Here is a 115343-nt window from a genome sequence, read left to right on the forward strand (position 1 = left end):
TTTATTTGATCGATTAGAAGTATGGAAGAGGTAGAAATCGTAATAGAAAAGATAGATGGTTTTAATGTTTCAGTTAGGAGTGATATTATTGTCAAAGGGATTGCTGCATCATATTGAATTAAATGTATCTGATTTAAAGGAAAGTGTTCAATTCTGGGGATGGTTGTTAGAAGAGTTAGGATACAGTGTTTATCAGAAATGGGATTGGGGTCAAAGCTGGATATTAGCGCATACATACATTGTTTTTGTTCAAACAGATAATAGATTTTTAGAAGATGGATATCATCGGCGTAGGATCGGTCTTAATCATTTAGCATTTCATGGAGAATCGAAAGAGCATATTGATGAAATTACAGAGGAATTAGTAGCGAGAGGAGTTGCTATTCTCTATTTAGATAAGCATCCCTATGCTGGAGGTGTCGATCATTATGCGGTTTTCTTTGAGGATCCTGACCGTATTAAAGTAGAAATAGTGGCTAGTAATGGAAATTAAGGAGGAGCATTAGGTGAAGCTAGAGCATTCAAGAGACTATAAATTGCTTGCTAGACTAAATAGAGGTGTTCATGAATTGCATGTTCAGTTATATCCTGAATACTTTAAGCCGTATAATTACGAGAAGATGATTGAGCTATTTCAAACATATATGGAGGATGAAAATAATTATTTTCTAGTATTATTTGATGCAGAAACAGCTAAAGGGTTTATTTTCTATGAAATTGTGACAAAATCAAATACCCCATTTAACAAAGAATATAAATCACTTTATGTGCATCAAATTAGCATTGAAGAAACAGCTAGGAGTAGTGGTTATGGCAAAGCGCTCATGATAGAATTAGAAAATATAGCTTATACATTGAAGGTAGACTGTATAGAACTTGATTATTGGGTAGACAATCATGTGGCCAGAAATTTTTATGAAAAATTAGGTTTTCATAAAAAAAGAGAATTTGTTCGTAAAGATTTAGATACATAGATTGGTGGTTTATTAATGAAAGCTATTGAATTGAAAGGTTATTAGTTGATTAACAAGAGTTGAATCAACATTCCATTGCTTGTGAGTTGGAGAGAATTACAAATGCAATGCTACGATATATCGGTCATACAGATCCCGGTTAATAATTTTCTTTTCCTTTCATAATCTCCGTGCGATAATGAGAAAAAAGGTTAGTTAGGATGAAACGATGACAAATGTAATTGAATTGTATGTAAAGGAAAAATATAGTAAGCAATATATAAATGGATATCCACTTATCGTAAAAGATGCTGTTCGTAATTTAGATGTACTTCATCAGGAAGGGGTGATTATCCATTTATTGGATAAAAATCACCAATTTCTAGCAAAAGGTTACTATGGTATACAAAATAAAGGAATTGGGTGGATATTGACCAATAAATTAAATGAAGACATTAACTTTTCGTTCTTCAAAAAGAAACTACTTTCGGCAATAAATAAAAGAAAAGGTTTCTATCAATCAGATGATACAAATGCGTTTCGCGTTTTTAACGGTGAGGGTGATGGGATTGGTGGAGTTACCATTGATTATTACGCTGGATATTATCTGATTAACTGGTATAGTGAAGGGATTTATGCATTTAAAGAGCATATTGTACGTGTGATAGACGAACTTGGTGACTATCATGGGATATATGAAAAGAAACGGTTCGATAGAAAAGGTAACTATATTGATGATGACGATTTTGTCAAAGGCAACCGTGGAGAATTTCCAATCATCGTAAAGGAAAATGGAATGCATTACGCTGTTTATCTAAACGATGGAGCAATGGTAGGTGTATTCTTAGATCAACGTGATGTGAGAGTCGCTATTCGAGATAAATATGCAAAAAATAAACAGGTGCTAAACACTTTTTCTTATACTGGAGCATTTTCGATAGCCGCAGCATTAGGAGGAGCGGCCAAAACCACGAGTGTAGATCTTGCTAAGAGGAGTAAAGGAAAAACAATCGAGCAATTTAGTGTAAATGGTATTGATTTCGAACAGCAGGATATTATAGTAATGGATGTATTTGACTATTTTAAATATGCTCGAAGAAAGCAACTTAGCTTTGATATGGTTATATTAGACCCACCTAGCTTCGCAAGGTCCAAAAAGCGAACCTTTAGTACTGCTAAAGACTATCCAGCTTTGATAAAGGATACCATCTCTATAACGAACCAACATGGTATTATCGTTGCATCTACAAATAATGCAAGTTTGGGTATGAAAAAATTCAAAGGGTTTATAGACAAAGCATGTAGTGAGATGAACACATCATATAGGATTCTTGAAGAATTTCAGCTACCAGCTGATTTCCAAACAGATAAAAGATTCCCTCAAGGAAATTATTTAAAGGTCTTAATCATACAACTAGGATAAATTTGACTGAATCGCTTCGAAATTTTGTTCGAAGCGATTTTTTATTAACTCCAGTCGCTACATTTTTAATCGGGTGCTTGCGCTTTTGTTCTAAGTTAAGAAAGTATAAAATCAGTGCAATGACTGCGTTAAGCCAAGTAGTTATTTTGAAATGTTAGATGTATATTGGCAATGCTCCGACTAATTACTTCGCTTTCCGTGGGCACGGCCTCAACTAACTTTGCAAAGAAGAACACGTTGCAAAGTGGATTTTCGGCTCGCGCTAATCCCGCAGGAGTCTACGTAATTCGTCTCCGCTATGCGAAGGTGCAACAATTCTTGTCATAAGTAATAGTTGACTTTTTTTACAATGGGTAAAGTGAAAATCGCTATCCGTGAGTATAAAAGTAGCTGTGTTACTTCATGCTAGCGTTGTAGAGCCTGATAATAGCGAAGGCCGGCCACTTCAACTCCTGTGGGAAATGTTTGACCTGAAGATCCACTTTTTTGAGCGGGTTTTGCTAAAAAAGTTAGCTGAAGGACAAACCCCACGGAAAGGGAAGTGGGCAGCCGGAGTGGTGGTCAAGCAAGCAGTAGCTATTATTCCATAATAGCTACTAGAGGAAGCGTAAATCTGAGCATTTAGTGATAAGGAATGAGCGAATTTTGCTCCGTTTTTCTTACCTGCATATAACTGGCAGTAAGACTCCGACTTCAAGCAATAAAGTGAATCCAATATGGGTAAGTGTGGGATCAACTGCCAGTAAATGTCCGAGGCCTTTAGGTCACACCCTTCTCGTACTAACCATCCGTGGGGATAAACAAAAACCCCAACTGATTGAAGTTTCACTTTATATGGCGTTTGTTTTTTATTTTTGGTCCGAAATAGAAAAACGTATTGTATATTTATTCTTTTTATTGCATAATAATTCATATACGATTTGGAAGGTGGAGATGTAATTGGGAGTGGGAATAAAACGAGCGACAGCAAAGTTTCATGAATTACATGGTCGGAATTTTTTAACATTAGCTGATTATACGGAGGAACAGATTAATAGTTTATTAGATTTAGCAGAGAATCTAAAGTATGAACGTAGGAAAGGAATTCCCCATCATTATCTAGAAGGAAAAATACTTGGCATGATATTTGATAAAGCATCTACGAGAACGAGAGTTTCTTTTGAAGCAGGAATCTATCAATTAGGGGGGAGTGGTATATTTTTAAGTTCCAATGATATCCAGATAGGGAGAGGTGAATCAATTACAGATACAGCTCAAGTGTTGTCATCTTATGTGGACGGTATAATGATTCGAACATATTCACAATCAACAATTGAATTGCTAGCAGAGAAAGCTAGCATCCCTGTTATTAATGGATTAACGGATTTATATCATCCTTGTCAGGTTTTAGCTGATTTCCAAACAATAAAAGAGTTAAAGGGTCAGTTAAATGGTGTTAAAATAGCGTATATTGGTGATGGGAATAATATGGCGCATTCGCTTTTGATTGGTGCGGCAACAATGGGAATGCGCCTCTCAATTGCTTCACCGAAAAATTATCAACCTGATGCTGATGTGGTTATAAATGCAAAGCGAATTGGTTCTGAATCTGGAGCGGTTTTAGAAATTTCCGATTGCCCTGAAGACGCGGTTCAGCAAGCTGATGTAATTTATACAGATGTATGGGCGAGTATGGGCCAGGAAGAAGAACAACAAAAACGAGAAATAGCATTTACAGGCTATCAAGTTAATCGAAGTCTACTTTCGCTTGCCAAATCGGATGTAATATTTATGCATTGTTTGCCAGCTCATCGCGGTGAGGAAGTATCTGCTGATGTAATTGATGGAGTACATTCTGTTGTCTTCCAACAAGCTGAGAATCGTCTGCATGCACAAAAGGCTTTGATGGTTGCACTATTAGGCAAATAGGGTAGTATTTAATAAGCAAAAAAGCATTGAAAATAACAGCAAATCACGAGCAAAAGAAGTTGCAGAATCAATTTTCCGCAACTTCTTCTTTTCCTGATGTTACCTTCATGCCTTGGGTGTCGATATTCACTTGGCAAATGTTATAGGAAGAAAATTGACCCTGTAATTCACCTGCGATGGACTGCCCCTTACCCTTTGGAGCAAATACTAGCATTGTTGGTCCAGCTCCGCTAATCACAGTTCCATAGTTTCCAAGACTTCTCGCTGCCTTTTTGATCTCTGTATATTTTGGAATTAGGGTAGCACGAAATGGCTCATGAAAAAGGTCATTTTCCATCATTTCTCCTGCTAAATGATAATCATGGGAAGTGAGCGCAACAATAAATAGATTACAAATACTACTAGCACTTGCTGCATATTTCCTAGTGAAATGCTCAGGTAGTACGCTTCTTGAGGCTTCCGTTTTTAATTCTGTATCTGGAATAACTGTAATAATATCTATGTTTAGACTGTTCCATTTATAATAGTTAATTTTATCATTTGCAGTTGAGGCTGTTACTACAAGACCTCCTACTAATGAGGCTGCAACATTATCAGGATGCCCTTCTTTTTCTGTAGCTAGCATTAATTTGTCGAGTAGCGATAATTGTAGGCGGCACAGTTGATTAGCAAGCTCGATGCCAGCAATTACTGCAGATGCACTACTTCCAAGACCGCGAGCTAATGGTATAGAGCTATCGATGGTAACTTTGCAAGGTGGCAGTTGCTTTCCATAGTGATGTGCTGTTTCTTTTGCAATCTGATAGATAAAATGCTTATCATAGCTTTCAAAATCAGGTAATAGAAGTGATTGGTGCTGGATTTCCCAATGACTATGCTTCTCTACAGATAATGTTAAATATAGACCTAGGGATAAACCTAGCGAGTCAAAGCCTGGCCCTATATTTGCAGAACTTGCCGGTACAGAAATGGTAAAGCCATTCATATTTGCACCTTGTTTTCTAAATACTCCATAACTGTTTTTTCATCATTAGGTAGTGAAACAGGGTTAATCGTTAATTGGTCAATTGCAGTTTGTGGATCTTTTAATCCGTTTCCTGTAAGAACTGCAACCACTTTACTCCCCTCTTTAATAACTCCCTTTTTGCATTGTTTAATTAGTCCGGCAATAGATGCACATGACCCTGGCTCAACAAAAACACCTTCACTTGCTGCTAGTTTTTTGAAAGCTGCTACGATTTCATCATCCGTTACGGAGTTTATGATACCTTTTGATTCATCCCTTGCTTCCTCTGCTAGCTTCCAACTAGCCGGGTTCCCAATCCGTATGGCCGTGGCTACAGTTTCAGGATGTGGAATCACTTTGTTTTGAACAATAGCAGCCGCTCCCTCTGCTTCAAAGCCAAACATTTTTGGGAGACCTGACTGTTCTATATCGTTATATTCTTTAAACCCTTTCCAATATGCACTAATATTTCCTGCATTGCCTACTGGTATGGAAAGAATATCAGGAGCAGTTCCAAGTTGGTCGCATACCTCAAAGGCCGCTGTTTTTTGACCTTCTAAGCGATATGGATTAACAGAGTTGACTAATGTAACAGGAGATGACTCGCTTAATTTTCGTACCATTGCTAGTGCTTCATCAAAGTTTCCATCAATTTCCACAATCTCCGCACCGTACATAATCGCTTGTGCTAATTTTCCTAATGCAACTTTTCCTTTAGGAATCACAATAATTGCTTTAATTCCTGCTTTTGCTGCATAAGCAGCTGCAGAAGCTGAGGTATTTCCAGTCGATGCACAGATGATTGACGTACTGCCTTCTTCAACCGCTTTTGCTACGGCCATAACCATTCCCCTATCCTTAAAAGAACCGGTCGGATTAACGCCTTCAATTTTGCCATAAAGTTCTATTCCAAGCTCTTTAGACAATGTAGAGAAATGAATTAATGGTGTATTGCCTTCATGTAATGTTAAAGCTGGTGTGTTTTCTGTTATAGGTAGTAACTCCTTATAATTTTTTAGTAGTCCCGGCCAATTCATGTGCTGCATCTCCTTCCACTTTATAATAGCTTTTTATCTGCAGTACCACATCTAAATTGTGCAGTTGATTTAGCGCATCTTGAAAATTATGAAGCGTAGTGTGATGTGTAACAACAATGATCTCAGCCAACTCCCGTTTTTTAATTGGTGTCTGAAGAATCCGCTTAAAGCTAATATTTAGGTCGTTAAATAATGTAGATATCTCAGAAAAAGCACCTACCCGATCCTTGACATGTATTCGTAAATAATACTGTCCAGAACGTTGGTCAGAACTTCGTAAATGTTTTTCAAATCTTGCTTCAAGTGAGTGTTTACCACATACACCGAGGCGCATATTCTTAATTACCGTTACAAGATCAGAAACGACAGCTGTTGCGGTTGGCAGACTTCCCGCTCCTGGCCCATAGAACATTGTTTCACCAACTGCTTCACCATACACATAAACAGCGTTATATTCATTTTTTACATCTGCTAACGGATGTTCTTTTGAAAGTAGTGTCGGCTGAACACTTACTTCTATTTGTTGATCCGAGCATTGAGCATAGCCAATTAATTTCATAGTATAGCCAAATTTTTCACCATATTGAAGGTCAGCCAATTCTAGGTTTTTAATACCAGATACTTCTACATCTTCGAGAGCAATATCTGTAGAAAATGCTAGTCTTCCTAAAATCGCCATTTTTCTAGCCGCATCTAAACCTTCTACATCGGCTGTTGGATCTGCCTCAGCAAATCCAAGTTCTTGTGCCTCCATTAATGCATTTTCGTAGGAAACACCTTCGTTGCTCATTTTTGTTAGAATGTAGTTGGTAGTTCCGTTGACTATTCCCATTACCTTTTGAATTCGATCAGATGATAGTCCGTCGGAAATTCCTCTCAAAATGGGAATACCACCAGCAACACTTGCCTCATAATAGAAATCACATTTGTTTTGTCTTGCTGCTTTTTCTAGTGCTGTGCCATGTAAAGCAACAAGGTCTTTATTTGCCGTAACAACATGTTTTTTTGCAGCAAAAGCTTGTAAAATATGATGATATGTTTCGTCAATTCCACCCATTACTTCTACTATTACATCGATATCCGGGTCATTAATTATGTCATCAGGATTCGTAGTGAGAAACGTTCGATCTATTTCTACATTACGAGCTTTTTCAAGGTTACGAATTAATACGCTTTTTACATTAACCTCACAACCTAGTTGGTGAATAAGCTCTTCCTGATGACTTTCAATAAGTTTTATGACTCCTGAACCGACTACTCCTAATCCTAATAGACCGATAGAAACCGTGTTTCCCACTTCATCACCTCATCGTTTTTGTTTAATAGCTATTTAAACACGAATACTGAACTATAGCAATAGTCAATTTTTTGTACGCATAGAAAAGTTACGTTTTTTCAAGATGTGGTTTTTTCGTCATCATATTCTTTTCTTCAGAGTAGTTTTTTCTAAGTACCCAGCTTTCTTTTAAATAAGTTGGAATTCTGTAACTTCATTAACTTTTGTTACGTCGTGCGAATAAACTGAGTCTAAGGTAGGTCAGTGATGGAGGTGTATGGTATGAGCGATGCAACAGCCGGATTAACGTTTGTTACTTGTTTATTGCTAGGTGCAGGCATTGGAATGTTGTTTGGTCATTTAGAAGCTGGGGGAGCAATTGGTCTTGGTCTTGGTATTGTTTCTATTGCTTTATTTCGAAAAAATAACAAATGATGCTATTTGTCCCACATATAACTGGCAGTAAAACTCCACTTCAAGAAATAAAGGTGGAGGGACTGCCAGTAAATGTCCGATTGGTTCAAGGGCCTTTAGGTCATACCCTTGTGTACTAATCATCCGTGAGGGGTAACAAAACCCCCACGGAATGAAGTTTCATTTTATATTCATTGACGCCTCTCTATTGTCTTTTTATACTTAGGAAGGCAGAGAAAGAGATAGGTGATTAAATGGAGTTTTCAATAAATTATTTATCCTTTTATCTTATTCATGTGGATGGCGAGGATAAGCGATCAAAGCACTTTCAGACATTGGATAAGGATAGATATGATAATAATCCTCTTAAGGATTTTTTAGATGGAGAGTTAACCAGAATTACCAAACGGAAAGTGGAGCGGCATGCGAAATCAGAAAACGCTCCAACAAAGATTGGTAGGTTTATTGTTGAGCCCGGCCATGAATTAACCTCTAATCCAAATTATAACTTATTTCAAAAAGTGAGAAGTTCTGCGTCAACCGAAGATTTTCGAGAGGCGGCTGATCAAATTGCCCAAATGTATATGGATACAAGCGCTGTAAGAGGGGGAGCGTTGTTAATAGCTTCTGCAAAATTGACCAAGTTCTTCGATGACCCGTTTGTTTTCATTATGAAATGTGATTTTGAACCGAAAGTAGCAACTATTACTGATGAGGAAACCCTAGTAGAGAATGTTGAAATGGCAATTACGACGAAAAATATGAAGTCGATTCAATATCCATTTATGCCAGAGGAAGGGATGATGGACGCGGCAGAGATTAAGGTTCATCAAGCATCTCATGCGCGTTATTTTGAGGACTTTCTCCCATTTGTGTCTTATGAAAAATCCATGCCAGAAATCATGAAGACACAAGTAATAGGAATGGTTCAGGAACATATTAAGGAGACATTCCCTGAAGAAAGTGAAGAAAAAGAACAATTTGAAGAAGCTATTGAAGAATGGGCTGTTACTCCAGAACGGGAGATACAGGAACGATTAACAACAGAGCAGGTGGTGGAGGCGTCTGCGCAAATAGTAGAGCAAACACCTGATGCTGAACTGAAGATGAAGCTTGACCATGTTGCAATTAAAGCACACCTTTCTGATTTTGGAGAAACATTGCACTTGGCTAAAGTGAACGGAAAATATATGTTAATGATTGAAGCAGATCAAATTAGTTTTGATAAAGGCTTTTCACCAATTGAATTTCATAAACCAGATGAATTTGAAGTAGTGGTAAATCGAGTCTTAGCTCGAAAGTAGTAAAAAGGGTCCTACATAGGTAAGTATGTTGGGACCCTTTAGGTTAGTCTGGTGAATAATATAAAAGGCTTAGGCATAGCTTCTTTTCTGAGATTTCGTCATTGAGACTAGAATCGTACCAAGTGATAGGATGACGAAGATGCCACCTATTGCTGCATTTTGCTGTACAGATGCTTGTTCGATAACTATTCCGCCAACTAAGGAGCCAAATGCAATACCAAAATGCAATGCAGAGTTATTGAGACTTTGCTGAATATCAGAAGTTTCCGGTGCTGATTCAATAAGGTAGCTTTGTAATGCCGGTGTGATTGCCCAACTCATCATGCCCCAGACTATCATGACAACTAAAAATACAGCGAAGATGGAGGTTGTAAAGGGAATAGTTAACAGGGATAAAGCAAATATAACAAGTGTTGATATAATGGTTTTTTTCGAACCAAATTGATCTGAGAATGCACCACCAATACCTCCACCGCTTACAGCGGCGATTCCAAAAATAAGATAAATGATGCTTAGCCAGTTGCCACCCAAATGCATGGTGTCTTTTACAAATGGTGTTAGGTAAGCGTATAAGATCGTATGCCCTGCCATATATAAAAAGGTAGTGGCGTGACCAAGTAAGATTTTACTCTCTTTGAGCGAATGAATTTGTTTTTTCAGTGACACTTGTGGTTTGGGCTCCACTTTTTCCATGAAATAATAAACGCCGATCATAGACAGTAGTGATAGTAAAACAATGAAGACAAAAGGAGCTCTCCAACCGAACATATTTCCAAGGACAAGCCCGATCGGCACACCTAATACTAATGAACCACTAACACCCATAGAGACAATCCCGATGGCTCGACCACGGTACTTATCATCGCCAATGTTTGCAGCAATGGTTAAGCACAATATAATAAGTAGCGACCCACTTGCTGCTGAAATAATCCTACCAATAAAGAGCATACTATAAATAGGGCTAAAAACGGCTATTAAATTTCCTATTAAAAATATAAGTAATGCAATTAATGTTAATTGTTTTCGTTCTATTTTAGCTGTGGCAATAAGCAGTATTGGAGCGGAAATGGCAAAAACTAGAGAAAATATTGTAATTAAAAGTCCAGCCTTTCCTAGACTTACGTTTAAATCGTTAGCTACGAGGTCTAATATACCACCAATAATTAATTCAACCATTCCCACAACGAAAGAAATAATAGTTAATAAATATACGCGTTTGTCCATTCTATGACGCCTTTCTAATTTGAAGATACGAAGTCATGCTTAAACGTTTTCCTATACAATAGTAATCCCAATTTCTTCAATTGACAAGGAATACATGGTTACAAGATTGGGGTGTATTTTGCGAATTTTTGTTACCTAAGTACGACAAAAGAAATAATCCTATTTTTTTGATATACTTTAGTTATCCCAACTATAACTGGCAGTAAGCCCCCACTTTAAGCTAAAGTGAAACTAATATTGGTAAGTGGGAGATCGATTGCCAGTAAATGTCCGATTAATTCAAGGGCCTTTAGGTCATACCCTTGTGGTATTAACCATCAGTGGGATAATTAAAACCCTTACTGATTGAAGTTTCACTTTATTACCTCATAGACTTGAAGGAGGAACCATTGTTGCGTAAAGAAGGAAATTTACAAAAGGATGCCATGCGTGCTCTTAAGGAAACGAGCAGGACCTTTTATATACCAATTACGTTATTAAAACCTGTGTTAAAAAAGACGGTCGGATCTGCATACTTATGCATGAGAGCAGTAGATGAAATAGAAGACCATGAACAATTAGATTCGGAAACAAAACAGTATCTGTTACGAGCTACTGGAAAGTTATTGGCTGCAGATCGATTCGACGAGGAAGCTTATCTTAAGTTACTCGGTCCATATCAATCGGTGCTCCCAGAGGTTACATTACGGCTTGGTGACTGGTTGAAAGTATGCCCAGAAGATATTGTTGCAAAAATAAAAACGTCAACAAGTATTATGTCACTTGGTATGGCAGACTGGACTGAGAAGAATTGGATTATCAAAACAAAAGATGACCTAGATGATTATACGTACTATGTGGCGGGTTTAGTTGGTGTGATGTTATCAGACATATGGTATTGGTACGATCAAACAGAAACGGATCAAGATTTGGCAATTGGCTATGGGAGAGGATTACAGGCGGTAAATATGCTTAGAAATCAAGAGGAAGATGCACAGCGTGGTGTGCAATTTATTCCCGATGGCTGGAGTCGTGCTGATATGTTTACTTATGCAAAGAAAAATCTAGGGCATGCAGAGACGTACATAAAGGATATCAAGACACGTCATATTCTCCTGTTCTGTAAGATTCCTTTAGCATTGGCTAATAAGACATTAAAGGCGCTAGAAAAAGGGCAGGAAAAAATGACTCGCGATGAGGTTGAATCTACGGTTGACGAGATTATGAAGCAATAAACACATTCATATAATTTAATGCATGTACCAAAGAGTCTTGCTATGCAAATTACCTACCAAGTTCATGAATAATTGACAAACTTCATGTGGAAACCTATAATCAACAACTGTGTTTAAAATTGAGCAAGCTGGTGGGTTTTTGTCATGATTATTGCTTCCATATATCGTGCAATAATTATTATCCATCCAACGGTCTTTAATGACAAATGATAAGCAAAATATTACAGGCACTTGCTCCTATAATATTAGGAGGAAAAACGTGGATTCAAAAAAGAACACGAAATTGGATTGGCCGGTATTTATCATTAGTGGAGGATTATTAATTTTATTTATTCTGCTGTCTCTTTGGAATAAAGATGCTGTAGGAAATACAGTAAATACTTTATTTACGTATTCTTCAGATCTATTTGGTGCCTATTGGCAGCTTTTATTATTGGGTAATTTCTTTATTGGTTTAGCACTTGCCTTTTCAAAGTATGGGAAGGTTAAACTAGGTAAACAGGATGAGCCCAAATATAGCTATTTTAAATGGGTAGCTATGATTCTGGTTACATTATTGGCAAGTGGTGGTGTTTTTTGGGCAGCATCAGAACCAATGTATCATTATATGACAACCCCACCTTTATTCGGTGGTGGCGAATTTAATAATATGTATGCGGCCTTTGCACAATCCTTTATGCACTGGGGATTTTTAGCTTGGGCGATTCTAGGTACACTAGCTGTAATCGTTATGATGTATGTACATTACAGCAAAGGTTTTCCGCTAAAGCCACGTGGATTATTATATCCGATTTTTGGAGAACGGATATATCAAAAAAGCCTAATTGGTTCTGCCGCTGATGTTTTTTCTATTTTTGCAACAGTTGCAGGGACATTAGGGCCTTTGGGGTTTTTGGGCTTACAAATTGCCTACGGTCTTAATCACTTATTTGGTATACCGAATACGTTGTCGGTAAGCATCATAGTAATCATTGTTTTAGTGTTTGTTGCAGCTATCTCCGCAGCAACTGGAGTAGATAGAGGAATTCTAACATTAAGCCGCTATAATGTTGGTTTTACCATATTCTTAGCATTAATCGTACTCGTTATTGGACCAACTATGTTTATTATAGATGCTTTTGTTGGAGGAACAGGCTTACATTTACAGAATTTCTTTTCAATGACCATGTTTCGTGGGGATGAGGGCTGGTTGTCCTTTTGGACCATATTCTTCTGGGGCTGGTTTATTGGGTATGCACCAATGCTGATTGTGTTTATTAGTAGAATTTCTCGTGGAAGAACCATTCGTGAATTAATTATCGCTGTTTCTATCGTTGCGCCCATCGTTAATAATTTTTGGTTTTCGATTGTTGGAGGAACAGGTGTTTATTTCGAAAATAAAGTTCCAGGCTCCATTTCAGATGCTTTGAATGAAGGCGGTATGCCTGCAGCGGTTATGGCTATTACAGATCAGTTGCCGTTTGGAATGTATATGGGGGTTGGTTTCCTTATCGTATCCATTATATTTGTAGCAACAACAGCTGATACGATGTCTTATACCGTTGCGGCTACAATAACAGGGAATGATCATCCTAAGCGCTGGCTACGCGTGTTTTGGGCTCTTATATTTGGTGCAACTACAATAGCAATCTTAACGATTGGAGAGGATAGTGTTACTTCTATCCAAAACTCTATTGTTATTACTGCTGTTCCAGTATCACTGCTTTTACTTCCACCTTTATGGAGTGCACCACGAATTGCACGAACGATGGCGCTTGAACAAGGGTTGATTTGGCAGCGGGAGATGCGTAAAAAAGTTGATAAATAATAAAGAAGTCCTTGCTCATCATGGCAAGGGCTTTTTGGTGATGTTTCATCATAATAATGAACGTATATAATATAATGGAGTTTAGATGTAAACCATGCCTAAAAATTATTTCAATGCACAACCATCAAACCTATATATACCTATAATAGGTTAGAAAACGCAAAAACTCTTTTTCTAAAGTATGCTGATATTTTACGATGGCATACGTATTCGCCTTTAGAGATGTGCTTAAATCTGATTGCACTTCAAGTAATCTTCCTTCTAATAATTCTCTTCTTACCGTTGATCTGGGAATAAAAGAGACTCCTAAACCTTCTTCAATAAATCTTTTTGTAATATGAACTTGGGAAACTTTCATCGTTTTTGCTGATGGATGCATATACGTTATTCTTTTTAACAGCTTCTCCCAATACTCTGGGTGATTGTGCGTAAGCAAATGATATTGGTTAAATAGCTCTTCTTCCGTGATTGGAGGAGCAAATTCAGGGTCCATTCCATCATGTGGTGCCACTAAAATAACTTCATCTTCATAGATGATTTCATTTGTTAATTGGGGGTTAAAGCTTTGCATGCATGAAAGCCCAATATCGACCTCCTCGTTTATGACTACTTCCTCAATATCCCTAGACTCTAATATGATAACGGAAATCTCGATATTGCTATGCTTTAATAAATACTGCTTTAGAACATACGGCAAAATCGTATCAGCAATGAGTGGTGAGATCGCCATTCGAAAGGTCGATTTATATCCTTGTGCCATCGAATGTAACTTTTTACCTCCTTCTTGATAAACCTTAAGGAGCTTCCGAGCAGTTTCTAAATAACATCTACCTTCTTCTGTAAGACTTACCCTTTTATTTGTTCGGTTAAATAATAGAATACCAAGCTCTTTTTCCAATTGTTTAATATGAACCGTAACAGACGGCTGCGAAATATACAGGACTTCGGCAGCTTTCCGAAAGTTCTGCTGTTCTGCAACGGTGACAAACGTTTTTATCCAAGAAAATTCCATAATTGCCCCCTTTGATTAATAAAATTAATCATTATATTTAAATATAATTAATTTTCTGGATTGATTTTATTTTATACAATAAAAGTAAGAAAAGAAAGGGAGTTGAGAAAATGATTTATCACGGTTTAAAAGAGATTACTTGTATAGAAACAGCTATTAGTCACATTGATGGGCAAAATGGGAAGCTTATTTATAGAGGATATGATGTTAAAGAACTTGTTCAAAAGCAAACATTTGAAGAAACCGCTTATTTGTTATGGTATGGAAGCTTGCCTAACTCACAACAATTACATCAACTTTCCGAGCAATTTAAGTCCAATAGAAAACTACCAACCTATGTAAAAAAAATGATTCACTCCCTTCCAGTCAATATGGACATGATGAGCGTTATCCGAACAACGATTTCCAGCATGGGTAACAATAACATGACTTGGAAGCCTACCATCGATCAAGCGATTACCTTAACAGCACTGATGCCATCAATCATTGGATACAGAAAGAGTGTACTAGAAAACAAGAGCTTTGATGAGAATGCAGCTAAAGAGCTTAACCATGTTGAATATTACCTCTTTATGTTAACTGGAGCTGTTCCTCCAAAAGTGCATGTCGAGGCACTTGAAACTTACATGTTACTTACACTTGAGCATGGTTTAAATGCCTCTACTTTCTCAGCTAGAGTAACCGCATCGACTGAATCTGATATGGTATCTAGCTTAACATCTGCTATTGGAACAATGAAAGGTCCATTACACGGAGGGGCTCCTATGGGAGTGATTTCTTTATTAGATGAAATCGCAGCTAGCCAGAGCGCAATAAAAGTAATTTCTGAAAAAGTGATGAATGGCGAACGACTAATGGGGTTTGGACATCGTGTATATAAGACGAAGGATCCTAGAGCTATTTCCCTGAAAAAAGTTCTATTACAAATGTTAGGAGAAGATCAATGGTTAGACTTAGCTATTGATATCGAAGAAACAGCGATTAGTGTATTAAATAAGTTAAAGCCTGGTCGATCTTTATATACGAACGTCGAATTTTATGCAGCAGCTATTATGAAAGCTATTGATATGCCACCTGCTTTATTTACTCCAACATTTACCGCAAGTCGAGTCGTTGGTTGGACGGCACATATTCTAGAGCAATCAGAAAATAACGTCTTATTCAGACCTCAATCTCACTATACTGGGGAAACAATCAAACAGTAATACTCTTGGTTACAATAAAAATAATATGAAAGAAGCGGTGGTAGAAGATCATAGGCCTAATTTTTCCCGTTAAATGGGAAAGACTAGGCTTTAAAAGTGCAAAATCGTGTTATCGTGACAAAAAAACATTGAATCCCTATCAAATATTAAGTAAACTAGTAATAAGGTCATCAGATGACCTTATTACTAGTTGTGTAATGTAATCGCTTTATTGGGAGAGAGGGGTTTGATGTATTTACTAGTTGCATTAAGTGCAATCATTGCACCGTTTATTTTTCTTGTTATTTTACGATTTCCAGCTACTAAAGGGATGACATGGAGTGCACTCATCGTTATATTGTTTGCGATTTCTGTATGGGGAATGGAAGGGAAGATTATTATTTCTTCTATCCTTCAGGGGACACATAAAACGCTTACGATCTTATGGATCTTATTTGGTGCATTAGTGTTATTAAATACACTACGAAATACTGGGGCAGTTGATCGGATTAATCAAGGTTTTCAAAACATCTCTGGGGATATGCGCGTGCAGGTTATTATCGTGGCTTTTTTGTTTGGATCTCTTATTGAAGGGGCAGCAGGATTTGGGACTCCAGCGATGGTAACAGGGCCATTGATGATAGCATTAGGATTTCAGCCGTTGGCAGCAGCAACCTTAGCTTTAATTGCAGATAGTTCTGCCGTAGCATTTGGTGCTGTGGGAACTCCTGTAGCTGTGGGGTTAAGTAATATCCCGAACGCGAATTCTACCTTCTTTCAAGAGATAGGAATAAAGATAACAACACTTGATATATTTGCGGGAACCTTTATCCCGTTTATGTTAATCGTGATTATGACTGTATTTTTTGGAAAAGGTAAAGGTTTCAAGGATGCATTTCCTATGTTGCCATGGACATTGCTCATAGGTATAACCTATACAGGATCTGCCTTATTATATGCTGTAACATTTGGGCAGGAATTTGTAGCAATTTTAGCGTCATTGACCGCATTAATAGTAGCTACTTTAACAGCTAAAAAAGGGTGGTTATTGCCGAAAAATAAATGGCAGGATGCGTTACAAGAAGGATTTGAACCTTCTACTAAGAAGTCAGAAATGGGTATAGTTGCTGCATGGTTTCCGTACATCATCGTTGTAGCTTTATTATTACTAACTCGTATCGTACCTTGGCTAACAGAATTTACACAAACGGCGATTGATCTCTCGTGGACGACTATTTTTGGAATAGCGGGAATTGAGTCAAGTTGGGAGTTCTTGTATTCGCCAGGGACAATCCTAGCTATTGCGGCAATGCTATCTGTTATTATTCATCGTAATAAACTTCGAACCTTTATGGATGCTTCCAAGCAATCCTTATCAACGATGAAAACGACAGCAATATCATTAATAACGACGCTTGCGATGGTTCATGTGTTTACAAACTCTGGCTTAAATGTAAATGATTTAGTGAGCATGCCACAATATATAGCAGAATCATTTGCGAGTTCACTTGGGTCTATTTGGTTTTTAGTAGCACCATTTTTAGGTGAACTCGGAGCGTTTATTACTGGTAGTGCAACTGTTTCAACGCTTACATTTTCTCCGATCCAATTCAATGTAGCAAATCAGGTTGGATTAGATGTAAACGCTGTCCTTGCAGCGCAAGTAATTGGAGCTGGAGCTGGTAATATGATCTGTGTTCATAATGTCGTTGCAGCCAGTGCTGTTGTTGGATTATCAGGGAAAGAAGGAGAAATAATACGAAAAACATTGGCACCAGCAATCATCTATGGGTTACTAGTGGGTGCCGCTAGTTTTATCATGCTTCAATTGTTCTAACATTACCTTATATCTAGCTTGGTCAGCTTTTCAAAAGCATAGCTATCCAGTAAAATGGGTTCAAATGATGAGGAGCTGAAAGCATGGAATATAAACGTATAAAAACTAAGAAAATCTACGAGCAAGTAGCTGATTCTTTAATAGATATGATTAAAAGTGGTCAATTAAAGCCAGGTGATAAGCTAGACTCGGTTGAACAACTAGCGAAAAATTTTGATGTGGGGCGGTCAGCGATACGTGAAGCACTAAGCGGTTTGCGGTCAATGGGTCTAGTTGAGATGCATCAAGGTGAGGGGACATATGTAAAAACGTTTGATCCTAAGCGATTTACCTTACCAGTAAGTACTGCATTTTTAATGAAACAAAACGATGTAAAAGAATTGTACCAGGTCCGAAAGATTCTTGAAGTAGGTACAGCAGGTTTTGCTGCTAGCAGTTATCAGGAAGCTGATCTAATCCAAATGCAAAAAGCATTAGATGTGATGAGAAATGCAAAGGGAAATGATGTCTTAGCAGAAAGTGCTGATACTGATTTTCATATAGCTATTGCACAAGCTACACACATGGATCTGTTAATAAACTTAATGGGAAGTGTTTCTGAATTGATGTCCGAGACAATTCGTGAGGCACGTCGTCTTCTGCTTTATTCGGAAGATCGAGCAGATGCATTATTAGCAGAGCATGAACGAATTTATCAAGCAATAAAGAACAGACAGCCTGATAGAGCCAGAGATTATATGTATGATCATTTAGAGAAGGTCGAAAAACTGTTATTTAAAAATCTTGATTTGGATTAAGAATAGCCTCGGTCATAGAGAAAATAGTTAGAGGTGAAAGATAATGAGAGTATCATTATTCATTACTTGTGTAAGTGATATTATCTTTGCTGATGTTGGTAAAAACACGGTAGAAATTCTAGAAAGAGTGGGATGTGAAGTAGATTTCCCTGCCGCCCAGACATGCTGTGGTCAGCCTGCTTATAATAGCGGCTATTTGCAAGAAGCAAAAAAATCAATGAAACAAATGATGCGAGCATTCAAAGATTCGCAGTATGTTGTAGGCCCGTCAGGTTCTTGTGTCGGTATGCTTAAAGAATATCCTGCTATTTTTAAGGGAGATCCAGAATGGGAACAAACAGCCATTGAACTAGCTCACAAGAGCTATGAAATCACTCAATTTTTGGTAGAAGTTTTAGGTGTAACAGACTTGGGTTCAACATTTAAAGGAAAAGTTACCTACCATCCATCTTGCCACATGACGAGGTTATTAGGAGCGAAGGATGCCCCGCAAACACTCTTAAAAAACGTTAAGGGTGTGGAGTTTATTGAACTACCGGTTAAAGAGGACTGTTGTGGCTTTGGTGGGACATTCGCAGTTAAAAACCCTGAAATCTCTGGAGAAATGGTAAAAGAGAAATCGCGGCATGTTTCAGAAACAAAAGCTGAATATCTAGTCGGCGGAGATATGGGTTGTCTAATGAATATTGGTGGAAGAATGCGGCGAGAGGGGAAGGACGTGAAAGTAGTTCATATTACAGAAATTTTAAATACGCATGAGCAAGGGGGAGGAATAGCATGAGTATAAAAATTGGAGATGCTTCGTATAAAGATCGTATTAATAAGGGAATCGAAAATGATTTTATGCGTCAAGCTGTTTCTTCTGCCCAAGGACGTTTTCGATCAGGCCGGTTGTCACAAGCAGAAGAGCTTGGTAATTGGGAAGAATGGAGGCAGCTTGGTTCGGAAATTCGTACACATACGTTAGAAAACATTGATTATTATTTGCAGCAGTTAAGTGACCAAGTGGCTAAACGCGGTGGAAATGTATTTTTTGCAGAAACAGCAGATGAAGCAAATGACTACATTGAAAATGTGGTGAAAAAGAAGAAAGCAAAAAAAGTTGTCAAGTCGAAATCAATGGTTACTGAAGAGATTGGTCTGAATCATAGCTTAGACAAGATAGGGGTAGAGGTAGTTGAGTCAGATTTAGGAGAGTGGATCCTGCAATTAGACGAAGATCCACCATCACATATAGTTACACCTGCATTGCATAAAAATAAAGAACAAATTCGCGAAACCTTTATAAAGAAACGTGGTTATGATAAATCAGATTCACCTGAAGAATTAGCAGCCTTCGCACGTGAACAGCTGCGAAGGGATTTTCTTTCCGCAGATGTAGGAATTACAGGCTGTAATTTTGCGATCGCAGAATCAGGTGCTATCACACTAGTAACTAATGAAGGTAATGCTCGAATGGTAACGGCCCTTCCCGATACACAAATTACGGTAATGGGAATGGAACGAATCGTCCCAACATGGGAAGATATGGAGGTACTAGTTAGTTTACTTACAAGGGCTGCTGTCGGTCAGAAGTTAACTAGTTATGTCACTTCATATACCGGCGCTAGGCTTGAGGGTGAAATTGATGGATCAGATGACTATCATTTGGTTATTGTTGATAATGGACGATCGAAAATATTAGGAACCGAGTTTCAATCGGCGTTACACTGTATTCGTTGTGCTGCATGTATTAACGTTTGTCCGGTTTATCGTCATGTTGGTGGACACGCATACAATTCGATTTATCCTGGTCCAATTGGTGCTGTACTAACACCATTACTGGATGGTTATGAAAATCACAAGGAATTGCCATACGCGTCGTCGCTTTGCGCAGCTTGTACAGAGGCCTGTCCAGTCAAGATACCGCTACATGAGCAGTTAATTCGTCATCGTCAAATTATAGTGGAAAAGGAAAAGAAATCCCCATTAGCGGAAAAAGTCATGATGAAGGGATTTGCCCAATGGGCATCTAATCCAGCAGCATATAAATTAAGTACGAAAATGGCTCGAACAGCATTGCGGCCTTGGACTAAAGATGAAAATATCGAAAATGGCCCTGGACCATTAAAAGGATGGACAAATGTTAGAGATTTTCCAGCGCCCCCCAAACAATCGTTTCGCGCTTGGTGGAGTAATCGTCAGAAAGAAGGTGAGGCATAATGGCAATCCATAATCGAGATAAGTTTTTAAATAATCTAGCTAATAACCTTGGACGTCCTCGCCGAACAGATGAAGTGATAAGACCAACCTATAGCGTTCAACCACAATATGAGGTGTTAAACGGATATTCGACGGAAGACCTTATTCTTGTTTTACAGGAACAATGTAACGTCATTCATACGGATTTTATTCAAACAGAGCGGAATAAATTAGCTAATGTGTTAAAGGAGACAATTAATCGTTATGAAGGGAAATCGATTATAGCTTCAAATGATAAGCGCAACAAAATTTACGGTTTGGACGAGATATATGAACAGTTTAATCAAGAACTAGATGTTCATATATGGGATCATACGATAGGTGAAGAAAATCAAAGAATTGCGGAGCGGGCGGATGTAGGTATCTCTTTTAGTGATATAACATTGGCAGAGTCTGCAACTATAACCTTATTAAATAATAAGAATAATGGGAGATCTATTAGTCTGCTGCCGAAAACATATATTGCTATAATACCGAAAAATACAATTGTGCCAAGGATGACTCAGGCTGCTAAACGGCTTCACGAAGCTACTATACAAGGAGAAGACGTGCCTTCTTGTGTAAGTTTTGTTTCTGGACCTAGTAATAGTGCTGATATTGAGATGAACTTAATTGTGGGTGTTCATGGTCCAATTAAGGCAACCTATATCGTTGTTGATTGATAGTATCCAAATAAACTTCTCTTTAGATGGTCAACTAGATGACTTGCTATTGGGAAGTTTTTTATTTTTAAATTATACACAGGCTAAATAAAGAAGAGCTAATTTATCCACATATAACTGTAGTAAGACCCAATTCCAGTAATAAATAAAAAGTGATATTTGGTAAATGAGGGATCGAATTCCAGTAAATGTCTAGTTTGTTCAAAGGCCTTTAAGTCAGAACCTTGTGTTACTAATAATCAGTGGGGGATAAACTAACCCCCCACACAATTTAAAGTGTCAATTTAGTTATACTGTGTTAAAAGCACTGGAATGATTCAATTCGGTCTAGATCAATACCAAAGTATACCCATCCAAACCCAGTCCATCGGAAGCCAGCTATAGAGTTTCTACCTACAAAAGTTGGATAAAACCAAAAGGAATCTCGTCTTAACCAGATATACGTGTACCGGTATAAGCAGAAGCGAATTCCGCCTGGATCAATTGCAAAGGTCTTTGCCTGTGTTTTTTGTGGCACAAATGATGGGGGCGGTGATGTTGGTGCTTGACCAGGCCCTCCAGGGAACCCGGGCGGTCCAGGAGGTCCTCCGCCAGGCCCCCCAGGGAATCCAGGCAGTCCAGGAGGTCCTCCGCCAGGCCCCCCAGGAAATCCGGGTGGTCCAGGAGGTCCGCCACCAGGAAAAACAGGACCGATTATTTCACTTATATTAGGTAGGTTAAATACTCTTTGGTCATCGTTATATGCGTGTTCATCGTTATAAGGATACATAAAAAATCTCCTCCTCTAAAAAATCTTTCCCTTCACTATATGGGGCAATCGTCTAATTTGCTATTCGTATTTCCCATAATGGGCGGATAGCGATGTAGGTTTATTACACAAATATAAATAAAAATTAATTATTGAATCCTTGCTTATGTCAAAGCTGCATGTTAGTATTATTTTACTTATAGTGAATGTTCTTTGAACACTCATCTAATGAACGGGGGTTTTACTGAAATGATGAATGATCAATTCCGAATTACTTGTTTAACTAAATAACATGCTATTTGTGTGGCATCTATCGGGATTGGTCTACCTGTTTCAATAAAACGATAAAGAAAATGGGGAGGGAATTCTTCTCTCTCTTTTTTGTTGGTAATTTTTGTAATTTTCAGGTTAGTCAAGCCTCTCCTGCTATAGTTGCTAGATAAAGTGCGAGATATTTATTAGAAAGGAGCTTCAAATTGAATAAAAATAACGGTACAAATTATGAATATTTAGCTGATGATCCTAATTTTAAGGTTATGCCGATCATGTTATCGTTAATTATTGGTGCTTTTTTTGCCATCCTAAACGAAACGTTATTAAATATCGCTTTAACCACATTAATGGGGGAATTTCATGTATCTTTACCAACCGTTCAGTGGATGGCTACAGGATTTATGCTTGTTATGGGAATCGTTATTCCTGCCTCAGCTATATTATTACAATGGTTTTCAACACGGCAATTATTTCTAGGAACAATGCTTGTGTTTACGTTGGGAACAACAATATGTGCATTAGCACCAACCTTTCCGATCTTATTAACGGGAAGGCTTATTCAAGCAGCTGGTACAGGTTTATTAATGCCAGTCATTTTCAACGTATTTTTACTTGTGTTTCCTCCACATAGACGTGGAAAGGTGATGGGGCTTGTCGGTCTGGTTATTATGTTTGCGCCAGCAATAGGGCCAACATTGTCAGGGATCATCGTAGAATATCTCGGATGGCGTTTCTTATTTATTTGTGTCATTCCATTTGCTTTATTTTCTGTTGCATTTGCTTATAGATATTTAGTAAATGTATCAGAAGTTACTAAACCAAAAGTTGACGTACGATCACTTGTGTATTCAACAATTGGTTTTGGTTCACTAGTTTATGGATTTAGCTCAGCAGGAAAAGGAGAGGCTGGCTTTTTAAGTCCTAATGTCTACACATTTATTATCCTTGGTGTAATAGGAATCACGTTCTTCTCATTAAGACAATTTAAATTAAAAGATCCAGTCATGGATTTACGTGTTTTTAAATATCCGATGTTTACACATGGAATATTGATGTTTCTAATCATTATGATGACTATGTTTTCGTCAGAAATCATATTACCTGTGTTCATGCAAGGCCCGTTAGCATTATCAGCGGCTACAGCTGGCTTATTACTTTTACCTGGAAGCATTCTGAATGGACTTATGTCACCTGTTATGGGGCATCTATTTGATAAATTCGGTCCAAGATTATTAATGATACCTGCTTCGATTGTATTAAGTGGAACAATGTTTATGATGAGTAGACTTCATGCTGATACAGAACCATGGATGATTATTATTGGGTATATTCTATTGATGCTTACGGTATCAGCTATTATGATGCCTGCTGAAACAAACGGTTTAAATCAACTTCCAAAACGATTATATCCGCATGGTACCTCAGTAATGACGACCTTACAGCCAGTAGCAGGTGCCATCGGTGTTTCTGTCTTCATTAGCATTTTAAATGCAAGACAAAATCATTTTTTAGGTCAATCTAAAAACCCAGATGACCCAGGTACAATTAGTGATGCAATGGTAGCTGGAGTAGAGCTAGTCTATTTCATTGCTTTTGCTATTTCAATTATTGCCGTTATCTTGGCTTTTCTAGTATACCGTGCCGTTCCAAGAGATCAGGATAAACAAGAATTAGAACAGCCTGAAGAGAATTAAATCATTAGCGAGGCTGGGACAAAACACAACTTCTTTACTCAAAATACGAATAATCTGGTTATCAATAGGAGTATCATCGCCGCACCGTGAAAACATACGCGCTTTCCGCAGGCATGGCCTCAGCTAACTTGGTAAAGAAAAACACATTACCACGTGGATCTTCAGACTCGTGCTGTTCCCGCCGGACTCTCGCTTATTTTAGGTACTAAATGAATGATCCTAATCAAAAAAACGAACAATAATTAATTTCAACTAATTATTGTTCGTTTTTTATTGTTTCTTTATTTTTTTATCAGTCTTTTTTTAATGTAGGAGGTTGAAAAATTACTTTGACAGATAGAGTAATTTATCGTATGATTACTCTATCAGATAGAATAGTTGTAAAATAAGGAAGTGTGATAATGATAAGAAGTGATATTATTCGTGGTCACTTGGAATCGATAATTTTACGTTTAGTCTGTGAAGAGGATCGCTATGGCTATGAAATATCGAAAGAGATCAGTTCCAGAACAGATAACAGATTTCAAATAAAGGAAGCTACTTTATATGCAGTTTTTCAGCGACTGGAAAAAAAGGATCTAATTGAGTCCTATTTTGGGAGTGTTTCCCGAGGTGGAAAACGAAAGTATTACCGCATAACGACTCTTGGAAAAGCTTATTTAAAAGAAACTGTTCAAGAATGGAAGGAAACAAAGGAAATTATTGATTTATTTATGGAGGGATTAAATTGAAAGAAATTATTGGATATGTTGAGGAATTATTTAAAAACATTCCTGAAAGTGAACAAAAAAACGCAGTTATGCAAGAAATAACCCAAAACCTTGAAGAAAAGGTCTGGGATTTGATGGAACAAGGAAAGGCAGAGGAGGATGCGATAAATAAAGCTATTGTTGATTTTGGGGATATTGAAGATTTAAAGCAAGAATTAAGCGCAAAACAACCTGTGAAGAGGAATTTGCCTAAGCTTAATTTATGGTATTCCATATGGAGTAGTCTTCTGATTATTTCCTTGTTCGTATTTATTAACTTTTACTACACACCAGATATCATTTGGTTTGTATATCCAACATTTGTAGTACTTTGGTGGCCGCTAACAATGTACTTTTCTTGGAAGCGTAAAAAGTGAGGAGGAACACAATGTGAAAAAAATTGATTTGGCTTTTTTAGTTACAGGCTCAGTAATGACAATTATTTTTCTATTTATTGTAAATATGTTAACAAGTGTAGAACATATTTGGTTTATGTACCCAGCCGTTGTAATGTTAGTTTTCCCGTTAGGGTTGTATTGCTATAAGCAGAAGAAACAGACGTTATTTGCTATTATTACTAGTACATTACTATTAATTCTTCTCATCATTGAGAACATAAGAAGTACTCCTACGTATCCATGGGTTTCGTATACAGTTATTCCGTTGGTTTACTGGCCGATTCTTGTGTTCTTAGGGGCTAAAGCCAAGACATTACGAGTTGCAGTTGTTGGTAGTGGCGTTGCTATTCTTTATTATTTTTTACTAAACGTAATAGTCTCTCCGCATACTCCTTGGGTTATATTTCCCGCCTTTGCTGTATTATGGTGGCCGCTATCTGTGTATCATGTGAGAAGAAGTACGTATTTTACTTTTTCACTCCATGCGTCATTACTTCTTTGTTTATTTTTTATAATGGTAAATATTATTTACTCACCAGGTACCATTTGGGCCATTTATCCGATTTTCGCCATTCTTTGGTGGCCATTAAGCCTGTATTTTTTTGTATATAAACGGAATACGGAATCATGAATCAAGCGTGTAAACAGCCGCTGAATGGTGCTTCAATACAGCAACAAATAGTTTAGAACTAGAAAAGCAGGATGGATTCGAATGTTACCAAAACATTTCGAATGATAGTTCTGCTTTTTTTTACTGAAATTCTTTGTTCCAGTTCTTTTTGTTTGGATATAGCGATTGGTAACCTGTATTTAGAATTTAAATATGCTGTTAATTAATTTTTCTATTGACTCTAACGTTACGTTATACTTTATAGTAAGTTTACAGGGAGGTTAACAGCTATGAAAGTAAAGGAAGTAGCTGATTTGGTTGGGATTAGTGTGCGCACACTACATCATTATGATGAAATTGGGCTATTGACTCCCGAACAAACAACCGAATCAGGATATCGCATTTATTCAGAGAATGATCTAGAACGTTTGCAGCAGATTTTATTTTTTAAGGAACTTGATTTTTCTTTGAAGAAAATTAAAGAAATTATTGACAGCCCTTCTTTTAATCAAGCTGAGGCCTTAGAGATGCATCGCAAAATGCTGCTTGATAAAAGGAGGCGAATCAATACAATGATTGGAACGATTGATAAAACATTAAAGTATAAAAAAGGAGAGATTGTAATGAGTAATCAAGAAAAATTTGCCGGATTTGACTTTAGTCATAATCCTTATGAACAGGAAGCGCGAGAGCGTTGGGGGGATAAAGCAGTTAATAAATCGAATGCAAAACTTAATAGCTTCACAAAAGCTGAAAAAAAAGAGTTTGAGGAAACGTTCCATGCGATTTATCGTAAATTAGCCGAAGTTCGTCATGAAGATCCTGCCTCTGAAATTGCTCAAGAACGAATTGCTGAATGGTATCAATTCTTAAATCGTATAGGAACGTATTCACTAGAAGCTTTTAAAGGACTAGGCCAACTATATGTAGATGATGAACGTTTCACAAAAAATATCGATCAATATGGTAATGGTTTAGCTGTATTCATGCGAGATGCGATGACTGCCTATGCTGATAATCTTCAATAAATAGAAGGAGGCAGGAATGCTTCAGTCTCTTTTCGGTTAATCATGCTGAAGTTTTTACGAACAGTTTATTATCTATAGAGCTATGTGCTTATTCCCTTGCAGTCGTTATGGTAGTTCTAAAGGCTACTTTATGTAATAGGATTGCTACTATATTACCAAAATTCTGATTTTTATATACAATTAGAGAGTGACAGTGTATAGTAAAATGTAGATAGATTATTATAAAAGGAGTAGTGATAAAACAATGAAAAAGTTATTGCTGGGTAGTTCCATTCTTACCATGCTTCTTTTCTCGTCTATTTCAGCATCGGCAGCAGTGTCACCAGATTCCGGTGTGAATGGGTGTAAAGCGGGGAGTAAACACCATTGTAAGCGATATGAACTATAGATTTATGTTGATGAGCCTGTAGCTTGGAGCTACGGGTTCTTTTTATTCAAGTGGATAAATATGGGCGTGTTGAGCCGCGGCCAGCTTCAGCGACCAGAAACGATGCGACTTCACGAATCGCTCTAATCTAAGTCATTATTGGCTCGGAAGCTCACCATGATTCTTTCTCTCGCTCCAGTCGCTACGTTTCTAATCGGGCGCTTTGCTTTTATTCGTATAAAGAGTCGCAGGATTGACGAAAAAGCAAGCGTAAAAAAAGCTGTGCCGATTGTTTTTTATTGGGCACAGCTTTAATTGTTTTGTGTGCTATTTCTGCACTCTTTGAATATAGATTGTTACTACTATAATTGTAGAACAGCTTTATTAATATCTTCTGCAAGGGTTATAGCGGATATGATCGCAACCCCATCCGCTCCCGCTTGGATAACAGAAGCTGCATTGTCTGTAGTGATACCACCTATACCCACAATTGGCAGGGAGGGATAAGCTTGTTTGATATCTTTTATCCAATTCGGTCCAATCGCTGATTTAGCATCCTCTTTTGTTGTAGTAGAAAATATTGGCCCCACTCCTAAATAGTCAACAGAGGAAATGGGACTATTTACTAATTCTGTTTTATTTGATACAGAAAGGCCGACCCATTTATTTGGAAAACGCCTACGTAATTCCAGAGCAGATACATCATCCTGACCAACATGGATACCATCTGCATCTAATATTTCAGCAAGTTCTATGTCATCGTTAACGAAGAAAGGTATACGATAGTTTTGACAGATATTCCGAAGTTGTTTTCCTAAAATAAATTTTTTATAACCAGTTAATGACCCGTTTCCTTTTTCTCTAAATTGAAATGCTGTTATACCAGCTTTTACTGCTTGTTCCAAAATATGCTTTGGATCGTTATGGCAGTTCTGACTACCCATAATAAAGTATTTTCTTAGAGCATCCTTTAGCTGCAAAGATTAATTAACTCCTTTCAATTGATCTAAGTCTTTGGAAAGGGCGTCTATAAATGCTGGTAAGAAGCTTCCAGGACCAAGCACATATTCTTGAGAAGCCGCGTGTTCAGCAGCAAGTCCATAAAACTGTACTGCTGCCAATGCCTTAGCTTCTAGAGCATGATTAGTTGTTAAGCATGCAGTTAGAATAGCTCCTAATAAGCAGCCTGCACCAGTAATTTTTTCTAGCCATACATGACCAGTCGTGTTGTGAATTATTTTCCCTTCACTGTAAATTACATCCGTCTCACCAGTAACTACAGCAGTTGTATGATAGGCTTTGGCAACTTTAACGACAATTTCTTCTAGATTACCGTCCCCAATTGACTCAACACCTTTTGTTTTCCAAGGGATCTCCACAAGCTGTGCCATTTCGCCAGCATTACCTTTGATTGCGGTAAACTGTACTTCGTGTAGCAAATGCTTTACAGCTTCTTGGCGAAAGGTTGTAGCCGCTACGCCAACTGGGTCAAGTACGACAGGGATACCTTTTTTATTTGCGGCTATTCCTGCTAGTTTCATAGCTGATAGCTCGTTTAAAGTTGTTGTACCAATATTAATAAGTACACCATTCGCAGCGGTAGCCATTTCTTTAGCCTCTTGTTCTGCTTTTGCCATTATCGGTGCTCCACCAAAGGCTAACAGACCATTAGCTGTAAAATTCATGACTACTTCATTGGTTAAGTTATGGATCAATGGTTTTTGTTCTCTAACTGCTTGAATAATGGATTGTGTCATTGTTCCACCCTTTCTTTGCGTACCGCCCAATGATTTGTAGGTCCGTTACCGGCACCAAGTGAAAAGGAGTATTGAATAGCAGCTGTTACATACTGTTTCGCCTGCTTTACAGCTTCGTAAAGTGGTAGACCTTTACTTAGATGAGCAGTAATTGCCGCTGAATACGTACAACCTGTACCATGTGTATTCTTTGTTTGAAACCGCTCTGCTTCGAACGTGTAAAGCTTATTCCCATCATATAAATAGTCGACGGCTTTACCTTGCAGGTGGCCACCTTTAACAAGTGCTGCGCGTGCTCCAAAGCTTTTGACGATCTCGAAAGCCGCTTCTTGCAAATCACTTGTATTATCAATAGATTGTCCTGTAATATACTGTGCTTCAGGAATATTAGGAGTAACTACAGTCGCTAATGGTAATAGCTGCTGTTTGAGAAACGATCGAGCATCTTCCGATATTAATGGATCGCCACTAGTTGCAACCATGACAGGGTCCATGACATAGTTCACAACTGATTTGGACAAGTGCTCTGCAATAACCTGCATCATATCTTTGTTCGCAATCATACCTGTTTTTATGCTATGCACAGGCATATCTGATATAACTGAGTTTAGTTGCTCATTTATCATCGTAACAGGTAGATGGTGTACGTTTTGCACACCGGTTGTATTTTGTGCCACAACAGAGGTGATTACAGACATTCCATATACGGTTAGTTCTTGAAATGTTTTTAGGTCTGCCTGTATGCCAGCACCGCCACTCGGATCTGTTCCAGCAATAGTCAGCGCGCAAGGTATGCTAGCCATTAGCTGTTCACCTTTTCTGCGTTTGGCCATGATTCACATGTGTAGGCCATTTCCCAGAATTTAAGCTCCAGCTGGCAGCTTTTTCGAAAAGCTTCTCTAATGAGATCTTTTTCATCCTTGGCAGCATTTTCTGCAAGTATATCCAACCGTTTTCTCAATTCAAAGGTGGTATTATCTACATCACCACTTGCATAGAAACTAATCCAATCGTAAAAAGGGTGATCTTTATTAGGATTATACTGCTCCATTAATTCCCTACCAATTTCTAAGTATGTCCAAGGGCATGGAAGTAGAGCTCCTAGTATCTCACTAGACGTTCCCATTTGTGCATGATACATCATATGTTTAATGTAATGATCTGCAGTAGGTGGCAAAGGGTGTCCTTGTAAGGACGCATAGTCCACACCGATATGATTGCAGAAGTTATGATGTGGGTGGATTTCATCGTTTAATATAAAATTTATTTGATCAAAGAAATAAGCAATATCATCACGTTTCTTTGATTTGGATAGCGCTATTCCATAAATTTGCATAAAGGCATTTAAGTATTCAAAGTCCGCTTTAATATAATGTGCGAGCGCATCTTTAGAAATCTCGCCAGTCCCTATCCCCTGAACAAAGGGATGATTAAAAATAAGCTGGAAAATATCATTGTTTTCTTCTCTTAATTGATCAGTGAAATTCATATTTAGCCTCCTTCTATTATGGGAAGCCACTAGAGGTGTAAAAGTAGATAAATAGAGGATAATAATATGTTCCCCACTACTTTCCTGCGCTGGTATTATCCAGATCAGGTTCAAAGGGACAAAGGAAAAGTCCTTATCTCAGCAACAAAGCGCCCCTAGTAGTTTCCTTGTACGCGTATCGTATCTTCTTGCTTTACTCGTAATAAAATGAACCAGCCAATAAATGCGCCAGTTATGCTACTTACCAAAAACGATGGCATGAAAATGAAAGCGCCAGCAGCACTGTCCATAAACAATTTAGCAAATGGAACCGCTATGAATGATCCGATAATACCAGTACCAATGCTTTCTCCGATCACAGCCCACAGCTTTCTACCAAACCACTGATAAAAAAGCCCAGCAAGGAAAGCACCAACCATTGCTCCCGGAAAAGCAAGTAATGTACCAATCCCCAGCATATTTCGTAAAATTCCAATCATAAAAGCTATGACTACGGCTGGACCAGGTCCCAGTATTACTGCCGCCATTACATTTACTGCGTGCTGCACTGGATACGCTTTAGCAATTCCAGCAGGAAACCATAAGAATTGTGCTCCTAATGTTCCAATTGCTACGAAAATTGCCATCAATGTTAATACGTGCGTTCTTCTCACTTATTCCCTCCTTTCTATAAAAAGTGAGCATAGGACAACAATAGGAATTACCGACAATATGCGGTATAGCTTACGTCCTACACGCCTCTCCCCAGTAGCTATGGATGCTAAAGGTAGACAGCAAAGCATAATATACATCCACTCTGTTCTTATGAAAAAAACCAGATCCTCCATGGACCTGGCTTTGTGTAAGAAAATAGAAAGACGTTGCGTCTACTACTTCCCTCCGCTGGTATTAACCAGATCAGGTCCATAAGAGTTAGAAACGTCACGTGTTTCCTCTCAGCCCACATATTGGGCACCCCTAGTAGTTAAGTAACTTGTGAATTTAATTATGCTTTCAGCAACTAACAGAATCAAGCATAACAAATATATTGTTATTTGTCATGGGAAAAAAGGAATATAGCGTCTACCATTTAAAGCGCCTTTTTTTAATAGGCTTATTTGATAGGTTATCATCTATTATTTTATTTATGTTTATATGATAATGGTGGAATTAGTGATCCATAGAAATAAATGCCCTTACAGCTTAGTAAATGTAGCATATGGTAAATAGAAATTTATTATAGAAAGGATGAATCTAATTGGCACTTACTCCTTCTAAAATTAAACAAGTACTTCTAAATTTAATAAATGAACAAGTTCAAATTACTACTGCTTTTGGAATGGTAACGGGAACAGTTGATCAGGTTAAGAATGATTATACTGTCATTATCGAGGGATCTGGCGACCAAGTTTTGGTGAGACTGTATAAAATTGAGCTTATTAGTGAGCTATAAAGGAGGAATATAGATGTTCCAAATAAATCTTTTTGCCGAACTTTTAACGCGTATAGGCTCTGATGCTGAAATAGCTACTGATAATAATTTAATAGAAGGTACGCTTCTAAAGGTAACTTCACAATTGGTAATCGTTAACGATAATAGTGGTTATGGGCCTCAAGAAATATATATAGCATTTAATGCTATTAATTTTGTACGATTTTCTTAAGAATAATAAAGTTAGGTTTTGTTGGTTTAACAGTATTACTTTTGATTAAAAAGTATAACTTCTCGATTTGAAGGAGTTATACTTTTTTTAGTTATGCACCGTGCATGGATGAAAACTTGGCGTTGAAAGTCTGCTACAAGCTTGGCAGTAGGAACTGTTAGCGCATGGAAATGGCTATCGTGTGGTAGTGACTGAAAGAAGCTGGGCGTAAACTTCTGAACTGACGAACAGAAACTAGACAGAAGGTTTGATTAGTTCAGATAAGTCTGTAACATAAGACAAAGTCCAATACTGCCCATACAGCAAATTTAGCAGTTATATCGGAGGAAAGTTTTCATTCTAACAGGGAGAGATCTTATGAGGGGGCTGTGAGAGTTATAGGATAACGAGCCGATACAACCAAGATGGTGTATCTGATCTGTTAGAGAGGATTCTTTCAAGAAATAATCTCAATTAAGCTTATCTTCAAGTAGTCAGAAATAAAGGTACAACAGGGGGGGCGGGTATGTTGTGTGATCAGATGTATAGGTAAAAGTTATGGTATTGAGCATTAGGGAAATGGCAGAACGAGAGTCTGTCAGGTGAATATTATGGAAACGAAACCATTGAACCACTGAGGAAGTATCGAAAGTGTATAGAAGTCATCAAACTGAGGGGAAGTCATTTACTCAGGATCAGTTCGGAAGAAACCTGTTTACTGTCCGTTCGGTAGAGGGACAGATCCTTATAATACCATGGTGAAGAAAGAGTAGTTTAAGTATCTACAGGATGGTAATAATACAGATTGTCCATGATGTTCCTGTAACAAATCAGTTATAAGGAAATCTCTATCTTCATTACAATAAGGTCTAAGAAGAATTCATAGTAAAGTAGACCAACTGAATTCGGCTCAAATAGGTTAATGACGTTTTTGGTGTTTTTTTATTAGAGGGGACTTGGTACTGAAAAATCAGCATATAATTTCTGAAACAGGCGGAGTAGATTGCCTGTTTCAGAGAATATTTAGATAAACAAAAATTCTTAGAGTTTAGGGGAAAAAAGAACGTATTACATGATTTTAAATTGAATGACTAATAAAGAAGAAACAATTGTTTTAAATTGACCAATAATAACCACACTTAAATAATCCCATTGCGATTTTGGTTTTAACTCTTGTAATGGCGTGGTTTTAATTTTAATAATCATCGGTACCCAAGTTTGAAAATAAATATTTATATGAATGATATGATTAACCAGCGAATATAAATAAAATTAGACACTAATTATTCATACTTTCTAAGACTGGTTTGGTATTTGAATTTTCCCTATAAAAATTTGTTCTCGTTGTTTATTTTACTAATTTCCTTACTAATTTGATTGGTAATTAATAATGCTTTTATTCCTTCATTTCCTGATACAGAAGGTTCTCTTTTGACCTTAATACAGTTTATGAAATCAGTTAGCTGTACTTGTAGTGGATGTATAGAATCATCCACCTTAATAGTTTTGGTGAGAATAGAGCTTCGTATGTTGATTTCTTTTTTTAATAAATTGACGTCTATAAAAGCATCTTCGGTGAGAATTTGTATGGTTCTAATTTTATTTTTAGATTTAAAACTAGATGACAGCTTTACGATTGTCTCTTGTGAAGACTTGGCAATGACCACAGCATGCTTAATTGTACCGTCAATTATTTTTCCTAACGCCTTAACTTCCATGAGTTTATCCTTAAGAATCTCTTGCAAAATATAAAGGTCATGGATCATTAAATCCTCTACAACATCGATATTTTTAATTCTTTTATGGTAGGGGCTCATACGCTGAAATTCAATGCCAATTATTTTTTTATTTTCTAATACCTTTAGAAGTTCCTGAATTACGGGATTAAAAAGCTCAATGTGGCCAACTTGAAGTATGACCCCTGATTTTAAAGATTTATAAAGCAAATCTTTTGCTTGTTCTACTGTACTGGTCATAGGTTTTTCTAATAACATGTGTACTTTATTATCAATACACTTTAAACCAATATCATAATGAAACTTAGTTGGGACAGCTATACTAACAGCGTCAACTTCTTTTAAGAGATTATCCAATGATGGGAAAGGCTTCATATTGTATTTTTTAGCAATTTCATTTCTTTTCGTTTCATCTATATCATATATACCTATTAGTTGGCAGTGATGATACATAGACGAATACGTTCGTATATGATTTTCTCCCATATTACCAGTTCCAATTACACCAACTCTCATATAATTCTCCTCACTTTGAATACGAATTATTTACATGTTATGCATTAGCTAGAAAGTGAGGTAGACTGTCATAACGACAAATTTTAAAATTGGCAATTGGCCTGTGCGCGAATGATAGGAAGGAGTGTCAACATGATCAAATTGCTCTTAATTGCAGAAGACACTTCTAAATTGATCAATAGGAATTTTTATTATTTAGAGCAGGAACTTAAAAATATGGTACATTTAACATTATGGAGACAGTCTGGACACATTGACTATATATTAAGGAAACTAGAAACTAGACCCGATTTTATAGTACTTTTAAATGATATTGATCGACATATGTCACCAAAGATAAACGGCCTTGCTCATATTGATATACCAACTGGTTTATTTGTAAATGATGTCCATCGCTTTATAAGCCTTAGACGAAATTTTATTAATAAAAATAATATAGATTACTTGTTTTCTATCATTAGAGATAAATTTTTAACATTATATCCTGAATTTCAAGATAAAATGGAATGGTTTCCGCATTTCGTCAATATAGATGTATGTAAAGACTATAAGTTAAAAAAAGATATCAACTTACTACTGATGGGAGCTGTAAGTGATACGTATCCCTTAAGGCAAAAAATCATAAAGACGTATGAGGGGAATGCTGATTTTATTTATCACAGGCATCCAGGTTATCAAAGTTTCAGAGAAAAAGAACAAGAAAAGATGATGGAGCACAATTATGCAAAAGAGTTGAACAGATCCAAGCTATTTTTTACTTGCCCATCTAGACATAATTATCCAGTTCTGAAATATTTTGAAGCACTTGCTTGTAAAACATTGCTATTAGCCCCTACCTTTAAAGAATTAGAAGATATAGGTTTTACTCCAGGAGTACATTTTGTAGCAATCGATGAAATTAATTTTGAAGAAAAGGCAGCATATTTTTTAGCTCATGAAACGGAACGGAAACAAATAATTGAACAAGGATACCGGTTTATTCATCAACACCATACTGTTCAACACCGAGCACAGCAATTAGTTAAGAAAATAGAAAAGATACTTCAATCACAATAATGGGAGGTTTTTGTTTGTCTTCTATACCTGAAAGCACGCAGATTGGTCATCATGTTACAATTGAGGATGACGTCACAGTTGGAGAGAATGTTGTAATTGGCCATAACTCTGTGATCTTAGAGGGAACAAAAATTGATAACAATGTAACGATTGGCTGTAATTGTGTTCTTGGTATCAAGCCAGCTATTAACCAAAGAATGCGGAAAACGTCGAATATTACCGAGTTAGTAATTAAAGCTGGTACACGGATTGGTCATCTAGTATCTATCTACGCTGGTACTCAAGTTGGCGAAGAGGTATTCATTGGTGATCATGCGAGTATCAGAGAAAATACGATAGTCGGTGATAAAACGGTTATCGGTAGAGCAGCGATAGTTGAACTAAATACACAAATTGGAGACTCTTGTACCATTCAAACAATGGCATATATTACAGGGGATACCATAATAGAAGATAATGTATTTGTTGGTCCCTGTGTATCAATGTCTAATGATAAGTATATGGGAGCGCAAAGTTATAGCTTAAAGGGACCTTTTATTAAAAATGGTGCCAAAATTGGAAATAATGCATCATTACTACCGGGGGTCAATATTGGAAACAACACGATAGTCGGTGCAGGTTCTGTTGTTACAAAGCATTTAGAAAATGGTGTAATAGCCGTAGGCATACCCGCAAAAATAATAGGTTTATCAGAAGAGAGTTGATTTAGATGGATACAAAGCAGATAGAAGATATTATGGTTTTGATGCACAATCAATTCGAAGCAGTTGGGAAGAGAATTGGTAATGAATTTCTAATTCCAATAACTTTACTAGAAAAAGGCTACGGTGTTGAAAAAGAGTGGCTAGAAACAGATAATTTGTTGAAAATTTTCATTACGAAGGCTCGTTATTTAGAAATAGATCAATATGATTATCAAGGTAATTACTTACATTATGACAGAAATCGTGTAGAGAATTGGAATGTCGAATTTATTAATGGTATTCCCAAAACAATTTACACGTATGGAAAATATTTTAATCCGTCTACAATTGCTCAATATGGCCTGCAACATTATAGCATTTATTTAAAAGAGAAGAAATTAGCAAGTAAGCAAAAATTTTTAAAAGTAGCTGATTGGTTTATGCATCATCAAGACGAACAAGGAGGGTGGCCGTATCAATTTGATCTTCACTATTACCCTGGTAGGTTAAATAAAATCAAGTCTCCATGGTATTCTGCGATTGGATTAGGTATGGCTATGTCTGTTTTATCTAGGGCTACTGCGCTTACCAAAGATAAAAAGTATGAGCAATGTGCATTAAAAGCCACTAAAATGTTTGAAATTCCTTCAAATAACAATGGGGTGCTAGCTAAGTTTGAAGACAAGTACATGTTTTATGAAGAATGTCCAACAGATCCACCTAGTTTTATTTTGAATGGCTTCATGTTTGCATTAATTGGGTTATATGATCTTTCTAAACAAAGTGGCGATGTGGAAACAAAAAAATTATATCAAGAAGGAATTGTTTCGCTAAAAAGAATGTTACCTTTATATGATTTGGGTTCACGCACTGCTTATGATTTAACGCATTATACAACGGATGGAGGTTATCCAAATGTAGCAAAGTGGGGGTATCATATTACCCATATCCATTTATTAGCTGCATTAAACTCGATAGAGAAGGACGCAAAAATGAACGAAGCATTACAAAGATGGAAAGGCTATTTAGACGGAAAAGTGTCTACTGTATAATTCAAATAAAAGTATACAAATGAATTATTCTCTAAATAGGAAAGAATGTTATAGAAGCTCGATTCTAGGTAGGCTTGTACATCGCAGTGCTCCCCCTATTATGAGATGCGTAAGACAATAGGGGCAGTGCGTCTGTGTTTTCCCCTAAGTTGGGGATATCAAGGGGCTCTGGAATGAAAGATCATCGTTAATCCCGCATATAACTGGCAGTAAAATCCCCACTTCAAGCAATAGTGAAATCGATATGGATAAGTGTGGGATCAACTGCCAGTAAATGTCCGATTGGTTCCAGTGCCTTTAGGTCATACCCTTGTGGTACTAACAATCAGTGGGGGAAAACAAAAACCCCCAACTGATTGAAGTTTTACTTTTATTGTATCTGTATATTTAGTCTCATTTTCTCAGGTTTCTATTTTAAATTAAAAGTCATTCATTAAAATATGGTGAATAGCGTAGGCTGCTTTTCCGTCACCAAACCGTGGAGGAGAATGATTAGGAGTCTTTAGATTCCTGACATTATTTACTATTTGTTTCGTATTATATCCTGCTAGCTGATTCCAGCCGGTCTGTACAGTTTCAATCCACTCTGTTTCCTGCCTTAATGTAATACACGGAATTTGTAGCATATAGGCTTCTTTTTGTAAACCACCAGAATCAGTTAGAACTGCTGTTGCTTGAGCAGTTAATGCTAACATATCAAAATAATGTAATGGTTCTACTGTTTTGATATGAGGTAAATCAATTAATTCATTTAACTTATACTGTTTAATTTTACTTTTAGTTCTAGGGTGTAATGGAAGGACTACTGTTTTAGCTAATTGTTGAAATGCAGTTAGTATTTGTTTTAAATGTTCGGGTTGATCGGTATTCTCTGCTCGATGAACAGTGGCAAGATAATAATTATTATTTGTAAGTGATAAATCTTCTAAAATGGTAGATTGTTGGATAGCATGATCTTTAAAGTAAAGAATAGAATCATACATAATATCTCCCGTTAAATAAACACCTCTGTTGATGCCTTCGTGTTCTAAATTATCAATAGCAGTTTGCGTTGGACAAAATAGCAATGTTGATAAATGGTCTGTAATCACTCTATTAATCTCTTCAGGCATTTTTTTATTAAAACTACGTAAACCAGCCTCAACATGAGCTAAGGGAATATGGAGTTTTGCTGCAGCGATGCTTCCTGCAAGGGTTGAATTCGTATCTCCATATACAAGTACAATATCAGGCTTAACAGACATCATAATCTTTTCTAATTCTAATAGCATTTTAGAAGTTTGTTCACCGTGAGAGCCAGAACCTATACCTAAATAATAATCTGGTTTAGCAAGCTTTAATTGGTCAAAAAAGATGGTAGACATATTATCATCATAATGTTGACCTGTGTGTACCATGATCTCTTTTATTTTGGATTGGGAATTGATCGCTTTAGATAACATAGATGCTTTGATAAACTGTGGCCTTGCGCCTACTATAGTTAAAATGTGCATTTCTTTCTCCTTTCTATATAAGGCTTTCAGTATAAAATTATGATTTTTATATCCTTATCGCTAGTCTGCACATGATTTGAAAAGTAAAAAAATAGAATAAAAGAGTTAGATATCTAAAACAACTTTAATACAGGAAAGGGGCATGAAAAATTGTCTAAAAAGGTATGCATGCTAGTTGCAGAACACCCATTTTTAGATTCTAGAATATTTAAACGGGAAGCCAAAAGTTTAAGAAATTTAGGTTATGATGTGACATTAATTGTTCCTAGAAAGGATGGATATTTGTTTGACATAGATGGTACTCCTATAAAAGATAAATTTACTTCTTCATCATTTATTTATGAAGGAATTAAGATAGTCACTTATTCATTTGAAGAAAGTAGAGCACCATTAAGCAAAGTCGTAGCTCCCGTATCTAAGTGGGAACAAGGGTTCAGTAACCCATTAACAGAACTTGGTATACAACAAAATGCAGACGTTTATCATGCTCATGAGTATTTATCGCTTTTTGCTGGGATTGGTGTAAAAAGGTTATTAAAGCAAAGGAATAAAGAAGTAAAGTTAATTTATGATAGTCATGAATTAACACCAGACCCTTTCGATCCTAAAAACCATGAGAGTCATCGCAATAACTTGAAAGAGAAGCTTTTAATTATGCTGAAAGAAGTTGATCAAATCATTACCATTTCACATTCGATAAAGTCTTGGTTTCTTTCCCAAGATCCCACATTTTCTGTAGAGGTCATATATAACTCGCATCCATTGGTTAAAGAATTTCAGCCAAAGGACTTTACCGGAAATGGTCTGATTACCTGTTACGAAGGTAACATTGATTATAAAAGGGGAAGTAAGGATAAAATAATACAAATTACAGAAAAATGTGCTGATTCCATCGAATTTCAATTTAAAATTATAGGTGGAACGAGGTTTGGTGATACATTTAAACTTCCCAATCATTTAAAGGATAAAATTAAATTAACTGGGTGGGTAGATTATTATTCTATTACACAACATATGAAAGATGTAGAAGTAGGTTGGATTGATTATGAAGATTTACATGAATCACTTAATCGTTCCTATGCGATGCCGAATAAATTCTTTAGTTATTTAAATAATGGTGTTCCTATTGTAGTAAACCGCTCCCATGAGATGGAATCTTTTTTACGAACCCATCGATGTGGTTTAGTAATTAATAAAAGAGATGCTACTGCTACAGATTATGCTGAAGCTATGCTATATTTAGCCAATAATAAGAAGGTATTGAAACAAATGAGTCTAAACGCTAGAAAAGTAATGGAAGAAACGTATTGCTGGGAGAAAATGGAGAACCGATTAGATAATGTATATCATGAGTTACTCAATAACTAGCGTAAAGCTCTTTTTTAGTTCGTTTCAGTGACCTGCTGTTTTACCCAATTTATCGTTAATGCAATTCCATCCTTAAAGTCAGTTTTATTATAGGAGCCAATCAAGCTCTGCAATTTTTTCATTGATCCCCTATGGCTGGTAACATCGGCTTTTCGATTTGGTTTTCTAAGGATCTCTCCTTGATAATTCATTTCATCAATGATCGTCTCCATTATATATTCAATCGATAACTGTTGGTCTGTTGTAATATTTACAGAATCTCCTGGAGGAATTACGGAATATAGTGTTGTCACGATATCGACAGTATCTTTCACATATATATAATCTCTTGTTTGTTGACCACTGCCATGAATTTCAGGAATTTCATTAGAAAGTATTTTTCTAATCGTTGTAGGAATAACCCCAGCTAGAGGTCCTGTGAAATTTTGTCTAGGCCCGTAATTATTAAATGGCCGAACAATAAATGCGTCTAGATCAAACATGGTTACGTAAGACTGTAACATCAAATCAGCAGCAGCTTTTCCGGCGGCATAAGTTGTTGTAGGAGCTAAAGGATGATTTTCATCCATCGGTTGATACTGAGATGATCCAAATGCCTCTGATGATGAAAAATGACACAGTGTTTGAAATTTCTTTTTTCGTTGTAATTCTAATAAATTTTTCAAGACTATAACATTTGTTAAAAAGGCATTGGCTGGATTCATAAACGAATAGTTCAATGCTTTGGTTGCACAGTTAAAAACAATGTCAATGTCGTGTTCTTCCATAATATAGTTTAGAATTTCTTGGTTTTCGGCATTATCGATATAAAGCGTTGTATTATTCTTTTCCAGAGCAGAGGTTAAATTTTCTTTGTTTCCGGTAAAAAGATTATCTAAAATAATAATTTCTTTAGCTTTTTCTTCGATTAATTTATCTATTAAGTGACTTCCAATAAAGCCCGCTCCACCAATGACTAAAATAGTACTGTTTTTAAGTGACTGCCTTTTCATGTTGCCCTTCCCTTCCATGTTTCATTTAATAATTCAATCGTGACTGACCACCGTCTACACTAATTGTAGATCCAACGATCCACGAAGCTTTATTTGATGCAAGAAAAACAGCAGTATTTCCTATCTCCTCTGGTTTACCAAGTCTTCCTGCTGGTATGTTAGCTTGTGCATAATTGTCTAAGAAGTGTGGGTCGTTTTTAATTCGTCGTTTCCATTCCTTGTTGGGGTGGAAAATAGCACCTGGAGCAATACCATTAACACGAATATTATGTTTTATTACTTCAGAGCTAAACGATTTTGTGAAACTATTTAAAGCGGATTTTGAAGCGTTATAAGCTGGAACTCCCCCTGATTCCTTTCCGTAAATAGAAGAGATGTTTATAATTACTCCGGACCCCTCAGTAATCATGTGCTGACTTGCTAATTGACTTAAATGAACGGCAGCGATAAAGTTGAGATTCATCGCTTCATTAAATAGATTGGGGGGTGTTTCTAAAATACTTTTTCCATAGCTAGCCCCTGCATTATTAACAAGAACATCTATTGTATTAAAATCGTTTATAAAATCAGATATTAATTGTTCTCTTTGCTGATTATTTGCGATATCTTTTGTATAAATCTTGACACCAAGTTCCTTTTTCACTGCTTCTAGTTCTAACTTATTTCTAGCTACAATACCCACCTTGGCCCCTTCCTTTAGGAAGGCTTCTGCTATTGCTTTACCAATTCCTTTAGTTCCACCAGTAACAAGTACTTTCTTACCTTGTAATTGTAAATCCATAAGGTATCCTCCAATATTTCATGTAGCGGTGAAAAATACATCACATATTTCAATTATATGTATGAATATTTTATTTAGAGTGTTAATACTTTATTAAGTAGAAAGAAGGACTATATTCAATTCAGACAGTAAAGATAGGGGGATTTTTTTTGAATCAAAAGGTATGTATGTTGCTATGTTACCTTCCTTTTCTAGATTCACGTATATTTGAATGTGAGGCCAAAAGCCTTTTAAATCATGGTTTTGATGTTACGATTATTGCACCACGAAAAGACGGTCTGCTATTTCATGTCGATGGAAAACCATTTTCCAAGCAATTTCGTGATGAGGTTTTTTATTATCAAGGCATTAAAGTTGTTACCTATGATAGTGAAAAAAGATCCGTTAATTATTTATCTGATCCTCTTTATCAATTAGGATTGAAAGAGAATGCAGATTTCTATCATGCCCATGAGTTGAATTCATTTACATATGGTAAAGAAATTAAGTGTGCTTTAAGACAGCAGAATAGTAAAAAGGTTAAATTAATATATGACAGCAGACAAATAATTCCAGACCCATTCTCTTTAAAAATTAATGCTGAAACAAAGCAAAGATGGATGAGGACACTCCGAGATAATTTAAAAGAGGTTGATTACATTGTTACAGTATCTGAATCGATTAAATCCTGGTACTTATCTATAGATCCATTGCTATCCATAGAGGTCGTGTATAATGCGCCATCATTAACACCAAATATCAAGAAAAAAAATGGGTCTAATCATTCACTTGTGGTAGCACATGAAGGAAATATATCAAAAGAAACCTTTGAGAAAATAAAAGCAATAACGGATTTTTACAATGAAGATATTGATATTCACTTTAAGATCATTGGTGGTCCAAGATACGGGGAGACACTTTCCATACCAAAACATTTACAATCAAGGATAGAGCTATTTGGTTGGATTAATTATCATGATCTACCGAAAGCCATGGAGGATGTAGATATTGGGTTAATAGATCTTGATCCATCACATTCACTTAATAATGCCTTTACCATGCCTGCTAAATTATTTAGTTATTTAAACAATGGCATCCCTGTTATAGGAAATAAATGTAGTGATCTAGAGAAATTTATTAGAACGTATTATTGTGGAATGGTAATTAATAAACGAAATTCTAGCTATTTGGATTATATAGATGCGATACAATATTTGCACCAATATCCGAATGAATGGCAGATAATGAGTAAGAATGCAAGAAACGTTATGCAAGAAACCTATAGCTGGAGTCATATGGAAAAACGTTTATTGGCGGTTTATCAATCCTTAGTTGGAAACCGACAACCGTATTTTCTGTTATAGAATGAATTGAGGCTATTATTGGGAGGGTAATAATGCATACAGATGTTTGTTTTTTATTAACGGAGCACCCTTTTCTGGATGCTCGTATTTTTAAAAAGGAAGCGAAGAGCCTGTTAAAACAAGGGTATCGTGTAACGATGATTGTGCCCAGAATAGAGGGGTATTTATTTGATATTGACGGTAGTACATTTACTGAACGTTTTCTAGAAAAAACGTTTTATTATGAAGGCATAAAGATAGTTACATATGAGCAAATGTTCCCGGAAAAAAATATAAAAACATTGCATTATAACCTCCAGTCGAAAAAGAATAATCAGTTTTCAGATCCGTTAACACAACTAGGGATTGAGCAGGATGCTGATATTTATCATGCACATGAATTTTTTTCTTTATATTCTGGTATTTTGATCAAACGTGCATTCATGTCTCAAGGAAAACGATGCAAACTTGTTTATGATAGTCATGAATTAGAACCTGACCCCCTTTTAAAACAGCCTATCCAAACGTTGAAAATAAAAATTCAGATGCTGAAAATAATGCTAAAAGAGTTAGATTATTTGGTAACTGTATCTGAATCAATTAAAGAGTGGTATTTATCCTTTAATCTCAATCTCCCTATAGAAATAATTTATAATTCTCCACCGTTAGCTAGGGATTATGTACCGAAGAAAACGAACAATTCCGAATTAACGCTTGTGTATGAAGGCACAGTAAATAAAAAGAGAGGGAGCTTTAATAAATTTGTTCATATATTGGAATTAGTTAATAAGCAAATGCCTGTAAAAGCCAAAATAATTGGGGGATGGAAGGCAGGTAAATACGATAATAATCATTACAACCTAACGAATATTAATGATCATATTGAATTTGTGGGGTGGCAGCATTATGATTCCATACCAAAAGCTATGAAAGATGCAGATATAGGGTGGATTGATTTAGACGTCAGTCATTCTTTAAATAACAAATTTGCTATGCCAAATAAGTTCTTTAGTTATTTAAACAATGGTGTTCCGGTTTTAGTAAATCAATGTAAAGATATGGCTGAATTTATTCAAACGTATCGATGTGGTTACGTTGTCCCCAAGCTAAAGGCTGATGCACAAGATTATGTAGAAGCTTTACTCGACTTAGAAAATCATAAGCTTGATGAGATGAGTTATCATGCACGAGAGATAATGGAGTCTATGTTCAGTTGGGAGCATATGGAAAAAAGACTATTTAAAGTGTATAAAAAATTAATGGATGGATAATTGGGAGAATAGTACGAATTAGCCATCGAAAAGTGTCCGTTTGTAGTGTAAAACGACGGGTTTAACGCACGTAAAATATTTAAGAAATAAGAATGAATAGGAAACAATGGGCGAAAACATAACGCCTAAATATTAATATACGAGGAGAATTCTAATGAAAGTCTTACATTTACCTTATGGTGCCCCTATGATTGAATTATGTCGGGCATTACGAGCAAAAGGAGTCGAGGCGACAGCATGTCATTTTAACGACAATATATACAAGTTTCAACCAGATATGTGCCTACATTTAAATTTATTACCACCTACGGAAAGGGAAAAAAGAATCAACGAATTTTTAGAAGAAGCGATGCAAACCTATGACATCTTTCACTTTCATTTTGGTGAAACTTTTTTTTCTGATAAAAGGGATCTAGCCATGTTAAAGCAAGCAGGTAAGAAAATGATCGTACATCATCATGGTTCTGATATTCGCGTATTGTCTGTTGCAAAGCGTTTAAACCCATATGTTCGTGTGAAACCTGAATGGACGGAAGAAAAAATATATAGCAATGTAGAGAAGCTTTCAGGCTATATTGATCATGCCGTTGTCCAAGACCCTGAATTGGAAGGGTATATTTCACACATGTATAAACATACACATATTATTCCACATACCATTAATGTCCGTAATTTTAAGCCAAAGTACCCTGACCCACGAAAAACATCTCCACTTGTTGTTCATGCTCCTACCTCGCGCGATCTTAAGGGGACAGAATTTATTTTACAAGCTGTTCATGATTTAAAGGAATCAGGAATACCTTTTCAGTTTAAATTGCTTGAAGGGATTACATATGAAGAGACAAGGAATATGCTGTCCCAAGCTGATATTGTTATCGATCAGTTACGAATTGGGGCTAGCGGGTATATTAGTTCTGAGGCAATGGCCTTCGGAAAGCCTGTTATTTGCTATTTAAGGGAAGACCTAGTGACTAAATACCCCGGTAATACCCCAATCATAAATGCGAATCCTTCTACGATTACAAGCGTACTAAAAGAACTAATCCAAAGACCAAAGAGCTGGAATAAGCTTGGAAAAAGAGGAAGAAAATATATTGAGACATATCATGATTCTCCCATCGTCGCACAACGTTATCTTGATATTTATAACGAACTAAAGTAGTAGTTTTAGAGGCGGTAGTTGATTTTATCCTTATAAGTGCTAATGTACAGTCATTCTACAAGTGGATTCGTATGTTATAGTATCTTTCTTTGTAGAAATGAGGGTGAATAATGATAACAGATCAACAAGAAGCATTAGCGAATGTGGCAGTAATTGGACTTGGGAAAATTGGATTAACGCTGGCTGCAGTATTTGCGAATAATAATTATAATGTCTATGGATCGGATATAAATAAGGATGTTGTCGCTACAATTAATCAAGGTAAATCTCATATTGTAAATGAACCTGGCTTAGATAAGTTGGTTTTGACAGCTCATAAAAGCAAGAACTTATCTGCAACCACTGTGACAGCAGAAGCTGTTACGAAATCGGATATAGTTGTTGTAATTGTCCCTGTACTAATCGATAATCAGTACAATGTAGATTATCAATTGATAGATGCTGCCGTTAAAGATATAGCTAGTGGGATTAAAAAAGGTACACTAGTTATTTTTGAAACGACTATTCCTCCTGGTGATACACAACATCGGTTTGGTAAAAAGATAGAAGAGCTATCTGGTTTACGCTTAGGAGAAGATTTCTACCTCGCTTATAGTCCAGAGAGAGTTTATTCCAATCGAATAATAGAAGATTTAAAAAAATATCCAAAGGTTGTTGGTGGAGTTAATGAAAAGAGTTTGGAATTAGCTGTAAAATTTTATAAAAATGCTTTACATTGTGAATTGATTGAAGTGAGCTCAATAGAAACAGCTGAGTTTTCTAAAATTGCAGAATGTGTATATCGTGATGTGAATATTGCACTTGCAAATGAGCTAGCTCAGTTTGCAGAAACAAAAGGCGTAAATATGTCAGAAGTAATAGTAGCAAGTAATAGTCAGCCATATTCACATTTACACACACCTGGAATTGGTGTTGGAGGACATTGTATTCCAATATATCCATATTTTTTTATTAATAAAGGTTTGAAACAAGGAATGACACGGTTGGCAAGGACAATTAATGATCGTATGGCTAATTATGCTATTGCTAAGATTGAAAAGGAACTTGGAAGCTTAACAGACAAAAATATTCTCATTCTAGGATTATCGTATAGAGAAAATGTAAAGGAACCAACTAAGTCTACAACATTACTTTTAATGGACCAACTAACGAATATGCGATCAAATGTATTTGTAAATGATCCTTTATTTACGAATGAAGAAATTAAATCATATGGAGCTTCGCCTTTATCTTTACAGGATAAATTTGTTTCTGAAATTGATGTTGTAATCCTTCAGGCTTTTCATGATGCTTATACTGATTTAAGTTTTGAAGAGTTCAAAAATTGTATGCTAGTTTTAGATGGCCGAAATAAACTAAATAAAAATGAGATCAGTAGTCTGGGGATTACTTATAGGAGTATAGGTAATGAAAAGCCAAAGGAGGAGTTATGATGTTTAACAATAACAAATTAACCCCTATTCCAATGGTAGATTTAAAAGAAGAATTATATCTAATAAGAAGTCCAATTATCGAGACGTTAGGTGATGTCTTAGATAGCGGTGAGTATATACTAGGAGAAAAAGGAGAGAAATTAGAAAAGGCAATAGCGAAATATGTAGGAGCATCGTATGGTGCCGGAGTAGCAAATGGCACTGATGCGTTAGAATTGTCCCTTAAAGCTTTAAATGTTGGGGACGGAGATGAAGTAATTACTACTCCGTTTACTTTCTTTGCTACTGGTGAAGCCATCGCACAAGTCGGTGCTACTCCTGTTTTTGTAGATATTGAAGAAGAAACATATAATATAGATCCTGCAAAAATTGAAGAACAAATTACGGAAAAAACAAAAGCCATTCTTGTAGTACATTTATATGGTCAAATTGCTAGAATGAAAGAAATCATAGATATAGCTAAAAAATATAACTTGAAGGTGATTGAAGATGCTTGTCAGGCAATTGGAGCAGAAGATGATAGAAAAAGAGTAGGATCGATTGGAGATATTGCTTGCTTCTCTTTTTTTCCTTCAAAAAATCTCGGGGCATTTGGTGACGCAGGAATGATAACTACGAATCAAAAAAAGGTTTATGAACAAATTTGTAAACTCAGAAATCATGGTAGTAAGGAAAAATATTATCATTCATCAATTGGTATGAACAGTAGGCTTGATGAATTTCAAGCTGCTATTTTATTAATTAAATTATCTTATTTAGATATTTTCCTGCATCAGCGAAGGGAGGTTGCAAGGCGGTATACAGATAACTTTAAGGAATTTGTGAAAAGCCCAGTAATACCAAATAACAAAGCGCATACTTTCCATCAGTATTGTATTGAATTAGATAAAAGAGACGAACTTGCACTAGAATTAAGAAATTATGGAATTGCCTCTGCTATTTATTATCCAATTCCTTTACATTTGCAGCAGGCTTTTCATTATCTCGAATATAAAGAAGGGGATTTCCCGATAGCAGAAAAAGTAGCTAATAGAATACTTGCGTTGCCTATATATCCAATGCTATCTATTCAAAAACAAGAGTATGTGATTGAAAAGGTTTTAAACTTTTTAAATAGCGGTCTATAAGCCATAGATAAACTAATTACGCCCATAATTGTAGAGGAGTAATGAACTAGTCTTATGGGCGTTTTTATGCTTTGCTTTCTTAGGACTATTAATAAACTCTAATGATTTTTTTGATTAGTTAATCATTTATAATTTACAATAACAAGTAGTGAAGAAGCTATAGTCGGCTATATATAAGTAATACTTATTCAATCCTTTTCATTTATTTTAGGACTTTTATTATTTATCCTAGGAATTATGTTGTTAATAAACTCATTCCATTTGCTACCGTTATTTTTGGTAATACTTTCTTTGTGTTCTCTAATATTATAAATCGTAAAATCCTGATAATGTAGCTTAGATTGCTTTACTAATTGCAATAAGATGCTTACATCTTCATACAGCCTTCCACTTTCAAAATCGATTACTGGAAAGCCACCTACTTTTTTTAAAATCGATGTTCGATATATCCTCGGTCCGAGAGGGAATGAATAAGACATCAACTCAGCTTCTCCGTCAACGCTTTTCCCCTTACTTATTCCTTTAAAAAGTATGTCTTCATTTACTTGTTTCCATCTCCTAAAATTACCGTAGAGCACGGATGTTTCCTTCGAGAGCTTTAATAAGTACTTTTTTACAATGGATACTGCATTAGGATCTAGCCAATCATCGGCATCAAGCTCTACTATAAATTCAGATGTAACATAAGGTAGTAGTTTATTTAAGGCTTTAGCCTTGCCTCCATTATTTTTGGTAAATAATCTGACCTGTTCTCTATTATCCCATTGTAATAGTTTATTTAAGGAGTTATCTGTAGAGCCATCATCGATGATTAGTATTTGATCAAATGGTTCTATTTGTAAAGTGCATGAAGCAACGGCGGTTTCTACATATTTTTCCATATTATAATTTGAGATTAATACAGTAAGAGAAGGAGAACTTCGTTTATTTTTTTCTAATTGGTATTTTTCTATCATTAATTGTTTTTCCTTATTTGTAGAGGTGACTGTTTGCCATGCTTGCTTAATCAAACCTTCTTTGTTAACTTGACATGATTTATCTATATTCGCAATCCAAGCAGGCAAAAAGGCTTCTTTAAATGGAGTTTTAACGTTGGAGAACCCACCTATTTTTTTAATATACGCAGTCGATACGAAAAGTGGCAGATAAATAATACTATGATATTCATGGCAGCACGTTGCTAACACTGTCTTTGGTTGTTTAAGCTGAAGCTTTTCTGAGGAGATATGTGGAGATAGACAATGTGTGTGACTTAGAAATAAAGCATAGGGGGTAATCATCTGATCTATCACATTATTTAGTTCTTTTTCTAAGTCATTCTTAATAGGAACAAAATCAAAATGGATAGACCAATCACTAAACTGACTACTATCTAAAACTACATTTTCTTCTTGAAATACAATAACAGAATTTATTCTCTTATGAAGAGCACGTAAAGAAGCTATCATTTTATAGAATACTTTTTGATTGAAAGGAAAGATGATAATGGCTGATATATCTTTCAACATTATAGACCGCCACCTTTGCATAGTATTAAAAAATCGAATAGTGTAGGTGCCATATACAGAAAATCTATATAGTATATGCTTTTTAAGTCGCTTAAGTGCATGGCTTAATTTAGGATAGAAGTAACAAAATTACTTTTAGCAAAGAGGTAAAACTAAATAAAGACGTTGGCGGATTTAATAGTCATTATTATTTCTGTAAGTCCTAGTAATCAATTAACTTTTAAAGTTATTAAGTTTTAGCGAGTGGCTGATTAATGATCTATTGTTATTTGTCATGGGGAAAAGAATATAGAGTATAATGCCATAATCTAGTAAACTAATACTACTACTAAAAGGATAAACGAAAATACAGAACGTAAGGAGAAATCGAATGGCAGGCCTATTAGTAATATATAGTCTAGAAAAGCGAACAAAAGATTCTATCATATTTCCGATATTTAATCTTACTATAGAGAAAGGAGATATTACTGCTGTTTATTCCACATTAAATATAAGAAAAGTGCTGTTAGAAATAATTTCTGGTAAAACGCTGGCATCGAAGGGGGAAATTCGTATCAATGGCGTTACAATAATGGAAAATAGAAATCTATTTTTATCAGGAGTGGTCCTAGCCTTCTATGAGGACGGGATATATGACAGATTAAAAGTAAGAGACTATTTCTCATTCTATCGAGCAATTTACGATAGTAATCAAACGATTGATCAACTTTTGCGTATCACGCAGCTGCAAGATAAACAAAACCAAAAAATAAAAACGCTAACGTATTCTGAAAAACAGCGCGTCCGTTTTGGAAAACAATTGCTTCAGCATGCTGAGTTATATATTTTTGAAGAACCAGATTTAAACGTCGATGTTGAAACAAGACAAGTATTTATTTCTATTACGAGAAGATTGCAGCATGAAGGGAAGGGTGTTCTTATACTAACTGGTAATTTGGAAAGTGCGCTAACTATTGCTGATCAAGTTCTTCGTATAGATGAATCAGGTTTACAACAAATTCCTACAGAGAAAGGAGAAAGTGATTCGATATTAGACGATCCAATGCTTGAAGCAGAAGTACAGCCTTTTCAGTTAAATAAAATACCAACGAAAGTAAATGACAAAATCGTGCTATTTGATCCTCCTGAGATTGATTATATTGAAAGTAATGATGGACAATCTCACATATACAGTAATGGTAATCTCTTCACTAGTGCATCTACATTAAATGAATTGGAAAGCCGCTTGGAGCATTTTGGATTCTTTCGCTGCCATCGCTCTTATATAGTTAATTTGCAAAAGGTACGTGAAGTCATAACATGGACACGTAATAGTTATAGTTTAATTCTAAATAATAAAGAAAAGACCTCCATTCCATTGTCCAAATCAAAAATGGCACAATTGAAGGATATGTTAGGAATGAAATAGAATCCATTCATCCATTCAATGGCTCCATTCACGGTAAAAATACTGCTAAATTGCAGATTTTTTCCTATGCTGAGGTTACACGAAACAGTTATCAGCATAGGAGGAAAATGAATGGAACATATTATACAGGTAAAATCACTTGCTAAGATTTATGGCAATCAAGCTGCATTAGAAGATGTAAATTTTACGGTGGAAAAAGGAGAAACGTTTGGATTTTTGGGGCCAAGTGGAGCTGGGAAAACGACCACTATTAAAATTTTAACTGGCCAATTATTACAAACATCTGGAGAGGCCACGGTTTTTGGAAAACCAGCATCATCTTTAAATAAACCACAGTACCGACGTGAATTTGGAGTAATTACAGATAATAGTGGGCTATATAGTCGATTATCTATTGAGGATAATTTAAATCTATATTGTCAGCTGTATCAAGTTTCAACGAAACGGATTGGAGAGGTATTGGAAATGGTAAGTCTCTCTGAAGAACGAAAAAAGCAGGTAGCTAAGTTGTCAAAGGGGATGTTTCAACGCGTCATTTTGGCAAGGGCATTACTGCACAAGCCAGCGCTTTTATTTCTTGACGAACCGACGTCTGCTCTAGACCCTGCCAATTCAGCACTTATTCATCAAGGATTACGTGAACTGAACAAGGAGGGGACAACGATTTTTTTAACAACGCATGATATGAATGAAGCTGAAAACATTTGTGACCGTGTAGCATTTCTTCATCAAGGAAGAATTCAGTTGCTAGATCAACCGAAAAAGCTTCGTAGGCAATTTGCGGAAGCTTCCGTATGCATTGAACTAAAAGATGGTAGAGAAATTAATGTACCAGCTGGTCCAGAAGGAGCAAAGGACATATACGATTATTTTGCATCAGATCAAGTAGTCTCTATTCATTCCAATGAACCAACACTTGGAGATATATTTGTAGAACTAACAGGGAGGAAACTGGTATGACTTTTTCAATGAAAAGAATGTACGCTATCTTTCTAAAGGATTTAAAGGATTTATCGAAGAATATGTTTATTACTTCCTCAATGCTAATGCCACTATTAATTGCTGTGCTATATTCGAGAATGGATGAGCTTTCTATAGATATGATTTATCTAGTTATTAATCTTTCGTTCTCTACAATCGGAGTATTTGTGCAAAGTGCCATTATTGCTGAAGAAAAAGAAAAAAATACCTTGCGTGGTTTAATGCTTTCTCCCGCAACTATTCTAGAGATATTTGGTGGTAAGAGCTTAGTTACTTTTTTATTGACACTTCTAACCATCATACTATCAGCAAGATTAATAGATTATGAGCCATCAAGTATAAGTCTCATTGCTATTGCACTGATAATCTCATCTGTTTTTTATATTGGTCTTGGTACACTAATGGGATTATTAACGAAATCAGTTGTAGAAGCATCTGTCATTACGTTACCAATTATCTTTTTATTCGGTTTTAGTACGTTGTTACAAACATTAATCAATACTTATCCAATTCTGTCCTTTATTGAATACTTACCAAATGTTCAACTGGCAGAATTGGCAAAAGAAGTGCAGCTTGGGGCAGGTATCGAAGATATTTGGGGTTATTTAGCTATCATTTTGGTATGGGGAATAGGAATTTGGCTGTTAACGACCTGGTTTTATAAAAAGAAGGAGACTGCTGGATAGCAAGACTGATAAACATTATTTTGAATGCTTGGTATTAGAGTTATTTGTGTAAATTGAAGTGCAAGCTTTATTGATTTAGGTGAAGAAGGATGTAATTTCGTTGAAAGCGAATTTCTCCGGTATGATTCTAGGTTTCTTATGTACGATAAGTTACAGGAATCGAAGTGAAAAAATTATAAATTGCCATTTTACCGTGACAAAAAAAGCTACCCCAAATGCTTCGTAGACATTTGGGATAGCCTTTGTTTCTGTAGGAGTGATATATTTTTTATTAGAACTATAAAATATCTAATCTAATTACTAATGCAATCAATACTTGTAATAGAACTTGGATGTTAATAGCAATATCAGTATCCGTTGTGGATACTTCTACTCCGCGTGAGTTTTCAATATAAACTTGCTGTTTGTTAATTTGGCTAGATTTTAATTTTGCGAACAGATCTTGAGTTATTTCGTCTGCTTTATGACCATCTGCAATCGAAATGCTAATTACGATAGCAATTGCTACCTGAAGCGCAACTTGGAGATTAAGTGCAGCTTGGATATCTGATGAGGATACCTCTACATCACAGGAATCCTTAATAATAATGGATTCGAGAGACTTTTGCACATTATTTAATTCTCCACTTGCCTCCTGATCCACCGTGGAATCTTTATCAAATGGGTGACACATGGAAGTGTCTAGTGCTCTCCATTTTTTGTCATCGCCACAGCTCTTGTCACATGAATCAAAACGATCATCGAATCTGTCACGATCGCAATGATGGTGTTTATCGCGTCTATCGCAGCTATCACAGATATCCTTAAATCGATGGCAATCGCATTTTCTCCTATGGTCTCTTACATCATCAAATGCTCTTGATCTAGGCATACTATTATTTCCTCCTTCTTCTCGTTTAGAATATTTTATGATTAAGAGTGGAAATAGGAAGGGTGATTGTACTAAGATATACTACCTATTTATTGCTATAGATAGATATTTTTCTCAGAAAGAGGTGAAGCCCGGTACATATCCATTGATTTACCAGGCTTCATTATGCATGCTATACCATATATAGGAAGGAAGTTAATTTTATAAATAGTTTATTTGTCTAGTATCCAATATAGTTTAATAACTATTATTCCTTGTTTTCATTGGTATCTTTATTTTCTTGCGTAAATTCTTCCACATTTTTTCTTAATTGATTAACCATATTTCTGACCATTTCTTTATCCTTTTCATCTAATTCTTTTGTCTTTAACGATGCCCCATGTTTTTTTAGTGTAGCATCTAAAAGGAAATCTACAATTTGACCTGGGGCATTATTACTGTTTTTTTCACTGTTTTTACTCAATCCAATCACCTCCATACGATTTTTATATAGTATATTCTTAGAAAGGGTAATCGTGTTAAGGATAGTAGTCTATTTAATATATATAGCTAAGGGTTCTGGATGTAATTATCTATTTGTAAAGTGAATATCCCAAAAACTGTGCTTGTATAAGGAAAGCTAAGTCAGGTGGGCGTTTGTATGGATAATGAAAGATTATGGAATGCAAACAATAAGCAGGTACAGTTCTCTAATAGAGGAGCATGTCAGATGTATTATGTTTGTTAAATCACATAAGTAGCATAGTATCTAAATAAAGAAAAATACAAACTTATCCACCAATTGGCTAAGTTTGTATTTTTTATATGTGGATCATGATTAAATTAATGGAGCATAGCGGGCTCGAACCGCTGACCTCTTCGCTGCCAGCGAAGCGCTCTCCCAGCTGAGCTAATGCCCCGTACATAAATTGATTATAGATAAGTATGGTTGTTTTTGCAAGTCCATCAACATCAGTTAATCTGTTTTCATGGTACTTATTTACTATTTTAGAGAATTAATAGTAATATAGTTTTGAATTTACCAAAAATTTACTAATTTATTATAGATTATCAATGTTTGTTATGCGATAGTAAAAGTGTGTCATGTCAACGTAATACATGACAATAAATTATTTATCCTTAAGGAGGGAGAAGATGCGAAAATTACGGGTGAAACAGTCTTTTTATTTGGTTCTTATTTTTACGTTGATTTTAATGAATTTTTCACCAGTATTAAGTACATCTGTGGCCGCGACAGACGACGGAGAAACAACGGAAGAGTTGTTTATATCAGAGTATATCGAAGGTAGCTCCTATAATAAGGCCATTGAAATTTATAATGGTACAGGGGAAGAAGTGGATTTGTCAGGCTATCAATTGGCGCTTTATAGTAATGGTGCTAATGAGCCTAGTCAAACAATGACATTGGATGGTACGTTGGCATATGACGATGCATATGTAATTGCTCATCCAAATGCAGATGAGGCAGTATTAGAGGTGGCAGATCAAACAAATGGTAATGTAATTAATTTCAATGGGAACGATTCCATTGCTTTGCAACAAAATGCTAGTAATTTGGATGTTATTGGTATAATTGGGGATGATCGTAATTTTGCGAAGGATGTAACACTAGTAAGGAATTCATCCGTTATTGCTCCTGTTTCCAACTATGACGAGGGACAGTGGACCAATTATGACAAGGATACATTTGCATATCTCGGTGATCATACCGTAGATGGCGTTGATCCGGGTGAACCAGGTGAACCTGATCCAGAGAATCCTGATTTAATTACCATTGATGAAGCTAGGCAGCTTAATGATAGAACAGCTGTAACTGTAGAAGGAATTGTTACAGTAAATAATGATGCTATTAGTAATGGTACTCAATTTACAACATACATTCAGGATGATACTGGCGGCATTAATCTATTCTCTTTTGAACAAGGTGAATTACCAGATGTAAATAAGGGGGATCTAATCAAGGTTGTTGGCCAGTTAGATTCTTACAATGGGCTAAAAGAGATCGTTCCTTCCAGTGTAGAAGTATTGGGAACAGATCAGCAACTACCTGAGATTCAAGAAGTAAGCTTAGAAGCATTACAAAATGAAACTACTGCAGAATCGCTTGAAGGTGAGCTTGTACGTGTGAATGGCTTTCTTTCAAGTATTCCAGAGAGTCCGGCTGGTGGAGGATATAATATCTCCTTTATTGATGGAGATTTTAATGGAACAACTTTACGCGTCATGGAAAATGCATTAGATGTCACTCAAATAGCTGAAGAGAAGTGGTATGACGTGACAGGAATCGTCAGTCAATATAACAGCTATCAATTGATTCCAACGGAGCAAAGTGATTTTCAACTAGCTGCAGAACAACCTGATCCACCATCTGCTGCAGGCGAGTATGAAACGACAGTTGAGCGTGTAACAGATGGGGATACTATTCGTATTGCTAATCCAGTATTAGGTGAAACAAGAGTTAGATTTGTTAATATGGATACACCGGAAACCTATGTAGCCCATAATGATGACCCAGCTAGAGATGAGATAAATGAAAATCAAAAATTTCATGGGGATGCTGCGACTGCTTATATGAATGATTTAATCCAGCCAGGTGATGAGGTAATCATTCGGCTTGGCGACACACCAACAGACGATTATGGGAGATTATTAGCAGAGGTTATTCGCAAAGAAGATGGAATGAATATTAATTTAGAAATGGTTGAACAGGGTTTCGCTTCAACGTATTTTATTGCACCATTTAATGAAGAGGTTTATCCAGAATATCAGGCTGCTGTAAAGGATGCAAAGGATAACGGGCTTGGTATTTGGAATCCAGAAAAACCTTTATTGGAATTGCCGTTTGTTTTTCGAGCAAATGATGATCAGAAAGGCTTCCAACGATATGTAGGTAATTCGGATACAAAGGAGTATGTTGTACCAGATAATTGGGCAGATGTACCAGTTGAAAAACGTGTATTTTTTGCAAGTCCTGAAGAGGCAGAATCCTATGGATATACTCCTGCTGGGGACCGAGTAGATGAAAATTTACAAGTACAGTTACTTGGATTTAATGATTTACATGGGAAGATCGATCAGGAATATGAATTAGATCCTGATGGCGATGGCGTATCAAAGATGTATGGAAGGATCGACTATGTTACTTCCGCTATTAAAGAAAGAGAGCAGGATCACCCTAATTCTTTCGTCGTACATGCAGGTGATATGATAGGCGGTAGTTCACCTGTATCAGGTTTATTACAGGATGAACCAACCGTTGAAGTTATGGAGACGATCGGGTTTGACTTTGGCTCTGTTGGAAATCACGAGTTCGATGAAGGAACAGAGGAACTGCTGAGAATGGTAAATGGCGGAGAGCATCCTGAAGGAAAAGGTACTCCTGAATATGACGGTATGGATTTTCCACTGCTTTGTGCAAATTGTGTGTATAAAGGAAGTGGTGATCCTATGTTATCTCCATACTACATTGAAAAAGTAGATGGTGTAGATATTGGCTTTATCGGTGTTACGACAGAGGAGACAGCTAATATTGTCATGCCTGAAGGAATCCAAGATATTGAATTTACTGATCCGACGATTGCTGTAAATGATGCGGTTGCGGAGTTGCAACGACAAGGAGTCGAATCAATTGTTATCCTCGCACATATTCCAGCAGAGCAAGATGGTGACGGTGCGACAGGAGAGGCTGCTGATTTAGCCAGAAATGTGGATGATGCTGTGGACGTAATTCTTGCAGCTCATAACCATCAAGTTGTTGATGGTATGGTAGATAATAAGTTAATTGTCCAAGCTTCAGAATATGGAAAGGCGTTTGCTGATATTGATTTAGAAATCGATCGTAAAACTGGCGATATTATTCAAAAAGAGGCGGAGATAGTATTTGTTGATCAAAGTAAATATACGCCAGATGAAGATGTTACCGCGATATTGGAGAAGTATCAAAATCAAATTGGGCCAATTTTGAATGACGTAATCGGATATAATGCCACTGATTTAACTGGTGATTACATTGTTGATGGAGATCATGGATTAGGGAATTTACTCGCTGATGCTATGAATTGGGCCATGGATAGTGACTTTGCAATGATGAATGGCGGAGGAATCCGTGATGATCTTCTTGCTGGTGAAGTGACATGGGGAGATTTATATAATATTCAGCCATTTGGGAATACGTTGATGACTGTTGAAGTAACCGGAGATGATATTTACACGATATTGAATGAACAGATTTCTTCGCAGTATGGACCAGATTATAGTGTGAGTGGCTTGCATTATACATGGAATTCAACATTAAATGAAGTAGTGAAAGTAACCTTACCAGATGGTACCCAAATTGACAGAGATGAAGTATATACACTAACAGTAAATAATTTCATGGGGACTTCTGAGGGGCCAATTAAAGATTTAGGACAAAATCCTGTTACTGGTCCGGCAGATATTGATGCAACCGTTGATTTTGTAAAAAGCTTAAACAGTAATCCAGATCATCCGTTTACGTATACCTCTGAGGGGAGAATTTCGGAAACAGATAAAGAACCGGGCGATCCTGGAGAGCAACCAGAGATAGAAATTGAACCGAAGCGAGATTTTGGCGTTGCTACGGTCTATACGAGAGAGATAAGAGAGCTAGACGATGGCGTCCGTTTAACAATAAATATTGAAAATGGTTGGAAATATCGAGTCTTATTCTTAACCAAAAGACAGGTTGACTTACTTCGGGAGAAAGAAGTAACCTTAGTGGTTACGAATGGTTCAGGTTCAGCAACCTTTGATATGGCTTCATACCACAAACTATTTTTATTTGTTTGTGTGAAAAACAATGAAATGTAAATCTTTGTATAGATAAAGCAACTAGTATACTCGGAAGTCGCTAAAATGAGTGTTTTTGCTCATTAAGAGGTTGAACCGATAAAGTATGTTTTCTAGTTATGCTAGAAGAAGGTCGAAGTAAAAGAAAGTAGAGATAAGAGAACTCTGAACTATAATCGGGTGAAGCTATAAGTGGATCGTAGTTCAGAGTTTTGTCTTTTGATTCCTACAAAAAGGAACGCATATCGCCGTACAGTTATCCTAGCAGAAAAATCATGTGTGATACCTACGTAGTCAGAAAGTCCTAAGATCAACACTGCTAAGCGATTTTTGGTTAACAGTTTTAGCTAGGTTCGCGGAAAGCAACCCATATTTCAGATTGATTTAAAAGCATACAATATTATTCGCCTGTAGACCATATGCGTTGCTAGGTTCACGCTTTCTTATTTAACATTATGCACGATCCAGCATTCGTTGAAGCGCAAATGTTGCATATGTTGACACATCTTGCGGAACAATTATTTTATTTATTGGCTGTCCCTCGATAATAGCTTCTAGCGACCAAAGTAGATGTGGTAAATCTATTCTGTTCATGGTTAAGCAGGGACACATGTGAGGATTTAAAGAAATAATACGCTTATCAGGATGTTGATGAATAATCCGTTGTACAAGATTCATTTCTGTACCAATTGCCCATGAAGTACCAGACTTGGCCCGTTCTATGATTTCAATAATCGATTTCGTGCTACCATTAAAATCGGAGGCGTCTACGACCTCTTTTCGACATTCAGGATGAACAATAATATTCATATCTGGATAGGAATTCCTTACTTGTTCAATGTTTGTTAACGTAAAATTTTCGTGTACAGAGCAATGGCCCTTCCACAAAATAACTTTAATATCATCTACATTTTCCGTAAATTGCAATTCGTCTTTAATAGGATCCCAAACTGCCATTTCATGAGGTTCGATGCCAATATCAGCTGCTGTATTTCTTCCTAAATGTTGGTCTGGAAGAAAAAGTATTCTTTCCTTTTGGGAAAATGCCCACTGTACCATTTTATGCGCATTAGAAGAAGTAACGGTAGCACCATCATTTTTGCCGACGAATGCTTTAATAGCAGCTGTTGAATTAACATATGTTAATGGCAAAATAGATTCCCCAAATAAATCAGTTAGCTTTGACCATGCTCTTTCTGTTTGGTAAATATCAGCCATATCAGCCATCGAACAACCTGCTCGCATGTCTGGCAAGTAAACAGTTTGATTAGCAGTTGTAAGAATATCAGCGGTTTCCGCCATAAAATGTACACCACAAAATACAATATAGTTTGCATTGGAATTTTTAGCGGATACCTGTGCTAACTGAAGTGAATCGCCAACAGCATCCGCAAATTGAATGACCTCATCCTTTTGATAATGATGACCAGGGATAAATAGCGAATCCCCGAGGTCTTTTTTAATATGTTGTACGCTTTCCTCCATTTCTGCTTTAGATAAATGAAGGTACTTCTCTGGAATAGTATGAGAACCTATTAACGTTTGGAGTAATTCCATTTAAAATTCCCCTTCCGATTTATACGTTTCTAATTTTTACAGTTGCACTTATATCTAACGCTTTGACAGAGTGAGTTAGATAGCCTAAAGAAATATAATCAATTCCGCTTGTTGCATAGTCATGTAATTGCTCTATTTGTATTCCTCCTGAAGCTTCTGTGATGATACCTTCAGGAACATATTGTAGCCAATCTTTAATTATTTCCGGTGAACAATTGTCAAACATAATAATATCTACTTTATTTGTAATAGCTTCCATTAACTGTTTCTCTGTTTCTATCTCCACTTCAATTTTTGTGGTGTGTCCTAATCGCTTTTTAACTGTTTGTACTGCATCGGTAATCGTTCCAGCAAATGCTATGTGATTATCTTTTAGCATTACCGCATCATACAGGCCAAAACGATGATTATAACCACCACCACATTGAACTGCATATTTTTCTAACATGCGTAATCCAGGAGTGGTTTTTCTCGTATCACAAATTTTTGCTTCTGTTCCTTCTATTAATTTCACAGCATTTGCTGTCATGGTAGCAACGCCACTCATGCGCTGAATCAGATTAAGTACAACTCTTTCCGCTTGAAGCAGTTCAATAATTGGACCGCTAATGTGTGCAATTTCGGTTCCTGCGGTAATAAATTCTCCGTCCTTTATGTGAATGTTGCAGTTAATCAAAGGATTTATGATGGAGAACCCTATTTCAATAACCGCTTCTCCACAAAATGTTCCTGCGCGTTTTGCCACAAGATGTAAATCCCCCTCTTTGTTAGGTTGAAACAAAGCTTGTGACGATATATCTCCATTACCAATATCCTCTAAAAAAAAGCTTTCAAGCATAGATTTTAGCTTCATGGTGTTCACTATAATTAACCTCCATGTTTTCGTTTATCTCGCATATAACCGCCAATTAATGTCCGATGGGTTCAAAGTCCTTAGGTTATACCCTTGTGGTACTAACAATCCGTGGGGGATAAACAAAACCTCCATGGATTGAAGTTTCACTTTTTTCGGTAATGGATAATACTTTTTCTTAGCCAGCGTTTGTAGTCTTTATTCGGAAAATCGGAACGGATATGACCACCTCTGCTTTCGGTTCTGATAAGAGCTGACTGGGTCATTAATACGGAATTAATCCACATGAAATAAGTCTGTATATCCGCTCTTCTACACTGATCAATATTTGCAAAAGGGTCGATTGAAAAGGAATTTAACCAAGCGAAATGGTGTTGAAGGCTATCATTATTTCGAATTATGCCAACATAATGTGTCAGTTTTTCCTGCAGCTCTTTCCTTGTAAAAGGAAGTGATTCAAGTGGGTTCTTGTTATCTGGGGCAGGAACAAAATCTTTAGGATATTCTTCTACTTTCGTTTTTAATAGAAACATAGAGAGTCGACTTCCGTATACAAAGCCCTCTAGTAGTGAGTTACTCGCTAGGCGGTTGGCACCATGAACGCCACTGCATGCTACTTCACCTATCGCATAAAGCCCTTTTATTGATGTGCATCCCCATCTATCTGTAACAACACCGCCCATCATGAAGTGAGACCCTGGTAACACTGGTATTTTTCCTTTACTCAAATCAACATGATGTGCTTTACATAACTGCGAAATAGAAGGGAATCGTTTTTTGAAATTATGAATAGTAGTTATATCTAAAAATACGTATTTCCCAGATGTTACCTGTTTAAATATTTCATGGGCCACAACATGTCTTGGCCCTAAATCTTGCTGGTCATGGATTCCCTCCATTATTCGCTCGCCTCGATCATTAACTAATATGGCACCTGCCCCTCTAACAGCTTCTGAAATAAGTCCTACTGTTTTACCATTTGCCGATAAAAGTGTTGGGTGGAATTGTAAAAATTCTAAGTCACCTACGCTTGCACCTGCTCGATAGGCTAAAGCAATTCCATCTCCTAAGATGGTTGGGTGGTTTGAGGATTGCGTGAATAAGCCACCTGCACCACCGGAAGCTAATACAACATGTGGAGCGTAAAATTCCAGCAATTCCTCATTGCTGTTCTTGGCTTTTATGCCAATACATTTACCATCCCTATTTAAAATCAAATCCATTACCATTACATTCTCCATCCATGTGATGTGATCAGAAGCTTGTAATGATTCTAGTAAGAAATTCACAAGCTTCTTTCCTGTTTGATCTCCACCTGAATGTAGTATTCTAGGGACTCGGTGTGCACCCTCAACACCTAATGACAATGATCCATCAGCCTCTAAATCAAAAGGAGCACCGGCGTCAATTAATTCTTCAATAACTTTTTTACCTTCTTCAACAAGATCGTTTACACGATACTCATTTCCATGCCCCTCCCCAGCTGTCATTGTGTCATGAAAATGTTGCTGCGGAGAATCCGTTTTTGCGATAGCGGCGGCAATCCCACCTTGTGCCATGAAAGAATTACTGTCCTTAACTTGACCTTTTGTGATAATCATCACATGTTTGTGATTACTGAGTTTATAAGCTAATTGCAATGCAGCAATCCCGCTCCCTACAATAATGACATCGATTTTATTCATTGTCTTTCCTCCTGTTAATTTACAGGTGTCTTGACACATATGATTACACATAATTAAAATAATTACAAGTGTTATAGAATAGTAGGACTTCGTACAGAAGGGAGAGATTCATGTGAAATACTTCGATTATGCAGCTACAACACCTATCGATCCAGAGGTGTTAGCAATATACCAAGAGACAGCCTTAAGTTATTGGGGCAACACAAGTAGTCTTCATGATCAAGGAACAAAAGCTAAAGGGCTATTGGAAAGCTGTAGAGATAAACTGGCGTCTATACTACATGTTTCTTCAGATGGTATTTATTTTACTTCAGGCGGTACAGAAGCCAATCACATAGCTATTATTACGCTAGCATTGAGCCGACAAGATAGGGGGAAACATATTATAACAACAATGGCGGAGCATTCCTCTGTTTTTTCAAGTACAGCATATCTAAGGAAAGCGGGATTCAAAATAACCGAAATTCCCTTCTTGCAAAATGGGCAACTAGATTTTTATGCTTTAACAGATGCCATTCAGAATGATACGATTCTAATTTCAGTTGGGCATGCTAATAGTGAAATTGGTTCCATTCAGCCAATTGAAGCAATATCTAAGCAGGTAAGAGGACAGAACATTCTTTTACATAGTGATTGTGTTCAGTCATTTGGTAAGATAGACATAGCATCCATTAGTCCATTTGTTGATGCAATGTCTCTTTCCTCGCATAAAATATATGGTCCAAAGGGTGTGGGAGCAGTATTTATACGACCTGAATATCGAGTTACAGGAATATTTCCAAACGAAACGCATGAACGTGGAATCAGGGGAGGCACCGTTAATACACCAGGGATTGCTGCTTTTGTAGCAGCAGCATTAAAATTAACGAATAAAGATTGGAAAAAGATGTATCAGTTGAGAACTACCTTTTTTGAACACTTAGGTAGCAATTGGGAGAAACGGTTTACGATATTTGAGTCACCCTCTGATGTTCAACTTCCGCATGTAATTGGTCTAACGGTTAATGGACGTGAGGGTCAGTGGGTTATGTTAGAATGTAATCGTAGAGGGTTTCATATATCAACGGGAAGTGCTTGTCATCAGGAACTTCAATCTCCAGCAAGGACAATAATTGCTATGGGGGTTATGGAAGAGAAGCAAAGAGAATTTATTCGAATCTCGTTTGGACAAGATACTACGTTGGATGATGTGATTCAACTTGCGCAGCTATTAAGAAAGTTGGCGAAATAGTGTTTTCAATGAATCGTTAACATGGATGAATGAGATAATGGACGGTGATCAGATTGAATGAAAAGAAAAAAATGCTTGGTGATGAAAGAAGAAAAGCTATCCTAGCAAAGCTAAAAGCAAATAATGAACCAACGACTGGTGGGGAACTAGCAAAATTAGCAAATGTAAGCCGTCAAGTAATCGTTAGTGATATCACATTATTAAAAGCAAGGAATGAACCAATTATTGCAACAAGTCAAGGATACGTATATATTCCACATAGTTCTATTGGTGGTGTAGAACGAACTGTTGCGTGTCAACATACTCCCGAAAGAACAGAAGAAGAGCTTCACTTACTTGTTGACCATGGTATTACCGTTAAAGATGTAAAGATTGAACATAGTGTTTATGGTGATTTAACAGCATCTATTATGGTATCAAATCGGAAAGAAGTAGCCCAATTTATTGAAAAAATCTCAACAACTGGTGCAGCATATCTTTCCGAACTTACTGACGGGGTTCATATTCATACGTTAATAGCAGCTAACGAACAACAATTAGTTGAAGCAGAAAATGCATTGAAAGAAGCAGGCTTTCTGATTGAAAATAAATGAATAGCATCTCATCCTTTAGCAAATAAGCTAGAAATACATATATCCTCAAGAATTGTCATAATTGAAAAATAGTGATTCATAAACTAATAAAGTGTGAGGATTCCATATCTTTCTCACAATTATATTCTCCTGACATGTACACGTTGTTATTTGGTGTAAACGGTCAGGTTTTTATGTTTTTTAGAATAGAGAGGAGAGGGAATATGTATTTCTTAAAGTGGTTATTTATTGGATTAGCAGTAAATGCGGTTGCTTTGATGCTTTTGTTTGCGAATATGGAAGGGATAAAGGGATTGCTGGAATTTATCATGGAAATGAACAAATTCTCAGACAAATAATGAAATGTTAATAAAGTGTAACATTATAACTATATCGCCCTTATTTCATTATTCCCTTTAACTATATCTACTTAAGGGGTCATGGAGTATTGTTTATTATTATAATAATCAAGAAATATTTCCATTTTATTACTTTAATTTTACATAAGACTGACATATACTGTATATACTGAAATACTTCTTAAAATTTGTTAAATTATGACGTTTGACGAATGGCAATAAGAGGAGTAACATAATTCTGTCGAAAAAAACAATTGTCAGTTTATTCTGAAGGAAGACGAAGGAGTTTTTACTATCATGTCAAGATATAGCAAAGAAGAAATTGTACAAAGTGTCCCGCAAAAGGGATTTTTTGGACATCCCAAGGGTTTATTTACCCTGTTCTTCACTGAATTTTGGGAACGCTTTTCCTATTATGGAATGCGAGCGCTATTACTCTATTATATGTATACAGAGGTGGCCAGTGGTGGTCTTGGTATTGATGATGGAACAGCTAAATCAATAATGGCAATATACGGCTCCTTAGTGTATATGTCTGGGATAATAGGTGGATGGATTGCGGACCGCTTGCTTGGTACGCAGCAAACCGTGTTCTATGGTGGTGTGTTAATCATGGCCGGTCACCTTGTATTAGCGCTTCCGGCTGGAACTACTGCATTATTTATTTCTATGTTTCTAATTGTTGTCGGTACAGGATTATTAAAACCAAACGTATCTAGTGTTGTTGGTGATTTATACAGCCCTTCAGATGTGCGTCGTGACTCTGGATTCAGTATTTTCTATATGGGAATTAATATGGGAGCGTTAATAGCACCTTTAATTGTTGGAACATTAGGTCAAGAATATAATTATCATTTAGGATTTGGTGTAGCAGCTGTTGGTATGCTTCTTGGGCTAGCTGTATTTTTAGCCACGAAAAGGAAGTATCTTGGGCTAGCCGGTACGTATGTTCCAAATCCATTAGAAAGAGACGAGAAGAAAAAAGTTTTTACACGTATTGGCTTAGGTGCAGTAGCTATTATCATCGTTGGTGCCATTACAATTCCTGCAGGTATACTAACGATTAATCGATTTACGTACTTGGTCAGCTTTCTAGGTATTATCATTCCTACATTATACTTTATTGTGATGTATCGGAGTCCGAAAACAGATGCGGATGAGAAATCACGTTTATTAGCTTATATTCCATTATTTATTGCGGCAATTATGTTCTGGGCTATCCAAGAGCAAGGTTCCATTATTTTAGCAGAATACGCAGATAAACGAACAGATCTTAGCTTTTTAGGAATCGAACTTCAGTCCTCCTGGTTCCAATCCTTAAATCCATTATTTATTGTCGTACTCGCTCCTTTTTTTGCTGGATTGTGGGTAAAGATGGGTGAACGACAACCATCTACTTCGAAAAAATTCTCTTTAGGCTTACTTTTCGCCGGTCTATCATTCTTAGTAATGATTATACCTGCGTCAATGAATGGAACAGAAAGTCTAGTTAGTCCGGTTTGGTTAGTGCTAAGCTTTTTACTTGTTGTTATAGGAGAACTTTGCTTATCTCCAGTTGGTTTATCAGCTACAACCAAATTAGCACCTGAAGCATTTTCAGCCCAAACTATGAGCCTTTGGTTCTTATCCAATGCATCAGCACAGGCAATTAATGCGCAAATTGTAAAACTATATACACCGGAAACGGAAATCATTTATTTTGGTGTTATTGGTGGAATTGCGATTCTATTAGGTGCTATGTTGTTTATGCTTTCATCGAAAATTCAGCACTTTATGAAAGGTGTTCGTTAGAATGAGCACTTTAACGAAAATTCGGCAAAGTCAACGATTTGCCGAATTTTTTTATAAGTTAAGAAAGTATAAAATCAGTGCAATGACTGCGTTAAGACCAAGTAGTTATTTTGAAATGTTTGATGTATATTGGTAATGCTCCGACTAATTACTTCGCTTTCCACGGGCACGGCCTCAACTAACTTTGCAAAGAAGAATACGTTGCAAAGTGGATTTTCGGCTCGCGCAATTCCCGCAGGAGTCTACGTAATTAGTCTCCGCTATGAGAAGGTGCAACAATTCTTGTCATAAGTAATAGGTTGACTTTTTTTACAAAAAATCGCTATCCGTGAGTATAAAAGCAGCTGTGTTACTTCATGCTAGCGTTGTAGAGCCTGATAATAGCGAAGGCCGGCCACTTCAACTCCTGTGGGAAATGTTTGACCTGAAGATCCACTTTTTTGAGCGGGTTTTGCTAAAAAAGTTAGCTGAAGGACAAACCCCACGGAAAGGGAAGTGGGCAGCCGGAGTGGTGGTCAAGCTGTAGCTATTATTCCATAATAGCTACTAGAGGAAGCGTAAATCTGAGCATTTAGTGATAAGGACTGCGAATTTTGCTCAGTTTTTTTTAGTCTAGGAAATGATGAAATTTGAGCCTATATAATTATGGGGCGTATTGAGCCACGTTCAACTCCAGTATTACGTTGCTATTCGGGCGCTTGCGCTTTGGTTCTTTACAGTGAAGAAGTTCTTACGATATATTGTTGTTAAGCAAAATCTCCATTATGAAGTGAGGTGAGTCTGTGAAGTACGGACATAAATATAAGGTTGCTCATCGTGAAGCGCTCATTGGTGTTGGTCTGGTAATCTTTAATTTCTTATGGTGGTTTGCATTTGCCTACGGTTTAGGAGGTAAGGACCCTCAAGAGTATACATATATTGTCGGATTACCTGCGTGGTTTTTCTACAGCTGTGTAGTGGGATTTATCGTAATGGCCATATTGGTGGCAATTGTAGTGAAAAAGTTTTTTGTTGCTATTCCATTTGATGAGGAGAAGGAAATAGAATGAATTGGGAATCGCTAATACCGTTAATAGCAATATTATGTATTATATTTGGAGCAGGAATCTGGGCCGGTGGCTATTTAAAGAATTCTACCAACTTTGCTCAGGATTATTTTTTAGGCGGTAGGAGCCTCGGTGGTTTTGTGCTAGCTATGACAATGACAGCAACCTATGGAAGTGCTAGTAGTTTTATAGGGGGACCAGGGACAGCTTATAATGAAGGGCTAGGCTGGGTTTTATTAGCCATGTCTCAGGTTGCTACTGGCTATTTTGTTCTAATGATCCTAGGGAAGAAATTTGCTATCGTAACTAGGGAATATAATGCACTAACGATGGTGGATTTTTTGAAAGAAAGATATCAATCAAAATGGGTTGTTATCTTTTCTTCAGTCAGTATTATTATCTTTTTATTTTCAGCAATGGCTGCTCAATGGATTGGTGGAGCAAGATTAATTGAATCGTTGATTGGAATCAATTACACAACTGCACTATTTATATTTGCTGTTTCTGTTTTAATCTATGTTACTGTAGGAGGATTTCGTGCAGTTGCTTTAACGGATGCTATCCAAGGAAGCATCATGTTCGTTGGCACATTAATTCTTCTTATTGCTGTGATCATAGCTGGTGGTGGTATACCTAAGATTATTGCTGATTTAACTGCAGAGAACCCGAATCTAATTACCCCTTATGGATCTGAAGGACAGCTGACGCCAACTTATGTATCATCCTTCTGGATATTAGTTGGAGTCGGTGTGGTTGCATTACCACAAATTGCAGTACGGGCAATGTCATATAAAAGTTCACAAGCAATGCATCGAGCTATCATTATTGGAACGGTTGTTGTAGGTTTTATTATGTTAAATATGCATTTAATTGGTGTTTTCGCGCGACCTATTCTCCCAGGTATCGAAGTTGGTGATAAGGTCATGCCGTTAATTGCTTTGGAAGTCATGCCGAATTGGTTGACAGGGATAGTACTTGCTGCACCGATGGCAGCTATTATGTCTACGGTGGATTCGTTATTATTACTAGTCAGCTCGACCATTGTAAAGGATGTTTATTTAAACTATGTAAAACCTGACGCCTCCCATCAAACTATTAAACGCTTAAGTATTGGAATAACAGCATTGTTAGGCATCATTGTATTTATGATGGCACTCAACCCGCCTGATCTTATCATTTGGCTAAACCTTTTTGCATTTGGTGGTTTGGAAGCTGCTTTTATTTGGCCGATTGTACTAGGTCTATATTGGAAGAAAGGAAATAAATATGGGGCGATTTCCTCCATGATAGCAGGAGTAGGCTTATATATTTTATCAGACAGTTTTTTTCCTAAGCCGTTTGGACTCCATTCTGTCGTCCTTCCAGTTGTTGTCTCGCTAATAGTCTATGTAACGATAAGCTTACAAACGCAATCAAAAACAAACGTCACATGATGCCCTGCTCTTTTCATTGCTAAAGCCTGAATCGGAAAGGTAATTATAGAGGTATAAGATAAAGGAGCGAATCGACGAGTAACGAAGCGCTCCTTTTTTGTAGTCTAAGAAATGATAAAATTTGAGCCTGTGTATAAATATGGACGTGTTGAGCTACGTCTAGCTCCTAGGCCCAGAGACTAGGTGTCTTCACGAATCTCCCTCATCTAAGTCATTATTGGCTCGTAAGCTCACCGTGATTCGTTTAACTCCGTTGGACTCGCTCCAGTTACTACATTTCTAATCGGGCGCTTGCGCTTTTGTTCTAAGTTAAGAAAGTATAAAATCAGTGCAATGACTGCGTTAAGCCAAGTAGTTATTTTGAAATGTTTGATGTATATTGGCAATGCTCCGACTAATTACTTCGCTTTCGGCGGGCACGGCCTCAACTAACTTTGCAAAGAAGAACACGTTGCAAAGTGGATTTTCGGCTCGCGCTAATCCCGCAGGAGTCTACGTAATTCGTCTTCGCTATGCGAAGGTGCACCAATTCTTGTCATAAGTAATAGGTTGACTTTTTTTACAATGGGTAAAGTGAAAATCGCTATCCGTGAGTATAAAAGCAGCTGTGTTACTTCATGCTAGCGTTGTAGAGCCTGATAATAGCGAAGGCCGGCCACTTCAACTCCTGTGGGAAATGTTTGACCTGAAGATCCACTTTTTTGAGCGGGTTTTGCTAAAAAAGTTAGCTGAAGGACAAACCCCACGGAAAGGGAAGTGGGCAGCCGGAGTGGTGGTCAAGCAAGCAGTAGCTATTATTCCATAATAGCTACTAGAGGAAGCGTAAATCTGAGCATTTAGTGATAAGGAATGAGCGAATTTTGCTCCGTTTTTTTAGGTGAGGAAGTATGATTCACTTATGCTTTTAATTGTTGTGCAAACGCAACGAAGCTCTCTAGTGAATCTGCATTGCTTAAAGCTCCTTTATTAACAACCTGCTCTGCTGGTTTTCCCATCAATAATTTCTTTACAGGAATCTCTAGTTTTTTCCCATTTAATGTTTTAGGTAGATCAGAGACTTGATGAATTCCGGTTGGTACATGTCTTGGAGAACAGTGAGTTCGAATATGTTTTTTAATTGATTCCTCTATTTCAGTAGTTAATTCATATCCCTCTTTCATAACAACGAAAAGAGGTACAAAAGAATCTCCATCTATTTTTGGTATATCAACAATTAAACTATCAGCTACCTCCTGAACATGGTCTACTGCACGATAGATTTCACTAGTACCAATTCGAATACCTCCACGGTTGATTGTTGCGTCTGACCTTCCATAGATAATACATGTATTTCTTTCCGTAATTTTAAGATAATCCCCATGGCACCATATTCCAGGGAAGACATCAAAGTAGCTATCGTGAAGTCTCGATCCATTCGTATCATTCCAAAAATAGATTGGCATAGACGGAAAAGGTTCAGTTAAGACAAGCTCACCGACATTTTCTATTTCAGGCTGTCCTTGCTCATTAAAGCTTTCAATTTTAGCACCTAGACCACGGCATTGTAATTCTCCGGCATAGACTGGAAGTATCGGGCAACCTAATATAAATGCTGTACATACATCCGTTCCCCCACTTGCAGAAGCAATCCAAATATCTTTTTTTACATTTTCATAGCACCATTGAAATCCCTCTGGTGGTAGAGGTGAACCTGTGGAGCTAATATTCTTTAGATAACGAAGGTTAAACAATTCTTTTGGTTGGAATGTATCCTTCATACATGCTGTAATATAGCTTGCACTTGTACCCAGAACAGTCATTTTTGTTTCTTCAGCTAGTTTCCATAGCTTTTCTTTCGTTGGATAGCCAGGATTTCCATCGTATAAAATGATGGTACTACCGGTTAGTAACCCACTAATAAGGAAATTCCACATCATCCAACCAGTAGTCGTAAACCAGAAAAAACGATCATCTTCTCCTAGGTCAACATGGAAGGTTAATGCCTTTAAATGCTCTAGTAAAATTCCGCCTTGACTTTGAACAATTGGTTTTGGCTTTCCAGTAGTACCAGATGAAAACAATACCCATAAAGGATCATTGAAGGATACATATTCAAAGGACAGCCTTTGATCCTGATGTTGAGATGGAATAGCTTCCTTCCATAAGGTCACAGACGGAAGCTGTTGAAAGGTTGCCTCTTTATCTAAGTAAGGAATTGCAATCGTTGCTTCGAGTGTTGGTAAGCTAGCTTCGATAGTAGAAGCTACTTCTGTTCGATCAAAATCCTTTCCCCCATAGCGATAGCCATCCACAGTGAAAAATACCTTCGGTTCGATTTGTTGAAAGCGATCAATGACGCTCTGTGTACCAAAATCAGGAGATGCACTAGACCAAATAGCGCCAAGGCTAGCTGTAGCCAAAAATGCTACCACTGATTCATATATATTAGGTACATAGGCGACAACACGATCACCTTTGTTAATTCCTAAGTTCTTTAGTGTGTGTTGCATAGCTACTGTATCTTGGTATAATTTTTGCCACGTTACTTCCGTAGTGGTACGGATTTCTGATGTATGAATAATTGCAGGCTGTTCAGAGAAAGCACGCTTATTAAAGATATGCTCGGTATAATTTAATGTAGCTTCTGGAAACCATTTATCTCCAGGCATTTGATGAGACGTTAATACAGTTTGATATGTATCCTTTGCTTTAATCTCGAAATACTCCCAAATAGATGACCAAAATGCTTCGATTTCATTAACGGACCATTTCCAGAGGGAGTGATAATTCTGAAAGTCTAAACCTTTATGCTGTTTGAGCCAATGTATATAGTGATTAATTTTCGAGTTTTTTTTCCTCTCGTTACTTGGCTCCCAAAGTAGTGTACCTTCACTTACTTGTTTCAACTCGTTCCCTCCTGTTCATGAAAAAGATTACTTCTATTATATGTAAACGCTTACGGTCTGTAAAGGAACCTATATTTCTGGAAAAACTTATCGGATAGGGGCAGTACGGAAGCTCCAACTCAAGTGTACCACGTCCCTTTATTGGACGTGGTACACTTGAACGTTCTATTCTATACGAGCAAAAGGCTTTAATTGTTGGCTAATATATCAGAAAAAGTTTTCATATAAGCTGGTAAATCAGGTGGTCGCCGACTCGATACTAGGTGACCATCTACTATTACTGCTTTATCTACCCAATTGGCACCTGCATTTTTCATGTCGTCTTTTATTCCTGGAGTACTTGTCACTTGTTTTCCTTGTAAAATATTTGCAGAGATAAGTACCCAACCGGCATGACAAATTTGGCCAATAGGTTTATGTGCTTTATCCATTTCTTGAACCATTTTAATAACCTCTGGATATCTTCTTAATTTATCTGGTGCCCAGCCACCTGGTACTAGAATTGCATCGTATTCTGAAGTCTGTATATCAGTGAATGCATAATCTGATATAGCTGGAACACCAAATTTTCCATGGTATGTTATTTGTGCTTCCTTACCAATTAAGTGAACCGCTGCCCCTTCTTCCTGCAAACGTAAAACGGGATACCATAGTTCAAGATCCTCAAAATCGTGTTCAACTAATGCAATAACCTTTTTATTATTTAAGCGCATAGGTCCCCTCCGTTATTCTAAATATAATGTCAGTGTAACAAAATTGGATCATAAGAAGAAAGCAGAAAGAACATATAAAAGCTTATTTTTGCTGTTTTTCTCGAATAGAAGCATTTAATGTAGTTTCTATTCGCTTTGTGATCATTTGTGCAGCACACCAAAATAGTAAATAGGTAAGGAGGAAAAAAATATACTATATCTAGCTGGCTCTTTTTCATTATTACAGACGTGACAGTATGCGTAATGAATTATGGTATAAGATACGTTATTTGCTGTTTAAAACAATCAAAATGATGTATAAGAGCAAGAAGTAACTTGTATGTATTCAAAAATATTGGTTTTGGAGGACTTGCTTTTGGAATGTTATTGTTTAGTGAACGACTTGCTATGTTTAAACATTGAAGAGGTGAAGTAATGAAAAGTATTAGTAACGTCTTCGGGATTCATTAGCCCTATGTATCGTAGTAGTAAATTTGGGGTTATTTACGCCTAAGCATTTAGTAGCGTATAAGAGTATTCAGCAACAATAACTGCTCTTATATCTGATTATTTTAGTTGGTATTATTTGTTGATTGTTATGCTTGTGTATTGTATTTATCTTAATTTCTCTAGGTATGGCAACGCAAAGCTTGGAAAAGAAAATGATAAGCCCGAGTTTAGCTTAACATCTTAGTTTGCGATGCTTTTCCGTGCAGGAATGGGAATAGGTCTGGATGTTACAAATGGAACATTAAACCCACATAACTTTGTCAAAATTATGTGAAAAATAATGCAATCGGCAGTTGCGGGCAATAATGGTGTATTTTAGCGGTATACTAAGTTTACAGAATATGCTTATTATTGCAGCCTTGCCTTTTCCGTAGTTATTCTGCTGATGGGTAAACCTATTAGAAAACTGCGCAAACGGAATACCGACAATGTAAATAAAAAACGTCGCACTTAGCCCCCGATTAAATTTTTACCCTGAAGAGACGGCTTTTGTCATCTAGGTTTAAAGATGTAACCGTGAGGGCAAGTGCTTACGTTAGATACGAGCGCGATACATTATGAAGAACTTCTTGGAATATAATATGCTACCTTATCTGATTTGGGTGAGTAATGCTTATTTAAATAATGGCAGTTTTTCTAAGAAGATAATATCATCACGATTAGCAGCATCCCCTTCTGCTAAAATCGCAGCTTTTGCAGTGACGTGACCTCCTGCATCGGCGACTAAGCTCTCAAGTGCCTTCATCGATTCGCCAGTACTAATAACATCGTCAATTAATGCAACCCTTTTTCCCTTTATTCTGGCTACATCGTGTTTATCTAAACATAGTAATTGTTGTTTTTGTGTGGTGATGGAATTTACCTCGTGAATCAGAACATCTTCCATATAGGGCTTCACGCTTTTACGTACAACAATATAGCGATCCATTTCTAGATGCTTTGAAAGCTCATGAATAAAGGGAATTCCCTTGGCTTCTGCAGTGACAAGTATATCGACCTCTGGTAATTTTTCAGCTAATAATGGTGCAGTAGCACTAATTAATTCCGTATCGCCAAGAACAACAAAGCTTGCAATTTTCACTTCGTCATTAATCGGAATGATTGGTAAATCTCTTGTTATTCCTGCTACCTTTAATGGATAAGTGTTCAAATCAATTCCTCCTAAAAATGTTATCGTACAATGGTAGTAGATTATGTTTAAAAAGCGTATATTCTATAATATTTAAATGCCGAAGATACTTAGTAGAAATTGCATGACAATGCCTGCTAACATTCCTAGGAATGGATCAGCAATGGCAGTTACTACCATTGTTACTCCAGCAATGATAGTTGAACCCGATCCATCTGTGCCAAGAGCTGCAGCTGCATTACCAGGTAGCGTAACAATGGCACCTAATACAAATAAAAAACCAGCTATAGATGCACTTGGTACAAACTTACCTATTTTCGGTAGTAATCGTAAGAATAAAATAATTGCCATAATGATCATCATCAGTACACCAGCCCATACAGTGTGTGGTGCACTTGCAGTTGCTGAAATTACCACTTCAACCGGTCCTCCACCAAAAAGTGCGGACCCCATATCTGCTAAGCTGCTAATAATTGTGATCGTGTCAACATTTACATCAGTAGCAGCAATCTCCCCATTTATTTTCCCGAATGCAATGTTAGCTCCAATATTTAAGCAAACCATAGCTAAGGCACCACGAATGACCATAGGGTTTAGCAGTAGTTTTTGTAGGGAAATTTTTTCTTTAGGCAGGTCCTTTTTGCCACCTGTTTGATCTTTTTTCATAAAGAAATAGATTACACTAGATAGAATAACGGAGATTGTAATGGTGTAAACAAGGTCTCGCGTTGCGACATATACAAGTAATGCGCTGGCAAAGGATGAAATACCAACAATACGATCTTGCTTCGCCATATCCCAGGCGACTTTTGCCAGCATTATTCCTACACCAGCCATCATACCATTAGTTATGACTGGACCAATCCAATCAATAATCTGTTCTAGTAGACCGAATAAACCAATAACAAGCATGATAAGTGCACCAAAGAAAATCATGGAGAGTCTTTCTCGCATGTTTTTTCCCATTGTACCAGCTAAGGTGATGGTTTCTGCTTGATAAGAAATGACGGCTACATTACTTGTTACCGCGTTCCCGAATGCTCCAATGATAAAGGCGATGGCGGTAGGTACAGAGGCGAAGCCAAATGTAAGTGCTAGTAATCCTTGTGGAAGGCCATTAAGCACACCACTAATTGCAGCTAAAAAATCTTTGATGATGTCCATCTGTTTTTCTCCTTTTCCCCCCGGGAAATGAATGGTGACTACACTACCAACGAATATAATGATAAGAAAAAACCGCCCAAAAATTGGAGGCCACTGAAAAAGTCCAAAAAAGATATGATTTCCATTTTATTATGGGATTCATATCTTTTTTTAGTTACAATAAAAGTACTAAGATAGAGCGGGTGGATACAATGATACAAAAACAACAATCAATGATATTAAGTGCATATTCGGAAATTTATGATCTGGTTGTACCTAAGGATAATGTTTTACGAAAGCTTAATGAGTTAGTAGATTTTTCTTTTATATATGATGAATTAAACGATAAATACTGTCATACAAATGGTAGGAATGCCATTGATCCAATCCGTATGTTTAAATATTTACTTCTAAAAACAATCTATGATTTATCTGATGTGGACATTGTAGAGCGTTCCAAATATGACATGTCCTTTAAATATTTTCTTGGTATGGCTCCAGAAGAATCCGTGATGGAGCCAAGTTCTCTAACCAAGTTCCGTAAATTACGTTTAAAAGACAAAAATTTATTGAATATGTTAATTAATAAATCCGTGGAAATTGCCATCGAAAAGAAAATTATAAAAAGCAATTCTATTATTGTTGACGCCACCCATTCAAAGGCCCGTTATAATCAAAAATCACCAAAGGAAATACTGATGGATCGCTCCAAGAAACTTCGAAAATCTGTTTATGAGATCGATGAATCCATGAAGAAAAAATTCCCATCTAAATCGACAACGAATAAGCTGGAAGATGAAATTGAATATTGTCAAAAACTAATGGATGTGATTAAAAATGAGGAAACGATTTCCGAATATCCGAAAGTTAAAGAGAAATTAAACCTATTAAAAGAAAACGTAAATGATGACATCGAACATTTACGAATCTCTGAGGATGAAGATGCGAAAATCGGCCACAAAACGAAAGATACATCTTTCTTTGGCTATAAAACACATATAGCGATGAGTGAAGAAAGAATCATCACGGCAGCGACGATTACAACTGGTGAAAAAAATGATGGAAAACAATTAGAAGTACTTATTGAAAAAAGTAAAGAAGCTGGCATGGAAGTAAAAACAGTAATTGGAGATGCAGCTTATTCTGAAAAGGGAAATATTGAATATGCCAATGAAAATGAAATGAAGTTAGTAGCTAAATTAAACCCTGCTGTTTCACAGGGTAATCGAAAAAAAGAAGATGAATTTGAGTTCAACAAAGATGCGGGAATGTACGTTTGTAAGGCAGGTCATATGGCAATACGAAAAGCTCGCCAAGGAACAAAAGATGTCGCTAAAAACCAAGTAGATACATACTATTTTGACATTGAAAAATGTAAAGTTTGTCCATGTAAAGAAGGATGTTACAAACCTGGAGCTAAAAGTAAGAGCTATTCCGTAAGTATTAAATCAGATGAACATAGCGAACAGGCAAAGTTCCAGGAAACAGATTATTTTAAAGAAAAATCAAAAGAACGCTATAAAATTGAAGCTAAAAATAGTGAATTAAAACATAGACACGGGTATGATGTTTCAAAATCCTCGGGTCTAGTTGGCATGGAAATGCAAGGAGCCATGGCTATATTTACCGTAAATCTAAAACGGATATTGAAGCTAATGGGTTAAAAATAAGCAAAATATAATAGATAAATTAGTAAAAAGACGACTCTAAATTTTTAAAAAAGAATTTGAGTCGTCTTTTTTATAACAAATTTCAAGTTTCACTGAAAAATCATAAGATTTTCAGTGGCCTCAAAAATTGAACGGTTTTTCGCTAGAGTAAAAGCACCGTCCATAGTGAAGTAATTTACGGTTACTTCGTAGAGACTCCCAATCCATATTATTGGGAATATATGGGGTATATTTTTTATTTTTTACGAATGACAATGCCATTATAATATAAAATGTTTACTTTTTGTAGGTAAAAAAATGGAAAACAGCGAAAAAACAATGATTTTTTAATGTAAATCCATACAAAAGAAAAGGAGGGACAAAAGCGTTTTGTTTACTTCAAACAGGTTCTATCGCTGCTCCAGCAAAAATACTTCGCTATCTGCGAGCAAGGATTTAGTTGTACTTTTACTGCAGGGTAAGGAAGGATTAGGCAGCGATACATCGTACGCAGAAAAATGCTCTTCTTTTCAAGGAGTTTACGTATTTTGGCTGCAATTCGTAGTAACATTTATCCCACATATAACTGCAGTAAGAACCTAACTACAAGGAATAAAGTGAAACCACTATTGGTAAGTGGGGGATCGACCGCCAGTAAAAGGGCCGATTGGACGTTAGGTCATACCCTTGTGGTGGTACTAATCATCAGTGTGTGATAAACAAACCCCAAGGATTTAAGGTTCACTTTATTTTATCGTTCGGCTTTTGGGTTTTTCATTCGTCCCAGACCTTTGAAACAATTGATGCGAGCAATGGTTTGGTTACTACCACTCACTGAGGGAACTTCACACAGTTATTCAGCTCGTTGGAGTTTCGTATATGCTTATTGCATCTACCCCTTTTAAGATATCACCTATAGTAAAAGGATATTATCCTTATGATCGAAACCATTTTTTAATCTTTGAAAGGGTGGAGGATTGTTTATCATTTTGTTCTTCTTGTTTTTCTGATTGAATCGGATCAGTTTGTATAAAAATATCTTCTTTATCAATGGCATAGTCATAGGTTAAAACTGCTCCAATATCCGTTTCTACTTCTTCATTGGTTACGGTTGAATACGTAATATGGTACTTATTTGCTAAGTGTTTTTCTTCCTTTAAAAATCGATGAGAAACATCGCCATTAATAAGTAATGTTGCCTTAGGATGTTCTTTCATCGCTTCCTCTAGTTGAGCTAAGCCTTTATCAGACATAACTTGTCCCTTTGTTAAGGCGAGAACAATTCGTTCTCGAAGTGTTCCTAGAAATTGTTTACGTTCATGGTCTTTTGGTAGTCTCGTGCCATACATGCCTTCTGTAAGATAGTCATCTACATTTTTCTTACTCATCTGTATTCCTCGCTTTTTTAATATAGTTGTTGTTTTATCCCACAAATAACTGGCACTAATACCCCCACTTCAAGCAATAAAGAAACCAATATGGATAAGTGTGAGTCGCCTGCCAGTAAATGTTCGATCAGTTCAAAGGCCTTTAGGTCATACCCTTTTGGTATGGTACTAACCATCAGCAAGGAGAACCCCCCACGGATGGAAGTTTCACTTTATTTATGGAATGACTATAATTGGAATTGTATTAATACCTCTATTGTACAAATGCCCCCTGTTAGAAGCAACGAAATTAGTGTTAAATAAAAAGTGGGCGAGACAAAAGAAAGGAAGTTAAAGAAAATCTGAACTATAATCCGAGTATACGAAGTGATATTCGGATCGTAGTTCAGATTGTTTTCGTAGTCTAAGAAATTATAAAATTAGCCCAGATATACCAGGCTTAGTTATCCTTAACCACAATAATATCCATGTTAGTAAATTATTTTCCTTTTATTCGTTTATTAGCTTGATCGCTTCGTTGTTGAGCTTCTTTATCCTCATGATCTGCTAATTCTTCAGAAAACTCAACATCAATACCATCTGACTTTTGGTTTTTAGGAGTTTGTGAAAGAAAATTATTCTTTGATTTATGATGCTCATCTTTTCCCATGTTTTCACCTCGTTTTTATGATCTCATGGTTATTATGCATCATAAATAGCTTTTCTATTTACGATCGCCACCTAGTAAATCGAATAAACCTCCGGCAATACTTCCTTCCCCTTTTGATCCACCCTTTTCAGGAGCGGCAGCAAAGATTCTACTAGCCAGTCTACTGAATGGAAGTGATTGTACCCAAACAGTTCCAGGTCCGCGTAATGTCGCAAAAAACAGTCCTTCCCCGCCGAATAATGCGGTTTTTACACCGCCAACATATTCAATGTTATAATCAATACCTGAATCCATCGCAACAAGGCAGCCTGTATCTACGCGTAGTGATTCTCCGACACCAATTTCTTTTTTATGTATGGTACCACCCGCATGGATAAACGCCATTCCATCTCCCTCAAGCTTTTGCATAATAAATCCTTCACCACCAAAAAATCCTGTCCCAATTTTTTTCTGAAACTCTATACCTACCGAGACTCCTTTTGCAGCTGCAAGAAACGCATCTTTTTGGCAAATTAACTTGCCATCAATTTCACTTAAATCCATCGGAATAATTTTACCTGGATATGGTGAAGCAAATGCTACATGGCGCTTTCCTGTACCTTCATTAGTAAATGCTGTCATAAACAAACTTTCTCCGGTAAGAACTCGTTTTCCTGCACCAAATAATTTACCCATCAAGCCTCCATCCTCTTTAGATGAGCCATCTCCGAAAATGGTTTCCATTTTGATTTGTTCATCCATCATCATTAAACTTCCTGCTTCAGCAATAACGGTTTCTTGGGGATCTAATTCAACCTCAACAAACTGCATGTCATCTCCATACAACTGATAATCAATTTCATGGTTATTCATAAGACCACTCCTTTTAAAATTGGAAAAATACGTACTTTTCTAGTATACGTATAAAAATGCTTTTAAGATTCAAAAAGATTGGGAATTCAAACAAATCGAAATGCTATTATTCCATATACTAGTTAATGGGATATAAGCTACTTAAAGGAGGGTGTACGTTGTCATTAAATTTAACGCAAAAATTAATTAAAGATCACTTAGTAGCTGGTGACATGGTTCCGGGTGAAGAAATTGGTCTGAAAATGGATCAGACCTTAACGCAGGATGCTACTGGGACATTGGTCATGTTGGAATTAGAAGCTATGGAATTGGATCGTGCAAGAACAGAAGCGTCTGCGCAATATGTAGATCATAACCTTATTCAAGAAGATAATAAAAATCCAGATGATCATCTATTTTTGCAAAGTGCTACCCAGCGCTTTGGACTATTTTATAGTCGACCAGGTAATGGGGTAAGTCATCCTGTTCATATGCAGAGATTAGCAAAACCCGGTAAAACATTACTTGGCTCTGATAGTCATACGTGTGCGAATGGATGTATGGGAATGCTTGCCATGGGTGCAGGTGGAATTGATGTTGCACTAGCAATTGCTGGAGAACCATTTTACGTGAAAATGCCAAAGGTCTGGGGCATACGCTTATCGGGAAAGCTGCCTGATTGGGTAAGTGCCAAAGATATCATATTAGAATTACTTAGAAGGTATGATGTGAAGGGGGGAGTCGGTAAGGTTATTGAATACTATGGTCCGGGTTTACATCAATTAAGTGCAATGGATCGACATGTTATTGCAAATATGGGTGCTGAGCTAGGCGCTACTGGTACTGTCTTTCCATCAGATAAAGAAATTAAACGTTTCCTTAAAGAACAAGGAAGAGAAGACGATTGGATAGAATTGACTGCTGATAAAGGAGCGAGCTATGATCTTGAGGATGAGATTGATTTCACGTCATTAGAACCTCTTATCGCAAAGCCGTCTAGTCCCGGAAATGTTGTGCCTGTTCATGAATTGATAGATACGCCGATATATCAGTCATATATAGGCTCGTCTGCTAATCCTGGATTTCGAGATTTTGCAGTTGCTGCGGAAATAGTAAAAGATAAGCAGATTGCTGAGGGAGTTTCTTTTGATATTAATCCAACATCGAGGCAAATGCTTCAAGACTTAGTGAAAGAAGGTCATATAGCTAACTTGTTACAAGCTGGAGCACGATTACACCAAGCAGGATGCAATGGCTGTATCGGTATGGGGCAAGCTCCGGCTTTTGGTAGAAATAGTATTCGCACAACCCCTAGGAATTTCCCTGGGCGATCTGGAACGCGAGAGGATAGTGTCTTTTTATGTAGTCCAGAAACAGCCGCTGCTTCGGCTTTAAATGGAAAAATTACAGATCCAAGAACATTAGGAATGAACTATCCTGCTGTGAAGTTGCCTAAACAACCTACTGTTGATGAGCATTTACTAGAGGAGCCATTGCCTTATGATGAAGCAAAAAGCATACGTTTGCAAAAGGGACCAAATATTGCTTCGATTCCTAAAATGGATGAAATGCCTGACGAGATAGAAATACCTATTTTATTAAAAATGGGAAATAATATCTCAACGGATGAAATACTTGCAGGCGGAGCTCGTGTACTTCCTTATCGTAGTAACTTACCAGAAATCAGTAGGTTTACCTTTGAGATTATCGATGAAACTTACTATGAGCGAGGTAAGGAAACGGTAGATAAAGGTGGGCATGCAATTGTCGGTGGTTTTAATTATGGTCAAGGTTCAAGTCGAGAACATGCGGCACTAGCTCCAAGATATCTTGGTTTACGAGTAGCTATTGTTAAAGATTTTGCTCGTATCCATTGGCAAAACCTTGTGAATTTTGGTGTGCTTCCTCTGACCTTTGTGAATGAAGAAGATTATGATTTACTGCAGCAGGGGGATGTTTTAAAGGCTACAGATTTAAGGAGAAAAGTAAAGGAGGGAAAACATTTTAATATCGAGGTAAAAGGAAAGAAACAGCAAATTAAGGTGAAGCATACGTTATCTGAACGGCAAATTGATATCATGCTAAAGGGTGGCATTATTAATTGGGTGAAGGATCGTAGTGTAAAACAAGGATAACAAAGGAGGCAATAGCATGAGTCGAAAAGACAATCGATGTAGGGTATGTGATGGTACTGGTTTATTGGCGGATGATGAAGGTTGGCAATATCGATGTTCTGTTTGTAATGGGGATGGTATTTATGGTCGAGAAGATGAAAACAAACCAGCACGAATTATGCAAGTAGATGAGAATAATCGGTTGTTGGATTAATAATGAGACGGGGACAGAACGATTCCGAAGACCCCAGAAGAGAGACTGAGGTCGTACCCTGCCGAAAGAGACATTTTAATTGAGTCATGAAATGAACTACCTATCTCCAGAACAATAACCCGAACTTTATCTGGTTTAGATAAAGTTCGGGTTTTACATCTTTGTAATGTTTCCACTAACGTATTATACATTATACAGTTGTGTCATAATGCTCTTCTGCTGCTCATATAAAAACGATATATGTTTGTTGAGTATAGGAAGCAGTCGTAGATATTTTCACTGTGTAGATTATTTTGTTATGGTATAAAGCATAAATCGTCTTAACAAGAGAAATGCTTATGTTTTCTTGCTTCATTTAAAAGCCTGTAAGATGTATAATTAAAAAATATAAAAAAGCTATAAAGTGGGGAAAAGCATAATTCATCTTCATGATTAGCTTTCAAGAAGGCTGAATCGTAGCTATCAGCCCTTTTTGTACTAGTTTAGGAAATTATAAAATTTACCCAAGTGAATAAATATGGGCGTGTTGAGCCGCGTCCAGCTCTAGTGTCCAGAAACGAAGTGAATTCACAAATCGCTCTAAGCTAAGTCATCATGGGTTCGCAAGCTCACCGTAATTCAAATTATCTCCGTTGCTAGTCGCTACATTTCTAATCGAGTGCTTGCGCTTTTGTTCTTGCTTCTAAAAATAAAAAGGTGGTTTTTATGACGAAAATGGATGATAGACACCAACAAGGGGAAAATATTGAGGTGTGGGAAGACTTAGTTAATATTAAAGATTTACTCCTATCTATTGTTATTTGTACGATAAGTACACTGGGAGGTTATCTTATAGCCCCAAATGAACCTCCAAAGCCACTTATTTTTGGTTTGGTCGGCGCTGTTGTAGGATTTATTATTACTAGCGTTGTAATTAAACCAAAGCGTCGTTTTCGGTATATGGACGAAGAGGAGGATTAAACAATGGATATGGTATTAATCGTTGAATTAATAGCTGCATCTGCTATCGGTGCTATGTTATACACGATTATAGGAATTGCCCCAGGTACAGACGAGACAGCTGTTCTTGCTCCAGTCACACTTGTATTAGTGTTATCTGGCTTTGAACCAATTGTCATTTTAGCCTTTTTTATTTCGGCAATTGTAGCTAAAAAACTGACGGATTCTATCCCTGTTGCAATAGCTGGTATACCTGGAGGAGTTATGTCTGCTCCTATGGTAGAGCACGCAATGGTATTAAAAAAGCATGGTATACCAGAGCTTAGTATACGAAAAATGGCATCGGGTTCGGTTATCGGAACGATGATTGCAGTTCCAATGAGTCTTTTGCTGGCTAATCTAATCGCTCCTTTATCGGATTACATAACAGAATATGCGAGTCAAATCTTTTTGGGGGGAGCTATTTTTTTAGCGTTGATGACGAAAAATCGCTGGATTGCACTATTATCCATTCTCCCTTTTGCTTTTATTATTCAAGGCCTACGAATTTTTTATTGGGAAGTCGGGATCGTTCCTGAAGATAAAACAGTATTCACATCTTTCTTTTTAGGAATTACAATTGGACCAGTCATCTTAAAACTAGCAGAATTGTTAAACCCAAAATCGCGGCGAAAGATGCCACGTTATGGGAAAAAAGAAATTGCAATGAGAAAAACTAGAAAAACAAAAGGATTTCCGAATCCATTTAAAATTCTTGATAGAAAAGAGATTGGGACTACATCGCTTTCCTCCTTTTTAGGTGTATTGACATTTTTTATGAGTCCTGTGGGAATGACAATTTTTTTAGGTGAAACGTTAACTAGTCGGATAAAAGATCCGGTAAAAAAAGCTACACGGGCTATATCTAGTATGGATGGACTAACAAATGCTGCGTATATTTCAGGAACGCTTATTCCTTTAATTGCAATTGGTCTTCCTTTATCACCAACGGCAATTGGTCCTGGAGGTGCTTTATTTAATGCACCGCCTGTTTTTACAGAGGAGCATAATATGCATCATATGTTAACGATGCCCGATTTCATTCTAGCAACAGTGATTGGATCAGTTGTTGCGATTAGTATAACGTTTTATATTACTATTAAGTATGCGCAGCAAATTTGTGCGTTTGTTTTTCGATTTATTCCACATGAGGCAATGCTCGGTTTATTTTTTGGTTTAGTAATTATGCTAGCTTTTATGGATGCCGGGATTGTGAACATAGCTGGAGTGCTATTAGTTGCTTTAGTTGCTGGATTCCTTCATCGAAAAGGGGTTAATTATGGTGTGCAATTTATGACCTTGTATGCCGCTCCATGGTTAGTTTCTTTATTTATGTGAACTTTTTAAGTTGGTCATATAGTACATGGATATGAATGAAAATGAACGCACTTGTATAGTTACTATTAGTAGACAGAATTACAAGATAAATACCATTGCGCTCTAGGTTGTCGGCAGGGTTACGTTCTTGTCTGTCGGTTGATCGTATTTAGCATCAAGGGTAGTTAAAGCAATTCAATTAGGACAAAATCAAAGGAAAGCATCTACTGTTACGCGATTATACGTAGCAATTGAAAAGAGGTTAACGAATGCAAGAATTAGGCTTGATTAGTATCGTTGTTGTTATTGCTTTAGGTATATTTTCACAATGGTTTGCATGGAGAATTCAATGGCCATCTATTGTCATCATGTCAATAGCTGGACTGTTAATCGGACCAATATTTGGATTTATTAATCCAGAGCAGGCGTTAGGAGATTTATACAGTCCTATCATTTCTCTTGCTGTTGCAGTAATTTTATTTGAAGGTAGTACTACACTGGATATCCGTGAGGTCAAAGGGATTTCAAAATCTGTTTTTCGAGTTGTAACCTTTGGCGCATTTCTTGCCTGGGTTGGAGGGTCCTTAGCGGCACATTTTATTGCCGGGCTTAGTTTAGAAATAGCATTTATTATAGGGGGGCTATTTGTAGTAACAGGGCCGACAGTAATTATCCCCTTACTACGACAATCAAAATTAAAACCAAGAACGGCAGCTGTTTTAAAATGGGAAGGAATTATAGTTGATCCTGCTGGACCATTATTAGCCTTATTCGCTTATGAGGTTATTAAAGTAATTACAGATGATACGTTACATGCAAGTGCTTTGGGCTCCTTTTTCCTTGCCTCCTTCTTAGCTATCATCATCGGTTATCTATTTGGTTTCTTATTAAGCTTTATGGCCAGCAAAGGGATGTTCCCAGAGTATTTAAAATCTCCAATTACACTGTCCCTAGTATTTATTTGCTTCGCGTTAAGTGAAGTTATTATGCATGAGACTGGAATGTTAGCAGTCACCGTAATGGGTTTAACCTTGGCAAGAACCAAAAAATATGTCTCTTCACTTGGGAATATAAGTCACTTTATTGAAAATATATCTGTTTTATTAACGTCAACCATTTTCATTCTATTAACTGCTTCGCTCACTAGAGAGACGATTGGAGAAGTATTTACTTTACCAATTCTCGGATTTGTTTTAGTCATGCTATTTATTGTTCGGCCATTATCTATTTGGATATCTACAATCGGTACGGAACTAACAGTAGCTGAGAAAACACTCATCGGCTGGATTGCTCCTAGAGGGATTGTGGCGCTGACCGTATCGGGATATTTTGCTTCTACATTACTTAACGATGGTTATGGGGGGGCTTCTATCTTGACAGCTCTTACATTTGCTTTAGTATTTATAACGGTTTGTGCACATGGATTTACGTTAGGGCCATTGGCAAAGAAACTAAAATTAGCAAGTTCAGAGCCGCCGGGGATATTAATTGTAGGTGCTAGTAGTTTTTCCATTGCTTTTGCAGAAGCGGTGAAAGAACTAGGAAACCCAGTCTTAATTAGTGATTCTTCTAGCGGAAGACTATTTCAAATAGAGCAAAAAGGGATTGCAACATATCGTGGGGAAATCCTTGATGAACATAGCCAATTTGAAATGGATATAACACCGTACGAAAAGATATTAGCTATGACAGAGGATGCGACGTACAACGCACTCGTAGCCCAATCCTATATACCTGAATTTGGCTATAATAATACGTTCACTATACCTTCTGAAAGGTCTGGGAATAGGGATGAATCACAGATCCCTACTTCAGTAAAGGCACATTTGTTGTTTGGTAAAGAACATGTATTCAAAGAATTGAATAGAAAGATTAACACAAACTATTCCATTCAAACAATGAAAGTTGTTGAGAAAATGGAAAAGAAAGAACATGTTCCAGTGGATGGTATTCCGTTATGTATTCGTAAGAAAAATGGTACGATTGAATTTGTTACATTACGTAAAATGCCTACAATGGATAAAGATGATCAACTCGTATTTTTAGCAAAGAATAACTAAAAATGTATTTACTCATAATCCGAACTGATTTCGTTCGGATTATTTGTGTACTTCTAAACAGGTTTTAGCTTCGATCCAGCAAAATACTACGCTTTTCTCGGACACAACTTCAGCTTTCTCGGAGAGCAATGACCATTCCTACGGGATCTTCAACTCGTACTTTTGCCGTAGGATAAGAAATGCTTCGTAAGTCGTATGGATAAGTTTAGTTTTTCTATCGTACTTGTGAAACTTTTTGATTGATAATTCGTATAATTTAAAAAGTTAAAGGGTGGGGGTATTGAGGAAATATGGTATTTTTTTATTCGTATTCTTAGCATTGATTGCTGGATGTAGCTCTTCATCAGAGAATAAAGAAAAGCAGAAGGAGAATCATACGATGACAGGATTTTGGCAAGGAAAAATTGAGATTCCAAACCAATCACTAGCTATTGAATTGGATATTAAAGGGGTAAAAGATTTAACTGGTACGATAAGTATTCCTGTTCAAGGATTAGTGAATTATCCTTTATCCACTATAGAATTAACGGAAGGACAGCATATCGTTTTTACAATGAACATGCAAAATCAGCTCATTTCTTTTGCAGGGGAAATTAAGGGAGATGCTATATCCGGTACGTTTACGCAAAATGGTCAATCCTTTCCCTTTCAATTAACCAAAAATGATAAAAAGGTAGTAAAACAAGAAGAAGGGAATTTTCTAGAGGTAAAAACGGATACAGGAACGTTATTTGCTGAATTAGAAAGTCCTGAAGGTGACGGACCTTTTCCTATAATGATAATTATTCCAGGATCGGGACCAACAGATCGTAATGGAAATTCTATCGGCTTTTCAGGAAAAAATGATAGTTTAAAACGCTTAGCAGAAAACCTTGCAAAGAAAGGGATAGCAAGTATTCGGTATGATAAACGGGGTGTTGGTAAAAATCAGCAAGCTGTAATAAATGAATCGAAGTTGCGCTTTGAGGAATTTGTTCATGATGCATCTCTATGGATAGACAAGCTACAATCAGATAAACGATTTTCTAAAATAGGAATCATTGGTCATAGTCAGGGCTCACTGATAGGGATGATTGTCGCTGCTGAACAAAACATTGATGTGTTTGTATCGATTGCGGGAGCGGGACGCACCATTGATAAGGTTATGTATGATCAGTTAAGTGAACAGCTTACGGATGCCGCTCTTGAAGAGGTACAACGTATACTATCTAAATTAAGAAAAGGTGAGACTGTTAATCAGGTTCGTGATGAATTACAAGCTATATTGAGGCCAAGTATTCAACCGTTTTTGTCATCGTGGATACAATATGAACCAACGCAAATCATTAAAACATTAACTATTCCAATATTAATTGTCCACGGTGAGCATGACATACAGGTTTCTGTTAGGGAAGCTGATGCGCTAGCTGAGGCAAATTTAGATGCAACCAAATTTATCGTGGGGAGGATGAATCATGTATTAAAGGAGGCTCCTGCTGATCGTGATCAAAACATTCAAACATATACCAATCCAGATTTACCACTGGCACCAGGTTTGACAGAGGGGATAATTGATTTCCTTAGACAAGTTGAATTTATAAATGACTCCACTAATGGAAAATAGATATGCTACTATGGAGAAAAAGGTAAAAAGGGGAAGTTATGCTATGCAGTCGAAGCATCCGATTCACTTGGATAATCGTATTCGCCTAATAGATGGCTTTGATTTAGGTGTTCCTAACCGTACTGGTACGTATGTTATTGATGAGGAACAGCTAACAATTGTCGAAACTGGCCCAAGTCCATCTGTAAGGCATGTCAAGAATGGTCTAGAAAAGTTAGGCTTTCAACTAGATCAAGTAAAATATATTATTGTGACACATATTCATTTAGACCATGCTGGGGGAGCAGGCTTATTAATCAGAGATTGTCCAAATGCTTCTGTTATTGTGCACCCGCGTGGAGAAAGGCATTTAATTGATCCTAAAAGACTTGCAGCAGGAGCTAGGGCTGTTTATGGTGATAGTTTTTCGGAACTATTCGAACCGATTGTCCCTGTTGATGCGGACCGAATAATTGTTAAAGGCGATGGAGATACGCTAGAAATCGGTTCCAGTTGCATGCTTGAATTTTTAGATACTCCAGGCCATGCCAAGCATCATTTTTGTATTTATGATCCAATAAGTAATGGGGTGTTTACTGGAGATACCGTTGGTGTTCGTTATCAGCAATTAATAGATCAAGGCGTTCCATTCTTTTTACCTTCGACATCGCCAAATCAGTTTAATCCAGATGCTATGCAAGCTGCGATTGCTCGTTTACAAGCATTAAATCTGGATCGGATTTATTATGGACACTTTGGAATGACGAATACTCCCAATTTAGCACTACAGCAAGTAGCGAATTGGCTTCCTCTTTTTCTGGATATCGGTCAACAGGTATGGAAGGAAGGGCTTGGTTATGATGAATTAGCTAAGCGTCTATTATCAGCGGTTAAAGTTGAATTACGAGCAAAGGGTATTCCAGATGACCATGAGGCTTATATTGTAATTAATTTAGATATGCAAGTTTGTGCCTTAGGAATTATTGATTTCTTTAAAAAATTAGAAGAAAGATAAGTGTGTTTGAACTCACAGATAAAATAGTTAATATAAAAACTTTCACGGGAGAGCAATTGCTTGAACACATAGAGTGCATATGCGGAGCTACAGGAAAATTTCCCTTATTAGAACAGCTATTGGAAGTGGGGGATAAACAAAACCCCCCACGGATGGAAGTTTCACTTTATCCCGCATATAACCGGCAGTAAGCTCCCCACTTCAAGCAATAAAGAGAAACCACTATTGGTAAAGTGGGTGATCAACTGCCGGTAAATGTCCGATTGGTTCACCTAACCATCCGTGGGGATAAACAAAATCCCCCACGGATGGAAGTTTCACTTTATCCCGCATATAACCGGCAGTAAGCTCCCCACTTCAAGCAATAAAGAGAAACCACTATTGGTAAAGTGGGTGATCAACTGCCGGTAAATGTCCGATTGGTTCACCTAACCATCCGTGGGGATAAACAAAATCCCCCCACGGATGGAAGTTTCACTTTATAAAAACTTAAAAGTGAAAAATGGCTTAGAATTTATTTCATGTCCTCATCTGTTTTCAAGAAGGTTAATAGCAAGAATAATGCGAAGCTGACAAGTAAGATAGAGCCACCAACGATAAAGAACACGGTGATTACCGCTTCGTTCATTGCAAAGGGGCGCAAGTAATAAAGCCACATGCCACTTGTTAACCCGATTGCACCAATAATTGCAGTCCATACATGGAGTGCTGCGATTACTTTATTGACAGGTGTAAAAATCTTATAATACACTGCCCAAGCAAATAATGTTAGCCAGCCAACCACAAGAATATGAGCATGTACAGTTTTAAATTCATAGCCACCAGCTCCAGCCATATGTGAACCAATAAAAGCACCAATCAATGCAAAAACAGCAGAAAAACGCAATAAAGCTTTACTATATGTATTCAACAAAAACGCTCCTTTTCATTCATAGAATGGTACAATGCTTATAATAAGAAAGAAGTATGAACGGAAGATGAACCGTAGATTACAGATTTATCCTGTATGAACGAGCAGACCGTCATCACCTCAAGACTATCTCCGGATCCCGAAAAAGTCGGATTTGTAAGCTAAGTGCAACGTACTTTAGGTATAGTTGAACCAATCAGATGCGTACTGGCGATTGCTTGAAGTGTATGCGGATTTTAGAATAATGAGGGGAGAGAGACCTCACGAATAGAAGGATAACTTTATTTCCATAGTAATCGGGCAGTGATCGCTACCTAGTACATGTGAATGAATATTAGAATCAATTAGTTTCGCTGTTAGACGATCAGATACAATAAAATAATCGATCCGCCAACCGATATTTCGTTCACGAATGGTCTTCATATAGGACCACCACGAATATAGCCCCTCTGTATCTGGATGGAAGTAACGGAGACTATCTGCAAAGCCATTATCCAAAATACGAGTCATTTTTCCGCGTTCTTCTGTAGTAAACCCAGAATTTCCGTGATTTGTTTTATGATTCTTTAGATCAATTTCTTGATGAGCTACATTGAGGTCACCACAATATATAAGAGGTTTGCGTTCGTCTAACGCTTGCAGGTATAGAAATAATTTGTCTTCCCATTGCAACCGATAATTAAGTCTAGTCAGATCTCTTTTGACATTTGGTGTATAGACATTAACAAGATAAAAATTCTCAAATTCTAGTGTAATAATTCGACCTTCTTCCTCACTTTCCTGTTCACCAACTCCATACGAAACAGATAAAGGCTGCTGTTTTGTAAAGACAGCGGTACCTGAATAGCCTTTTCTTTCAGCGTAATTCCAATATTGGTAATATCCTTCCAACTCTAGATCGATTTTTCCGGCTTGTAGCTTTGTTTCTTGGAGGCAGAAGATATCTGCATCTACCTTATGAAAATAGTCGAGAAAGCCTTTCCGAACACAAGCACGAATACCGTTAACATTCCAGGATACGAGTTTCATATAATATCTTTTCCTTTCTATATTTACATCTAATACATTATCATGCATATCTTTTATCCCGCATATAACTGGCTCTAAGCTCCTACCTCAAGCAATAAAGTGAAACCAATATTGGTAAGTACGGGATCGACTGCCAATAAATGTCTGATTAATTCAAAGGCGTTTAGGTCATACCTTTGTGGTACTAGCAATCAGTGGGAGATAAACAAAACCGCCACGGATGGAAGTTTCACTTTATTCTAGCATATAAAGCACAGTCGTATGTTTATCAAATGCTTTCTCATTAAAAGAATTAAAAAAAGAATTGACAGGCCAACTGTATTAACCGTATAATACATTGCATAGGCGTATTATACGGTTAATACAGTAATGCGAATTTTTTTACACCTAGTGTATTAATAGGTTGATACACATGAGAATTGCATCTAATGACATGATTAGGAGTTGTTGCTATGAAGGTGAATTTTAATAATCGTGATCCTGTTTATGTTCAAGTTGTACGACATTTCAAAGAACAAATAGCTACGAATAAATTGGAGCCAGGACAGGAAATACCGTCACGCAGAGAACTGGCAGGTCAGTTAAAGATAAACCCAAATACTGTTCAACGAGCTTATAAGGAAATGGAGGAGCAAGGATTGATTTATACCGAGCGTAATTTGCCCAGTAAAATAACAAGGGATGAGGAGATGCTGCAATCTGTTCGTGAAGAGCTTCTCTTAGAAGCTGTTCACGCATTTATTGCATCTGTCCATTCAATTCAAGTCCCGTTTGATGAGTTAGTTGAATTGTTAAGAGAAAAATATGAAGAGGCAAGTGATGAAAAGGGGGGACAGCAATGATAGAGGTAAAGGATATTACGAAAAAGTTTGGGAGAAAGCAGGTACTTAAAGGTGTCAGTTTCAGTGCAAATAAAGGAGAGATTACGTGCTTAATTGGTATTAATGGTGTTGGAAAAACCACTATCCTGAATGCAATTATGGCACTGACGCCGATAAATAAAGGACAGATATTAATTGATGGAGAAAAAATTAAAAAGGAAAGCTTCGATAAACTAACCTTCATTCCCGATGCAATAACTGTCTTACCGAACATGACAATAGCCGATTCCATGCAATTTATGCGTGATTATTATAAGTCCTGGAATGAGCAACGGGCAACAGACCTACTCCAATTCTTTAAGCTAAATCCTACGGATAAAATCGCTCAATTATCAAAAGGGAATACAGCAAAGGTGAACCTATTACTTGGTTTAGCATTAGATGTTGATTATATACTAATGGATGAACCATTCTCTGGGATCGATATGTTTAGTAGAGAACAAATTGCTGATGTGTTTACCAGTCATTTAATCGAAGATCGTGGTGTTATTATAACGACACATGAAATAAGTGATATTGAACACTTGATTGATAAGGTTGTACTACTCGATGAGGGTGTTGTTATTAAGCAATTTAACACAGAGGAAGTTCGAGAAATGGAAGGGAAATCAGTAGTGGATGTGATGAGAGAGGTGTATCAGTCATGAAAAGCTATTTAAAATTAACAAGCTTTGAATTGAGCAGGTTTTTCAAGCTGTATCTAGTATTAATCGCCATCACCATTATTTCACAGATTATTGGCGTAATTGTTTATTCTAATAGTTACTTAAATGAGATGAATAAAGTAATCTATGAGGAACAGATGCCAAAAGCAGAGTTTCTTGAAGTCTACGGTAGATCTAGTTTGTTTAATCTGACACAAACACTTTGGTTCTTGGGCCCAATTGCCCTTTGTGTTGTCGCATTAATCTTTTATGTCTTTTTTATTTGGTACCGCGATTGGTTCGGGAAGAATACTTTTATTTATCGCCTACTTATGTTGCCTACGGCTCGGATTAATGTATTTTTCGCCAAAGCAACTTCTATATTTCTAATGGTGCTGGGATTAATTGCGCTACAAATCGTTTTATTATTTATCGAAAATATGATTTATCAGTGGATGGTTCCTAATGAATTTCGGACAGATATGGCTGTGAGTCAAGTTATTCAAAATTTTCATATCCTCGATATTATCATACCAACAACCATTACTAAATTAATTCTTTACTATGCTGTTGGCTTTATGGCAGTCTTCGTTATTTTTACAGGTATTCTTTTAGAGCGTAGCTATCGATGGAAGGGGATATTTCTTGGCATTGGTTACTGTGCAATCGCAGCAGCAGTTTTTGTTTTACCAATTATTATTCAGGAACTGTTACAGAAGAATTATTTGTATCTCGTAGAGTTAATCATCATTGAGGTGATATTAGGGCTATTCGTTGCTGCTTGTTCCATCTGGCTAAGTAGTTTTCTATTGAAACATCGAACCACTGTATAGAGGGGGAAGAAGGAATGAAACGCTATTGGGAATTAATTATAATTGCAGCATTCGCCATATTCGTTATTGGCGCGTTTTATATACAAAAGTCTGTGGCTGAAAACCAGCTTCCTGCTTTTGAATGGAAGAAGCAAGCTGGTAATGATGACGTAATAGCTCGTGCGCAGCTTAGCGGTTCATTAACGGAAGATTTATATCATAATGAATTAATGATCTCTGCAGACGGGACGACGTATCGGAGTGAGCTGTCTCTTGTTGAAGAGCTCGAAGGAATGCGAAAGCATCCAATCATTGAAGAGCTTCAGGCGGAGCACCGTAATTTTATGCGAGGAAAGGATGGCTTAACACGTTTTTACGAGGATGATAAACTGCTTGTTTATGCTGAGGCTGATTCTAAATGGGATCGACAAACATATACAGAATCAGACTTTCAGTTAAACATTGATGTGCTTTACAAGGATAAGAATGATAAGGTTTCATTTACGGTCGATATTCCAAACCAAGATGATTATCGCTACATGATGGTTGAGGATGTAGTAGTAACAAACGAAAACCTTCATGTTATTACACGAAATGAGTTAGTAACGACGGATGATCAAATGAGTAATGAATTACGAATTTATCGCATAAATTTAACGGGAGAAAAGCTTATTAATGAAGAAAGTATTGTTACTTATACCAATGGTGGAGAGGATAACAATACAGAAATTATGTTACTTCAAGATCCAGAGGATATTGAAAAAAATAACGATATAGTTTTCCAAGCTGATTATTATGAACCGGAACAGCTCGAAGACGGATCGTATCAAGATGTTGTAAAGGATAGTAAGTTATTCACGTTTAACTTAGAGACGAGAGAGAAGGTTCAACTGGATATTCCTAAGAAGCTACAAAAGACAGAAATTATACCTGTGAATGATGATAATATTTATTTTTTACACAATACAGCAAAGGGGATAGAAATAACAACATTTGCTATCGCAGAACAAAAGGTGACGAATAGCTTTCAGATTGAACTACCGAAACAGCCTGATATGCCGGAGATTGATGAAAAAGCAGCTGAATTAACAGGGGAAACTGCTGTCACAGATGCTGAAATAAATTGGGGTCAATACCGTATCAAAGATGGTAAACTGTATATTACTAGTGGGAAACAAACGGAGAGCAGTAATCTATCTATGCATGTGGTTGATTTAAATAATGGAGATATATTATACAAGGGTAAGCTGGAGAGAACAGATAATCCTAAAGCTGGAACAGCCTATAGTTTAGATTTTTACGAAATGACAGTAAAATAGAAATACGAAAGGTTTCATATAGAATGGTTGGTCAGTGTTACCAACCATTTTCTTTGTAGTTTAGGAAATGATAAAATTTGCTCATGTGGATAAATAGGCGCGTGTTGAGCCGCGTCCAGCTCCAGTTCCCAGAACAAGGCGACTCCACGAATTGCTTCTAAGCTAAGTCATTATCGGTTCACAAGTCACCTTGATTTCTTTACCTCCGTTGATTTGCTCCAGTCGCTACGTTTCTAATCGGGCGCTTGTGCTTTTGTTCTAAGTTAAGAAAGTATAAAATCAGTGCAATGACTGCGTTAAGCCAAGTAGTTATTTTGAAATGTTTGATGTATATTGGCAATGCTCCGACTAATTACTTCGCTTTCCGCGGGCACGGCCTCAACTAACTTTGCAAAGAAGAACACGTTGCAAAGTGGATTTTCGGCTCGCGCTAATCCCACAGGAGTCTACGTAATTAGTCTCCGCTATGAGAAGGTGCAACAATTCTTGTCATAAGTAATAGGTTGACTTTTTTTACAATGGGTAAAGTGAAAATCGCTATCCGTGAGTATAAAAGCAGTTGTGTTACTTCATGCTAGCGTTGTAGAGCCTGATAATAGCGAAGGCCGGCCACTTCAACTCCTGTGGGAAATGTTTGACCTGAAGATCCACTTTTTTGAGCGGGTTTTGCTAAAAAAGTTAGCTGAAGGACAAACCCCACGGAAAGGGAAGTGGGCAGCCGGAATGGTGGTCAAGCAGTAGCTATTATTCCATAATAGCTACTAGAGGAAGCGTAAATCTGAGCATGTAGTGATAAGGACTGAGCGAATTTTGCTCAGTTTTTCTAATTAGAAACGATAACGTAACAGCTATATGAAAAAGTACACTTGTCTAAACAGGACTATTGTCAATCTAATCTGTCCAGATTTGTATATAGTCGATCTAATTTAGCAGCTAATAGATCCATATGCACCATTCTTGCCTCTCGTATATATTCCTTTCCATTTACAAATAGAAGAAGCACGGGAACTGTAAAAATGGAAAAATGACCAGCCACTTCTTCTACCTGCTCTGCTCGTATATGTACAGCGTTTATTTTAGGGTAATTCTCCATGAGTGATTCCACTTGTGGTAATAAGCTATGACATACACTACAACCTTGACGAGATACATAGAGAAAGGCAAGACGATTTGTATCGATAAAATGGTCAATCTCAGCAATGTTTGTTAATTCAGGAAAATGATTCATTGTTGCTCCCACCTGTACGTAGTAGTAATATGGACCGTCCTTATCCCGCAAATAACTGGCAGTAAGCTCCCCACTTCATGTAATAAAGAGAAAAACTAATATGGATAAAAGGGGGATCAACTGCCAGTAAATGTCCGATTGGTTCACCTAACCATTCGTGGGGATAAACAAAAACCCTACGGATAGAAGTTTCACTTTAGATAGATCGATGCTCTTATCATACCATGCCCTGACTGTAACTACGCTCCTAAATGCCTAAGTTTGGATGGATTTCAAGCATCAACATCTTTTAAACGCTTCTGAATGGGGAGATGGGAAAACTTTTTCTACTGATGGTATACGAGTTCCAGAAGGGACTTACAAAAAGCGGTGAATTCGCAAAAGTAATAACTTTATACGAAAACACCGCTTTTTCCATTTTAAGGTTGTTTTTTGGGTACGTGCTCGAATATTTCACCACTTGCGAAGAATTCAGTAACTCGTTGAATCCAGTCATAGTAATCCATCCACTCTCGTATTTCATGGAGAAGCTCATTAATTGCTTGTTCATTTTCTGCTGTTACATCTGCTTCTTGTTGTAATGTATCTAATTTTTGAATTAACCGTTGTTCAAAATTTCGGCTACGATTAATCGCCTTTTGCCATGTAAATATGAACAGAGAAATAAATGTCTGATAATAATCTTCTTCCACTTGATATAAATCTTTTCGGACACCTTTCTTAAATACACGCTCAGCAATGTTCATATCAATCATTTCCCGAACAACCTGACTCATTCTGGTTTTGCTCATTCCGGTCTCAGCAGATAGCTCGTCTAGAGTCATTGGTTCTCTATTCATATAAATGATACCAAGCACGCGTCCAACACTTGTCGATACCCCAAAGGCGTTCATATTATCTGTTATCTTTTCAATAAATTGTGTTTTAACATTTTCAATTTGTTCTGTATTATTCATTGTATAAATCTCCTTATTGGCATGCTCTTTGAACTGTACCACATTGTAGCTAAAAACCAAAATGATGAAAGCAACATATTATTTATATAATTTGCCAAGGGAAAGGAATAATAGAATAACATCTTTAACAATTGATTCTACAATTAGATCATTGTAAATGGAACAATGATTTTGGATGCCATTTTTCCTCCATGATAAATCGTTTCATTCGCTACAACCCCATCTTTATGGGTTTTTGTTGTCTTACCGTTGTTTAAATTAATATCATACAACGGTGCGTTACTTGCTGCAATATCTAGCCGTATCTGATGGCCCTTTGGTAACGTATATGCAGTTGTTCCAATTTCTGCTAATAAACAAATTGGGTGGCTGTCTATCACCTTTTCACGATGAAATGAGTGCATTAGTACCCATGCTCGACCGCTTGGATCTACATCAGCTATTCGTAAAGAAATATCACATAAGCTTGTTGGAGAAGAGCACCAAATTTCTGCTTTGAGTGTGCCTAATAGTTGGATATCATTACTTATCGGCTTCGTTGTATAAACAAGCACATCATTACGTTCATGCAGATCGTTTATATCAAATATACCTGAATCAACACCTGCTATCAACGAACCCCCTCCACGAGTTGGAACAGGATTGTATGGATCAAGTGTAAGTGAACTTTCTGTCACCTGACAAGACGGAATGGAAACTAACTTTCCATCTCCTGCACTTGTCTGCGACTTACCGTTACTTTCCAAAAAATATTCTTGTTGTTTAACGATAGGGAATTCATCGTATGCCGCCCATTTTTGTTGTCCCATCAAATAGAGTTGTACCGGTTTTTGGATATACAATGGCTTATCTTTTAACCATTTATCAAACCATTGTATATGCACTTTGGTAGGGTCTGTTATTTGGTCAACACCTATATTCTTAGCTGCGCCCTCAAAGAATTTTTCACCAGCATGACCAGTCATTTGTTCATGCGTCCACGGACCAATCCACAGCATTTTTTCCCCATGATATGCTTTATAGGCTTGTAATGTTTGGGGAAGCAATGCGTCAAACCACCCTCCCATAAAGAGAGCTGGTATATCTACATCGCGTAATTGACTCTCCAACTGCACACGTTCGATGAAATGATCGTCCAACCTTCCTTGCATAACATCAAAGAAAAATGAGTCTGGATCAAGGTTCTTCATTGGTGACCACTGGCTGGCGGGTGCCTCATGCAAATATTCGGTTATATGTTCCAAATAATGATTTAGCTGTAAGTCATCTAACTGATTTTTTCGTTTTAATTGATCCTCTATAATGGAACCTAACACCCATGTTTCAAACTTGCCAATCGCATGAGGAGTTGATCCAGTACCAATCATATCTCCAAAAGGATCAGCCATTGTCATAACAGGGGCTATGGCTTTTAACGATGGTGGTTGTTCCACTGCAGCAGCAAGTTGTGTATAACCATGATAAGACATGCCAAACAATCCGACTTTTCCATTAGAAAATGGGAGACGAGCCGCCCATTCTACTGCCTCATAACCATCTTTTCCTTCATGTACAAATGGATAGAATTCTCCATCGGAGGCGTATCTTCCTCGTACATCTTGGAGTATTACCACATAACCCGCTTCTACCATTCGTGGTACTTCTAGGTACTCGTTATAATAGCGAGGCGTTTCCTTGTTATATGGGAGCCTTAACATAAGAACTGGGAATTCTCCTGCTTCAGTGGGACGGTAAACATCGGATCGTAAAATCGTTCCATCCGATAATTCACAGATTATATTCTTATCTATCAACAGGTTATGAGCCTTCATCATTTCCCTCCTCGTTAAACTGTTCATTGAACCTTACTTAGAAGATTTCACCGGTTGCAGTTTCCGTTCAATCCATCCCATAATCAGGTCAGCAATAATCGCCATTAACGCAGTTGGAATAGCACCGGCAAGAATGATCGGTGTGCCATCTGTTGCATTTGTTCCAGTAAGGATAATCGCCCCTAGGCCACCAGCACCAACAAAAGCTCCGATTGCTGCAATACCGATACCAATAACTAGCGCGGTGCGAAGCCCTGCCATAATAACACTAACTGCAAGAGGCAATTCAACCATGCGAAGCAGTTGAAATCGAGTCATTCCAGAGGCATATCCAGCTTCAACCACATCTTTATTAACCTCTTTCATGCCAACATATGTATTTTGCGTAATTGGCAAAATGGAATAAAGCATCAGGGTAACTATTACAGTATTCGTACCAAGTCCCATTACAATCATAATAACAGCCATTGCTCCTAATGCTGGTATTGTTTGGATAATACTGCCGAAAGCCAGTACCCAACTGCTTAATTTCCCGTATTTTGCAATCAATATACCAAGCGGAATGGAAATAATTGCTGCAAATAATACACCATAGGCAGCCATTAGAAAATGCCTGTAAAACTGCACCCAGATATAACCGCTATTCTGACTAACATAATGGATAAATTGTTCCAATGTTTCCATTTCACTCACCCGCCTTTACTGACTGCTCAAAGTAATTATGTTCTTCAAGAAATTGTTTAGCTACCTTCCGAGGGTTTATTAATTCCACATCTGCTTGATAATTTAGCTCTTGCATGGTTTCCGTAGAGATTTGATCATTTAGTCGTTCCGTGATCTCTTGAATTTTTGGATATTTCTCTAGTACCTTATTAGCAATCACTGGTGAAGCGTCATAAGGTGGGAAGAATTGTCGATCATCTTCAAGCACTTTCAGATTAAATTCTTTAATCCGTCCATCAGAAGAATATGCTAGAACAACATCCATATAGCCACTAGCGGCTGCTTGATACACGAGACCGATGTTCATTGGAAAAACCTCTCCAAAAGAAAAATAGGTTTCTTGAAATCCGTCATATCCGTCCCCTTTACGATTAATCCAAGCATTATCAACACCGAAACGTAAATCATTCGCATAAGGCTCTAAATCAGATATCGTTTCAATATCATTTTCTTTGGCGAATTCCTCTGTCACAGCTACAGAATAACTATTTTCAAATCCATATGGAGCCGCCCAAGTTTGATGGAAACGATCTAGAAATTCACGTTTTACAATTTGTAATGCTTTATCTGGGTCGGTGATCGGGTCCATACCAAGAGCTCCAGATAAATCTGTTCCTGTATAACGTGTACTTGTAATATCCAGATCCCCTCTAGTCATGCCTTGATGCTGAACGATAGATGACCCAAGATGCGTCACTAATTCCGTATCTGCATCCGTTTCTCTCTCAATCATGATTGACAGCATTTCCGCAAGAATTTGGGATTCCGATGTACCTAATGCCCCAATTTTAATTGTTTCATTTGTTGTACTTGCTAGTCCAGGCAAGGAACAGCCAGAAAGGAACACAAATAGTAGAAGTAATATGCTGCCTTTATAAATCATTCTTTTCACATTTACACCTCCAAGTTTATGCCGTTTTATAAGAATCCTTTAATCCATCAGGTGTTAACCAATCTTCTAAAAATGCAAGTGAGCGATCTGCAATTAAGGCAAGTATCGTAGCCGGTATTGTCCCAGCAATAATTAGAGACGGTTGATATAAGTTCAATCCATCAAAAATAAAGTCACCAAGTCCTCCACCGCCAATGAAAGCTGCAAGTGTTGCCCAACCAACAAGATAAACAGTCGATAAGCGAATACCTGCCATAATTACCGGTAGAGATAAAGGAAGCTCCATCTTCACAATCGATTGCCAATTGCTCATTCCCATTCCTTTACCTGCTTCTTTTACTCCCTGATCAACATCACGCACACCAATATATGTATTACGTAAAATCGGTAGCAAGGAATAGAAGAATAGTGCGAAGATCGCCGGAATCTTCCCAACTCCCATGATGGGAATGAAAAATGCTAGAATTGCTAGACTTGGAATAGTTTGTAATATACCAATAAATGAGATGAAACGATCGGCAAAATTCGGTTTCCTCGATAAGATAACTCCAAGCGGTACAGCGACTAAAACACCGAGAATAATCGCTGCTAGTGATATATATAAATGCTCCCACGTTTTAACAAACAGTTCATGACCGTATTCTGCAAGAAAATCCATCATTTTTGCTTCCCTCCTACTCTGCTCCTGTTGCAGCTAGTATTTCATTCGTCTCCATACCATCGCCCCATATCGTGTCATAGACGAGGTTAGCTAATGTCGCACGTGTCACAATTCCTGCTAGTTTTTTTTCATCATCAACAACAGGCACATATTTCACTCCTCTACGGAGAATTTTGTGAACGGTATCACGTAATAGACTATAGCGAGAGACGAAAAATAACTCTTTCTCCATTATTTCTTCTACAAGATGCATCTTTTTATAGTTTAAATTAATACCTTCTATGTCAATAAAGCCTTGGAGCTTATTCTCACTATCTACCACTAACAATGAATCTACATGTCTATCTTTCATTGTAGATATAGCAGATTTCAATGTCGTTCCCATTTGTACTGTTACAGGTGAATGCTCCATGATTTGTTCGACCGTAGTAACATCAGGTCGACCTTGAATTAATCGATCCTTACCTAGAAATTCTTCTACAAATTCATCTGCTGGATTTCGCAGAATCTCATCTGGAGTATCTGCTTGGACAATCTGTCCATCTTTCATAATCACAATACGGTCGGCAAGCTTCAACGCCTCATCCATGTCATGTGTTACAAAGACAATAGTCTTATCCAGTTCTTTTTGCAGTTTCTTAAATTCCTCTTGCAGCGCATCTCTTGTAATTGGATCAAGTGCTCCAAAAGGTTCATCCATTAAAATTAATGGTGGATTTGCTGCTAAGGCACGAAGTACTCCAATACGTTGTTGCTGGCCTCCACTTAATTCATGTGGGTATCGATCAAGAAATTCCTCCGGCATATCTACTAGTTGTAATAATTCCCGTGCGCGTTTATCTTTCTGTTCTTTTGACCATTTTAATAGTGTTCCAACAAGCACAATATTTTCTTTAATTGTCATATGTGGCATGAGGCCAATTTGCTGGATCACATATCCGATAGATCGTCGTAATTTTACAGGGTCTTGCTCTATCACATCTTTTCCATCAACAAGAATGGATCCTTCTGTTTTATTAATGAGGCCATTGACCATTTTCATTGTGGTTGTTTTACCACATCCACTTGGACCAATAAAACAAACAAATTCACCTTTTTTAATATGTAAATTCAGATCCTTAACGGCTATTGTACCGTCTTCAAATTGCTTGGAAACGTGTTTAAATTCTAACAATGCTAGCACCTCCATTAATACTGTCGAACTTTGTCGTCCTATACTAGTATAGGAAAAAGAATCGATTATCGAAACAAGCATTTAAATTCATACAGTATAAAAAATTTATAAAATTTATATTGTATAAAGTTTTTATACTGTATAACGTAGAATTGCTTAAAAATTCTTCGTATTTAATGGTGATCTGTTTTTTTACTAAGATAAATAATGGAAAAAAAGCGATATGAAGTTATATGAATCATACAGAAGAATTAGGGTGTCTTGTGGATTGTGGTGAATTATAGAATGTAAAGGCATCTATAAACAATAAAATAAGGTCGAGGGTTAAAAATGTGTGGATAACCTGTGGGAAATGCCGGTGCTGTTTTAACGCAAAGACATATAATAGTAGAAATCATTACAAGCTTGTAGAGATTTGCCCATGAATGAATCTCCCAATACAGAAAGTCGATACGATAGGTATCGGCTTTTTGCTTTATAAGTTAAGAAAGTATAAAATCAGTGCAATGACTGCGTTAAGCCAAGTAGTTATTTTGAAATGTTTGATGTATATTGGCAATGCTCCGACTAATTACTTCGCTTTCCGTGGGCACGGCCTCAACTAACTTTGCAAAGAAGAACACGTTGCAAAGTGGATTTTCGGCTCGCGCTAATCCCGCAGGAGTCTACGTAATTCGTCTCCGCTATGAGAAGGTGCAACAATTCTTGTCATAAGTAATAGGTTGACTTTTTTACAATGGGTAAAGTGAAAATCGCTATCCGTGAGTATAAAAGCAGCTGTGTTACTTCATGCTAGCGTTGTAGAGGCTGGTAATAGCGAAGGCCGGCCACTTCAACTCCTGTGGGAAATGTTTGACCTGAAGATCCACTTTTTTGAGCGGGTTTTGCTAAAAAAGTTAGCTGAAGGACAAACCCCACGGAAAGGGAAGTGGGCAGCCGGAGTGGTGGTCAAGCAGTAGTTATTATTCCATAATAGCTACTAGAGGAAGCGTAAATCTGAGCATGTAGTGATAAGGACGGAGCGAATTTTGCTCCGTTTTTCTTAAAAGAAAGATAAGAAAGTATAAAAATTTGGCTATACCAGAGTGTTTCTTACTGTGGTATTTTAAGTATATGGAAAAAAACATCTTGAAACGAATCTTTTTTGATAAACATCAACATTGGGAAGCATTTAAGAAGAAACATGGAGAGCGAATTCGTCCAATTGTCATTAAAGAGGTGGAAAAATATCGTGACTGTGGAGATCCCAAAAATGGATTCAAACTCTATGTTTGTGAAGGATGCCATGACGTTCGACATGTCCCTTTTCGATGTAAAGGACGTTTTTGTACAACGTGTTCTGTAGGAGAAAGTGAAGAATGGAGTCGCGTCCTTACAGAAGATATAGTACAAGTGAACCATCGGCATGTAATCTTTACGATAGATGAAAAATTACGGGCTATATTTCTATGGCATCGAGAGCTTTTGAAACCCCTTATGGATGAAGCTGCGAAGCTAATCACGGGTTATTTTCGAAAGAAGGCAAAAGTGAAACCGGGGATAATTGCCGGATTACATACATTTGGGTCAAGAGTGAATTTCAATCCCCATGTTCATATGTTAGTGACAATGGGAGGAGTTACGAAAAAAGGAGAATGGAAAGCGTACGACTATATACCGTTTACGATGCTTCGAAAGCAATGGCAGACGGTGGTGTTAAAATTCATTCGTAACCACTTGTCAAATAAGGAAAAGAAAAGAATTCAACCAAGATTACAACAGGCTTTTTCTAATAATGGGGAAGGCTTCTATGTGTATGCGCCAAAACAAAGAGGAAAGGTGAAGGACCAACTGCGTTATATTGGCCGCTATATTCGTCGACCAGCGATTGGGAACAATCGTATCGAGGAATATGATGGTCAACATGTGACATTCAAATATATGGATAAAGTAGACGGTAAAGAAAAACATGAGACCGTAACGGTAGAAGAATTTATTATTCGATTAATACGTCATATTCCTAATGAACAGTTCAAGACAATTCGTCACTATGGGGTGTATTCTAGAAGGAGTAAGAGCTTAAGCAAAAAGCTATTAGCTACATGGCAACAAGGTACAAGGAAATGGATAGTAAAAGTGAAGAAGACATTACGCCGCCAAACCTGGAGAGAGCGTATTATTTCTAGTGGTCAAAAAGATCCCCTTGTGTGCTCGCATTGCGACAATTACTATGAATACAAGGGAGAAGTGTGTCTAGAGAATGGGAAATTAGAAATAAAGATTGCATTAACAAAAGAAGCAAGGAATGATTTAGAAAGGTTGATTCACTATCGCACAGACCAACAAACGACGCAAAAAAGGGAAGAAGAAAAAAGGAACCGACCACTTACGTCCAAAGAAGACCTACGTCAACTATCATTGTTTCATGTGTCATGAAGAAGAAAAGATACCGTATAACGTAGTAGAAGAGTTTGATTTGATGGATGGCGGAGACCCAACTACGCCACCAAGATTCAGCTGTGAACAATGTGGAGGAGAAATGTATCCGGAGTATTATAAAGGAGTACAAGGACACGAATACAAACTATCGGATGTGCTCTAGCTATGGCAAACAGGAAAGGACCGGGCTGGTTTTTGCCCGGTTTTTCTTATAAGTTAAGAAAGTATAAAATCAGTGCAATGACTGCGTTAAGCCAAGTAGTTATTTTGAAATGGTTGATGTATATTGGCAATGCTCCGACTAATTACTTCGCTTTCCGCAGGCACGGCCTCAACTAACTTTGCAAAGAAGAACACGTTGCAAAGTGGATTTTCGGCTCGCGCAATTCCCGCAGGAGTCTACGTAATTAGTCTCCGCTATGAGAAGGTGCAACAATTCTTGTCATAAGTAATAGGTTGACTTTTTTTACAATGGGTAAAGTGAAAATCGTTATCCGTGAGTATAAAAGCAGCTGTGTTACTTCATGCTAGCGTTGTAGAGCCTGATAATAGCGAAGGCCGGCCACTTCAACTCCTGTGGGAAATGTTTGACCTGAAGATCCACTTTTTTGAGCGGGTTTTGCTAAAAAAGTTAGCTGAAGGACAAACCCCACGGAAAGGGAAGTGGGCAGCCGGAGTGGTGGTCAAGCAGTAGCTATTATTCCATAATAGCTACTAGAGGAAGCGTAAATCTGAGCATGTAGTGATAAGGACTGAGCGAATTTTGCTCAGTTTTTCTTAAAAGATAAGAAAGTATAAAAATTTGGCTATACCAGAGTGTTTCTTACTGTGGTATTTTAAGTATATGGAAAAAAACATCTTGAAACGAATCTTTTTTGATAAACATCAACATTGGGAAGCATTTAAGAAGAAACATGGAGAGCGAATTCGTCCAATTGTCATTAAAGAGGTGGAAAAATTTCGTGACTGTGGAGATCCCAAAAATGGATTCAAACTCTATGTTTGTGAAGGATGCCATAACGTTCGACATGTCCCTTTTCGATGTAAAGGGCGTTTTTGTACAACGTGTTCTGTAGGAGAAAGTGAAGAATGGAGTCGCGTCCTTACAGAAGATATAGTACAAGTGAACCATCGGCATGTAATCTTTACGATAGATGAAAAATTACGGGCTATATTTCTATGGCATCGAGAGCTTTTGAAACCCCTTATGGATGAAGCTGCGAAGCTAATCACGGGTTATTTTCGAAAGAAGGCAAAAGTGAAACCGGGGATAATTGCCGGATTACATACATTTGGGTCAAGAGTGAATTTCAATCCCCATGTTCATATGTTAGTGACAATGGGAGGAGTTACGAAAAAAGGAGAATGGAAAGCGTACGACTATATACCGTTTACGATGCTTCGAAAGCAATGGCAGACGGTGGTGTTAAAATTCATTCGTAACCACTTGTCAAATAAGGAAAAGAAAAGAATTCAACCAAGATTACAACAGGCTTTTTCTAATAATGGGGAAGGCTTCTATGTGTATGCCCCAAAACAAAGAGGAAAGGTGAAGGACCAACTGCGTTATATTGGCCGCTATATTCGTCGACCAGCGATTGGGAACAATCGTATCGAGGAATATGATGGTCAACATGTGACATTCAAATATATGGATAAAGTAGACGGTAAAGAAAAACATGAGACCGTAACGGTAGAAGAATTTATTATTCGATTAATACGTCATATTCCTAATGAACAGTTCAAGACAATTCGTCACTATGGGGTGTATTCTAGAAGGAGTAAGAGCTTAAGCAAAAAGCTATTAGCTACATGGCAACAAGGTACAAGGAAATGGATAGTAAAAGTGAAGAAGACATTACGCCGCCAAACCTGGAGAGAGCGTATTATTTCTAGTGGTCAAAAAGATCCCCTTGTGTGCTCGCATTGCGACAATTACTATGAATACAAGGGAGAAGTGTGTCTAGAGAATGGGAAATTAGAAATAAAGATTGCATTAACAAAAGAAGCAAGGAATAATTTAGAAAGGTTGATTCACTATCGCACAGACCAACAAACGACGCAAAAAAGGGAAGAAGAAAAAAGGAACCGACCACTTACGTCCAAAGAAGACCTACGTCAACTATCATTGTTTCATGTGTCATGAAGAAGAAAAGATACCGTATAACGTAGTAGAAGAGTTTGATTTGATGGATGGCGGAGACCCAACTACGCCACCAAGATTCAGCTGTGAACAATGTGGAGGAGAAATGTATCCGGAGTATTATAAAGGAGTACAAGGACACGAATACAAACTATCGGATGTGCTCTAGCTATGGCAAACAGGAAAGGACCGGGCTGGTTTTTGCCCGGTTTTTCTTATTAGAGACAAATGAAAAAGCAAGTTTATCCCACAAATAATTGGCAGTAAGCCCCCGCTTCCAGCAATAAAGGGAAGCCATTATGGATAAATAGGGGGTCTATTGCCAGTTAATGTAATGTCCGATTGGTTCAAAGGCCTAGGTCATACCCTTGTGGTACGAACAATCAGTGAGATAGAAACCAAACTGTTTATGACAAAAATAAATAACAGGGAGTCTCATTAATCCAGTTGCTGTATCTAAACGAATTATATGAGACATCCCCGGTCATACTTGTTCTTCTCTAGAGGTGAAGATGCTTAGCTTTTGGCGACAAATGTCTTACAATCCGTTTCTTCCGTTGTTTTTGCTTTCGTTTGTTTGTGCGTAACCACGTAGATTCGATCAGCATTACAAACATTTCCTTCGCCCCAATACGTGCAATTGTTTACTTCGCAAAGCACATCTTTTGCCATTTCACACACCTCCCTCTCTCTTAGCATTGACAATAAGCTCTAAAAAAATAATAGGAAGCAAATACCTGCTGTATTATGGAGGCTATTTTCCTTGTTGATGCACTTCAAGGATGCCACTACCATTATCAATGGTTAATAAATGATCTGTATCACGAACAGCAGCATAAAAAATTGTTTTTTGGTCTGGATAACCAACAGCTTCTAGCCTATTTTTTAACCATTGTTCACTTTTGTTCATAAGCTGCAAATTATGATATTGTACGGTTCCTTCGATAATGACAGCTATTGGTAGACCTTGGTATTTCGTTTCCATGTTTAAGTGCATTGGAGTGACAGGTGAAAATTCTTGTTTTAGAAGGATGCTGATTTCTCCACTAGGTTCAATAATGGCATAGTCTATATTGGATATATCGGAATACCCCTTTTCTCGAATACTTGACAATAAACCAGTTAAGGTGAAATGAGAGCGCTTTAGATTAGCTTTAATTAGTTTTCCATGTTTGATGACAATTGTTGGCTGACCGATAAAAAATTTATTTAACCAATTAACAAGTGTAAGCTTTGAAAGGATAATATGAATTGTACCAATAACAAGAAGGCCTGTTATTGCATTAGTGAAGCTATTTGTAACTAGAGGACCAGCAGCTAGTGACACAACGAAAAAAACACCGGCTAAATCATGTGCAGTTAATTGAGCAAAGGCTGATTTACCCATTAGTCGAATGATGATAATGGTAAGGAGATATAACATAATGATTTTCCCAATATATACCACCATAAAAGGCCTCCTCATAATCTTCTGGTTACGTAGTATGGATAAATATAAAAAATATATAAGTATTCACATGGTATTTTCAAAATATTAGTAGCTACATTAGAGAATGAAATGAATGTTCTCTTGGAATGATATTTAAAATAAAGCAAATAGGGTAGAGGTGGTTAAATGTATACAATTTTTATTGATCCAACCATTCGTTTTTGGTTGTCGATTGGCTTAGTACTTATCATTATCGTAATTATTATTCGCTTTCGTGCCAAAAACAATCTGAAGAGTGATTCCCTCGAGCTTTTAGAGAGGCGCTATCAGCGTGGAGAAATAAGCCAAGAGGTCTACGAAAGGGCTCGTAAGCGTAGAGGAAAATAAAATGCTAAAGGAATGTCCTTTCAGTGAAGAGCTGCGAATACTAGGAGATTCCTTGAAAAAGAAGAGTGCTTTTTCTGCTTGCGATGTATAGCTACAGAAGGCTACAGAAGCCTTCCCTTATCCTGTAGAAAGCGGGCGATCCGAGATCACACAGTGTGGTTTTTACGGGGAAGACGCGGGCGTTCACTCACACCACGCACAAAAAATGCTTGTAGAAAACACTGGGGTTTTTCTACAAGCTAAGAAATCGTGAAGACCGATCTACTTAAATACTTGCTTGGATCAGTTGTTTAATTTCTTCTGTTTTTCCTTCGTGAAAAAGGTCGACAATCTTACTTCCAACAACAACGCCATCGCAATAAGAACTAAGCTCTTTTGCTTGTTTGCTAGTGGACACGCCAAACCCCGCTAAAACAGGAACAGGGCTTTGTTGTTTTAGTTGGTGTAGATATGTCTTTACTTTAGTTTCATAAGATGTTCTTACGCCTGTTGTACCTGTAACGGTGACGGCATAAAGAAACCCTTCTGACCGATGAGCCAACGTTTTAATTCGCTCCCTAGAGCTAGTTAACGCTGCCAGCCGAATGAATGCAACAGAACTTTGTTGGAGCGCATCTGTTACCATTTTTTCTTCCTCTAGTGGGAGATCTGGTATAATTAGTCCATCTATCCCAGCATGAACACAGGATGCAGTAAAGCGTTCAATACCATACCGATATATAGGATTACTATATGCCATAATAATTATTGGTACGGTACGCTCATCCTTAAAGGATTCGAGTTCTTCTAGCACTGCTGTTAACGTCGTATCATTATCAAGTGATCGTTTTCCAGCGTTCTGTATCGTTGGTCCATCTGCGACAGGGTCAGAAAAGGGAATCCCAACTTCTATCGCAGCTACACCGCAATTTTGCAAAAACAACGTACGCTCCTTTAGCTTATTCAGTCCACCGTCACCAGCCATGATATAGGGTACAAAAAGATTTTTATTTTCATTTTGTAATTGATTGAGGTAATTAACCAGTCTCTCTTTTCCCATCCTATTTATCCTCCAATACGTGTTTTATTTGCTCAACATCTTTATCTCCGCGGCCAGAGAGGCAAATTACTAGGGTTTGTTCCGAATCCATTTGCATGGCGAGTTTTTCAGCAAAAGCAATCGCATGTGCACTTTCTAATGCCGGAATAATGCCTTCGGCTTGGCATAATGTTTGAAATGCAGTTACCGCTTCATCGTCAGTAATAGATACATATGCTACACGCCTCGTATCATTTAAATGACTATGTTCTGGGCCGACGCCAGGATAATCAAGTCCAGCGGATATCGAAAAGGCCTCTTGAATTTGACCGTGTGTATCCTGTAGTAAATTCGTCATCGTTCCATGTAATATCCCAGGGCTTGGATGTACTAATACAGATGCATGCTGGTTTGTATCTAATCCAGCTCCTCCGGCTTCGACACCATACAGCTTTACTTGCTCATCCTCAATAAAAGGATAAAACATTCCCATCGCATTACTGCCTCCACCTACACATGCAATAATAGCATCTGGTAATGAACCATCTTGCTTGAGGATTTGCTGTTTTGTTTCCTTGCCAATAATCGACTGAAAATCACGAACAATTTTCGGGAATGGATGAGGGCCAACAACAGATCCAAGAATGTAATGTGTATCCTCAACATTTGCTACCCAATATCTAAGTGCATCATTGACTGCATCTTTTAAGGTGCCACTTCCATTTTTGACGCTACGTACCTCTGCACCTAAAAGTTCCATCCGAAATACATTCAGCTTCTGTCTCCGCATATCCTCTTCACCCATAAATACAACACATTCGAGACCAAGCAAAGAGCAAACCGTTGCAGTAGCTACTCCATGTTGTCCAGCACCTGTTTCTGCAACAACCTTTTTCTTTCCCATTCGAAGTGTTAACAGAGCCTGCCCGATCGTATTATTGATTTTATGTGCCCCTGTATGGTTTAAATCTTCACGTTTTAAATAAATCTGTGGCCCCGCTAACTTCTTTGTAAGGTTCTCTGCATAATATAAAGGGGTTTCTCTACCTATATAGTGGGTTAGATAGTCGTTTAATTCCTTACAAAATGTTGGATCATTTATTGCCTCTTCATACGCCTCTTCTAACTCGAGCAAAGCAGGCATCAATGTTTCCGGAACATATCTTCCACCGAAATTTCCGAATCTCCCATGTGAATCAGGCATTGTGTAGGTTATCATGAAACTCATCCTTTCGTTTTGCATTAGCTATAAATTGTTTTATCTTTTCTGGATCTTTGTTACCGTTCGTTTCGACTCCACTTGATACATCAACAGCATATGGATGAAGTGTTCGAATGGCGTCTCCAACATTTTCCGGTGTAAGACCACCTGCGATCATGATTCTGTCTTTTGGTATTGGTAAATGATTAAATAAATTCCAATCAAATGGAATGCCATTACCACCTGGGCTTTTCTGTACGGGTCCATCTAATAAGTAGAAATCGCATGGATAGGCTTCGATACGAGATACGTGTTGAGCATCCACTGGATATGCTTTAATGATTTTGCTATTTAATTTGTTAGCAGCAGCAGCGGATTCTTCACCGTGGAGCTGGATATAATCAAGTGGCACTTGTGAAGCTATCGTATTCATTGTTTCAAGCCTTTCATTTACAAAGACACCAACCGTTTTAACTGAACGAGGAAGGATATTTACAATGTCAGCAGCAGCTTCTGGAGTGATGGACCGCTTGCTTTTGGCGAACACGAAGCCAATGAAGTCAGCCCCAGCATCAACAGCTGCTAGTGCAGCCACAACAGACTGAATGCCGCATATTTTAACGTGCATGCTTTGTACTCCTTTCCTTTGCAACTTTTAATTCATTAAAGGCTTTTGATACGTTAGTAGCGCGCATTAATGTTTCACCAATAAGTAACACCTCTGCACCAGCATCGCGTGCCAAAAGCGCATCAGAACGGGTACGAAATCCACTTTCACTAATAATCAATGTATCTCTATGTGGAATAAGAGCTGCTAGTTTTGCTGTTGTTTGTAAATCGACCTCAAAGGTTTTTAAATTTCGGTTATTAATCCCAATTATTTCAGGGTTTAACTCTAGTAAAACTTCCAATTCTGTGACTTGATGTACTTCGCAAATAACCTCAAGCCCTTTGTTTATAGCATAATGATATAGATCGTGTAATTGTTGCTTAGATAATGCGGCAACAATTAACAGGACGATGGAAGCACCAGCGGCTTTAGCGCGATCAATTTGGATGGGATGAATAATAAAATCCTTACATAATACGGGTATTCGAACCGCTTCAGCAACTGCTTGCAAATCTTCCATCGAACCCTTAAAAAAGGTTGTATCTGTTAAGACAGATATGGCTGCTGCACCACATGCTTCATATTGTTTTGCTTGTGCAACTGGATTAATCTCTGTTCTTATATCTCCTTTGGAAGGGGAGGCACGTTTTATTTCCGAAATAATCTGTACCTCGGAGGAAGTAGCTATTGTGTCCTTAAAAGGGATCGGTTGTTTGGCAGCATGGAAGGGGATAGATACTTGCAATAGCCGCTCTACCTCGATTTGTTTGCTTGCTATAATATTCTCTAAAACAGTCATTCATACCACCTCACTTGCGTATTTCTTACTAAAGTCAATTAAGCTTGTTAAACATGCTAACGCTTTGCCAGAGCGAATACTCTCTTTCGCTAACTCTACTCCTTGCTGAATAGAGGATGCTGTCCCATGTGCATAGAGTCCAAGCCCTGCATTTAAAATGACTGTATCTAAATAAGCGCTTGAATGACCTTTTAGCACGTCTTTCGTAATCGCAGCGTTTTTCTTCGCATCCCCACCTTGAATTTCTTCATAAGAGTAAACAGGTAACCCTACTTCTTCTGGGTGTAAGCTAAAGGATTTTAGTTTTCCACCTTCAAGCAAGATAAGATGGTTTTCGCCTGAAAGTGATGCTTCATCCATACCCCCAGCACCGTTGACAACAATTGCTCGTTCTCTACCTAAGTTACGTAATGCTTGAGCTACAATCTCCAGTTTGTCTTTACGGTAAACGCCGATAAATTGCGAGTTCAACGTAACTGGGTTAGTCAATGGGCCAATGACATTGAAAATGGTCGGTAATCCTAAGTCTTTGCGAACCTTTGTAAATGGCTTTAGTGCGTTATGCACATGTGGGGCGAATAAAAAGGCGATGTTATTTTTATACAATGATTCTTCTACTTGTGCGCGTGTTAAAAATAAAGAAACACCAAGGGATTCTAAAACATCTGCACTCCCAGTTTTACTAGAAACACTACGATTTCCATGTTTAGCAACTGGAACTCCTGCACCAGCAATCACAAATGCAGAAGTGGTACTAATATTAAAACTTCCCGACATGTCACCTCCAGTTCCACAGTTATCCATGACATTTTCAATCGTTGTTGTATGATATGATGATTGAGAGCGGATGACTTCTACCAAGCCAGTTATTTCATCAGGAGTTTCTCCTTTCACCTGTAATGCGGTTAATAACGCGGCGATTTCAGATTCTGTTATCGAATTACTCAGGCAGGAAAGCGCCACCTTTTTCATTTCATCAACGGTTAAATGGTGTCCATGAAATAATTTTTCAAGATAAGTTCTCATAGGGATTCTCCTTTCTTATTCCTTGAATAAAGTTATGGATCATTTTCTTACCGACGGCTGTACCGATGGACTCTGGATGAAATTGCACCCCGTATACTTGGTAAAAGGGATGCTGTATAGCCATCACCTCTTTGTCCTCCAATGATGTTGCCACTAGTTCAAGCTGCGGAGGAAGTGATTCTTCAGCAAGGACGTACGAATGATAGCGCATGACTTCAAGCGGCTGTGATAAATATTGAAAGATACCAGCTCCATTATGTGTAACTAGTGATGTCTTTCCATGCATAATTTGGTTGGACTGCCGAAGTGAAGCACCCAATGCCTCACCGATAATTTGATGCCCCAAACAAATGCCTAAAATGGGAATTTGCTGATAGAATGCGTTGACTATTTTCAGGCAGACACCAGCTTGATCTGGCAGGCCAGGACCTGGAGAAATAATGATTGCCTGTGGTTTGAGCGCTTTTACTTCATCAACGGTAACGCAATTATTTCGGACAACTTTTACCTGGAAACCTTCTTCAGATACATATTGGTAGATGTTATACGTGAAGGAATCATAATTATCCAGTAGTAAAATCATTAGTAGACACCTCCATAAGTGATTTAGCCTTAAACAGTGTTTCCAAATATTCTTTATCAGGTTCGGAATCATGTACAATTCCAGCCCCAGTCTGTAGGTAAGCATGCTTCTCCTTGACTACAAGTGAGCGAATTGCCAGCGCCATCGTTACGTCATGATTATAATTAATAAAGCCTATGCCTCCACCATAGACACCTCTTTTTGTTCCTTCTAATTCATTAATGATCTGCATCGCCCTAATTTTAGGTGCTCCAGATACCGTTCCTGCGGGCAGACAGGATATTAATGCAGTAAAGGAGCTACAACCTTTTCGAAGCTTTCCGTGCACCTCTGAGACGATGTGCATGACATGCTGATATTTTTCAATGGTCATGTAGGTTGGAATGTGAATACTTCCAATCTCACATATACGACCAAGATCATTTCTACTCAAATCGACGAGCATACGATGTTCGGCAATTTCTTTATCATCCTTTAATAGTTCCTTCATAAGCCGCTCATCTTCAACCGGTGTTTTCCCACGAGGTCTTGTTCCTGCAATTGGATTCGTCATTACATTCCTACCGCGCGTTTCTATTAAGCTTTCTGGCGATGCTCCAAGAATTAAATACTCACCAAAATCGATATAAAACATATACGGAGATGGATTTACTTTCCGGAGCTGCCGATAAAAGGAAAAGGTATCACCCTCGAATGTTGCCTTCATGCGTTGAGATAACACAACCTGGAAAATATCACCCTGCTGAATATGCTGTTTTGCTGCTACAACTTGTTGCTGAAAAGCTTCTTTTGATATTTCAGGATAAAAGGTAAATGGTGTTTCTTGCTGATTACTAGTAGGGTTCGTTTGCTGAATCTGTTTTCGTAAATGCTCCAATTGATAATCCAAATCATTTGCTTGATCTGCATCGACCAGGATTGCGATCACATAAAGAATTTCACTAGCATGATCGAATACAAGGATATTTTTATATAGCATAAAATGAATGTCCGGCATGGCTAAATCATTCGTTAACGTTTCACCAATATCTTCTATCGATCGAATCGCATCATAGCCAACATAGCCAATTGCTCCGCCGTAAAAGGGAAGCGGTAAATCAATGGAAATGTGAGGTAAATGTTCCTCCAAGTAGGTTAAAGCGTTTTGATCGATTGTCTTATCTGTATGGTTGATATAATCAATATGTTCTGTTGTATCATCATAGCCAATAATCTCTCCGTATGGATGACAGCCAATAAAGGAATACTTTCCTTTCGTTTCATGTTGAAAGGTACTTTCCAGTAGGAATTTTTTCTCACCTGTTAATCGTTGGAATAATTCAATAGGGGTTAATGTATCTGCATTTAGTTTCATAAGCTTATACGTTGCTTCTTTTTTCAAAGCCATTTCATCCTTTCTTAGATTAATCATTCGTTTTGTTGTGATTAGATCATGCATCCCTAGATGATGAAGTAAGCACAAAAGCGTAAGCGCTCAATTAGAAACGTAGCGACTGGAGTGAGTCAACCGAGATAAAGGAATCACGGTGAGCTTACGAGCTGATGATGACTTAGCTTAGGGCGAGTCGCCTAGTTTCTGGGTACTGGAGCTGGACATGGCTCAACACCACATGGACAAATTTTATACTTTCCTAGACTATAAAAAAATCCTCTATAAACACATGATTTGTGTTTATAGAGGACGATAGGGGACCGCGGTGCCACCTCTGTTAAAAAG

The 115343-nt window shown here is 37.3% G+C and carries 113 protein-coding genes, 1 tRNA gene, 3 riboswitches and 1 other annotated feature (1 of these 118 running past the window's edge); of the genes, 66 read left to right on the top strand and 48 right to left on the bottom strand.

What is annotated here, in order from left to right; genetic code table 11:
* The first annotated feature begins 88 nt into the window (after window positions 1–88).
* The 5 genes from D9782_RS07445 to argF all read left to right on the top strand — a co-directional run bounded on the left by D9782_RS07445 (window position 89) and on the right by argF (window position 4284).
* Window positions 89–493: a VOC family protein gene (locus D9782_RS07445; RefSeq protein ID WP_121604415.1), complete on the top strand. Its 405-nt coding sequence runs from the start codon at window positions 89–91 to the stop codon at window positions 491–493.
* Between the two features lie 13 nt (window positions 494–506).
* The gene (locus D9782_RS07450; protein ID WP_026679768.1) at window positions 507–974 is read left to right on the top strand and encodes a GNAT family N-acetyltransferase; all 468 of its coding nucleotides are present in this window, start codon (window positions 507–509) and stop codon (window positions 972–974) included.
* A 208-nt stretch (window positions 975–1182) separates the two neighbouring features.
* Window positions 1183–2376, top strand: a complete 1194-nt coding sequence (locus D9782_RS07455; RefSeq protein WP_026679767.1) for a class I SAM-dependent rRNA methyltransferase — start codon at window positions 1183–1185, stop codon at window positions 2374–2376.
* Window positions 2377–2750: 374 nt separating this feature from the next.
* Entirely contained in the window at window positions 2751–2966 is a 216-nt protein-coding gene (locus D9782_RS07460; RefSeq protein WP_121604416.1) for a hypothetical protein, read from the top strand.
* 349 nt (window positions 2967–3315) lie between these two features.
* On the top strand, window positions 3316–4284 hold the full coding sequence (gene argF, locus D9782_RS07470; protein WP_051388417.1) for an ornithine carbamoyltransferase: 969 nt from the start codon (window positions 3316–3318) through the stop codon (window positions 4282–4284).
* 67 nt (window positions 4285–4351) lie between these two features.
* On the opposite strand, the gene thrB is transcribed toward argF, so the two are convergent.
* Genes thrB through D9782_RS07485 form a run of 3 tightly spaced genes read right to left on the bottom strand, consistent with a single transcriptional unit; the run spans window position 4352 to window position 7624 of the window.
* A complete protein-coding gene (gene thrB, locus D9782_RS07475) occupies window positions 4352–5269 on the bottom strand; it encodes a homoserine kinase (RefSeq protein WP_121604418.1) in 918 nt (305 codons plus the stop codon).
* A complete protein-coding gene (gene thrC / locus D9782_RS07480) occupies window positions 5266–6327 on the bottom strand; it encodes a threonine synthase (RefSeq protein WP_026682447.1) in 1062 nt (353 codons plus the stop codon). The genes thrB and thrC overlap by 4 nt, the downstream gene beginning before the upstream one ends.
* Complete coding sequence (locus D9782_RS07485) at window positions 6296–7624, bottom strand: homoserine dehydrogenase (protein WP_121604419.1); 1329 nt, start codon at window positions 7622–7624, stop codon at window positions 6296–6298. Before D9782_RS07485 ends, thrC begins: the two co-directional genes overlap by 32 nt.
* A gap of 261 nt (window positions 7625–7885) precedes the next feature.
* Between D9782_RS07485 and D9782_RS22780 the strand changes: the two genes are divergently transcribed.
* Complete coding sequence (locus D9782_RS22780) at window positions 7886–8038, top strand: hypothetical protein (RefSeq protein WP_161629284.1); 153 nt, start codon at window positions 7886–7888, stop codon at window positions 8036–8038.
* A gap of 233 nt (window positions 8039–8271) precedes the next feature.
* On the top strand, window positions 8272–9321 hold the full coding sequence (locus tag D9782_RS07490) for a DUF3900 domain-containing protein (protein WP_121604420.1): 1050 nt from the start codon (window positions 8272–8274) through the stop codon (window positions 9319–9321).
* Between the two features lie 69 nt (window positions 9322–9390).
* Here the strand turns inward: D9782_RS07490 and D9782_RS07495 are convergent, their stop codons facing one another.
* A complete protein-coding gene (locus D9782_RS07495) occupies window positions 9391–10545 on the bottom strand; it encodes an MFS transporter (protein WP_026682450.1) in 1155 nt (384 codons plus the stop codon).
* 392 nt (window positions 10546–10937) lie between these two features.
* Between D9782_RS07495 and D9782_RS07500 the strand changes: the two genes are divergently transcribed.
* A complete protein-coding gene (locus tag D9782_RS07500) occupies window positions 10938–11759 on the top strand; it encodes a squalene/phytoene synthase family protein (protein WP_026682451.1) in 822 nt (273 codons plus the stop codon).
* A gap of 259 nt (window positions 11760–12018) precedes the next feature.
* Window positions 12019–13566, top strand: a complete 1548-nt coding sequence (locus D9782_RS07505) for a BCCT family transporter (protein ID WP_026682452.1) — start codon at window positions 12019–12021, stop codon at window positions 13564–13566.
* Window positions 13567–13696: 130 nt separating this feature from the next.
* On the opposite strand, the gene D9782_RS07510 is transcribed toward D9782_RS07505, so the two are convergent.
* On the bottom strand, window positions 13697–14578 hold the full coding sequence (locus tag D9782_RS07510) for a LysR family transcriptional regulator (protein ID WP_026682453.1): 882 nt from the start codon (window positions 14576–14578) through the stop codon (window positions 13697–13699).
* A 110-nt stretch (window positions 14579–14688) separates the two neighbouring features.
* Between D9782_RS07510 and D9782_RS07515 the strand changes: the two genes are divergently transcribed.
* The 6 genes from D9782_RS07515 (at window position 14689) to D9782_RS07540 (ending at window position 21299) form a co-directional block, all read left to right on the top strand.
* Complete coding sequence (locus D9782_RS07515; protein WP_026682454.1) at window positions 14689–15783, top strand: citrate synthase/methylcitrate synthase; 1095 nt, start codon at window positions 14689–14691, stop codon at window positions 15781–15783.
* A gap of 229 nt (window positions 15784–16012) precedes the next feature.
* Window positions 16013–17599 (top strand): L-lactate permease, encoded by a 1587-nt coding sequence (locus D9782_RS07520; RefSeq protein ID WP_121604422.1) that lies wholly within the window; start codon window positions 16013–16015, stop codon window positions 17597–17599.
* Between the two features lie 83 nt (window positions 17600–17682).
* The gene (locus D9782_RS07525) at window positions 17683–18396 is read left to right on the top strand and encodes a FadR/GntR family transcriptional regulator (protein ID WP_121604423.1); all 714 of its coding nucleotides are present in this window, start codon (window positions 17683–17685) and stop codon (window positions 18394–18396) included.
* 43 nt (window positions 18397–18439) lie between these two features.
* Complete coding sequence (locus D9782_RS07530) at window positions 18440–19177, top strand: (Fe-S)-binding protein (RefSeq protein WP_026682457.1); 738 nt, start codon at window positions 18440–18442, stop codon at window positions 19175–19177.
* Window positions 19174–20598 carry a LutB/LldF family L-lactate oxidation iron-sulfur protein gene (locus D9782_RS07535; RefSeq protein ID WP_121604424.1) on the top strand — a complete coding sequence of 475 codons (1425 nt, stop codon included), beginning with the start codon at window positions 19174–19176 and terminating at the stop codon, window positions 20596–20598. The genes D9782_RS07530 and D9782_RS07535 overlap by 4 nt, the downstream gene beginning before the upstream one ends.
* The gene (locus D9782_RS07540) at window positions 20598–21299 is read left to right on the top strand and encodes a LutC/YkgG family protein (RefSeq protein WP_026682459.1); all 702 of its coding nucleotides are present in this window, start codon (window positions 20598–20600) and stop codon (window positions 21297–21299) included. Before D9782_RS07535 ends, D9782_RS07540 begins: the two co-directional genes overlap by 1 nt.
* Window positions 21300–21597: 298 nt before the next feature.
* Here D9782_RS07540 and D9782_RS23310 read toward each other — a convergent pair whose 3' ends face one another.
* Window positions 21598–22068, bottom strand: coding sequence for a hypothetical protein (locus D9782_RS23310; RefSeq protein ID WP_026682460.1), 471 nt, complete (start codon window positions 22066–22068; stop codon window positions 21598–21600).
* A gap of 515 nt (window positions 22069–22583) precedes the next feature.
* Between D9782_RS23310 and D9782_RS07550 the strand changes: the two genes are divergently transcribed.
* From D9782_RS07550 to D9782_RS22785, 6 genes are all read left to right on the top strand, one after another.
* Window positions 22584–24014: an MDR family MFS transporter gene (locus D9782_RS07550; protein ID WP_121605845.1), complete on the top strand. Its 1431-nt coding sequence runs from the start codon at window positions 22584–22586 to the stop codon at window positions 24012–24014.
* 401 nt (window positions 24015–24415) lie between these two features.
* Window positions 24416–24745, top strand: a complete 330-nt coding sequence (locus D9782_RS07555; RefSeq protein ID WP_026682462.1) for a PadR family transcriptional regulator — start codon at window positions 24416–24418, stop codon at window positions 24743–24745.
* Window positions 24742–25140, top strand: coding sequence for a permease prefix domain 1-containing protein (locus tag D9782_RS07560; protein ID WP_121604425.1), 399 nt, complete (start codon window positions 24742–24744; stop codon window positions 25138–25140). The genes D9782_RS07555 and D9782_RS07560 overlap by 4 nt, the downstream gene beginning before the upstream one ends.
* A gap of 13 nt (window positions 25141–25153) precedes the next feature.
* Complete coding sequence (locus tag D9782_RS07565; RefSeq protein WP_240455821.1) at window positions 25154–25792, top strand: hypothetical protein; 639 nt, start codon at window positions 25154–25156, stop codon at window positions 25790–25792.
* Window positions 25793–26061: 269 nt separating this feature from the next.
* Complete coding sequence (locus D9782_RS07570) at window positions 26062–26799, top strand: MerR family transcriptional regulator (protein WP_121604426.1); 738 nt, start codon at window positions 26062–26064, stop codon at window positions 26797–26799.
* Window positions 26800–27043: 244 nt separating this feature from the next.
* Window positions 27044–27187: a hypothetical protein gene (locus D9782_RS22785; RefSeq protein ID WP_161629286.1), complete on the top strand. Its 144-nt coding sequence runs from the start codon at window positions 27044–27046 to the stop codon at window positions 27185–27187.
* 341 nt (window positions 27188–27528) lie between these two features.
* Here D9782_RS22785 and thiE read toward each other — a convergent pair whose 3' ends face one another.
* The 5 genes from thiE to thiW all read right to left on the bottom strand — a co-directional run bounded on the left by thiE (window position 27529) and on the right by thiW (window position 31065).
* Window positions 27529–28146 (bottom strand): thiamine phosphate synthase, encoded by a 618-nt coding sequence (gene thiE, locus D9782_RS07575; protein WP_318279843.1) that lies wholly within the window; start codon window positions 28144–28146, stop codon window positions 27529–27531.
* 3 nt (window positions 28147–28149) lie between these two features.
* Window positions 28150–28923, bottom strand: coding sequence for a hydroxyethylthiazole kinase (thiM, locus tag D9782_RS07580; RefSeq protein ID WP_121604427.1), 774 nt, complete (start codon window positions 28921–28923; stop codon window positions 28150–28152).
* Window positions 28920–29726, bottom strand: a complete 807-nt coding sequence (gene thiD, locus D9782_RS07585; RefSeq protein ID WP_121604428.1) for a bifunctional hydroxymethylpyrimidine kinase/phosphomethylpyrimidine kinase — start codon at window positions 29724–29726, stop codon at window positions 28920–28922. Before thiD ends, thiM begins: the two co-directional genes overlap by 4 nt.
* The gene (gene tenA / locus D9782_RS07590) at window positions 29726–30412 is read right to left on the bottom strand and encodes a thiaminase II (protein WP_026682468.1); all 687 of its coding nucleotides are present in this window, start codon (window positions 30410–30412) and stop codon (window positions 29726–29728) included. The genes thiD and tenA overlap by 1 nt, the downstream gene beginning before the upstream one ends.
* A 64-nt stretch (window positions 30413–30476) precedes the next feature.
* Window positions 30477–30579, bottom strand: a riboswitch (TPP riboswitch).
* Window positions 30568–31065: an energy coupling factor transporter S component ThiW gene (gene thiW / locus D9782_RS07595; RefSeq protein ID WP_026682469.1), complete on the bottom strand. Its 498-nt coding sequence runs from the start codon at window positions 31063–31065 to the stop codon at window positions 30568–30570. It overlaps the preceding riboswitch by 12 nt.
* 204 nt (window positions 31066–31269) lie before the next feature.
* Window positions 31270–31381, bottom strand: a riboswitch (TPP riboswitch).
* A 268-nt stretch (window positions 31382–31649) separates the two neighbouring features.
* Between thiW and D9782_RS07600 the strand changes: the two genes are divergently transcribed.
* Window positions 31650–31844, top strand: coding sequence for a DUF2642 domain-containing protein (locus tag D9782_RS07600; protein WP_121604429.1), 195 nt, complete (start codon window positions 31650–31652; stop codon window positions 31842–31844).
* 13 nt (window positions 31845–31857) lie between these two features.
* Window positions 31858–32055, top strand: a complete 198-nt coding sequence (locus tag D9782_RS07605) for a hypothetical protein (protein ID WP_121604430.1) — start codon at window positions 31858–31860, stop codon at window positions 32053–32055.
* A gap of 1304 nt (window positions 32056–33359) precedes the next feature.
* Here the strand turns inward: D9782_RS07605 and D9782_RS07610 are convergent.
* Window positions 33360–34286: a Gfo/Idh/MocA family protein gene (locus D9782_RS07610; RefSeq protein WP_121604431.1), complete on the bottom strand. Its 927-nt coding sequence runs from the start codon at window positions 34284–34286 to the stop codon at window positions 33360–33362.
* A 132-nt stretch (window positions 34287–34418) separates the two neighbouring features.
* Here D9782_RS07610 and D9782_RS07615 point away from each other — a divergent pair, with 132 nt between their 5' ends.
* Genes D9782_RS07615 through D9782_RS07625 form a run of 3 tightly spaced genes read left to right on the top strand, consistent with a single transcriptional unit; the run spans window position 34419 to window position 37077 of the window.
* Window positions 34419–35342 (top strand): glycosyltransferase, encoded by a 924-nt coding sequence (locus D9782_RS07615; RefSeq protein WP_121604432.1) that lies wholly within the window; start codon window positions 34419–34421, stop codon window positions 35340–35342.
* 14 nt (window positions 35343–35356) lie between these two features.
* Entirely contained in the window at window positions 35357–36046 is a 690-nt protein-coding gene (locus D9782_RS07620) for an acyltransferase (RefSeq protein WP_240455822.1), read from the top strand.
* Between the two features lie 5 nt (window positions 36047–36051).
* Window positions 36052–37077 (top strand): D-glucuronyl C5-epimerase family protein, encoded by a 1026-nt coding sequence (locus D9782_RS07625; protein WP_121604434.1) that lies wholly within the window; start codon window positions 36052–36054, stop codon window positions 37075–37077.
* Between the two features lie 419 nt (window positions 37078–37496).
* Here the strand turns inward: D9782_RS07625 and wecB are convergent, their stop codons facing one another.
* Window positions 37497–38570 carry a non-hydrolyzing UDP-N-acetylglucosamine 2-epimerase gene (gene wecB, locus D9782_RS07630; RefSeq protein WP_121604435.1) on the bottom strand — a complete coding sequence of 358 codons (1074 nt, stop codon included), beginning with the start codon at window positions 38568–38570 and terminating at the stop codon, window positions 37497–37499.
* A gap of 150 nt (window positions 38571–38720) precedes the next feature.
* On the opposite strand from wecB, the gene D9782_RS07635 reads away from it, so the two are divergent.
* A complete protein-coding gene (locus D9782_RS07635; protein WP_240455823.1) occupies window positions 38721–39938 on the top strand; it encodes a glycosyltransferase in 1218 nt (405 codons plus the stop codon).
* A 14-nt stretch (window positions 39939–39952) separates the two neighbouring features.
* Here the strand turns inward: D9782_RS07635 and D9782_RS07640 are convergent, their stop codons facing one another.
* Complete coding sequence (locus D9782_RS07640; RefSeq protein WP_121604436.1) at window positions 39953–40930, bottom strand: dTDP-glucose 4,6-dehydratase; 978 nt, start codon at window positions 40928–40930, stop codon at window positions 39953–39955.
* A gap of 25 nt (window positions 40931–40955) precedes the next feature.
* On the bottom strand, window positions 40956–41711 hold the full coding sequence (locus D9782_RS07645; RefSeq protein WP_121604437.1) for an SDR family NAD(P)-dependent oxidoreductase: 756 nt from the start codon (window positions 41709–41711) through the stop codon (window positions 40956–40958).
* Window positions 41712–41860: 149 nt separating this feature from the next.
* On the opposite strand from D9782_RS07645, the gene D9782_RS07650 reads away from it, so the two are divergent.
* From D9782_RS07650 to D9782_RS07670, 5 genes are all read left to right on the top strand, one after another.
* Entirely contained in the window at window positions 41861–43054 is a 1194-nt protein-coding gene (locus D9782_RS07650) for a glycosyltransferase family protein (protein WP_121604438.1), read from the top strand.
* Between the two features lie 32 nt (window positions 43055–43086).
* Window positions 43087–44304 carry a glycosyltransferase gene (locus tag D9782_RS07655; RefSeq protein ID WP_121604439.1) on the top strand — a complete coding sequence of 406 codons (1218 nt, stop codon included), beginning with the start codon at window positions 43087–43089 and terminating at the stop codon, window positions 44302–44304.
* 154 nt (window positions 44305–44458) lie between these two features.
* Window positions 44459–45466, top strand: a complete 1008-nt coding sequence (locus D9782_RS07660) for a glycosyltransferase family 4 protein (protein WP_121604440.1) — start codon at window positions 44459–44461, stop codon at window positions 45464–45466.
* A 110-nt stretch (window positions 45467–45576) separates the two neighbouring features.
* Window positions 45577–46899, top strand: coding sequence for a nucleotide sugar dehydrogenase (locus D9782_RS07665; protein ID WP_121604441.1), 1323 nt, complete (start codon window positions 45577–45579; stop codon window positions 46897–46899).
* Window positions 46899–48026 (top strand): DegT/DnrJ/EryC1/StrS family aminotransferase, encoded by a 1128-nt coding sequence (locus D9782_RS07670; protein ID WP_034679479.1) that lies wholly within the window; start codon window positions 46899–46901, stop codon window positions 48024–48026. The genes D9782_RS07665 and D9782_RS07670 overlap by 1 nt, the downstream gene beginning before the upstream one ends.
* A gap of 188 nt (window positions 48027–48214) precedes the next feature.
* Here D9782_RS07670 and D9782_RS07675 read toward each other — a convergent pair whose 3' ends face one another.
* The gene (locus D9782_RS07675) at window positions 48215–49534 is read right to left on the bottom strand and encodes a glycosyltransferase family 2 protein (protein ID WP_162986350.1); all 1320 of its coding nucleotides are present in this window, start codon (window positions 49532–49534) and stop codon (window positions 48215–48217) included.
* A 370-nt stretch (window positions 49535–49904) separates the two neighbouring features.
* Between D9782_RS07675 and D9782_RS07680 the strand changes: the two genes are divergently transcribed.
* The 3 genes from D9782_RS07680 to D9782_RS07690 all read left to right on the top strand — a co-directional run bounded on the left by D9782_RS07680 (window position 49905) and on the right by D9782_RS07690 (window position 52609).
* The gene (locus tag D9782_RS07680) at window positions 49905–50942 is read left to right on the top strand and encodes a LytTR family transcriptional regulator DNA-binding domain-containing protein (RefSeq protein WP_121604443.1); all 1038 of its coding nucleotides are present in this window, start codon (window positions 49905–49907) and stop codon (window positions 50940–50942) included.
* Window positions 50943–51053: 111 nt separating this feature from the next.
* Window positions 51054–51902: an ABC transporter ATP-binding protein gene (locus D9782_RS07685; protein WP_026682486.1), complete on the top strand. Its 849-nt coding sequence runs from the start codon at window positions 51054–51056 to the stop codon at window positions 51900–51902.
* A complete protein-coding gene (locus D9782_RS07690) occupies window positions 51899–52609 on the top strand; it encodes an ABC transporter permease (RefSeq protein WP_026682487.1) in 711 nt (236 codons plus the stop codon). The genes D9782_RS07685 and D9782_RS07690 overlap by 4 nt, the downstream gene beginning before the upstream one ends.
* Before the next feature lie 277 nt (window positions 52610–52886).
* Here D9782_RS07690 and D9782_RS07695 read toward each other — a convergent pair whose 3' ends face one another.
* The 3 genes from D9782_RS07695 to D9782_RS07705 all read right to left on the bottom strand — a co-directional run bounded on the left by D9782_RS07695 (window position 52887) and on the right by D9782_RS07705 (window position 54379).
* Window positions 52887–53282: a spore coat protein gene (locus tag D9782_RS07695; protein ID WP_051388425.1), complete on the bottom strand. Its 396-nt coding sequence runs from the start codon at window positions 53280–53282 to the stop codon at window positions 52887–52889.
* Between the two features lie 445 nt (window positions 53283–53727).
* Complete coding sequence (locus D9782_RS07700; protein ID WP_026682488.1) at window positions 53728–53943, bottom strand: hypothetical protein; 216 nt, start codon at window positions 53941–53943, stop codon at window positions 53728–53730.
* A 363-nt stretch (window positions 53944–54306) separates the two neighbouring features.
* A tRNA-Ala gene (locus tag D9782_RS07705) sits at window positions 54307–54379 on the bottom strand.
* A 235-nt stretch (window positions 54380–54614) separates the two neighbouring features.
* Here D9782_RS07705 and D9782_RS07710 point away from each other — a divergent pair.
* Window positions 54615–58310, top strand: coding sequence for a 5'-nucleotidase C-terminal domain-containing protein (locus D9782_RS07710; protein ID WP_121604444.1), 3696 nt, complete (start codon window positions 54615–54617; stop codon window positions 58308–58310).
* A gap of 432 nt (window positions 58311–58742) precedes the next feature.
* Here D9782_RS07710 and nadA read toward each other — a convergent pair whose 3' ends face one another.
* From nadA to nadB, 3 genes are all read right to left on the bottom strand, one after another.
* A complete protein-coding gene (gene nadA, locus D9782_RS07715) occupies window positions 58743–59846 on the bottom strand; it encodes a quinolinate synthase NadA (protein ID WP_026682489.1) in 1104 nt (367 codons plus the stop codon).
* A gap of 19 nt (window positions 59847–59865) precedes the next feature.
* On the bottom strand, window positions 59866–60708 hold the full coding sequence (gene nadC / locus D9782_RS07720) for a carboxylating nicotinate-nucleotide diphosphorylase (protein ID WP_026682490.1): 843 nt from the start codon (window positions 60706–60708) through the stop codon (window positions 59866–59868).
* 137 nt (window positions 60709–60845) lie between these two features.
* On the bottom strand, window positions 60846–62384 hold the full coding sequence (gene nadB / locus D9782_RS07725) for an L-aspartate oxidase (protein ID WP_121604445.1): 1539 nt from the start codon (window positions 62382–62384) through the stop codon (window positions 60846–60848).
* A 112-nt stretch (window positions 62385–62496) separates the two neighbouring features.
* Between nadB and D9782_RS07730 the strand changes: the two genes are divergently transcribed.
* The 9 genes from D9782_RS07730 (at window position 62497) to D9782_RS07760 (ending at window position 69621) form a co-directional block, all read left to right on the top strand.
* Window positions 62497–63615 (top strand): IscS subfamily cysteine desulfurase, encoded by a 1119-nt coding sequence (locus tag D9782_RS07730; protein ID WP_121604446.1) that lies wholly within the window; start codon window positions 62497–62499, stop codon window positions 63613–63615.
* Window positions 63616–63668: 53 nt separating this feature from the next.
* Window positions 63669–64208 carry a transcription repressor NadR gene (locus D9782_RS07735; protein ID WP_026682492.1) on the top strand — a complete coding sequence of 180 codons (540 nt, stop codon included), beginning with the start codon at window positions 63669–63671 and terminating at the stop codon, window positions 64206–64208.
* Window positions 64209–64411: 203 nt separating this feature from the next.
* On the top strand, window positions 64412–64546 hold the full coding sequence (locus tag D9782_RS23775) for a hypothetical protein (protein WP_255637704.1): 135 nt from the start codon (window positions 64412–64414) through the stop codon (window positions 64544–64546).
* Window positions 64547–64843: 297 nt separating this feature from the next.
* Window positions 64844–66337 (top strand): peptide MFS transporter, encoded by a 1494-nt coding sequence (locus D9782_RS07740; protein ID WP_121604447.1) that lies wholly within the window; start codon window positions 64844–64846, stop codon window positions 66335–66337.
* Window position 66338: 1 nt separating this feature from the next.
* Window positions 66339–66473, top strand: coding sequence for a hypothetical protein (locus tag D9782_RS23780; RefSeq protein ID WP_256365767.1), 135 nt, complete (start codon window positions 66339–66341; stop codon window positions 66471–66473).
* A 192-nt stretch (window positions 66474–66665) separates the two neighbouring features.
* Window positions 66666–66863 carry a hypothetical protein gene (locus tag D9782_RS07745; RefSeq protein WP_121604448.1) on the top strand — a complete coding sequence of 66 codons (198 nt, stop codon included), beginning with the start codon at window positions 66666–66668 and terminating at the stop codon, window positions 66861–66863.
* Between the two features lie 256 nt (window positions 66864–67119).
* Window positions 67120–67386: a YhdT family protein gene (locus D9782_RS07750; protein WP_026682494.1), complete on the top strand. Its 267-nt coding sequence runs from the start codon at window positions 67120–67122 to the stop codon at window positions 67384–67386.
* Window positions 67383–68816: a sodium/pantothenate symporter gene (panF, locus tag D9782_RS07755; RefSeq protein ID WP_026682495.1), complete on the top strand. Its 1434-nt coding sequence runs from the start codon at window positions 67383–67385 to the stop codon at window positions 68814–68816. Before D9782_RS07750 ends, panF begins: the two co-directional genes overlap by 4 nt.
* Before the next feature lie 589 nt (window positions 68817–69405).
* Window positions 69406–69621 (top strand): hypothetical protein, encoded by a 216-nt coding sequence (locus D9782_RS07760; RefSeq protein ID WP_121603973.1) that lies wholly within the window; start codon window positions 69406–69408, stop codon window positions 69619–69621.
* 91 nt (window positions 69622–69712) lie between these two features.
* Here D9782_RS07760 and D9782_RS07765 read toward each other — a convergent pair whose 3' ends face one another.
* Window positions 69713–71701, bottom strand: coding sequence for an acetoacetate--CoA ligase (locus tag D9782_RS07765; protein WP_121604449.1), 1989 nt, complete (start codon window positions 71699–71701; stop codon window positions 69713–69715).
* 188 nt (window positions 71702–71889) lie between these two features.
* A complete protein-coding gene (locus D9782_RS07770; protein ID WP_026682927.1) occupies window positions 71890–72414 on the bottom strand; it encodes a type 1 glutamine amidotransferase domain-containing protein in 525 nt (174 codons plus the stop codon).
* Between the two features lie 577 nt (window positions 72415–72991).
* Between D9782_RS07770 and D9782_RS22790 the strand changes: the two genes are divergently transcribed.
* A complete protein-coding gene (locus tag D9782_RS22790) occupies window positions 72992–73087 on the top strand; it encodes a BCCT family transporter (protein WP_152525458.1) in 96 nt (31 codons plus the stop codon).
* A 429-nt stretch (window positions 73088–73516) separates the two neighbouring features.
* Here the strand turns inward: D9782_RS22790 and D9782_RS07780 are convergent, their stop codons facing one another.
* Window positions 73517–74053: a phosphoribosyltransferase family protein gene (locus D9782_RS07780; RefSeq protein ID WP_026682926.1), complete on the bottom strand. Its 537-nt coding sequence runs from the start codon at window positions 74051–74053 to the stop codon at window positions 73517–73519.
* 72 nt (window positions 74054–74125) lie between these two features.
* Window positions 74126–75196, bottom strand: coding sequence for a guanine permease (locus D9782_RS07785; RefSeq protein WP_026682925.1), 1071 nt, complete (start codon window positions 75194–75196; stop codon window positions 74126–74128).
* A gap of 191 nt (window positions 75197–75387) precedes the next feature.
* On the opposite strand from D9782_RS07785, the gene D9782_RS07790 reads away from it, so the two are divergent.
* Window positions 75388–76839 carry an IS1182 family transposase gene (locus D9782_RS07790; RefSeq protein ID WP_121604250.1) on the top strand — a complete coding sequence of 484 codons (1452 nt, stop codon included), beginning with the start codon at window positions 75388–75390 and terminating at the stop codon, window positions 76837–76839.
* Window positions 76840–76988: 149 nt separating this feature from the next.
* Window positions 76989–77090, bottom strand: a riboswitch (purine riboswitch).
* A 669-nt stretch (window positions 77091–77759) separates the two neighbouring features.
* On the opposite strand, the gene D9782_RS07795 is transcribed toward D9782_RS07790, so the two are convergent.
* The 4 genes from D9782_RS07795 to D9782_RS07805 form a co-directional block, all read right to left on the bottom strand.
* Window positions 77760–78212 carry a YueI family protein gene (locus D9782_RS07795; RefSeq protein ID WP_026682924.1) on the bottom strand — a complete coding sequence of 151 codons (453 nt, stop codon included), beginning with the start codon at window positions 78210–78212 and terminating at the stop codon, window positions 77760–77762.
* Between the two features lie 17 nt (window positions 78213–78229).
* On the bottom strand, window positions 78230–78394 hold the full coding sequence (locus tag D9782_RS22795) for a hypothetical protein (RefSeq protein WP_162986351.1): 165 nt from the start codon (window positions 78392–78394) through the stop codon (window positions 78230–78232).
* 296 nt (window positions 78395–78690) lie between these two features.
* On the bottom strand, window positions 78691–78861 hold the full coding sequence (locus D9782_RS07800; RefSeq protein WP_080668770.1) for a YfhD family protein: 171 nt from the start codon (window positions 78859–78861) through the stop codon (window positions 78691–78693).
* A 54-nt stretch (window positions 78862–78915) separates the two neighbouring features.
* Entirely contained in the window at window positions 78916–79713 is a 798-nt protein-coding gene (locus D9782_RS07805) for a TIGR00266 family protein (protein WP_026682923.1), read from the bottom strand.
* A gap of 158 nt (window positions 79714–79871) precedes the next feature.
* Between D9782_RS07805 and D9782_RS07810 the strand changes: the two genes are divergently transcribed.
* The 7 genes from D9782_RS07810 to D9782_RS07835 all read left to right on the top strand — a co-directional run bounded on the left by D9782_RS07810 (window position 79872) and on the right by D9782_RS07835 (window position 88972).
* Window positions 79872–81827, top strand: coding sequence for an aconitate hydratase (locus tag D9782_RS07810; protein ID WP_026682922.1), 1956 nt, complete (start codon window positions 79872–79874; stop codon window positions 81825–81827).
* A gap of 16 nt (window positions 81828–81843) precedes the next feature.
* Window positions 81844–82020, top strand: coding sequence for a hypothetical protein (locus D9782_RS22800; RefSeq protein ID WP_162986352.1), 177 nt, complete (start codon window positions 81844–81846; stop codon window positions 82018–82020).
* A 705-nt stretch (window positions 82021–82725) separates the two neighbouring features.
* Window positions 82726–82980 (top strand): hypothetical protein, encoded by a 255-nt coding sequence (locus D9782_RS07815; protein WP_318279913.1) that lies wholly within the window; start codon window positions 82726–82728, stop codon window positions 82978–82980.
* Window positions 82981–82983: 3 nt separating this feature from the next.
* Window positions 82984–84336, top strand: coding sequence for a tripartite tricarboxylate transporter permease (locus tag D9782_RS07820; RefSeq protein ID WP_121604450.1), 1353 nt, complete (start codon window positions 82984–82986; stop codon window positions 84334–84336).
* A 248-nt stretch (window positions 84337–84584) separates the two neighbouring features.
* The gene (locus D9782_RS07825) at window positions 84585–86375 is read left to right on the top strand and encodes a cation:proton antiporter (protein ID WP_026682919.1); all 1791 of its coding nucleotides are present in this window, start codon (window positions 84585–84587) and stop codon (window positions 86373–86375) included.
* A 280-nt stretch (window positions 86376–86655) separates the two neighbouring features.
* Window positions 86656–87978 (top strand): alpha/beta hydrolase, encoded by a 1323-nt coding sequence (locus D9782_RS07830; RefSeq protein WP_240455824.1) that lies wholly within the window; start codon window positions 86656–86658, stop codon window positions 87976–87978.
* A 43-nt stretch (window positions 87979–88021) separates the two neighbouring features.
* Complete coding sequence (locus tag D9782_RS07835) at window positions 88022–88972, top strand: MBL fold metallo-hydrolase (RefSeq protein WP_026682918.1); 951 nt, start codon at window positions 88022–88024, stop codon at window positions 88970–88972.
* Between the two features lie 514 nt (window positions 88973–89486).
* On the opposite strand, the gene D9782_RS07845 is transcribed toward D9782_RS07835, so the two are convergent.
* Entirely contained in the window at window positions 89487–89882 is a 396-nt protein-coding gene (locus D9782_RS07845; RefSeq protein ID WP_121604452.1) for a hypothetical protein, read from the bottom strand.
* A gap of 261 nt (window positions 89883–90143) precedes the next feature.
* A complete protein-coding gene (locus tag D9782_RS07850; protein WP_121605850.1) occupies window positions 90144–90911 on the bottom strand; it encodes an exodeoxyribonuclease III in 768 nt (255 codons plus the stop codon).
* A gap of 452 nt (window positions 90912–91363) precedes the next feature.
* On the opposite strand from D9782_RS07850, the gene D9782_RS07855 reads away from it, so the two are divergent.
* From D9782_RS07855 to D9782_RS07875, 5 genes are all read left to right on the top strand, one after another.
* Window positions 91364–91753 carry a GntR family transcriptional regulator gene (locus D9782_RS07855; protein WP_026682915.1) on the top strand — a complete coding sequence of 130 codons (390 nt, stop codon included), beginning with the start codon at window positions 91364–91366 and terminating at the stop codon, window positions 91751–91753.
* Complete coding sequence (locus D9782_RS07860; RefSeq protein WP_026682914.1) at window positions 91750–92439, top strand: ABC transporter ATP-binding protein; 690 nt, start codon at window positions 91750–91752, stop codon at window positions 92437–92439. Before D9782_RS07855 ends, D9782_RS07860 begins: the two co-directional genes overlap by 4 nt.
* Window positions 92436–93269 (top strand): hypothetical protein, encoded by an 834-nt coding sequence (locus tag D9782_RS07865; RefSeq protein WP_121604453.1) that lies wholly within the window; start codon window positions 92436–92438, stop codon window positions 93267–93269. The genes D9782_RS07860 and D9782_RS07865 overlap by 4 nt, the downstream gene beginning before the upstream one ends.
* 14 nt (window positions 93270–93283) lie before the next feature.
* Window positions 93284–94567 carry a hypothetical protein gene (locus tag D9782_RS07870; protein ID WP_121604454.1) on the top strand — a complete coding sequence of 428 codons (1284 nt, stop codon included), beginning with the start codon at window positions 93284–93286 and terminating at the stop codon, window positions 94565–94567.
* A gap of 543 nt (window positions 94568–95110) precedes the next feature.
* A complete protein-coding gene (locus tag D9782_RS07875) occupies window positions 95111–95308 on the top strand; it encodes a hypothetical protein (RefSeq protein ID WP_121604455.1) in 198 nt (65 codons plus the stop codon).
* 145 nt (window positions 95309–95453) lie between these two features.
* On the opposite strand, the gene D9782_RS07880 is transcribed toward D9782_RS07875, so the two are convergent.
* The 7 genes from D9782_RS07880 to D9782_RS07910 form a co-directional block, all read right to left on the bottom strand.
* On the bottom strand, window positions 95454–95795 hold the full coding sequence (locus D9782_RS07880; RefSeq protein WP_026679641.1) for a thioredoxin family protein: 342 nt from the start codon (window positions 95793–95795) through the stop codon (window positions 95454–95456).
* Between the two features lie 419 nt (window positions 95796–96214).
* Window positions 96215–96751, bottom strand: a complete 537-nt coding sequence (locus tag D9782_RS07885) for a GbsR/MarR family transcriptional regulator (protein ID WP_026679642.1) — start codon at window positions 96749–96751, stop codon at window positions 96215–96217.
* A 143-nt stretch (window positions 96752–96894) separates the two neighbouring features.
* Window positions 96895–98562, bottom strand: a complete 1668-nt coding sequence (locus tag D9782_RS07890) for a CocE/NonD family hydrolase (protein ID WP_121604456.1) — start codon at window positions 98560–98562, stop codon at window positions 96895–96897.
* 33 nt (window positions 98563–98595) lie between these two features.
* Complete coding sequence (locus D9782_RS07895) at window positions 98596–99246, bottom strand: ABC transporter permease (protein ID WP_021292463.1); 651 nt, start codon at window positions 99244–99246, stop codon at window positions 98596–98598.
* A gap of 1 nt (window position 99247) precedes the next feature.
* Window positions 99248–100168 (bottom strand): osmoprotectant ABC transporter substrate-binding protein, encoded by a 921-nt coding sequence (locus tag D9782_RS07900; RefSeq protein ID WP_121605851.1) that lies wholly within the window; start codon window positions 100166–100168, stop codon window positions 99248–99250.
* 25 nt (window positions 100169–100193) lie between these two features.
* Entirely contained in the window at window positions 100194–100838 is a 645-nt protein-coding gene (locus D9782_RS07905; RefSeq protein WP_026679645.1) for an ABC transporter permease, read from the bottom strand.
* Window positions 100839–100851: 13 nt separating this feature from the next.
* Complete coding sequence (locus D9782_RS07910; protein WP_026679646.1) at window positions 100852–102012, bottom strand: betaine/proline/choline family ABC transporter ATP-binding protein; 1161 nt, start codon at window positions 102010–102012, stop codon at window positions 100852–100854.
* Between the two features lie 761 nt (window positions 102013–102773).
* Between D9782_RS07910 and D9782_RS07915 the strand changes: the two genes are divergently transcribed.
* From D9782_RS07915 to D9782_RS23320, 6 genes are all read left to right on the top strand, one after another.
* A complete protein-coding gene (locus D9782_RS07915; protein WP_121604457.1) occupies window positions 102774–102971 on the top strand; it encodes a hypothetical protein in 198 nt (65 codons plus the stop codon).
* Between the two features lie 154 nt (window positions 102972–103125).
* Window positions 103126–104427, top strand: coding sequence for an IS91 family transposase (locus D9782_RS07920; protein ID WP_121604458.1), 1302 nt, complete (start codon window positions 103126–103128; stop codon window positions 104425–104427).
* A complete protein-coding gene (locus D9782_RS23315; RefSeq protein WP_205388397.1) occupies window positions 104417–104593 on the top strand; it encodes a hypothetical protein in 177 nt (58 codons plus the stop codon). The genes D9782_RS07920 and D9782_RS23315 overlap by 11 nt, the downstream gene beginning before the upstream one ends.
* 333 nt (window positions 104594–104926) lie before the next feature.
* A complete protein-coding gene (locus tag D9782_RS07925; RefSeq protein WP_121603754.1) occupies window positions 104927–105124 on the top strand; it encodes a hypothetical protein in 198 nt (65 codons plus the stop codon).
* A 150-nt stretch (window positions 105125–105274) separates the two neighbouring features.
* Entirely contained in the window at window positions 105275–106576 is a 1302-nt protein-coding gene (locus D9782_RS07930) for an IS91 family transposase (RefSeq protein WP_121604459.1), read from the top strand.
* Window positions 106566–106742 (top strand): hypothetical protein, encoded by a 177-nt coding sequence (locus D9782_RS23320; protein WP_205388397.1) that lies wholly within the window; start codon window positions 106566–106568, stop codon window positions 106740–106742. Before D9782_RS07930 ends, D9782_RS23320 begins: the two co-directional genes overlap by 11 nt.
* 347 nt (window positions 106743–107089) lie before the next feature.
* On the opposite strand, the gene D9782_RS07935 is transcribed toward D9782_RS23320, so the two are convergent.
* Window positions 107090–107245, bottom strand: coding sequence for a DUF1540 domain-containing protein (locus D9782_RS07935; protein ID WP_080668733.1), 156 nt, complete (start codon window positions 107243–107245; stop codon window positions 107090–107092).
* Between the two features lie 82 nt (window positions 107246–107327).
* Window positions 107328–108023 (bottom strand): DUF421 domain-containing protein, encoded by a 696-nt coding sequence (locus D9782_RS07940; RefSeq protein WP_026682387.1) that lies wholly within the window; start codon window positions 108021–108023, stop codon window positions 107328–107330.
* A 165-nt stretch (window positions 108024–108188) separates the two neighbouring features.
* Between D9782_RS07940 and D9782_RS07945 the strand changes: the two genes are divergently transcribed.
* Window positions 108189–108389, top strand: coding sequence for an SHOCT domain-containing protein (locus D9782_RS07945; RefSeq protein WP_026682388.1), 201 nt, complete (start codon window positions 108189–108191; stop codon window positions 108387–108389).
* A gap of 265 nt (window positions 108390–108654) precedes the next feature.
* Here D9782_RS07945 and trpA read toward each other — a convergent pair whose 3' ends face one another.
* Genes trpA through trpE form a run of 7 tightly spaced genes read right to left on the bottom strand, consistent with a single transcriptional unit; the run spans window position 108655 to window position 115013 of the window.
* Window positions 108655–109428 (bottom strand): tryptophan synthase subunit alpha, encoded by a 774-nt coding sequence (gene trpA / locus D9782_RS07950; protein ID WP_121604460.1) that lies wholly within the window; start codon window positions 109426–109428, stop codon window positions 108655–108657.
* Window position 109429: 1 nt separating this feature from the next.
* The gene (gene trpB / locus D9782_RS07955) at window positions 109430–110626 is read right to left on the bottom strand and encodes a tryptophan synthase subunit beta (protein WP_026682390.1); all 1197 of its coding nucleotides are present in this window, start codon (window positions 110624–110626) and stop codon (window positions 109430–109432) included.
* Entirely contained in the window at window positions 110604–111236 is a 633-nt protein-coding gene (locus tag D9782_RS07960) for a phosphoribosylanthranilate isomerase (RefSeq protein WP_121604461.1), read from the bottom strand. The genes trpB and D9782_RS07960 overlap by 23 nt, the downstream gene beginning before the upstream one ends.
* Complete coding sequence (gene trpC, locus D9782_RS07965) at window positions 111226–112017, bottom strand: indole-3-glycerol phosphate synthase TrpC (protein WP_026682392.1); 792 nt, start codon at window positions 112015–112017, stop codon at window positions 111226–111228. The genes D9782_RS07960 and trpC overlap by 11 nt, the downstream gene beginning before the upstream one ends.
* Window positions 112018–113043 (bottom strand): anthranilate phosphoribosyltransferase, encoded by a 1026-nt coding sequence (trpD, locus tag D9782_RS07970; RefSeq protein WP_026682393.1) that lies wholly within the window; start codon window positions 113041–113043, stop codon window positions 112018–112020.
* The gene (locus tag D9782_RS07975) at window positions 113027–113626 is read right to left on the bottom strand and encodes an anthranilate synthase component II (RefSeq protein ID WP_026682394.1); all 600 of its coding nucleotides are present in this window, start codon (window positions 113624–113626) and stop codon (window positions 113027–113029) included. The genes trpD and D9782_RS07975 overlap by 17 nt, the downstream gene beginning before the upstream one ends.
* Window positions 113607–115013 carry an anthranilate synthase component I gene (gene trpE / locus D9782_RS07980; protein ID WP_121605852.1) on the bottom strand — a complete coding sequence of 469 codons (1407 nt, stop codon included), beginning with the start codon at window positions 115011–115013 and terminating at the stop codon, window positions 113607–113609. Before trpE ends, D9782_RS07975 begins: the two co-directional genes overlap by 20 nt.
* A 287-nt stretch (window positions 115014–115300) precedes the next feature.
* Window positions 115301–115343 (bottom strand) — a binding site (T-box leader); it runs 225 nt beyond the window's last position.

Origin of the sequence: Virgibacillus sp. Bac332, assembly GCF_003667785.1 — a bacterium.
Classification (GTDB): Bacteria; Bacillota; Bacilli; order Bacillales; family Amphibacillaceae; genus Virgibacillus; species Virgibacillus salarius.

Coding starts and splice junctions, on each gene's coding strand:
- D9782_RS07640 (WP_121604436.1), bottom strand. CDS start 40,930: ATGAAAAGGCAGTCACTTAAAAACAGTACTATTTTAGTCATTGGTGGA.
- thrB (WP_121604418.1), bottom strand. CDS start 5,269: ATGAATGGCTTTACCATTTCTGTACCGGCAAGTTCTGCAAATATAGGG.
- trpA (WP_121604460.1), bottom strand. CDS start 109,428: ATGGGAAAAGAGAGACTGGTTAATTACCTCAATCAATTACAAAATGAA.
- D9782_RS23310 (WP_026682460.1), bottom strand. CDS start 22,068: ATGTATCCTTATAACGATGAACACGCATATAACGATGACCAAAGAGTA.
- D9782_RS07550 (WP_121605845.1), top strand. CDS start 22,584: ATGCCGATCATGTTATCGTTAATTATTGGTGCTTTTTTTGCCATCCTA.
- thiD (WP_121604428.1), bottom strand. CDS start 29,726: ATGGCTAGCATACCTTGCGCGCTGACTATTGCTGGAACAGATCCGAGT.
- D9782_RS07740 (WP_121604447.1), top strand. CDS start 64,844: ATGTCAAGATATAGCAAAGAAGAAATTGTACAAAGTGTCCCGCAAAAG.
- D9782_RS07890 (WP_121604456.1), bottom strand. CDS start 98,562: ATGAAGGCTCATAACCTGTTGATAGATAAGAATATAATCTGTGAATTA.
- D9782_RS07885 (WP_026679642.1), bottom strand. CDS start 96,751: ATGAATAATACAGAACAAATTGAAAATGTTAAAACACAATTTATTGAA.
- D9782_RS22790 (WP_152525458.1), top strand. CDS start 72,992: ATGCTTGTGTATTGTATTTATCTTAATTTCTCTAGGTATGGCAACGCA.
- D9782_RS07930 (WP_121604459.1), top strand. CDS start 105,275: ATGGAAAAAAACATCTTGAAACGAATCTTTTTTGATAAACATCAACAT.
- D9782_RS07805 (WP_026682923.1), bottom strand. CDS start 79,713: ATGAATAACCATGAAATTGATTATCAGTTGTATGGAGATGACATGCAG.
- D9782_RS22780 (WP_161629284.1), top strand. CDS start 7,886: ATGAGCGATGCAACAGCCGGATTAACGTTTGTTACTTGTTTATTGCTA.
- D9782_RS07825 (WP_026682919.1), top strand. CDS start 84,585: ATGCAAGAATTAGGCTTGATTAGTATCGTTGTTGTTATTGCTTTAGGT.
- D9782_RS07605 (WP_121604430.1), top strand. CDS start 31,858: ATGTTCCAAATAAATCTTTTTGCCGAACTTTTAACGCGTATAGGCTCT.
- D9782_RS07860 (WP_026682914.1), top strand. CDS start 91,750: ATGATAGAGGTAAAGGATATTACGAAAAAGTTTGGGAGAAAGCAGGTA.
- trpC (WP_026682392.1), bottom strand. CDS start 112,017: ATGACTGTTTTAGAGAATATTATAGCAAGCAAACAAATCGAGGTAGAG.
- D9782_RS07690 (WP_026682487.1), top strand. CDS start 51,899: ATGACTTTTTCAATGAAAAGAATGTACGCTATCTTTCTAAAGGATTTA.
- D9782_RS07525 (WP_121604423.1), top strand. CDS start 17,683: ATGGAATATAAACGTATAAAAACTAAGAAAATCTACGAGCAAGTAGCT.
- D9782_RS07570 (WP_121604426.1), top strand. CDS start 26,062: ATGAAAGTAAAGGAAGTAGCTGATTTGGTTGGGATTAGTGTGCGCACA.
- D9782_RS07975 (WP_026682394.1), bottom strand. CDS start 113,626: ATGATTTTACTACTGGATAATTATGATTCCTTCACGTATAACATCTAC.
- D9782_RS07920 (WP_121604458.1), top strand. CDS start 103,126: ATGGAAAAAAACATCTTGAAACGAATCTTTTTTGATAAACATCAACAT.
- D9782_RS23775 (WP_255637704.1), top strand. CDS start 64,412: ATGTATTTCTTAAAGTGGTTATTTATTGGATTAGCAGTAAATGCGGTT.
- trpE (WP_121605852.1), bottom strand. CDS start 115,013: ATGGCTTTGAAAAAAGAAGCAACGTATAAGCTTATGAAACTAAATGCA.
- D9782_RS07610 (WP_121604431.1), bottom strand. CDS start 34,286: ATGAGAGTTGGTGTAATTGGAACTGGTAATATGGGAGAAAATCATATA.
- D9782_RS07870 (WP_121604454.1), top strand. CDS start 93,284: ATGAAACGCTATTGGGAATTAATTATAATTGCAGCATTCGCCATATTC.
- D9782_RS07685 (WP_026682486.1), top strand. CDS start 51,054: ATGGAACATATTATACAGGTAAAATCACTTGCTAAGATTTATGGCAAT.
- D9782_RS07645 (WP_121604437.1), bottom strand. CDS start 41,711: ATGGATTTACAATTACAAGGTAAGAAAGTACTTGTTACTGGTGGAACT.
- D9782_RS07900 (WP_121605851.1), bottom strand. CDS start 100,168: ATGATTTATAAAGGCAGCATATTACTTCTACTATTTGTGTTCCTTTCT.
- nadB (WP_121604445.1), bottom strand. CDS start 62,384: ATGAATAAAATCGATGTCATTATTGTAGGGAGCGGGATTGCTGCATTG.
- D9782_RS07455 (WP_026679767.1), top strand. CDS start 1,183: ATGACAAATGTAATTGAATTGTATGTAAAGGAAAAATATAGTAAGCAA.
- D9782_RS07790 (WP_121604250.1), top strand. CDS start 75,388: ATGATACAAAAACAACAATCAATGATATTAAGTGCATATTCGGAAATT.
- D9782_RS07835 (WP_026682918.1), top strand. CDS start 88,022: ATGCAGTCGAAGCATCCGATTCACTTGGATAATCGTATTCGCCTAATA.
- nadA (WP_026682489.1), bottom strand. CDS start 59,846: ATGGAATTACTCCAAACGTTAATAGGTTCTCATACTATTCCAGAGAAG.
- D9782_RS22800 (WP_162986352.1), top strand. CDS start 81,844: ATGAGTCGAAAAGACAATCGATGTAGGGTATGTGATGGTACTGGTTTA.
- D9782_RS07625 (WP_121604434.1), top strand. CDS start 36,052: ATGGATACAAAGCAGATAGAAGATATTATGGTTTTGATGCACAATCAA.
- D9782_RS07940 (WP_026682387.1), bottom strand. CDS start 108,023: ATGGTGGTATATATTGGGAAAATCATTATGTTATATCTCCTTACCATT.
- trpD (WP_026682393.1), bottom strand. CDS start 113,043: ATGAGAACTTATCTTGAAAAATTATTTCATGGACACCATTTAACCGTT.
- D9782_RS07520 (WP_121604422.1), top strand. CDS start 16,013: ATGTATTTACTAGTTGCATTAAGTGCAATCATTGCACCGTTTATTTTT.
- D9782_RS07855 (WP_026682915.1), top strand. CDS start 91,364: ATGAAGGTGAATTTTAATAATCGTGATCCTGTTTATGTTCAAGTTGTA.
- wecB (WP_121604435.1), bottom strand. CDS start 38,570: ATGCACATTTTAACTATAGTAGGCGCAAGGCCACAGTTTATCAAAGCA.
- D9782_RS07945 (WP_026682388.1), top strand. CDS start 108,189: ATGTATACAATTTTTATTGATCCAACCATTCGTTTTTGGTTGTCGATT.
- panF (WP_026682495.1), top strand. CDS start 67,383: ATGAATTGGGAATCGCTAATACCGTTAATAGCAATATTATGTATTATA.
- D9782_RS07770 (WP_026682927.1), bottom strand. CDS start 72,414: ATGCGCTTAAATAATAAAAAGGTTATTGCATTAGTTGAACACGATTTT.
- D9782_RS07655 (WP_121604439.1), top strand. CDS start 43,087: ATGCATACAGATGTTTGTTTTTTATTAACGGAGCACCCTTTTCTGGAT.
- D9782_RS07905 (WP_026679645.1), bottom strand. CDS start 100,838: ATGATGGATTTTCTTGCAGAATACGGTCATGAACTGTTTGTTAAAACG.
- D9782_RS07555 (WP_026682462.1), top strand. CDS start 24,416: ATGATAAGAAGTGATATTATTCGTGGTCACTTGGAATCGATAATTTTA.
- D9782_RS07850 (WP_121605850.1), bottom strand. CDS start 90,911: ATGAAACTCGTATCCTGGAATGTTAACGGTATTCGTGCTTGTGTTCGG.
- D9782_RS07540 (WP_026682459.1), top strand. CDS start 20,598: ATGGCAATCCATAATCGAGATAAGTTTTTAAATAATCTAGCTAATAAC.
- D9782_RS23315 (WP_205388397.1), top strand. CDS start 104,417: ATGTGTCATGAAGAAGAAAAGATACCGTATAACGTAGTAGAAGAGTTT.
- thrC (WP_026682447.1), bottom strand. CDS start 6,327: ATGAATTGGCCGGGACTACTAAAAAATTATAAGGAGTTACTACCTATA.
- D9782_RS07695 (WP_051388425.1), bottom strand. CDS start 53,282: ATGTGTCACCCATTTGATAAAGATTCCACGGTGGATCAGGAGGCAAGT.
- D9782_RS07665 (WP_121604441.1), top strand. CDS start 45,577: ATGATAACAGATCAACAAGAAGCATTAGCGAATGTGGCAGTAATTGGA.
- D9782_RS07865 (WP_121604453.1), top strand. CDS start 92,436: ATGAAAAGCTATTTAAAATTAACAAGCTTTGAATTGAGCAGGTTTTTC.
- D9782_RS07660 (WP_121604440.1), top strand. CDS start 44,459: ATGAAAGTCTTACATTTACCTTATGGTGCCCCTATGATTGAATTATGT.
- D9782_RS07800 (WP_080668770.1), bottom strand. CDS start 78,861: ATGGGAAAAGATGAGCATCATAAATCAAAGAATAATTTTCTTTCACAA.
- D9782_RS07495 (WP_026682450.1), bottom strand. CDS start 10,545: ATGGACAAACGCGTATATTTATTAACTATTATTTCTTTCGTTGTGGGA.
- D9782_RS23780 (WP_256365767.1), top strand. CDS start 66,339: ATGAGCACTTTAACGAAAATTCGGCAAAGTCAACGATTTGCCGAATTT.
- D9782_RS07785 (WP_026682925.1), bottom strand. CDS start 75,196: ATGGACATCATCAAAGATTTTTTAGCTGCAATTAGTGGTGTGCTTAAT.
- D9782_RS22785 (WP_161629286.1), top strand. CDS start 27,044: ATGAAAAAGTTATTGCTGGGTAGTTCCATTCTTACCATGCTTCTTTTC.
- D9782_RS07815 (WP_318279913.1), top strand. CDS start 82,726: ATGACGAAAATGGATGATAGACACCAACAAGGGGAAAATATTGAGGTG.
- D9782_RS07510 (WP_026682453.1), bottom strand. CDS start 14,578: ATGGAATTTTCTTGGATAAAAACGTTTGTCACCGTTGCAGAACAGCAG.
- tenA (WP_026682468.1), bottom strand. CDS start 30,412: ATGAATTTCACTGATCAATTAAGAGAAGAAAACAATGATATTTTCCAG.
- D9782_RS07820 (WP_121604450.1), top strand. CDS start 82,984: ATGGATATGGTATTAATCGTTGAATTAATAGCTGCATCTGCTATCGGT.
- D9782_RS07615 (WP_121604432.1), top strand. CDS start 34,419: ATGATCAAATTGCTCTTAATTGCAGAAGACACTTCTAAATTGATCAAT.
- trpB (WP_026682390.1), bottom strand. CDS start 110,626: ATGATAACCTACACAATGCCTGATTCACATGGGAGATTCGGAAATTTC.
- D9782_RS07935 (WP_080668733.1), bottom strand. CDS start 107,245: ATGGCAAAAGATGTGCTTTGCGAAGTAAACAATTGCACGTATTGGGGC.
- D9782_RS07960 (WP_121604461.1), bottom strand. CDS start 111,236: ATGCACGTTAAAATATGCGGCATTCAGTCTGTTGTGGCTGCACTAGCA.
- D9782_RS07530 (WP_026682457.1), top strand. CDS start 18,440: ATGAGAGTATCATTATTCATTACTTGTGTAAGTGATATTATCTTTGCT.
- D9782_RS07710 (WP_121604444.1), top strand. CDS start 54,615: ATGCGAAAATTACGGGTGAAACAGTCTTTTTATTTGGTTCTTATTTTT.
- thiM (WP_121604427.1), bottom strand. CDS start 28,923: ATGACACAATCCATTATTCAAGCAGTTAGAGAACAAAAACCATTGATC.
- D9782_RS07880 (WP_026679641.1), bottom strand. CDS start 95,795: ATGAATCATTTTCCTGAATTAACAAACATTGCTGAGATTGACCATTTT.
- D9782_RS07535 (WP_121604424.1), top strand. CDS start 19,174: ATGAGTATAAAAATTGGAGATGCTTCGTATAAAGATCGTATTAATAAG.
- D9782_RS07895 (WP_021292463.1), bottom strand. CDS start 99,246: ATGGAAACATTGGAACAATTTATCCATTATGTTAGTCAGAATAGCGGT.
- D9782_RS07675 (WP_162986350.1), bottom strand. CDS start 49,534: ATGTTGAAAGATATATCAGCCATTATCATCTTTCCTTTCAATCAAAAA.
- D9782_RS07490 (WP_121604420.1), top strand. CDS start 8,272: ATGGAGTTTTCAATAAATTATTTATCCTTTTATCTTATTCATGTGGAT.
- D9782_RS23320 (WP_205388397.1), top strand. CDS start 106,566: ATGTGTCATGAAGAAGAAAAGATACCGTATAACGTAGTAGAAGAGTTT.
- D9782_RS07795 (WP_026682924.1), bottom strand. CDS start 78,212: ATGAGTAAGAAAAATGTAGATGACTATCTTACAGAAGGCATGTATGGC.
- D9782_RS07680 (WP_121604443.1), top strand. CDS start 49,905: ATGGCAGGCCTATTAGTAATATATAGTCTAGAAAAGCGAACAAAAGAT.
- D9782_RS07670 (WP_034679479.1), top strand. CDS start 46,899: ATGTTTAACAATAACAAATTAACCCCTATTCCAATGGTAGATTTAAAA.
- D9782_RS07515 (WP_026682454.1), top strand. CDS start 14,689: ATGATTTATCACGGTTTAAAAGAGATTACTTGTATAGAAACAGCTATT.